We start from the raw sequence: 81,871 nt of genomic DNA on the forward strand, positions 1-81,871 counted from the left end.
GTGGGGGTAAGGGGGATAGAGGGGATGGATCGGGGCTGAACGAGGACCCCCACCCAACCTCCCCCTGGAAGGGGGAGGAGACCGCGACACTCGTGGGGCACGATCGAGTCCAGCCTTTGAGTTTGAACTTGATCCAGTTCCACCCACCGGGCGGCTCCTCCCCCTCCCAGGGGGAGGTTGGGTGGGGGTGCAGGGAGCCACGATGTCGCGGTGTTACGGACACCTTGCGGCCTGGGTGCATCTCGGGATGGGTACCGGCCGGCGCCGGGATGACACAGAGTGCGGGGTCGGCGTGGTGATGGAGCCACGGCATCGTACCCCTCACCCGGACCGCGTTGCGATCCGACCTCTCCCCGGAGGGGCGAGGTGAAGAAAGCAAAATCCTGACAGGACCATCTTGCGGTTGGGGCGGGAATCTCGGGATGGGTCCCCTGAGTTCACAAACGAAGTGCAACACTCTCTTAGGGGTGATGCTCAAGGTGGAGCGCCACTTGTGGGGCGGTCCAGTTCGAATGCCGGGCCGAGTCTTGATCTATTGTTGCAACGCCGCAGGCGGGCGTGACGATGGCGGTGGCCGGGGATGCCGCGTTGCGTCAATGGCTATCGGCTTCGCCAAGGACCCAATAGCCGAGGGCGCGGAGCCAGTCGGGGTTGAGGCCGCGCTGGTCCAGCAGATGCTGGCGGACGGCCTTGCTCATCGTGGCTTCGCCGGCGATGAAGGCGTAGCCGGTGCCGGGGGGCAGGGCAAGCGACTGGACGGCGTCGAGGATGAGCGTGGTGGTGCCGGCGGGGCGGCCGTTGCGGTGGACATAGGTGAGCGACAGGTCGGCCCGGGTCGTGAAGCGCTGCTCTTCGGCGAGGTTGTCGACTTCGATGACAGCGAGGATTCTGGCACCGGCAGGGAGTTCCTCGATGCGGCGGCCGAGGGCGGGCAGGGCGGTTTCGTCGCCGGCCAGCAGGTACCAGTCAAAAGTGGACGGTACGATCAGCGAGCCGCGCGGGCCGCCGATCAGGAGCGTCTGGCCGATCGCGGCCTGGGCTGCCCAGGACGAGGCGGGGCCGTCGCCGTGGAGCACGAAGTCGATTTCGAGCGTGTTGGCGGCGGCGTCGAAAGCGCGGGGCGTATAATCGCGCATCTGCGGGCGGGGATGGCCCTGGGGAAATTCGGCGCCATTGGGACCAAGCACGGGAATAACCGGAACTGCGCCGGGTTCGCCGAAAAAGCATTTGACGTGGTCGGCATGGCCCAGGGTGACGAAGCCTTCGACGTCACCCGACAGGGTGATGCGGCGCATCAGCGGGGTGACATCGGCGACACGCACCACATCGAGCAGGCGCATGCGGGTGTCGTGGCGGACGCGTTCGATGGCGGGGGAATCGGCAAGGGTGGACATGGGCGTATCCTAATATGATTATTTAAGTCAGCATTACGCCGCCCGCAGGCATCGGGCAAGGGGTGGTTGAATTGCGGCGGGGCCGGCGTATCTGTTGGCTTGGCGGTTACAGGAGGCGCGGCGATGCGCAGCGTGGTATTTGAGACTTTTGGCGTGCCCCAGGCGGTGTTGGGGGTGGCTGAGCGGGCGATGCCGGTGCCCGGACCCGGGCAGGCACTGGTGCGCATGGCGCTCTCGCCCATTCACAACCACGACCTGAGCACGATCGCGGGGCAATATGGCATCAAGCCGGCGCTGCCGGCGGTGCCCGGCACCGAAGCGGTGGGCGTGGTGGAGGCGCTGGGCGCGGGGGTGACCAATCTGGCGATCGGGCAGCGCGTGGCCGGCGGGGCGGCGCAGACCTGGGCGCAATATTACCTGGTGGAGGCGGCGCGGGCGGTGGCGGTGCCGGCCAGCGTCAGCGACGAGACGGCGTGCCAATTGGTGTCGATGCCGCTGAGCGCCAAGATGATCCTGGCCGATCTCAAGCTCACGCCGGGCGACTGGATCGTGCAGAATGCGGGCAATGGCGCGGTGGGCAAGCTGGTGGCGCGGTTCGGCGCCGAGCAGGGGATCAATGTGGTCAGCCTGGTGCGGCGCGACGCGGCAGTGGATGAACTCGAGGCTCTGGGCATTACCAATGCGGTATCGCGCGAAAGCGAGGGCTGGCAGGAACGGGTCAGGGCGTTGAGCGGGGGCATGCCGATCATCCGGGCGCTGGATTCGGTGGGCGGGGCGGCGCCGGCGGAGCTGCTGGCGGTGGTGGCGGACGGGGCCGAGCTGGTCAATTTCGGGGCCATGTCGGGCCAACCGCTCAGCATCGCACCGGCGCAATTGCTGTTTCGCGGCATCACGGTGCGCGGGTTCTGGGGCATGAAGCCCAATATTGCGCCGGAGGAGATCGGGCGCATGCTGGGCGAGTTGGTGGCGCTCGCCGCCAAGGGCGAGCTGGTCTTGCCGATCGAGGCGGCGTTCGGGCTGGAGCAGATCGGCGCTGCGGTAGCGGCCAGCGGCGAGCCGGGGCGCAAGGGCAAGATCGCCTTGCGCGCCTGAGCGTTCAGACCAGGCCGAACATCTGGTCCTGGCGCTGGCGCAGGGCGAAGAGGCGGGTGGTGGTGTCGGGCCGGCTGTTGGCGGCGGTCAGGAGCGCGCCCTTGGCTATGGGGGCGGTGACACGGCCGCCTTCGAGCAGGCCGACGGGAATGGCATGGGCGGCGCGGGCGTCGCCGATGGTCATGGTGAAGGAGCGGTAGCAGGTTTCCCCGATAGCGTCGAAGGTTTCCCCGGACCTGAGGTCGCGCTTGGCGACGGCGCAGACTTCGGCGACGGGTGTGGCCAAGGGCACCATGTCGGGCTTGCCGTAGAGCATGATACGGGCGCAGGTCAGCGGGACTTCGAGGCTGGTCAGGTGGTAGGGGCGAAAGAAGCTGTAATAGGGGCCGTGGCCGATGTGAAGGTCATCCAGGCGCTCGATGATGCGGGGATGCTCGGCCTTGACGATGACGAAGACGCCGGGGGCGACGCCCTTGCCCACGGTATAGTCGACGACGCCCATCTTGTGGAGCAGCCCGCCATCCTCGCGGGGGATCAGCACCTTGGCCATGTCGTCGCGGTCGGCCTTGGGGCCATGCATGCCGGGGACGTCGGGGACGAGGCCGGTGGCATTGGCGATGGCGCACATCTCGACCATGGTTTTGGAGCCATCGACGAACTCGACCAGCATGCGCGGGTTCATGTTGCGGCGGGCGGCTTCCTCGCGGTAGTCGTCGGGGGTGGCGTCGTGCCAGAGCGGGTTGTTCTTGCCCTTGCCGGCGGCGACGATGGGCAGGCCCAGGGCCGAGACGAACTCGATCAGCTCCATGCAGGAGGACGGCTCGTCTCCGGCGCCGACGGAATAGACGACGCCGAGGCGGTCGGCTTCCTTTTTGAGGTAGGGGCCGATGGTGACATCGGCTTCGACGTTCATCATCACCAGGTGCTTGCCGTGTTCCATGGCGAGCAGGTCGTAATCGGCAGCAACGCCGGGCTTGCCGGTGGCATCGATTACGACATCGATATTGGGGGTGGTGACCAGGGTTTCGGCGCTGGTGATGGCGATCTTGCCGGATTCGATGGCCATGGTGGCCTGGGCGGGGGTCTCAACGGTGCGGCCATGGCTTTCGTCGCCATAGGCGATGGTCATGGCGGCGAGCGCCGTGTGCGGGCGGCGGGTGGCGATGGCGGCCATTTCGATGCCGCTCATGAGCGACATTTGGGTCACCAGATCGGTGCCCATTTCGCCCGAGCCGATGACGCCGACCCGGATGGGCTTGCCGGTCTGGGCGCGGGCGGCGAGGTCGCGGGCGATGCCGGTGAGGGCGATCTGGCTGGTCATGGCGGTCAATCATCCGAACTGGGCTGGTGTTCCCCTAGCACCGGGTGGGGGCAATGGAAACATCCGGGCGCGTGGCGGCGGCCGCGCCCGGGTGCGGCAAGGGCCGGTTTCGGCGGAAAAGCCGTACCGGCTTGAGCAAACAAGGACTTCTGTGCCCGATGCTTAGCACTTCTTAAACCGTTCCATCAGACACTGTGCCCGGAGACGTCTGGCAGGGGCAGCACAGGGCAATGGTCAAGGTCGCGAAGAAAACGGTCGCCCTGCCGGCAATCGTGGATCTGGATTCGCTCGACGGCATCCGGGACGGATTGCTCGACGCGATCGAGGAAGGTGCGGTCAGCATCAATGGGGCAGGGGTGGAACGGGTGTCCACCAATGCCCTGTTCATGCTGATCAGCGCGGCGGAAACCGCGCGCAAGAACAATTTCGAATTGACGATCGACAAGCCGAGCGCAGCCCTGAGCGGCGCGATCGAGCGGCTGGGACTGGGGACCAGCTTTTTGGGAATGATGAGAGGATGACTGCTTTGCGCGTACTGACCGTGGACGATTCAAGAACCATTCTGGCAATGCTGCACCATACGCTGAGCAATGCGGGGTTCGAAGTGCTGCAGGCCGAGGACGGGCAGCAGGGACTGGACGTGCTGCGCAGCCAGAGCGTGGATGTGGTGATCACCGATATCAACATGCCGATCATGGATGGCATCGAGTTCATCAAGAACGTGCGCGCCACCGGCAATCACCAGAGCCTGCCGATCCTGATCCTGACCACCGAGACATCGCAGGACAAGCGCGACCAGGGCAAGGCCGCGGGCGGCACGGGCTGGATCGTCAAGCCGTTCGATCCGGAAAAGCTGATCTCCGTCATCCACCGCGTCGTGCACTAAAAGTGCGCGCGTGGTCGAGTGATGGCGGGCTGCAAACTGCAGTATTCTCCGCTTCCGGTGCTCACGTACCAAACGTACGCTGCGCTCCGGTTCTCGAACACCACAGTTTTCGCCTCGCCCTGACCCGACCTCACACACACTTTCCCAGCCAAGCACCCAGAAGGGTTAGCGCGCGCAGATGAGCGATCTGGACGATTTCAAAGCCACCTATTTCGACGAGTGCTCGGAGCTGTTGACCGAACTCGAGGAGCAGTTCGTCGCCATCGAGGCGGGCGAGCGCGGTGCGGACCGGCTCAACGCGGTGTTTCGCGCCATCCATTCGATCAAGGGCGGTGCCGGGGCGTTCGGATTTTCGGCGCTGGTGGGGTTTGCGCATGCCTATGAAACGCTGCTGGATTATGTGCGCGACGGGCGGATCGAACTGACCGACGAGGTCGTGACGCTGTGCATCCGTGCCAATGACATCGTGACCGACCATGTGGCGGCGGCGCGCACCGGGGAAGCGCTGCCGGCCGATTACGGCATGGATGAAAAGAACCGCTTCGATGCGCTGGCCCGTGGCGATGCCGCGGAGGGCGACGAGAGTGGCGATCCGCTGGAAGAATTCGATATCGAGTTCACCCCGGTCATGGTCAATCTCGAGGCCGTCGAAGCGGCGGGCGACGCCGAAATCGACGATAGTTTTGAAGCGATGCCGCTGGCGCCGGACAGCGGCCAGTGGGAAGTGCATTTCACCCCGCATCGGGCGCTTTACGCCAGGGCCAACGATCCGCTGCTGCTGTTCCGCGAACTGGCGGCGCTGGGCGAGATGAGCATCGTGGCGGTGCTGGACGAGATTCCGCAACTGGCCGACTTCGAGCCGTTCGCGGTCTATTGCTCGTGGGAAATCACGCTGGTGTCGCAAACGCTGACCGAAGCGATGATCCGCGAAGTGTTCGAGTTCGTCGAGGGCGATTGCGATATCGCGGTGGTTCAGCTGGGGGCGGGTGCGTCGCCCAGGCTCGAGCAGCCGGCGGCGGTGGCGGCACAGCCGGTGCCCGCGCCGGTCAACATGCTGGAACTGGCGGACGACGAGGTTGCCCACCTGCTGGATTTCGAGGTGGAGCCGGTGGTGCAGGCCGCTCCGGCTGCGGCAGCGCTGGACAGGTTCGAGGACAATCCAGCCCTCAGCTTTGCCGATATCGCCGACAGTATCGCGCCTGCGCCGATGGTGCGGGCCGCGCCTGCCGCCAAGGCGCCGATGGCGCCGCCCCCCGCGATCGAAGCAGGCGAGGATGGCGAGCGGCGCAGCCTGGGCGTGCAATCCATTCGGGTCGACCTGGACAAGGTCGACCGCGTGGTCAACATGGTAGGCGAACTGGTGATCACCCAGTCGATGCTGACCCAGCAGATGGATGAGACGCTGCGCGCCCGCTATACCGAACTGGTGCGGGGACTGGAAGTGCTGGCGCAGACGACGCGGGGGTTGCAAGACTCGGTGATGGCCATCCGCGCACAACCGGTCAAATCGGTGTTTTCGCGCATGCCGCGGCTGGTGCGCGAACTTGGGCTCAAGACGGGCAAGAAGATCAAGCTCGAAACCATCGGCGAGAACACCGAAATCGACAAGACGGTGATCGAGCAGCTGAGCGATCCGCTGACCCACATGATCCGCAATTCGGCCGATCACGGCATCGAAACGCCGGACAAGCGGCTGGCCCGGGGCAAGCCCGAAACCGGCACGATCCGGCTTTCGGCCGAGCAGGCGGGCGGCAATATCCTGATCATCGTGGAAGACGATGGAGCGGGGATCAACCGCGAGCGGGTGCTGCAGGTGGCGCGCGACAAGGGCGTGGTGGCGCCCGACGTGCAGCCGACAGAAGAGCAGATCGACCAGTTGATCTTTGCCCCCGGCTTTTCCACCGCCGAGGCGCTCAGCGACATTTCTGGGCGCGGGGTCGGCATGGACGTGGTGCTGTCCAATATCAAGAAGATCGGCGGCTCGGTGCATGTCCGCTCCTGGACCGGACGGGGCACGCGCATGACGCTGCGGCTGCCGCTGACGCTGGCGGTGCTGGACGTCATGCTGGTCAAGGTTGGCGACAGCCCCTATGTGGTGCCTTTGTCCTCGATCGTGGAAACCATCCAGTGTTCGCGCGCCAGCTTCGAGCGGGTGCCGAGCGGGGGGCAGGTGCTGCAGGTGCGTGGCGAATACGTGCAGGTGATCGATCTGGCGCAACGCTTCATGCTGGCTTCGGACATCGAGCCGGAAAACCGGTTCGTGGTGCTGTGCGAAGCCGAAGGCAGCGCCAAGGTGGCGCTGATCGTGGATGACATCATCGGCCAGCAACAGGTCGTCATCAAATCGCTGGAAGAAAATTTCGAGCGGGTCGAGGGTATTGCCGGCGGCACGATCCTGGGCGACGGCAATGTCGCGCTGATCGTGGACGTGCAGGGGCTCAAGACCAGTATCGTGCATAAAAACGCAGCCTAGGCCGAACGGCCCGGGCTTTGTCATGTGAGTACCATTAGTAACCGCGTAGCCATCCAGAACGGATGGCGGAAAGGCCTGAAGACGATGGAAGCCCTCGGCTTGAGAGACGATCTCAACGACAAGTCGGCCGCTGCCGCCCAGAATTCCCTGCAATTGATCGCCTTTTCGATCGGCGAGCAGACCTATGGGGTGGAGATCACCACGGTGCGCGAAATCCGCGCCTGGAACGGGGCCACACCACTGCCCAATACGCGCGAATTCGTGCGCGGCGTGATCAATCTGCGCGGCACCATCGTGCCGATCTTCGATCTGCGCGCCCGGTTCGGGGACGGCCAGACCACGCCGACCAAAAACCATGTCGTGGTGGTGATGAGCGTGGGCGACAAATGGGTGGGCATTCTGGTGGATGCGGTTTCGGACATCCTGACGGTGTCGCGCGATGACATCCACAATGTGCCCGAAGGCAATTCGATCGATACCGAACTGCTCAACGGCATCGTCACCCATGAAAGCCGCATGGTCGGGCTGATCGACCTGCATGCCGTAGTGTCCGGCGCGCGGATGGACAATTGATCTGGCAGCGATGCCGAAATGAAACGAGGGCGCCCGGGGGCGCCCTTTTTGTTGCGTGGGTGACAGCTCAGGGCGACGGCCAGGCCTGCATGGCGGCATGGGTCAGATCGTCCAGGGCTTTCGGGCTAGCGCCGTCGCGCGCCAGCACCGACATGCCCTGGATGACAGCGATGACCAAGGCCGCGAGCGCCCGGGTATCGAGCGTCGCGGGCAAAAGCGCGTTGGCAACGTCCTCGGCGATGCGCCGACGCAAGCGCTCCTGGATGTCGCGCCGCACTTCGGCGACGGCGTACTGCACATCGGCCGAAGCGCTCGATCCGCTGGCGGTGGCGCTGGCCAGCAGACAGCCCCGGGGGGTCGTAGTTCCGGTAAAGGCCCTTGCGGCTGCCAGCAGCATGCGCTGGGCGGCATCGCGAGCGGTGGGTGCCTCGGCAAGAGAGCGGTCCAGATCGTAGGGCGAGCCGGCATAAAGGCGCATGGCTTCTAAAAACAGCTGCTTCTTATCGCCATAGGCGGTGTAGATGCTGGGCGCGGTAATGCCCATGGCGGCGGTCAGGTCGCTGATCGAGGTGGTTTCATAGCCGGAACGCCAGAAAGCCAGCATGGCTTTTTCGAGCGCCTCGTCCCGATCGAAGGACAGGGGACGGCCGGTTTTGCGGAATTTGCCAGAGTGGTTTTCCATAGTGATCGTTATTAAACGCATTGACCCCGGCCGGCAAGTGCCGTAACCGTTTCGTATCAATCATTATGGAAGTCTCCTGATATGTCCCTGACCGATTTTCGAACTCTTGGCCGTTCGGGCCTGGTCGTCAGCCCGCTGTGCCTTGGCGTGATGACGTTTGGCCAGGGCGCATGGGGCACCGACGCGGCCGGTTCGCGTGCGATTTTCGATGCCTATCGCGGGGCGGGCGGCAATTTCGTGGACACCGCTGACATCTATTCGGGTGGCGCTAGCGAAGAGCTGGTGGGCGGGTTCATCAAGGACAGCGGCGCGCGCGACGAGATCGTGCTGGCCACCAAATTCGCCTTCAACGGCTCGGCCAGTCCGCTCGCGGCACATCAGGCCGGGCGGGGCAATCCCAATGCGGGCGGCGCCGGCGCCAAGAATATCCACCGCGCCATCGAGGCATCGCTTAAGCGGCTGGGAACCGACTACATCGATCTCTACTGGATGCACATATGGGACGGGGTGACCCCGGTCGAGGAGATCGTGCAAACCCTTGGCGATCTGGTGCGGGCAGGCAAGATCCGCTATTTCGGATTTTCGGACATGCCGGCCTGGGTGGCGATGAAGGCGGCGACGATCGCTTCGGAGCGGCGGGTGCCCGGCCCCATCGCCATGCAGCTGGAATATTCGCTGGTGGCACGCGACGTGGAAGCCGAACACCTGCCGGTCGCGCGGGAGGCGGGCATGGGCGTGATGCCCTGGAGCCCGCTGGCGGGCGGTTTTCTCAGCGGCAAATACCGGCGGGAGGATACCAGCGGCACCGGTCGGTTGAGCGGGGCCAATCCATTTGGCGACAGCAAGTTCACCGACCGCAACTGGGCCATTGTGGAGGTCTTGCGCACCGTGGCGGGAGAGGTGGAGCGTCCGGTGGCCGAAGTGGCACTGGCATGGGCGATCGCCCGGCCGGGCATTTCGTCAACGCTGATCGGGGCCAGTAAATTGTCCCAGATCGAAAGCAATATCGCCGCGACGGACTTAAAGCTGAGTGCCGATCAAAGCGATCGGCTGAACGCGGCCAGCGTGCCAGTGGCAGGGTTCAGCGCGAGCCTGGCCAGCCCGGCAATCCGGCAGATGGTGTTTGGCGGCAATACGGTGAGGGGATGGGGCGAGTAGCGCTGCTAGAACAGTTCGGCTTCGCCATGGCTGGAATGGGCGGCAATGCCGGACAGGGCGGGGACGCGCAATTCGTCAAGGGTCAGGTTGGACCAGATTTCATCGTAGATGGAGTCGGGTGCAGTGGGCGGCAACAGGGCGAACTGGCGCACGGCCAGCGCCATGTTGTGGCAGCGCTGCTCGATCCGGTCCTGGCCCTGTAGCGCGGTGACGATCATCTGCACCGCCATGCGCACATCGGCCTGGCGATCGGCGGCGACCTCGCTGAGGATTTCAAGCGCTTCGCTGATGCCTTCGACCATTCCGGCGGTCTGGCGCGCCGTCTCGTCAAGTTCACGCGCAAGTTTCTGCAGTGACATCAGTCTATTCCTAGCCGCCGATGCGAGCAGACTAGCCCAGCATTTCTAAAGCTCTTCTTGCTTGATGATGCCAGACGGCAAAGCTTCGTCGGCGTGGTTAGCAATTGGATAACACGTTGCCGGTACGATCAACCCATTAGCGCCTGGGACGTCGACGGGGTGACGCCCTCGGGTCCGGAACGGGTTGAGCTAGAGTTGTCGTTTGCCGCCGGGATTGGCGCGTTGGAGTTCGATAGTATCTCATGGCGATGGCCCATTCTTTGCCGCCCGAATTCGACCGCGGGGTGGTTACCACGGTGCACCAAGGCGATTGTCATACGTCCAATGTCGCCGACCTGACGTTTTCGACGGTGCTCGGGTCGTGTATTTCGGCCTGCGTGCGCGACCGTGTCGCCAATGTGGGGGGCATGAACCATTTTCTGCTGGCCGAGCAATCGGGCTCGTCAAAGGACCGCTATGGCGCTTCGGCGCGCTATGGCGCCTTTGCCATGGAGCAATTGATCAACAAGGTGCTGAGCCAGGGGACCGGGCGCAAGTCGAACCTGGAAATCAAGGTGTTCGGCGGCGGCAAGATCAACGCGGCGCTGGACGATGTGGGCGCCAAGAACATTGAATTCGTGCGCGAGTTCCTGGCGGCCGAAGGCTACGGGCTGGCAAACGAGGACCTGGGGGGCAATTATGCGCGGCGGGTGCTGTTCAAGCCGCATTCCGGGCGTGCCTTCGTCAAGCGGCTCGACAGCGATGCGGGGGCAAGCGTGGCGCGTGAAGAAGTGGTGATCGCATCGCGCCGCGCGGTCGTGGTGCCCGCGCACGACGATATCGAATTGTTCTGACGCCGGTTCGCCGGGCGTTCGCCAAGCCGCTTGCGCTTATCGGCGCAGGCGGGTTTTCGCGTTCGGCATGACGGATTTGCGACGTTTCAAAGCGAGACAATATTGGCGGCCCGGGTAAGGCGGGAGCAATCAAGATTAGCCAAGTCTTAGCTGCGCAGTTTTGCCTAGAGACTTGATTAACCATTCCTGCAGTAAGGTTTAGCAGTGATGAACACCTTGCGCTGATTTGCGGAAACCGCCTGCCATGCTGCATATGCGCCTCGCGCTGATCGCTGCCGGTTTGTGGCTCGCGGCCGTCTTCACGGCAGGCGGCATGCTGCTGGGCTTTGGCGCGGGCGCCGGCTCGCTGATCGTTGCCGGGGGCCTGGTGGCGATGGCGGCGACCGGCACGCTGTTTGCCGGACTGCAAGCCGATCGCGCCCATGACGCCGTGCTGGTCAATGTGGCGCAGGCGGCGGGGCTGTGCGACAGGCCGGGGGAAGTGTTCAGCATTGCCTCGATCCTCGAGCGGCTGGGCAGGCGGCTGGAGCGGGCGCACCATTTCAAGGCGGCGATCGGCGCCATGGGGCAGAACGTCATGCTGATCAACGAGGCGGGCGTGATTCTGGCCGCGAGCGCGGGCATGGCGCGCATCGCGCCGCGGGTCGTGGACGGGGCCAATCTCGATGCGTTGTTCGGCGCGGGATATCTGGCGGCAGGCGGCGGGGCACCCCAGGAAGCCATGCTGATGCTGGCGGGAACGCGCTATCGCGTGCTGCGCGTGGGGATCGCCGCATCGCGCTACCTGCTCGAACTGCAGCCGGCCGGCGGCTATATCGAGGATGACGACATGGATGCGTTCGTGGGCGCGCTGGCGAGCGGGCAGACCGGATTTCGCTTCGAGGCGGACGTGGCGGCGCTCAACCCGGCGCTGGCGGCCCTCAATGGCGGCATGGAAGCGGTGGATGCGGGCCTGCGCGAATTCGATCGACTGTTGAGCGGGGAGATGGCTCCTGGCGACCTCGTGGGTGGGGCGTTCAGCCGGCAGTCGCGCGGGCTGGCCGAGCTGTTGGCGGCGGTCGAAACCCAATTGGTGGAGGAAGCCAGCGGGCGGCACGGGCTGGAGCAGAAATTCAGCGCGGTGGCGCAACTGGTCGACCGGTTCCAGAACCAGGCCGCCCATTTGAGCCAGGTCGCGTCCCAGACCCAGGCCGATGCCCTGGCGGCTGGTACCGCCTTGCAGCGCGGCGGGCGCGAGGCGCGGCAGGTGCGCAGCCGGGGCCAGGATGCGCGTAACCTGGTGGGCGTGGCGGAGCTGGCGGCGCGGCGCTCCCATGCGGCGATGGCCGATATCGACACCATGACGCGCGAGATCGACACCATGGTGGCCACGATCGAGGAGGTGTCGTTTCGCACCAACCTTCTGGCGCTGAACGCAGCGGTGGAAGCGGCACGGGCGGGCGAGAAGGGGGCAGGGTTCGCCGTGGTCGCCGAAGAGGTGCGCATGCTGGCCCAAATGACCAATCGCAGCGCCAAGGATATCCGCGCCGTGGTCAGCCGCGGGCGGGCACAAACGGGCGCCGGTGTGGACCAAGCGCAATCGCTGCAAAAAATGATCGGGGAACTGGACAACCATTTACGCAATCTAAGTGATGAAGCGGACACTATCGTTGCCACACTGGACGAAGGCGGGGAGACGCTGAAGCGGCTCACCGGGCGGATGGAGGCGGTCAGCGACGCGGCGGTGGGGCGAACCCAGCGCGCTGCCCAGCGCCGGATCGATACGGCGGCCTAGCACTTGCCCGGCGCGCAACATGGGGTAAACGGTATGGAAGCGGGCGAAATTGCCTTAAGCGAGCGCGAGTTCTCGCGCATCAAGGCACGCGTCTATCAGGTCGCGGGCATTTCGCTCAGCGATGCCAAGCGCACGCTGGTCATTTCGCGGCTGTCCAAGATCGTGCGGGCCTTGGGGCTGGCCGGGTTCGACGATTACGTCGATTACCTGGAACGCGGCGGCTCGGCCGAGGACGGGCAGAATTTCGTCAATGCGCTGACCACCAACCTGACGCGGTTCTACCGCGAGGATCACCATTTCGAACATTTGCGCCGCTATGTCGGCACGCTGATCGCGGGCAAGCCGCGCGGCACGCGGCTGCGCATCTGGTCGGCGGCGTGCTCGACGGGGCAGGAACCCTATACGGTGGGCATGGACCTGTTGGCGGCATTTCCGGAGTTGCGGCGCTGGGACTTCAAGATCCTGGGCACCGATATCGACACGGCCGTGTTGCGCAAGGCGGCGCTGGGCGTTTATCCGGAGTCCGAACTGTCGGGGCTGGCGCCGGAGCGCGCACGGCTGTTGGACAGACGCGGGGACGGGCAGATCGAGGTCAGCGCAGCGGTGCGCGAACTGGTCTCGTTCAAGCCGCTCAACCTGATCACGGCCTGGCCGATGAAGGGGCCGTTCGACGCGATCTTCTGCCGCAACGTGGCGATCTATTTCGACAAGCCGACGCAGGGGCAGATGTTCGGCCGGTTTGCGAGCCTTTTGGCGCCGGAAGGGTTTTTGTATATCGGGCATTCGGAAAATCTGGGCTCGGGCGGCGACGGCTTCAAGCTGGTCGGCAAGACGATCTATCAATCCAAGCTCAAATCGAACAAGCGAGAAGCTGCATGAGTATCAAGGTCCTGGTCGTCGACGATTCAGCCCTGATCCGCGAAGTGTTGGCGCGCATGCTGGTGCGGGACGGCGATATCGCGGTGGTGGGCACGGCGGTCGATCCCATCGAAGCGCGCGAGAAGATCAAGACGCTCAACCCGGACGTGGTGACGCTCGATATCGAAATGCCCAACATGAACGGGCTGCAGTTCCTGGAAAAGCTGATGCGGCTGCGCCCGACGCCGGTGGTGATGGTCTCGACGCTGACACGCAAGGGCGCGAGCGAAACACTGCTGGCACTGGAACTGGGTGCGGTGGATTTCGTGGCCAAGCCGAGCGTGGAAATGGATGGCGGGCTCGAAGCGTTCGGCGCCGGGCTGCGCGACAAAATCCGCGCGGCGGCCCGATCCGATGTCAGGGGCCGGGCCGACCGGGTGGACACGGCCAAGGTGGCGGTACGCACGGCGGCGGCGCCCGAGGGAGCGTTGATCGCCATTGGCGCTTCGACCGGCGGGGTGGAGGCGATCCGCGCCGTCTTGATCAATATGCCGACCGATTGCCCGCCGATCGTGATCGCCCAGCACATGCCGGCAGGCTTCACCAACCGGTTTGCCGCACGGCTCGATGAATTGTGCCAGATCACGGTACTGGAAGCCGAAGACCGCATGCCGCTGCTGGCGGGACATGCCTATGTGGCGCGGGGTGATTACCACTTGCGCGTCGAGCGCAGTTCGGGGCAGCTCAAGGGTCGCCTCAGCCATGACGAGCTGGCCAGCGGGCACCGCCCGAGCGTGGACGTGCTGTTTGAATCGGTGGCCGCGAGCGTGGGGCCGATGGCGGTGGGGGCGATCCTGACCGGGATGGGCCGCGACGGGGCACGCGGGCTCAAGCTGATGCGCGACGCGGGGGCCTACACGGTGGGCCAGAACCAGGCGACGTCGCTGGTCTACGGCATGCCACGCGTGGCGTTCGAGGAGGACGCGGTGGTCGAGCAGGCGCCGCTCGACGGGATCGCCGCGCGACTGGCCAATGCGTTGGTACGGCTCAAAAAGGCGGCATGAAGCGGACCGGTCGCAATGCGGGCGGCCGATTGATAGATTTGTAACGCTTGTTGCCTAGTGTTGAGCGCGATGGGGACGCCAACACTCTGGGCTCGGAAAGTGAACTGAACAATGCCAAAGGCGAGCGCCGTCAGCGTCCTGATCGTGGATGACCAGCAGTCGATGCGCGGGATATGCAAGTATATCCTGACCCAATTGGGTTTCAAGGACATCATCGAGGCCAAGAGCGGGCGCGACGCGCTGGGCAAGCTGGAAAAATCCAATGTCGACCTGATCATTTCCGACTGGAACATGGAAGATATCGACGGGCTGACGCTGCTCAAGGTGATCCGCAAGCATCCGCGCACGCAAGGCATGCCGTTCATCATGGCGACCGGCCGATCCGACAAGGAACAGGTCAAGGAAGCCATTTCCTTCGGGGTGAACAACTACATCATCAAGCCCTTCGATCTGTCGACGATGAAGAAGCGGATCGAGGCCGTGATCGGCGCGCTGTCCTGAGCGAGCATCCGTAACATCCGCCCATAGTTGTCATCGGCCGCGATTGCGCGCCTGTTGATGGGCCTTGCGCCATGATCCTTCGCGTAACGCCATGGGCGTTCTGTTTATCATAAGGCGGCGCATCGGGTCTCGAAAACCACGGCATCTGACCCTGGCCTGGCGGTACCAAACGGTCTTTGCAGCGCCGGTTATGAGATCGTGCCGACCTGTGACCGGATCGCAGCTGATCGGTCCAGGCTATTCGGCGGCCTGGATCAGCATCGGGGCGGCATCGGGGTCTTGCAGGGCGAAGATGTCGACGACGCGGTCGAGTTCGCTGGCCTGGGCCTCGGTCTGTTCGAGCGCGGCGTTGATCTGTTCCACGAGCGCGGCATTGTGCTGGGTCATTTCGTCGAGCACGCGCATGGCGGTGTTGACCTCGTCGATGGAGGTCGCCTGTTCGTGGCTCTGGCGGGCGATCACGTCCATCAGGGCGTTGTTCTGGCGGGCGGCCTCGAGCATGTCGGACAGCTTGGTGGCCGCATCGACCACCAACCGGCTGCCGCCGGTGACTTCGCTGGCGCTCTGGTCGATCAGCTCCTTAATGTCGTGGGAGGCGTTGGCGGCGGATTGGGCCAGGCGGCGAACTTCCACGGCCACGACGGCAAAACCCTTGCCGGCTTCCCCGGCGCGGGCGGCTTCGACCGAGGCGTTGAGCGCCAGCAGGTTGGTCTGGAAGGCAATATCGTCGATCAGCCCGATGATGTTGGAAATCTTGCCCGAGGACTGGGTGATGCGCTCCATAGCCTGCGTCGCCTGGTGCATGACGGCGCCGCCTTCCTCGGCGGTGCGGGTAACGGCGCTGGCATTGACCGAAGCGTCGCGGGCCTTCTGCACATTGGTGGCCACGGTGCCCGCCAGGAGCTGCATCGCGGCGCTGGTCTGCTCGATGGTCGCGGCCTGCTTGTTGGTGCGCTCGCTGAGGTCGTTGGAGCCCAGAACGATTTCCTGGGTGGCGGTCTTGAGCGAGCGGGAGGTGTTCTTGAGCTGGCTCACCACCCCCGTCAGGGTCTCGGCGACGGCATTGGTATCGGCTTTGAGTTTGGCGAAGGCACCTTCATAGCTGCCCTGCATGCGCTTGGTCAGGTCGGTATTGGCCAGGGCCTCGAGCACGATGCCGGTTTCATTCACGCCGCGATCGACGGTGTGCACCAGGGTATTGACGGAGCCGGCCAGTTGATTGAGCACCTCGTCGGGAAAGTGGGCTTCGACGCGACGCGAGAAGTCGCCGGCGATGGCAGCGTCCACCACGGCGCCAAAGGCGTTCTGGAGGTCATGCATCATCTCGATGCGCTCGATGCGGTTGGATTGCTCGGCGGCAACCTGTTCGGCATTGAGCTCGACCACGCGGCTGGAATTCTGCCGAAACACCTCAACGGCGCGCGACATGGCGCCCAACTCGTCCTTGCGGCGGGCGCCCTCGACGGCCACTTCCAGATCGCCGCCGGCCAGGGCGTCCATGGAGCGGGTCAGGCGGGTGATGGGACGCGACAGCGAGCGTGAGAATACCATGCCCAGCCCCGCGGCAAGGAGCAGCAAGACCCCGCCGATGATCAGGATCAGATTGCGCATGGCCACGACCGGCGCCAGCACTTCGGACTGGTTCTGGACCGCCGCCACGACCCATTGCACGCCATAGACGCTGGTGGGCACAGCCATGACGGCGGTCTGGTAGCCCCGGAAATTGGGAATGATGCCGCTGGCGGCAGTTCCGGCGAGGGCGGCATCGAAAGTGGGATCGCCCTTGACCGAGGAGACCAGCACGTCGCTGGCCATGGAATAGCGCGACTGGGTCCGCATCAAGCCGTCGGCACCCACGATCAGGGCCTCCCCGGTGCGGCCCAGGCCCTTGATTGTTGCCATCTGGGCGGTGAAGGTCTTTGCCGGCAGGCCAAAAGCCAGCACGCCCACCAGGGTCGTGCCATCATAGACGGGCGTGGCAAGGAAGCTTTCGGCCACCTTACCATTGGCGGCGTAAAGCGAGAAATCGACGAAGCCGACGGTCCCGGCCGAGGCGGAGCGGGCGGCACGATAGGCCTCGCCCAGCCCGCTATCGGCGAGCGGATTGCTGGCTGGATCGGCAAAACCGGTAGCGAAATCATCGTTCTTTTGCACCGAATAGACCAGGAGCCCATCGGCATTGAACAGGAACACGTCGGCATAATCGCGCGCCGTCATCATGGCGCGCCATTCGGGATGGATCAGGCGATGCGCGTCGTCATAAGCGCCCACCGTGGTGCCGGCGGCATCGGTCGCCTGCCGCTTGCCCTTGGGATTGGGATCGTTATCGACGAAGGCGGCGTGGACGAGGGCGGCTCCGTCGCCCTGGGCGTCGAGCGCACCATAGGCCGCGCTCATGGCGGCAATGGCGGCGATGGTTTCGCGGCGCGACGCCAGCAGCTTGAGATCGGTGGAGACCGACTTGATGTAGTCCTGGACCCGGCCGATGCCCGACTGGACCGAGGCCTCGAAATTCTGCTGACGCTGCATGTCCACCGTTTGCAGGCCCACCCCATAGGCGACCACCCCGATGCCCAATCCGACCAGCAGTGCCGAGCCGACGATGACCAGCGGCAGCTTGTGGGCAATCTTGAGTCCGGGCAGCGTGATCATGGGCAGCGTCCTTCAGCCGCAACGCGCGTCCATCGGGCTGCGGGCCAGCCAAAGGCTAAAGATTTATGATTAATTTCCTCTTACGTGGTTTTACCCAGGGGTTTTGCCGGAACGGGCGGTTGTTGCGTAACAGGGCGTTAATCGGCGTTCTGTAGCTTCCCCGTACAAGTCGTTGTCCGACTTTGGAGGGGGAGGGAAGCAGCGCCCGGACCGCCGCGCCTGCGCGGTCGCTCCGGCCATCGAAAGTGTTCGAGCGCGCTGTACCCTGCCGCCGGCGGGAGCCTATCGCATGAAATTTCTGTCGCAGCTGAGGATTTCCCAAAAATTGCCGATGGCGCTGATCGGCATGGCGCTCGCCGTAGGCGTGGGGATCGGCATCGCGGGGTACCTGATCAGCCTGTCCACGGTCCAGGCACAGCGCGAGCAGGCGATGCAGGCCTCGGTGGTCAGCGCCACCAGCATGCTGGTCGCTTACTTCGACACGGTCGAGGTGGATTTGCGCCTGTTCACGCAGCGCGCGGATACGGTCACGGCGCTGGAAAACCTGACGCGCTCCTATGGCGAAATGAAGAGCGGGCTCGGCGAGGGTGCCGCGGCGCAGTTCCAGAAGGCCTATGTCACCGACAATCCCGATCCGGCGGCGCGCTGGCTGCTGGATACTTCGGGTGGGTTGGCGGCGAGCTACGATACGCAGCACAAGCGCTATCATCCGGGCTTTCGCGCGCTGATGCTGGAGCGCGGCTACAGCGACGTGCTGCTGTTCGACCTCGAGAGCGAGCTGGTCTATTCCACCGCCAAAAATCCCGATTTCGCGCTCAGTTTTGCCACCGATACAGCCATGGTGCAGACGAGCCTTGCCAAGCTGGTGCTGGCGGCACAGGTCTTGCCGGCGGGCACGGCCGCGTTTGCCGATTTTTCGCCCTATGCGCCGATCGGTGGCCAGCCGGCCAGTTTCATGGCGATGCCGATCTACAAGGCGGACGCCGTGGTGGGGGTCATGGCGCTGGAAATCCTGTCGCCGGCAATCAGCCAGCGGGTGTCGCAGATCGATGGGCTGGGCGATACGGGGGAAGTGGTGATCGTGGGCGCCGATGGGTTGCTGCGCTCGGAGTCCAAATTTTCCGAAAACGCCGATGTGCTGCAAACCGCGTTCACCTCGCCGGTCGTGACGACGGCGCTGGGCGGGGCGATGGCGAGCGGTTCGGGGACCGGCTATCGCGACACCGCCATGGTGCTGTCGGCCAGCCCGATCAACGTGGATGGCGTCACCTGGGCGGTGACGGCGGTGCAGGCGGAGGCCGAGGTGCTGGCGCCGGTCACGCAGATGCGCAATACGATGATCGCTGTCGGGGCGATCCTGCTGGTGGGGGCAGCGCTGCTGTCCTTTGGGTTCGCGCGTTCGGTCAGCCGGCCGATCAGCCGCCTGACAGGCACGATGGAAGCGCTGGCGCAGGGCGATCTGAATGTCGCGGTGCATGGCGCCGACGGTCGGGACGAGCTGGGCGCGATGGCGCGCGCGGTGGAAGTGTTTCGCGAGAACGGCCAGAAAGTGGCGCAGATGACCGAGGCGGAAGCCGCCCAGATCATTCGCGCCCAGTCCGATCGTGCCGCGATGATGCAGGCGCTGCAACTGGCGTTCGGCGAAGTGGTGGATGCGGCCATCGCCGGGGATTTCAGCAAGCGGGTGCAGGCCGAATTTCCCGATGACGAGCTCAACAGCCTGGCCGGGTCGGTCAACAACCTGGTCGAGACGGTCGATCGCGGGCTGGGTGAAACCGGGCAGGTGCTGGCGGCGCTGGCCAATACCGACCTGACGCGTCGCATGGCGGGAAACTATCAGGGGGCGTTCGCCCAGCTCAAGCACGATACCAATGCGGTGGCCGACAAGCTGGCCGATATCGTGGCGCAATTGCGCGAAACCTCGGGCTCGCTCAAGACCGCGACCGGGGAAATCCTGGCGGGCGCCAACGATTTGAGCGAACGCACCACCAAGCAGGCGGCGACGATCGAGCAGACCTCGGCGGCGATGGACCAGCTGGCCGCGACGGTGATGCAGAATGCCGAGCGGGCGCGCGGGGCGAGCACCGTGGCATCGGGGGTCACCAAGACTGCCGAAGAGGGTGGCCAGGTGATGGGGCAGGCGACGGCGGCGATGGAGCGAATCACCCAGTCGTCGGGCAAGATCTCCAATATCATCGGGCTGATCGACGATATCGCCTTCCAGACGAACCTGCTGGCGCTGAACGCGTCGGTGGAAGCGGCGCGGGCGGGGGATGCGGGCAAGGGCTTTGCCGTGGTTGCCGTCGAAGTGCGGCGGCTGGCGCAGTCGGCGGCCAGCGCCTCGGCGGACGTCAAGGCCTTGATCGAGCAGAGCGCCAACGAGGTCCGGGGCGGCTCCAAGCTGGTCAGCGACGCCGCGAGCAAGCTGGAGTCCATGCTGGTTGCAGCGCGGTCGTCCAACGAGTTGATGGGCAGCATCGCCAAGGACAGCCAGGAGCAGGCGTCCTCGATCGAGGAGGTCAATACCGCGGTGCGCGTCATGGACGAGATGACCCAGCACAATGCGGCCCTGGTGGAACAGATCAATGCGGCGATCGAGCAGACCGAGGCGCAGGCGAGCGAGCTCGATCGGATCGTGGATATCTTTGCCCTCGAAGATGCCCAGAGGGCGGTAGCGCCGATGGCCGAGGCGGTGCGGCTCGCGCCGGTCAAGGCATTGGCACAAGGCGCGCGGGGGTTGCAGGACAAGCTCAAGACGGCGGCCCGCTCCTATCTCAGCCACGGCAATGCCGCGGTGGACAAGGACTGGAGCGAGTTCTAGGCGGCTTGTTACAGTGCCGAACACTGCAAGAAGGGCGCTCCGGCGCCCTTTTTTATGGCCAGGCGCTCCGGCGCTTATGCTTTACCCGGCCTTAAGGGGAAGTTGGTAAAGCAACAGGGCGTGCTCGATTGGACGGTCGGACAGGCATTCAGCAGCGCCCGGATACCCCTCGGGGCGCCGGCATGTCCCTTAACGTTTTATCCGGAGCCGTCCTTTGTCCAGGCTTTTTATCGGCAGCATCGCGCGTCGGTTGTATACGCTGATCTTCATCTTTGCCGTCGGTTTTGCGGGCGTGCTGGCCTACCAGCTTTATACGCTGCGCGAAAACCTGGACACGTTCAAACGCACGGAACTGCAAAGCGTGGTGCAGGCGGCGACCAGCATTGCCCAGAACTACTATGATCGCGGGCAGGCCGGCGAATTCAGCGATGCCGAGGCGCAGCGCCTGGCGCTGGAATCGCTGCGCGGATTTCGCTACCAGGGGCAGGAATACGTGTTTGTCGACAGCTTCGACATGATCAACGTGATGCACCCGACCAAGCCGGAAAAGCAGGGCAGCAATCGCGCCATCGAAGCCGATAGCCGCGGCAAGCTCTACATCAAGGAAATGATCGGCAACGCCATCGCCAATGGCTCCACCTTCGTGACCTATCTGTTCAAGGACCCCAAGGGCGGCGAGTTCGACAAGCTGAGCTATGCGCAGGCCTTCACGCCGTGGCGCTGGACCATTGCCTCGGGCGTGCTGACCACGCAGGTGGACGCAATCTTCATGCAGGCAGCGCTGATCAGCGGGGCGATCGCGCTGGGGGTGACGCTGCTGCTGCTGGCGATCGGGGTGCTGATCTCACGCAGCATCAGCAAGCCGATCGCCCGGCTCAATGCCAATATGGTGGCGCTGTCGCACGACCAGTTTGATATCGAGCTCAAGGGACAGGACCGCCAGGACGAAATCGGCGACATGGTGCGCGCAGTCGAGGTGTTCCGCGAGAACGGCTTGCGGATCAGCCAGATGACCGAAGCGGAAGCCGCGCGGATTATTGCCGATCAGGCCAGCCGGCAGGCGATGATGGGCGACCTGCAGAACGCCTTTGGGCAGGTGGTGGACGCGGCGGTCGCCGGCGATTTCACTCGGAGGGTGGATGTGGAATTCCCCGATCCCGAACTCAATGGCCTGGCCGCCAGCGTCAACAATCTGGTCGCTACCTTTCATCGCGGCGTCAGCGAAATCGGTAAGGTGCTGGGGGCCATGGCCCAGACCGATCTGACGCTGCGCATGCAGGAGACTTACGAAGGCGCCTTCGCCACGCTCAAGGACGACACCAATGCGGTGGCCGACAAGCTGACCGAGGTGGTGAGCCAGTTGCGCGGGACATCGCGCACGCTCAAGACCGCGACCGGGGAAATCCTGTCGGGCGCCAATGACCTGAGCGAGCGCACCACCAAGCAGGCGGCAACGATCGAGGAAACCTCGGCAACAATGGAGCAACTGGCCGCCACGGTGCTGCAGAATGCCGATCGGGCGCGCGATGCCAGCGCCAATGCGGGGGCCGTGACCCGGACCGCCGAGGAGGGCGGCCAGGTGATGGACGCGGCAACCGCGGCCATGGAGCGGATCACCCAGAGCTCGGCCAAGATTTCCAACATCATCGGCATGATCGACGATATCGCCTTCCAGACGAACCTTTTGGCGCTCAATGCTTCGGTGGAAGCGGCGCGGGCCGGCGATGCGGGCAAGGGCTTTGCCGTGGTCGCGGTGGAAGTGCGGCGGCTGGCGCAATCGGCGGCCAGCGCTTCGGCGGACGTCAAGGTTCTGATCGAGCAATCGGCCAATGAAGTCAAATCCGGCTCGCGCCTCGTCGGCGACGCATCAGGCAAGCTCAAGGCCATGCTGGAGGCGGTGCGCGGCAATAACGGGCTGCTGGAATCGATCGCGCGCGAAAGCCGCGAGCAGGCCTCGGCCATCGAAGAGGTCAATACGGCCGTGCGCACCATGGACGAGATGACCCAGCACAATGCGGCCCTGGTGGAACAAACCAATGCGGCGATCGAGCAGACCGAAGCGCAGGCAAGCGAGCTCGATCGGATCGTGGATGTGTTCGTCATCAGGGATGTGGAGGCGCCGGTGCGCGCAGCGGTCGAGCCGGTGTTGCCCGCCGGGCGTGGCGTGCGTGGCCTGCAGGAGCGGCTGCGCGCCACCGCCAAGGTCTATGCAACCCATGGCAATGCGGCGATCGACAAGGATTGGTCCGAGTTCTAGTTCGCAGTTCAGGGTGGGGACGCTTGGCCCCAGGGCTATCTTGCACCCACTCCCGCCCCATGGTTCAACCTCCCAAACACCGGAGCACCCCAGATGGCGCGCATTGGCCTGGTCGCCCATGATGACAAGAAGGACGAGATGGTGGCCTGGGCAGAGGCCAATCACCAGCACTTGAGCCAGCACGAACTGTGGGGCACCGGCACCACGGGCGGCCGGGTGATGGCGGCGACGGGGCTGGCGGTGAGCCTGCTCAAAAGCGGGCCCCTGGGCGGGGACCAGCAATTGGGGGCGATGATCGCCGAGGGACGGCTGGACGTCCTCATCTTCTTCATCGATCCGCTCTCGGCGCAGCCGCACGATGTCGACGTCAAAGCGTTGACGCGGCTGGCGACGCTCTACGATGTGCTATGCGCCTTCAACAAACCCACGGCGGATGCGGTTCTGGCTGTGGTTTGACCGTTTGGTCAAGGTTGACCCTCAGCCCCGGTTGTGTGCAGATGCGCGCCAATGGCCCGCGGCAAAGCAGGGCCAATTGGCATTCAGGAACCGGGACGGAATTTGGTGTCCTCCGACGCAGTCATCGACGTTCGCAACGTCTCCAAACGCTTTGGCGGGCTGACCGCCGTCAACGATTGCTCGCTGGCGGTCCGGCGCGGCTCGATCACCGGGCTGATCGGGCCCAATGGCGCGGGCAAATCCACGCTGTTCAACATGGTCGCCGGCAATATCGTGCCCGATTCGGGGCAGGTGATCTTTGATGGCGAAGATGTGACCGGGCTCAAGCCGCACCAGTTGTTTCGCACCGGCATGTTGCGAACTTTCCAGATCGCCCATGAATTCTCCAATATGACGGCGCTGGAAAACCTGATGATGGTGCCGGGCGACCAGGAGGGCGAGTATCTGGCCAATGCCTGGTTCCGGCCGGGCCTGGTCAAGTCGCGCGAGACCGCCGTGCGCAAAAAGGCGCTGGACGTAATCGATTTCCTCAAGCTGGGTCATGTGCGCAACGAGCTCGCCGGCAATCTGTCGGGCGGGCAGAAGAAGCTGCTGGAATTGGGGCGTACCATGATGGTGGACGCCAAGGTGGTGCTGCTCGACGAGGTGGCGGCGGGCGTCAACAAGACCTTGCTGCAGGACCTGGCGGCCAATATCGAGCGCATGAACAGGGAGCTCGGCTATACGTTCTTCGTCATCGAACACGACATGGACCTGATCGGGCGGTTGTGCGATCCGGTGATCGTGATGGCGCAGGGCGAAAAGATCGCCGAGGGTCCGATGAGCGAAATTCGCGCCAATGCGGCGATCGTCGAGGCCTATTTCGGCTCGCCCGTCGAGGCCGCGTAATGGCATTGATCGAGCTTAAGCATGTGGTGGGCGGCTATGGCGGCGCGCCGATCCTCAACGGCGTGGACATGGCCATCGAGCAGTCCGATATCGGGGTGATCGTGGGGCCGAACGGGGCCGGCAAGTCGACGACGCTCAAGGCGATTTTCGGGCTGCTCAAGGTCACCGGTGGAACGATCGCGTTCGGCGGCGAGAACATCGCCAATTCCCTGCCCGACCGGCTGGTGCCCAAGGGGCTCAGCTTCGTGCCGCAGGAAAAGAACGTCTTTACCTCGATGAGCGTGGAAGAAAACCTGGAAATGGGGGCGTTTACCCGCCGGGACGATTTTTCCGAGACCATGGAATGGGTCTATGAAATGTTTCCGGTGCTGGCGGAAAAGCGGCGCCAGCCGGCGGGCGAACTGTCGGGCGGGCAGCGCCAGATGGTGGCGATGGGCCGGGCGCTGATGAGCAAGCCGAAACTGCTGATGCTGGACGAGCCGTCGGCGGGCTTGTCGCCGCGCTATGTGATCGAGATTTTCGAGACCATCGTGCGCGTCAACCAGGAAGGCGTCGGCATCCTGATGGTGGAGCAGAATGCGCGCCAGGCGCTGGCCGTCGCCTCGCGCGGCTTCGTGCTCGCGGGCGGACAGAACCGGTTCACCGGCACCGGCGCCGAACTGATCGCCGACCCCGAAGTCGCCAAAAGCTTTTTGGGAGGGTGAGGATGGAACGCACTTGCGCAAACCAAAGCGCCCCCTCATCCGGCGCTGCGCGCCACCTTCTCCCACGAGGGGAGAAGGGGTCGACTAAAAGTTTTCGGCTCTATTCCCTTCTCCCCTCGTGGGCGAAGGTGCCCGAAGGGCGGATGAGGGGGCCTGTGACGCAGGCACGGCATTTGCGAGTTGATGCATGACCGAACTGATCTTCTTCATCAACCAGGTGGTGATCGCCGGCGCCGTGCTGGGCTCGATCTATGCCTTGGGCGCCATCGGCATCACGCTGGTGTTCGGCATTTTGCGCTTTGCCCACTTTGCCCATTCCGAGCTGATGACCGGCGGGGCGTTCATCGCGTTTTTGCTGGCGACGCTGTGCGCGGCTTGGGGGATCGTTACGCCGATTCCCACCGGCTTTGTGGTGCTACCGATCGCCATGGTGCTGGGGGCCGTGTTAGCGTTGGGCATCGACAAGGGCTTTTATGCGCCGTTGCGCAAGCGCGGGGCCAAGCCGGTGACCCTGCTGATCGCCTCGATCGGGGTGACGCTGATGATCCAGGGTTTGATCCGGCTGTTTTTCGGCTCGGGCAGCTATTCGTTTTTCGAGACCGAAACCAAGGACGTGTTTCGCATCGACATGACCGCCTTGGGCTCGACCCGTCCGCTGGTGTTCACCGAGCCGCAGGTGCTGATGGTGGTGGTGACTGTCGTCGCGGTGGTGGCGCTGCATCTGTTTTTGACGCGCTCACGATTGGGCAAGGCCATGCGCGCCATGGCCGACAATGCCGACCTGGCGCAGGTATCGGGCATCAATACGGCGCTGGTGGTGCGGGTGACCTGGGTGATTGCGGGGGCGCTGGCCTGCATGGCCGGCACCATGCTGGCGCTGGACGTAACGCTGAAGCCCGATCTGGCGTTCAACATCATCCTGCCGATCTTTGCGGCGGCCATCGTGGGCGGGCTGGGGCAGGCCTATGGCGCCGTCGCGGGGGGGCTGCTGATCGGCTTTGCCGAAACCATCGCCGTGTTCAATTGGGGTCTGGTGCTGCGGCCGCTGAATGCGGCGCTGCCCGAATGGCTGCAATTGCCGGCAACGCTGACGCTGGTGCCCACCGAATACAAGCTGACCGTCGCCTTCGTCATCCTGGTGGTCACGCTTCTGGTGCGGCCGACGGGGATCTTCAAGGGAGCTTCGTCGTGATCACGCGTTCCCTAAGCCTGTTTGGCGGCCTGTTCGTGCTGATCCTGCTGATCGGCTGGTTCCTGGGCGTGCCGTTTACCTCCAGCCGGCTGGTGGAGGCGGCAGCCTATGCGCTGATCGCCATGGGGCTCAATATCCAGTGGGGCTATGGCGGGCTGTTCAATTTCGGCATCATGGGCTTCATGATGCTGGGCGGCATGGCGGTGACCTTCATCTCCTATCCGGTCAATCCGCAGTTCTGGGGTTCGGACGGGCCCTGGATGCTGGGACGGGCGCTGATCGCATTCGGGGCGGCGGCGCTGCTGGTGGTGGGCGCGCAGCAGAGCCATCGCGTGGGCGTCACCGGACGCTGGAAAATGGGGTTGATCGCCCTGGCCTGGTTCGTGGGCTATTGCGTCTATCGCAGCCAGATCGATCCGGCAGCGGCCTATATCGAGTCCGATCCGGGCGGCAAGTGGGTTGGTGGCCTGGGTGCGCATCCGGTGCTGGGCTGGATCTTCGGGGGGGTGCTGGCGGCGGGCGTGGCCTATATCGTGGGCAAGATCTGTCTCGGGCTGCGTACCGATTACCTGGCGATCGCCACGATCGGGATTTCCGAAATCATCCGGGCGCTGATCAAGAACATGGATTGGCTGACGCGCGGCACGCTGACCGTGTCGCCGATCCCCTGGCCGACGCCGCTGCCGCAGGCCTACCAGGCGGGCGGCCTGGACGGACAGGGCGCGCTGCTGCTGGCGCGGGGCGGGTTTCTCGCATTGGTGCTGGTGTTTTTCGCGGTGGCGATGGTGCTGATTTCGCGCGCCTATGCGGGCCCCTGGGGGCGCATGATGCGGGCCATTCGCGACAATCATGTCTCGGCCGCCTCGATGGGCAAGAACGTGACGGCGCGGCAGCTGGAAATCTTCGTTTTCGGCTCGGTGATGATGGGGATCGGCGGGGCGATCCTGGTCAGCTTCGTGCAGATTTCGGACCCGTCGGGCTACCAGCCGATCAACCATACTTTCCTGATCTGGGTCATGGTGATCGTGGGCGGTGCGGGTAACAATTGGGGCGCGGTGTTCGGAGCGGTGCTGATCTGGCTGGTGTGGATCATTTCTGATCCGCTGGCGCAATTGCTGTTCAACGCCATCAGCCACTGGTCGGGCCAGATCGGCTGGGGCGAAATCCCCGATATCCAGTCGCGTGCCTCGCAGATGCGCATTTTCGTGCTGGGTGCGGTGATTACGGTGGCGCTACGGTTCGCGCCCAAGGGGCTGATCCCGGAGGTGGTGAGACGCGAGGGATAGGGCAATATCTCCAAATGTCGTGCGTGGCGCACCCCCTCCCTCCTCCCCCTTGATGGGGGAGGAGGGAGGGGGTGACCATTTAGCCCCAATGCTTCGGTTCTAGGCGCCCATGCCGCGCAGCAGTGCCAAAATGGCCCGGGGCAGGTCCCGCTCTGGAACCGGCCGAGTGCCGGCAAATTCGGCGCGTTCCAGCACGCGGGCGGTGGCGGGCGACGGGAAGGCGGCGGGCCATAGGCCGACCACAAAAATGGCGATGGTGTGGAAGACCCATTGTGCATCGGCCAGTGATAATTTGGGCAGGGCGCGGACCAGTGCCGGGGGAAGTAGCTCGAACTGGGCGAGAATGGCGCGCTTGTGGAGGGCGATGGCGTCCTCGGAGATGTTTTGTTCCAGCACGCTCGAGAGCATGCTGAGCAGCTTGCAATAGCGCGGGCGGGCGAGAAATTCCGTCGAGATCGTGGCCGAGACGGCGCCGACAAAGCCTGGCGTCAGCCCGTCGAGCCGCTCCAGCAGGGCCGCGACAAAGGCTGCCTGTTCGCGCAGCAGCAGGGCCAGCAGCACCTCTTCGCGGCTTTCAAAATAGCGGTAGATGTTGGACTTGGTGAAGCCCGCCCGCGCGGCGATGGCATTGAGACCCGCACCGGCGGGGCCCTGCTCATCAAACAGCGCCGTGGCCGCCGCGATCAGGGTTTCGCGGCGGACGGTCTTTTGTTCGGGTTGGCGGGCGCGTTGGAAGACGCTCACGGCGAAGTCTCCGCTGAGAGCCAGGCTCTGAGGCAGCAGAGGTGTCGGCGTTCGCCAGAACTGTCAAGCGGCGACGGGACCGGCGGCGTAATGCAGGCCGGTCAACTGCTCGGAAACCTCCCAGAGACGGCGCGCCAGTGCGTCGTCATTGGCAAGGTCGGGGACCTTGGCGCGAACCGGTGCGCCTTTGAGAGCCATGAAGCCGTCGGGTCCATAATAGTCGAGCGGCCGGACGTCGGGAGCGACGGCGGCGCGGATCGTCGGCAGAGCGCCGGCGCTGGCGTCATTGGAGGCGACGCGCATGAGCAGGCTGGTCATGATGCCCGCAATGCCGGTGATCTTACCCGGACCGTTGGCGATGAGGTCGGTGCGGGCAAAACCGGGATGGGCCGCGGTGCTCAGCAGTTTCCAGCCATTGGCATCGCTGCGGCGCTGCAATTCGCGGGCAAACAGCAGATTGGCGAGCTTGGACTGGCCGTAGGCGGGCCAGGGGCGGTAATGGCGCTGGGCCTGCAGGTCGTCGAAATCGATCTTGCCGTTGCGGGCAGCGATGCTGGACACGGTCACCACGCGCGCACCATGGGCCTGAACGAGCAGCGGCAGCAGATGGCCGGTCAAGGCAAAGTGGCCCAGGTGATTGGTGCCGAACTGCAGTTCGAAGCCATCCGAGGTGGTCTTGCGGGTGGGCGGGGTCATCACGCCGGCATTGTTGATCAAGAGGTCGAGGCGCTTGAATTGCCCGGTCATCCGCGTGCCGAAGGCCGCGATGGAGGCGAGATTGCCCAGGTCCAAAGCTTCAAAAGCAATGTTGGCCGCCGCATGGGCAGCGCGAATGCGGCGCAGGGCATCGGCGCCTTTTTCAGGGTTACGTCCGGCCAGGATTACCTGGGCACCGGCTTGTGCCAGCAGGCGCGCGGTTTCGTAGCCGAGCCCGCCGGTGGCGCCGGTGACGATGGCGGTGCGTCCGGTCTGGTCGGGAATGTCGGCGATGGTGAAAGACGTCATGACAGGCATCCTTGCTGATGGCGTTTCGGTCCGCAGATTAGCTAAGTGACCGACGGTCTGTAAATAGCGGTTTGCATTGCGGTTTCAAGATCGCGCCGCCGATCTGGCCGCATGAACCCAAAGCCAGTGCGTCGGCAACCCATCATAGCCGCCGCCATCCACTTCGGTTAGCTCCAGCCTTGCCCAATCGGCTGCGGCGCGGAAGTGGGCAAGTAGGGCTTGCGCGCTGGGATAATTATAGTAGCGGCCGAAGCCGTCGCGGCCTTCGCCATGGCCGGCCTTGAAGCTGGCGGCAAGCCGGCCGCCGGGGCGCAAAGCGCGGTGGATGCGAGCAATATCATCGGTCAGTTCGGTCGCCGGCGCATGCAATAGCGCTGCACTGGCCCAGATGCCGTCATAGGCGGCAACAGACTCAAGTTCGTTGAATGCCATGAGCAGAACGGGCTGGCCGAGCAGGGCCTGGGCCGCTGCTGCCAATTGGGGCGAAGCGTCGCTGGGCGTGACCGAAAAGCCGCGCGAGATCATGTAAGCGGCGTCCTGGCCGCCGCCGGTGCCCAATTCGAGCACCGCGCCGCCTGCGGGCAGGGCGCCGAGGAAACGGTTGAGCTGGTGCTGGTCGAGCCGGCGTTGGCGGCCGGCATAGGTTTGGGCGTTGTCGGCGTAAAAACGCAGGGTCTCGTCATCGACCATGATGGCTCCAATGAAAAGGCCCGGGATCGCTCCCGGGCCTTGGTGGTCCTGATGAGCTGGATCGCGTTACTCGATCGCGCCCTTCTCGACGAACTTGCCGCCTTCGACTTGCAGATAGACGATGGTGCCGGGCACGTCGCCGGCGGTGTCGAAGTCCAGCGGGCCGCCGGCGCCTTCATAGTCGATGTCGGTGCCGGCCTTGATCAGCTCGGCAGCCTTGGTCCATTCGCCGGGCAGCACCTTTTCGCCCGGAGCCGAGGCGACGTCCCGCAGGGCCGCCGAAAGACCGTCGCGCGAGGCCGAGCCGTTCTTTTCGACGGCAAGAGCCAGGAGGAAGGCGGCGTCATAGGCCTGGGGCGCGTAGGTTGCGGTGGGGTCCTGGCCGGCATCGGTGGCGAGCTTTGCATAGGTATCGGCGGACGCTCCGGCATAGGCGCCGGCGCGGGTGGCGATAAGGCCTTCGACAGAGGCGGCATCGATGCCGCTCAGCAGGTCGTCGCCCACCATGCCGTCACCGCCGATATAGGCAGTGAAATTGCCAGATTCGACGGCCTGGCGCAGCACGGTCTGGCCCGAGCCCGAGGCATAGGCCAGGATCACCAGGTTCTGCGAGGCGACCAGGTTGCCCAGTTCGGCGCGATAGTCCGACTTGCCGTCCTCGTGCGCGACATTGGCGGCGACGGTGCCGCCGCCGGCGGTGAAAGTGGCGGCGAAGACGTCGGCCAGGCCCTTGCCGTAGTCATTGTTGACATAGGTGATGGCGACATCCTTGACGCCACGCGCCAGGAGCAGGTCGGCCATCTTGACGCCCTGCAGCGAGTCGGCCGGGGTGGTGCGATAGACCAGGTCGTTGTCGGCAAGGGTGGTCAGCGCCGGGGCGCTGGCGGCGGGCGAGATCATCACGACGCCGCCGGGAATGGCCGCCGAATTGGCGCCGCCGATGGTGGCCCCGGTGCAGAAGGCGCCCATGATGCCGGTGACCTGGTCGGTATTGACCAGCTTGTCGGCGGCGGCGCTGGCGGCCGTCGCGTCGCAGGCGCTGTCGCCGACCACGGGCACGATCTTGCCGCCGCCCAGGATGCCGCCTTGGGCATTGACTTCATCGAAGGCCAGCTGCGCGCCGGCCACGATCGGGGGTGCGAGGCTTTCGATCGGGCCGGTCAGATCGGCCAGAATGCCGAGCTTGACGTCCTCGGCCAATGCCGGGGCGGCGATCGATAGCGTCGTGGCGGCGACGGCCAGCGTCAGGATAGATTTCAGATTGAGCATTGATGTCCCTCGTTATGGGTTGCTGCGTCGAGCGGCCTTGGCGGTCCTGTGTTCTGAACGCAACAACGATATGCCGGAGCGCGCGCTGCGCTCCGCTGGCGGAACTGTTGCATATTTGGCCGGTGGAAGTCACTGGCAATTGAGCCGGCCGGCGCGACCTCGTCGCTGTTGCTTAACGCGGCCGGTTTTTGCATAGAATGGGCGGCTTTGCGCAGGGGAGGCGTCGTGTGACCGGCCGGATTTTGGTGATCGTCGTGCTGGCATTGGTGGGCATGGCGCAACCGGTTCTGGCGCAGGTTACGGTACTGGACGGGGCGCAGGATGCCGTACCGGCGGCGCCGGCGCCGGTCTGCGGCACGCAGCCCATCGGGATCGCGCGCATGAGCTGGCCGTCGGCGGCGCTGCTGGCCGAAATCCATGCGCGCGTGCTGGCAAGCCAGTTCGGGTGCCAAACGCAGGTGGTGCCCGGCGACATGGCCGCCACCGGCTCCTCGATGGGCACGACGGGGCAGCCGGCGGTGGCGCCCGAATTGTGGATCGGGCGGATCGCCGATGTGTGGAACCCCGCGATCAAGGCGCAGATGGTGCGGCCCGCCGCGCCCAGCTATGCCCAGAGCGTGTTCGAGGGCTGGTTCGTGCCCGATTACCTGGCCGCAGCGCATCCCGAACTGAGCGCGGCGGCGGCGCTGCAGGCGGTGTTGCCGATACTGGCGGGCGGCGCCAAAATCCGTTTCATCTCCTGCCCCGTGGATTGGGGGTGTTCGCTGATCAACCGCAATCTGATCGCGGCGCTGGGATTGACCGATCTGGTCAATATCGTCGAGCCGGCCAATCGCTTCGAGATGGACACGCTGATCGCCGAAGCGGTCAGCCGGCAGGAGCCGTTCGTGTTTTACTACTGGCAGCCCAATGCGGTGCTGGCGCAACTGGCGTTTGCCGCTGTCGATCTGGGCGCCTATGACGCGCAGGCGCTGCAATGCCTGGCGCGGGTGGCGTGTGCCGATCCGGTGCCGTCCTCGTTTGCCCCCGAAAGCGTCGTCGTGGCGCTGGCGGAGCAGGTTTATGCCGACAGCCCGATCATTGCCGCCTATTTCGGGCGCAGCTCCCTGCCGCTCAGCGACATGAACGCGCTGCTGGCCCAGCTCAACGCGCCGGGTGCCAGTGTGGAAAGCGTGGCGGACCGGTTCGTTCGCGACCGGGCGGACGTATGGAAGGTCTGGGTGGGTGCCACTGTGCCTTAGCCGTGGGTAATGCCCGGTTAAGCCTAACGGCAACGGCCGCTCTGCCGATATCAAACCGTCACAGGGCCCCGATAAGCTTTGCGATCCTTTGCGCAATCAACGCTTAACTCCCTGACAGATCGTATTTATTTTCCGGCGTTTAGGTCATGTTCACGCTTGGCCGCCATAGTCGGGATGAAGGCCGCGCGCCTTTGTGTGTTTCGGTGGCTCGATGCGTAAAATTCCCACCTTGTTCAAGATTCTTGATGGCTACCGCCGGTTTTCGCTGGTGGCGGCACTGGCCATATTGGGGGTTATCGGGCTGTGCCTGGCCGGGCTGGCGTCGGAGATGCTGGCGGGCGAACGGGTCTCGCTCTGGTTCGTCCTGATCATCGCGATCATGGCCAGCATGCTTGTCGGTCTGCGGCTCGGCTATGGGAGCCTGGCCGCCAGCATCGACACCGCCGAGCATGCCAATCGGGCGGTGCTGGCCTCGGTCAACCGGGATGCGCTGACGGGGGCCTTCAGCCGATCCTATTTCATCGCGCAGATGCGCAGCCATGTCTATCACGGCTCGCTCGAAGCTATGGGCTATATGCAGCTCGACATGGACAATCTCAAGGTGCTCAACGACAGCCATGGACACAGCGCGGGCGACGCGGCATTGACCCATCTGGTCAGGACCATTACCGCGCTGGTGCCGACCGCCATCGTTGGGCGGCTGGGCGGGGATGAATTCGGCATCGCCATTCCGGCTCATGACAACAAGCCGGCACTGCGCCGGCTGGGCGAGCAATTGCTGCGCGAACTGGACCGGCCGGTGCTGATCGGAGGACGGCCGGTGGCGCTGTCGGCAACCATCGGCATTGCCCTGGCGCCGGCCGATGCCAGCGAAGCGGGCGATCTGATCTCCAAGGCCGACCTGGCGCTGTACAAGGGCAAGCGGGCCGGCCGGCACAGCGTGGTGGCGTTCGATGCCGACATGCTGGGCGACGAGCGGCATCGGCGGTTCGTCGAGCGCGAACTGCGCGCCGCCCTGTTGCTGGACGAGCTGGAGTTGCACTACCAGCCGGTGTTCATCGCCGATGGCCGCACGGTCAGGTCCTATGAGGCGCTGGTGCGCTGGCAGCACAAGGTGCGCGGCACGATCGCGCCGGGCGCCTTCATCGCCATCGCCGAGCAGAGCGAACTGATCGACAAGCTGGGCGAGTGGGTGTTGCGGCGGGCGTGCCTGGACTTGCCGGAGCTGGGAGTGCCGGTCGCGGTCAATGTGTCGCCGGCGCAGTTGCGGCGCCCCGAATTCGCGCGCCGCTTTGCCGCCATCCTGGCCGAGACCGGTACCGATCCGCACCGGCTGATCGTGGAGGTCACCGAGACGGTGCCGATGAGCGGCAAGGGGCAGGAGCAGGAACATCTCGATGCCCTGCGCCAGACGGGTGTGCGCATCGCCATCGACGATTTCGGGGCTGGGCATGCGAGCCTGCAATATCTGCGCGGCTTTGCCTTCGACATCATCAAGATCGACCGCACCTATGTCAGCAACATGGTGCGCAGCCGGATCGATTCGATGATCGTATCGGCCATCTGCGACATCGCCCGTTCGCTGCCGGTGGAGGTCATCGCCGAAGGGATCGAGACGGGCGAGCAATTGGCCATGCTGCAGCAGGCCGGCTGCACGGGGTTGCAGGGGTTCCTGCTGGGGCGACCGCTGCCGCTGGGCAAGCTGGCGCGGACCAAAACGGCGGTTGCGGCCTAGCGTTTTGATTCCGACGCGCCCGCCGGCCGGTCTGGCGATCGTCACGGTTGCTTCGGCGCCCGCCCGGTGGATATAAAGGGGTGGGCAAGCCTTTGTGGTGGCACGCGGGAGCAGTGAATTGGATTTGAAGCGGATCAACGATCGCATCACCGTATCGGGGCAGATCCTGCCCGAGGACGTCGCTTCGCTCAAGGCCGCCGGGTTTACCACCATCATCAACAATCGTCCCGACGACGAAACGCCGGACCAGCCGGCGGGGGCCGAGATCGAGGCCGCGGCCAAGGCGCAAGGCCTGCAATACCATGCGATCCCATTGGGTCGCGATGGGGTGTCTCCCGACATGGTGGAGAAGACCAAGGCTGCGCTCGAGGGGAGCACAGGCCCGGTTTTCGCGTTCTGCCGCTCGGGTACGCGCTCGACCACGCTGTGGGCCTTGTCCCAGGCGGGGCAGGCCGATGCCGGCGAGATCATTTCGGCGGCGGCGGCGGCCGGCTACGACATGAGCCATCTCGCGGGCCATCTCAGCCAGAAATAGTTCGCGAGGCGACGGTTGGACAGGCACGTGCCGCCGACCGCTGCACCTGATTTGAGCCGGGCTCTTAAAGCCCCCAGCACCCCTCCTGCTCGGACACGCATCGATGCCCATCAAGAAAATCCTGGTCGCCAACCGCTCCGAAATCGCCATTCGCGTGTTTCGCGCTGCCAATGAGCTGGGGCTCAAGACCGTCGCGGCCTTCGCCGAAGAGGACAAGCTGGCGCTGCACCGGTTCAAGGCCGACGAGGCCTATCTGATCGGGGTGGGCAAGGGGCCGGTCGAGGCTTACCTGCAGATCGAGGAATATATCCGCATTGCGCGCATTTCGGGCGCCGATGCGATCCATCCGGGCTATGGGCTGTTGTCGGAAAGCCCCGAATTCGTTGATGCCTGCGAGGATGCCGGCCTCGTCTTCATCGGGCCGCGCGCGCAGACCATGCGCGACCTGGGCAACAAGGTTGCGGCGCGCAACATGGCCATGGCCAGCAATGTGCCGGTGGTGCCGGCAACCGATGCGCTGCCGGACGATTCCGAGGCGATCAAGCAGCTGGCGGCCGGCATCGGCTACCCGCTGATGCTCAAGGCAAGCTGGGGCGGGGGCGGGCGCGGCATGCGCCGCATCATGGACGAAGGCGCGCTGCTGGCCGAGGTCAGCGAAGGCAAGCGCGAGGCCAAGGCGGCGTTCGGCAAGGACGAGATGTATCTCGAAAAGCTGGTCGAGCGAGCCCGCCATGTCGAGGTCCAACTGATCGGGGACGATCACGGCAACCTGGTGCATCTGTTCGAGCGCGACTGCTCGGTGCAAAGGCGCAACCAGAAGGTCGTGGAACGGGCGCCGGCGCCGTATCTGAGCGAAGCCGTGCGCAAGGAGTTGACCGACGCGGCGGTGCGGCTGGGCAATGCGGCCCGCTATCGGGGCGCCGGCACGGTGGAATTCCTGATGGATGCCGATACCGACAAATTCTACTTCATCGAGGTCAATCCGCGCATCCAGGTGGAGCATACCGTCACCGAAGAAGTGACCGGCATCGATATCGTCAAGGCGCAGATTCATCTGCTGGATGGAGCGGTGATCGGCACGCCCGAGTCGGGCGTGCCGCTGCAAGAGGATATCCATCTCAACGGCAATGCGATCCAGTGCCGGGTGACCACCGAGGATCCCGAACAGAACTTCATTCCCGATTATGGCCGCATCACCGCCTATCGTGGCGCCACCGGGTTCGGGGTGCGGCTCGATGGCGGCACGGCCTATGCCGGGGCGGTGATCACGCGGTTCTATGATCCGCTGCTGGAAAAGGTCACCTGCTGGGCGCCCACGGCCGAGGAGGCGATCGCGCGCATGCACCGTGCCTTGCGCGAATTCCGCATTCGCGGCGTATCGACCAATCTGGCGTTTCTCGAAAATATCATCACTCACCCCGATTTCCTGGGCAATCGCTATACGACGCGGTTCATCGACACGACGCCGGAATTGTTCAACTTCAAGCCGCGCAAGGATCGGGCGACCAAGCTGCTCAGCTATATCGCCGATGTGACGGTCAACGGGCATCCCGAGGTGCGCGACCGGCCGATGCCGCCGGCGGACGCCGCGCCGCCAGTGGTGCCGGTGTTCGAGCCGCTCAGCGTCAATGATGGCAGCCGGCAAATCCTCGAACGCGAGGGCCCCAAGGGCCTGGCCCGCTGGATGAAGGCGCAAAAGCGGGTGCTGTTCACCGATACGACGATGCGCGACGCGCATCAGAGCCTCCTGGCCACACGGATGCGCTCCTACGACATTACCCGCATCGCGCGGGCCTATTCGCGCGGGCTGCCGAACCTGTTCAGCCTGGAATGCTGGGGCGGGGCGACGTTCGACGTGGCGATGCGTTTTCTTAACGAAGACCCCTGGGAGCGGCTGGCCAAGGTGCGCGACGGGGCGCCCAATATCCTGACGCAGATGTTGCTGCGCGGCTCCAATGGCGTCGGCTACACCAATTATCCCGACAATGTGGTCAAGTTTTTCGTGGCGCAGGCGGCCAGAGGCGGCGTGGACGTGTTCCGCGTCTTCGATTGCCTCAATTGGGTGGAGAACATGCGCGTCTCGATCGACGCGGTGCTGGAGGCCAACAAGGTCGCTGAAGGGGTGATCTGCTATACCGGTGATCTGCTCGACCCCAACCGGGCCAAGTATGACCTCAAATATTATGTGGGCCTGGCCAAGGAGCTTGAGGCGGCCGGCAGCCATGTGCTCGGGCTCAAGGACATGGCGGGGCTGCTGCGGCCGGCGGCGGCGAAAAAGCTGATCGAGACGCTCAAGAGCGAAATCGACCTGCCGATCCATCTGCATACGCATGATACATCGGGCGTTGCCGGGGCGACGGTGCTGGCGGCGGTGGATGCGGGGGTCGACGCAGTGGACGCGGCGATGGACGCGTTATCGGGCACGACCAGCCAGCCGACACTGGGATCGCTGGTGGCGGCGCTGACCGATGGCGAGCGCGATCCGGGGCTCGACGCCAAGGCGATCCGGCAAATCTCGTTTTATTGGGAGGCGGTGCGCACGCAATATCGGGCCTTCGAGAGCGATCTGCGCAGCGGCGCCTCGGAAGTGTATCTCCATGAAATGCCGGGCGGGCAATTCACCAATCTCAAGGAGCAGGCGCGCTCGCTGGGCCTGGAAACGCGCTGGCACGAGGTGGCGCAGACCTATGCCGACGTCAACCAGATGTTCGGCGATATCGTCAAGGTGACGCCCAGCTCCAAGGTGGTGGGGGACATGGCGCTGGCCATGGTGTCGGCGGGGCTCAAACGGGCCGATGTCGAGGACCCGAACCGCGATATCGCGTTTCCCGACTCGGTGGTGGGGTTCTTTGCCGGCGATCTGGGCCAGCCACCGGGCGGGTTTCCCGAAGCGCTGCAAAAAAAGGTGCTCAAGGGGCGCGAGCCGATCACCGAGCGGCCGGGCTCGTATCTCGAGGATGTCGATCTCGAGGCGGAGCGCACCAAGGTCGCCGAAGAGATTGGTCACGATGTCGACGACTATCGCCTCGCCTCGCACCTGATGTATCCCAAGGTCTACTCGGACTTCGAAAAGACGCAGGATCGCTACGGCCCCACCGAGGTGCTGCCGACGCCGGTCTATTTCTATGGCCTCAGCGAAGGACAGGAACTGTTCGTCGATATCGAGAAGGGCAAGACGCTGGTCCTGCAATATCTCGGCCGCGCGCCGACCAATGAAAAGGGCGAAGTGCGGGTGTTTTTCGATCTCAATGGCCAGCCGCGCACCATCCTGGTGCCCGATCGGCTCAAGGTCGGCGATGTCAAGCTGCGCGCCAAGGCGGCCATTGGCGACGCCAAGCAGGTTGGCGCGCCGATGCCGGGGGTGATTTCGTCGCTGGCGGTCAAGCCGGGTCAGTCGGTGACGGCGGGCGACGTCTTGTGCTCGATCGAAGCGATGAAGATGGAAACGGCCATCCATGCCGAGGCCGATGGCGTGATCGCCGAAGTGCTGGTCAAGCCGGGCGACCAGATCGACGCGAAGGACTTGTTGGTGCGGTTCGAGTAGGCAGGGCGGACCAAACCCCCACCTAACCTCCCCCTGAAAGGGGGAGGAACCGCGTCGCGGTAGTAGCGAAATGCTGGTAGAAACACGAACCAGTTCCTCCCCCTAACAGGGGGAGGCTAAGTGGGGGTTGCTAGATACAGCCTAAAGTCGGCGGGCGCGGCCGTCGATGGTGTGGTCGTTGCGCTCGCCGGCGCGGGCGCGGGCCTTGACGCCGGTGACTTCGAGCGGCAGCAGCTTGACGAGCAGGCTCATCAGCATGGGTACGACCACGAAGTCGTCGAGCACGCCCAGGAACGGGATCACGTCGGGGATGAGGTCGATCGGGCTGATCAGGTACAGTGGCACCAGCAGCATTGCGGCCTTCAGGTGCAGCGGCGTTGCGGGATGGCGGAACGCCCGCCACAGGACGAGCAATTCCTTGCGAAACAGGAAGAACCGGCCGATGGTGAAACGGCCAAGCAGTGCCAAAGGCGAGAATGGGTTTTTCATGCCCAATAAATGGCCCATGGCCGAAATGGTTCAAGACCCTGGCGCAGAAAACTGGCGATGGCCCGGCAGGCCCCGGCACAGCTGTCATTGCACCGTCAGGCGCTTGCGATTACATCTTTGCCAAGCAAGAGGTAGAGTCATGGCAGGCCCGGCAGAGCGCAGGCGATCGGTGGGAGTGAATGTCGGCGGCGTCATGGTCGGCGGCGGCGCGCCCGTGGTCGTGCAATCGATGACCAATACCGATACCGCCGATATCGACGCGACGGTCAAGCAGGTCATGCAACTGGCGCGGGCCGGCTCGGAGATCGTGCGGATCACGGTGGATCGCGACGAGTCGGCGGCCGCCGTGCCGATCATCCGCGACCGGCTGGCCTTCATGGGCTATGACGTGCCGCTGGTCGGCGATTTCCACTATATCGGGCACAAGCTGCTCACCGACCATCCGGCCTGCGCCGAGGCGCTGGCGAAGTACCGGATCAATCCGGGCAATGTGGGCTTCAAGGCCAAGCGCGACACGCAGTTTTCGACGCTGATCGAGATCGCGCTCAAATACGACAAGCCGGTGCGCATCGGGGTCAATTGGGGCTCGCTCGACGAGGAATTGCTGACCCTGTTGATGGACCAGAATGCAGTTTCGGCGCAGCCGATGACGGCGGCGGCGGTGCAGCGCGAGGCGATCATCCAGTCGGCGCTGCTGAGTGCCCAGCGGGCCGAAGCGCTGGGCATGGGCCGCGACAAGATCATCCTTTCGACCAAGGTGAGCGACGTGCAGCACCTGATCGCGGTTTACCAGGACCTGGCGGCGCGCTGCGATTATGCGCTGCACCTGGGCCTCACCGAGGCGGGCATGGGCACCAAGGGCGTGGTGGCCTCGTCGGCGGCCATGGGCATCCTGTTGCAGCAGGGGATCGGCGACACCATCCGCATTTCGCTGACGCCCGAGCCGGGCGGCGACCGCACCACCGAGGTCAAGGTGGCGCAGGAATTGCTGCAGACCATGGGGTTCCGCCAGTTCCTCCCCGTGGTGGCGGCGTGCCCGGGTTGCGGGCGCACCACCTCGACGACGTTCCAGAGCCTGGCCAAGGATATCCAGGATCATCTCAGCGCCTCCATGCCGGAGTGGAAGGAGCGCTATCCCGGCGTCGAGACGCTGTCGGTGGCGGTGATGGGCTGCATCGTGAACGGGCCGGGCGAGAGCAAGCAGGCCAATATCGGCATTTCCCTGCCCGGCACGGGGGAGACACCAGCCGCGCCGGTGTTCGTCGACGGCCAGAAAGTCGCCACCTTGCGCGGCGCCGATGTGGCGGATCAGTTTAAGGTGATGGTGGCGGATTATATCGAACGCAAGTTCGGAGCAGGGCGTGAAGCGGCGGAATAGCGCCACGATCTTGTCTTGCCGAGAAGGCAGGCTATATTGCCGGCATGACCAAGCTCTTCGAACAAGCCGTTCGTCATGCCCGCAATTTGCCGGCTCCAGCCCAGGACGATCTGGCCCGCGTCCTGTTGCAGCTTTCCGGTGTCGATGCGCCAGCCTATGCGCTCTCTGCCGATGAAGCGGTAAGCCTAGCGCAGTCCTTGGCGCAAGCGTCTGCGGGACGTTCGCGAGCGAGAAGGAAATCGCCGCCATCTGGTCCAAGCACGGCCTGTGAAGCTTCGTTACACCCAGGCAAGCAGAGCGTGACACGACGGCCTTCTGACCTACATCGGGGGAGCGCTCGCCGCGAGGTGAGCTGCACGTGCAGAGCCGTCTCAAGTCCGTATTGAACTTGCTCGCTGATTTTCCCGCCATGGGACAGCGCACCACCAGCGGACAATTGCGTCGGTTGGTCGTGCCGCCGTTTCCGTATGTGATCTTTTATCAGATCGACGCCGAATTCATCACCGTTGTCGGCGTTCGACACGCGGCCCAGGATCCTAGATCCAATCCCAGTTAGGGCTCGGCCGGCCCCTGACACGCATCCACCCATTTGCCCCCGCACAATTCCGCCAACCGCTCCACGCTCAGCTTCACCGAGGTGTGCGTGTCGCCGCCGGCGGGGATGACCTCGTCGTAGGTCTTGAGGGACACGTCCAGATAGATCGGCAATGGCGCGGGCAGGCCGAAGGGGCAGACGCCGCCAACCTGGTGGCTGGTGAGGCGCAGCACGTCCTCGGCGTCCAGCATGCGAGGGCGGCCGCCAAAGGCAGCTTTGGATCTCTGGTTGTCGAGGCGGGCGTCGCCGCGGGTGACCAGCAGGAGGTCCTGGCCGCCGACGCGGATGCAAAGGGTCTTGGCGATCTGGCCGGGCGCCACGCCATGCGCGTCGGCGGCCAGCTGCACGGTGGCGGTCGAGGTCTCGGTGATCAGCACGTCGAGGTCGGGCGCACGGGCGGCAAGGTCGGCTTGGACGGATTGGCGGCTCATGGTGGCTCTCAGAACAGGTCGGCAAGGCGGGTTTCGTAGTTGAAGCGCGTCTGTTCGCGGATGGGCGTGGCCAGGGCGCGGCGCAGGAAAGCGGGGTCGATCTTGCGCGCGCCATCGAGTGCCATCAGTTCGCGCACCGTGATCCGCTCCCCGCCAAAGGGGTGATAGTCGAGTGGCATGCCGGTTTGGACGGCCCCGCCTGCCAGCACGCGGCAATAGGCGCCGGGGCGGCCGGCGCGATGGAAGCGCCGGACCCAGCCCGGATCGCCCATGCGGGCGGCAAAGGTCATGCAGGGGGTGCGGTGCCAGGTGACTTCGAGCAGGACCGGGCCGAGGGAGAAGCGATCGCCGATGGCGACGGTGGTGCCGTCCACTCCATCGATGGTGAGGTTTTCCCCGAAGGTGCCGGGCGCGATGGCGTGACCGAGCTCGTCTGCCCACCAATCATAGTCGGACTGGAAATAGAGATAGACGGCCTGCTCGGCACCGCCATGATGCTTGCGGTCGCAGATGGCGTCGCCGGCAAGGCCGAGCCGGTCGATCCGAGCGGTCGGAACCGGCGCCTTGACGATGCCGGTCAGCGACTTTAAGCCGGCAATGTGCCGGGCTTCCCCGATATTGACGCTCAAGAGGCTGGCCATGTCAGTGCTCCCGGCTGGCGAAGTAGCGGGCGGTGGCGCGCAGGCCATCGGCCTTGGGGCCAAAGGTGCGCAGCGCCGAAAGCGCGTCGTTGACGATGGCCAGCAGGTGCTGGCGCGCCTCGTCGACGCCGATGCGGGCGACCAGGGTCTGCTTGCCATGCGCCGCGTCCTTGCCGGTGGCCTTGCCCATCGCGGCTGCGGTAGCGGTAACGTCGAGCAGGTCGTCGGCCAGTTGGAAGGCGCGGCCGGCGGCTTCGGCATAGGCGGTCAGGGCCGACAGGGCCCGCGCGTCGGCATTGCCCAGGATGGCACCGATGCGCACGCTGGCGCGGATCAAAGCGCCGGTCTTCATGGACTGCATGATGGCGATATCGTCGCCCGAAAATCCGCCGCGCTCGCCTTCGATGTCGCGCATCTGCCCGCCAGCCATGCCGCCGGCGCCGCTGCCAGCCACCAGTTCGGTCACCAGCGCAATGCGAATGGCCGGGTCGGGATGGCAATCGGGGCTGGCCAAAAGGCCAAAGGCATGGGTCAGCAGCCCATCGCCGGCAAGGATGGCGGTGGCCTCGTCATAGGCCTTGTGCACCGTCGGACGGCCGCGGCGCAGATCGTCATCGTCCATGGCCGGGAGATCGTCGTGGATCAGCGAATAGCAATGCACGCTTTCCACCGCGAGCCCGGCCACTAGGGATCGCGCGGCGGGAACGCCAAAAATGGCGGCGGCCTGACGCACCAGCAGCGGGCGCAGCCGCTTGCCGCCCTTAAGGCTGCCATGGCGCATCGCGGCGACCAGCCGCTCGGCGGCCGGACCGGGAGCGGACAGCTGCTCGGCGGTCAGGACATTTTCCAACCCGGTTTCGACCTCGGCGGCACAGTTGGCGATGTCGGCGGCAAAATCATGCATGGCGATGTTGCTAGCGGTTCAGGATTGTGGCGGCAAGAGGAGGAAGGGGTTAGGAACGGGCAGACGGCGTGGGGATGGATTTTGGCGAGACGGCGCAAGGCACGCGGCTGGTGGAAATGGATGCGCCGTTTGGTCCTGGCTGCAGTCGGGATCGTCGCCATTCCGCTTGTGCTTACACCGATTTATCTGTTCGTCGATCCGGTTTCCGTGCCGATGCTGGAGCGCTATCTCACGGGCCGTCCGGTGGTGCGCGCGTGGCGCGATATCGACATGATTTCCGACCGGCTCAAGGCTGCCGTGATCATGAGCGAGGACGGGCAGTTCTGCCGGCATCCGGGCGTGGATTTCGCGGCCTTGCGCGACGAGATCGAGGACTTGAAGGATGGCAGGCCCGTGCGCGGGGCCTCGACCATTACCATGCAGGTGGCGCGCAACCTGTTTTTGTGGAATGGCCAGAGCGTGGTGCGCAAGGGGCTGGAATTGCCGCTGGCGCTTTATGTCGACCTGGTGCTGCCCAAGCGGCGGATCATGGAGATCTATCTCAACATTGCCGAATGGGGGCCGGTGGGGCAGTTCGGCGTGGCGGCGGGAGCGCGGGCGGCGTTCGGGATCGAGCCGCAAAACCTGGACTGGCGTACCGCAACATTGCTGGCGCGGGCACTGCCCAATCCGCTGCTGCGGCTGCCGGGGCAGCCATCGGCGGAGATGGTGCGGATTGCCGGGCTGATCGAGGACCGCGCCCGCCAGTATGGCGAACGGGCCGATTGCGTGGGCGAGGGCGGTCGGTTGAGGTTGTGATGCCTCGATCCGGCTCGCCCGCTGACCGGGCTTTTGACGGAAGGCCTCAGTCGACGCCTCACCCGGGCAGGGGGAGGATCAAGGTGGGGGTGCTCCAGCTCCGGTATCGGGGCTTTCGGACCCCCACCCAACCTCCCCCTAGCAGGGGAGGAGCGGCCCGGCGGCAGAGGCGGGACTGTAGTAAAAGTCATAAACGATAGCTCTCGCCATCGTGGGCGAGGTGAGCCGGTGCGTGACGAGTAGAAAATGGCAAAAAGCCTGCAGGCCGGCGCGGCAGCGATGTTGCAAATCCCCCTAGCCAAGCCGCGTCTCTTCCTCTATAGAGCCCAGCAACCCCAACAGAGCGTCTTGTCTCTGGGCCGCTTCGGCGGCGCAACGATATTGAATTCGGAGTACCGATCATGGCAGTGCCAAAACGCAAGACCTCGCCGATGAAGCGCGGCTTCCGCCGCTCGGCAGATGCTCTCGTCGCGGCGTCCTATGTCGAAGACAAGGATAGCGGCGAGCTGCGTCGCCCGCACCACGTCGATCTCAAGACCGGCATGTATCGCGGCCGACAGATTCTCGACGTCAAGAAATAAGCCGTCGCGCCTTGCGCCGGATGTGAGATTTGCGAACGGCCGGTCCCTTGGGGGATCGGCCGTTTTGCTGTGTTGTTCGGCCCGGCGTCACCGCGATCCCGACGCCCCAATCCAAGGACTCCCCATGAGCATGCGCGTTGAATCGGACTCCATGGGCACCATCAACGTGCCAAGCGGCAAGTATTATGGCGCGCAGACGGCGCGCAGCCTGGCCAATTTCGATATTGGCGGCGAAAAGATGCCCAAGGAGATCATCACCGCTTTCGGCATTCTGAAAAAAGCGGCGGCGCTGGCCAATCACAAGCTGGGCCTGCTGGATGAAACCACGCGCGACCTGATCATTGCGGCGGCCGACGAGGTGATCGCGGGGCGGCTGGAAGAGCATTTTCCGCTGGTGGTGTGGCAGACCGGGTCGGGCACGCAATCCAACATGAATGTGAACGAGGTGATTTCCAACCGCGCCATCGAGCTGGCCGGCGGGGTGATGGGTTCGAAAAAGCCGGTGCATCCGAACGATCATGTCAATATGAGCCAGTCGTCCAACGACACCTATCCGACGGCGATGCATATCGCGGCGGTGGCGGCGCTGGAGCATTACCTCTTTCCCCGCGTTGAGCAGTTGCGCGCGACGCTGGCATCGAAGTCGGAGGACTTCATGGATGTGGTCAAGATCGGCCGCACCCATTTGCAGGACGCAACCCCCCTGACGCTGGGGCAGGAGATGAGCGGCTGGGTGGCGCAGATCGAGCTGGCCATCAAGGCGATCAAGGCCAGCCTGCCGCAGCTCATGGAACTGGCGCTGGGCGGGACGGCGGTGGGCACGGGGCTCAATGCCCATCCCGATTACGGCCTCACGGTCGCGGCCGAGATCGCCAAACTGACGGGGCAGGATTTTGTGACCGCGCCCAACAAATACGCGGTGATGGCCGGGCATGACGCCTTTGTGGGGACGTCGGGGGCGCTCAAGCAATTGGCGGCGGCCCTGATGAAGATCGCCAACGATGTGCGCTGGCTGGCCTCGGGCCCCCGTTCGGGCCTGGGCGAATTGAGCATTCCCGAAAACGAGCCGGGCAGCTCGATCATGCCGGGCAAGGTCAATCCAACCCAATCGGAGGCCATGACCATGGTGGCGGTGCAGGTGATGGGCAACGATGCGGCGATCGGCTTTGCCGCATCGCAGGGCAATTTCGAGCTCAACGTGTTCAAGCCGGTGATCGCCTATAATTTCCTGCAATCGGTGCGGCTGTTGGCGGATGCGGCACGCAGCTTCAACGATCACTGCGCCATCGGCATCGAACCGGACCGGGCGCGGATCAAGGAGCTGGTCGACAAGTCGCTGATGCTGGTGACGGCGCTCAACCGTCGTATCGGCTATGACAATGCCGCCAAGATCGCCAAGAGTGCCCACAAGCGCGGCACGACCCTGCGCGAGGAAGCCATTGCGCTGGGCCTGTTGTCCGGGGCGGAGTTCGATGCCGAAGTCAGGCCCGAACAGATGGTGGGCCCGCTCAAGCTGAAGCAATAGCTCACCCATCCCGCATGGCAAACGGAAAGCAGCCATGGGGCCTATTCGCCCGCGTTGTGCTCTGGCATGGTGCGCCGGTTCAGGAGAAACTGCCATGACCGAGACCGTTTATGTTGCGCCCAGTGGCAATCGCCTGCAGCAGCGCCGGGGGCCGTTCATTCCGCCGCTGCTGATCGTGCCCTTCGTGCTCTACAATATCGTGGCTTTCCTGTTCATGGGAGGCTCGCCGGCGGGCTGGCAGCATGGGCTGTTCACCATTGCCATGGTTTCGGGAACGCCCTGGGCCATTACCGCCGGAGATTTCCTTCTGGTCGTGGCGCTGGTGTGCCTGTTTTTCGAAGTGCTGAAATCCACCCGCACCGGCTCGTCCTCGATCGTCGAGCACATGCTCTCGATGGTGGTGTTCGTGCTGTTTCTGATCGAGTTCCTCCTGGCCGGCGCGGCGTCCAGCTCGGTGTTTTTCCTGCTCATGGTGATGTCGCTGATCGACGTGGTGGCGGGCTTTGCGGTGTCGATCACCGGGGCGGGCCGCGACGTGACGATGGGCGGCAACTAGCGCTCAGGCGACGACCGTCCTGCGGTAGCCGGCGGGCATCCTGGTGGCGCCGGCGCCCGCATTGTAGGCGCCCAGTGCACCGGCCACGGTGCCACGGCGGCGCTGGGGCGCCAGATTGTTTCGCGCCGCCAGCAACTGGCTGACAAAGGCTGCCGTAGTCTGGCTGCGGCCCAGGAACGGGCGCGGCGCAGACGGCGCCAGCAGCATGGGCAGGCCAGGTGCCGGATCTGGACGTTTGGGGGTGTCGAAATCGGTCATGTTCGCCTGCCTGTCCCGGAATGGGTCGGACTGTGCCAATGCTGGACAGTTCAACGCGCTGTTGACCAATAGGTGGCAAACGGCGTGCCAGACGTAAACGATTTGTTAACGTTTCGGTCGCATTTCAGGCAATAAAGTTAAAGGCGCCAAGACCGGCATCAGGGCCGGTTCAGAAATTGTCCTTGCCCTTGCGGATGGCCGCGAAAACCTCGGCCGGCGCGGCTCCTTGCAGACCATAGTGGCTGGCAAGGCCGGGATCGTCGGCACGCAGGAACGGATTGGCCTGCTTTTCGGTGCCCAGCAGCGCGGGAATGGTGAAACGGCCGGCCTTGCGCAGTTCGGTGACTTCGGCGGCGCGTTGGCGCAGGGCGGCGTTGTCGGGATCGATGGACAGTGCGAAGGCGGCGTTGCTGGCGGTGTATTCATGGCCGCAATAGATCAGGGTTGCGTCGGGCAGGGCGCGCAATGCCTTGACGCCCTCCCACATCGGGCCGGGGGTGCCTTCGAACATGCGACCGACACCGAGCGAGAACAGCGCGTCTCCGGTGAACAAGTGCCCGCCCACCTTGTCGGAGAAGACGATGTGGCCCAGGGTGTGGCCGGGCGCGGCGTAGATATCGAAAATGGTCTCGCCCAGGGCGATGGTGTCGCCGGCCTCGAGCAAGATGTCCAGGCCGTCGATCTTGTCGGATTCGGCACGGGGGCCGGCAACGCGGGTGACGAACTCGGCCTTGAGTTCGGCCAGCGCCTCGACGTGATCGAGGTGGTGGTGGGTGATGAAGATGTCGGTCAGCGTCCAGCCGCGATGCAGCAGCGCGGTGCGAATGGCGCCGGCCTCGGGCGCATCGATGGCCACCGTGCGCCCGGTTGCGGTATCGTGGGCCAGGTAGCCGTAATTGTCGCTGCGCGCCTCGAACACGTCGACGATCAATGCCATGTTTTTGCTCCCAACCTTGTCGCTGCGCCTGGCAAACTAGGGAGGCGGACGGGACATGGCAATGGCGCATTAGACAAGTGGGCGCGCGTTTGGCACAGTCGCTTGCATGACCAGCGATGTCTCGCGCCTGATCGCCTATTACAAATCGCCCCTGGGGCGGATTTCGCGTGCCCTGGTGCGCGAACAGATCGCGGGCCTCGCCGGCGACGTGCGCGGGCAGCGCGTGCTGGGGCTGGGCTTTGCCACGCCTTACCTGCGGTTCACGCTGGAGCGGGCCGAACGGGTGCTGGCCTTCATGCCGGCGCGCCAGGGCGCCTCGGCCTGGCCGCGCGAGGGGCCGTCGCGCACGGTCTTGTGCGACCCGCTGGAAATGCCGCTGACCGATGCTGCCATCGATCTGACCATTGCCGTGCATGCGCTGGAGCATATCGCGGACGCCGAAGAGCTGATGCGCGAACTCTGGCGGGTGACAGCGCCGAACGGGCGGCTGATCATCGTGGTGCCGCGGCGGCGCGGCATCTGGGCGCAGCGCGACAATACCCCGTTCGGCACCGGCAATCCCTATTCCGCCGGGCAGCTGGAGCGGCTGTTGCGCGACCACAGCTTCGTGCCCGAAGGCTGGCGCGACGGGCTGTTCCTCCCCCCATTCCAGAGTGCGCTGGTGCTCAAGTCGACGCGCTTCTTCGAGCGGGCCGGGCGGCTGCTGGGGCCGGCAATGTCGGGGGTGATTTGCGTCGTGGCGCGCAAGCAGGCCTTTCCGGCGGTGCCGCGGCGCAAGCGCGAGGAACGCTTCGTGCGCGTGCCGGAGCTGAACCCGGCCACGGCGCGGTCGGGGTAGCGCCACGATCCGCCTCCCTGCTCCGTCGCGGGGGCAGATGTGTGGCAGGGAGCCGTCGGCAGATGCGATATCGCTTTGCCATCCGGGCGCGCTTTGACTATGGTCCGGCCGGCTTCCCTGACCCCCGAACCATCATGTCCCCTCGTCCCACGCCGCAGCCCGGCATTCTCGATATCGCGCCCTACCTGCCCGGCAGGGCCGGCGCGCCCGGCAGCACGGCGATCAAGCTGTCGTCCAATGAGAGCCCGCTGGGCGCTTCGCCCCTTGCCATTGCGGCATTTGCCTCGGCGGCCGAGCACCTGGAGATCTACCCCGAAGGCTCCTCGAAAATCCTGCGCGAGGCGCTGGGCGAGGTGCATGGCATTGCTGCGGACCGCATCGTTTGCGGCAATGGCTCGGACGATCTGCTGCATTTGCTGGCGCAATGCTATCTGGGCGCGGGTGACGAGGCAGTGATGAGCCAATATGGCTTTTCCATCTATCCCATCGTCACCACGGCGGCGGGCGCGCGCATCGTTCCGGCGGCGGAGGCCGACTATACCGCCGATGTCGATGCGCTGCTGGCGGCAGTGACCGAGCGCACCAGAATGGTGTTTCTGGCCAATCCCAACAATCCGACCGGCACGTATCTCTCGGCGTCCGAGGTGGCGCGGCTGCATGCGGGCTTGCGGCCGGACATCCTTCTCGTCATCGACAGCGCCTATGCGGAATATGTGACGGCGCCGGACTATTCGGTGGGGATCGATCTGGTCGAGCAAGCCGACAATGTCGTGATGGTGCGCACGTTTTCCAAGATGGGGCTGGCGGCGGCGCGGATCGGCTGGCTGTATGGTCCGGCCCATCTGGTGGACGCGATCAACCGCATCCGCGGGCCATTCAACGTCAATCTGCCGGCGCAGTTGGCGGGGGCGGCGGCGGCGCGCGATACCGAGTTCACCCAAAGGCTGCGGGCGCACAATGCGCGCTGGCGCGAATCGCTGAGCGCGCAACTGGGCTCGAACGCCATGCGGGTGATCCGCAGCGAGGCCAATTTCATCCTGGTGCTGTTTGCCAGCTCGGCCGAGGCCGATGCGGCGTTCGAGGCGCTGTGGGACAAGGGCTTGATCGTGCGCCAGCTTGGCGCGGCCTATGGCATTGCCAATGGCTTGCGGATTTCCATTGGTACGGAAGCGGCGATGCGCGGCGTGCTCGAAACTCTTCAGAACCGGATTGTTGCCGCATGAGCGTCAAATTTCGCAAGCTCGCCTTGATCGGCATCGGGCTGATCGGCTCCTCCATCGCGCTGGCGGCACGGCGACAGGGCCTGGCCGAGGTCATCGCCATTTCCACCCGCAAGGGGGAAACCCTGGAAGAGGCGCGGGTGCTGGGCCTGGGCGATATCTATACGCTGGACGCGGCCGAGGCCGTGCGGGGCGCGGATCTGGTGATCCTCTGCACGCCGGTCGGCGCCTATGACGGCGTGATGACTACGATCGCCCCGGCCTTGGCGCCCGGCGCCATCCTGTCGGATGTGGGCTCGGTCAAGCAGCACGTGGTCAAGGTGCTGGCGCCGCTGACACCGGCAAGCGTCAGCCTCATTCCCGGCCATCCCATTGCCGGAACGGAGCATTCGGGACCGTCAGCGGGGTTTGCCGAATTGTTTGCCGGCCGCTGGTGCGTGTTGACGCCGGGGCCGGAGGTTGCTCCCGAGCCAGTGCAAAAGCTGACGGCGTTCTGGGCGGCCATGGGCAGCCATGTGGAAACCATGGATGCCGGCCACCACGACATGGTGTTGGCCATTACCAGCCATATTCCGCATCTGGTCGCCTACAATATCGTGGGCACGGTCGCGGATCTCGAAGCGGCGACGCAGTCCGAAGTCATCAAGTTCTCGGCTTCGGGGTTCCGCGATTTTACCCGGATCGCCGCCTCCGACCCGGTGATGTGGCGCGATGTGTTCCTGACCAATCGCGACGCCGTGCTGGAAATGCTGGGGCGGTTTTCCGAAGATCTGTCGGTGCTGCAGCGGGCTGTGCGCACCGGGGACGGTCCCGGCCTGGAGGCCATGTTCACCCGCACGCGCGCGATCAGGCGCTCGATCATCAGCGCCGGCCAGGAAACCGCGGCGCCCGATTTCGGCCGTCCGCATGAGGCGACGCCGATGCCGGCGGCCCCAGACTTCGTGCGCGAACACGGCGGCGGGGACGACGCCTAAAACAGCGGTGGGACCGAAGCGATCGGCAGCAGGCCCGAAGAAATGGTGCCGCTGCGAAAGTTCAACGTATTGGCATGGGTGCCGTCCGGTGCGGGATTGCCGAGCACCAGGGTGCGATAAGGCTCCAGCAGAAAAGGCTCGATGCGTTCGGCCACCTTGGTAGAGGCAATGTCGATCTGGCCATCAAGAAGGCCCTGGGCATCGAGCTCCAGGCTCCCCGAGGCTTTGAGATCGCTGTCGGCATCGGTACCATGGGCCGAGACCAGCTTGAGCTGACCGCCGGCGGCGCGCCAATTGAGCAGTGCGGCCGGATCGCCCAGGAGGCGCACGTCATCGGGCAGGCGGCTGACTTCAACCTCGATTTCGGCATTGCCGGTGGTGATGGTGAAGCCGGGTGCTACCACGTCCCTGGCCTGGACATAGCCGGCCAGGGCGGCAAGGCCGGTTGCGGCATCGTACTGCTCGGGAATGTCGCCAAGCTGCAGATCGAGCAGGGACGCCTTCGCGATCAATTGTTCGCCCAGCAGGGTATCGGTCCAGTCGAGATCGCGGGCGGACAGGGACAGGCGGGCGAGGCGCCAGCCATCGAGCCGCCCGCTGGCTTCCAGCCCGGAAAACTGGATCGTGCTGCGCGAGCCGGTGAAGGCATCGACCAGGCCGACCGGGCCGAGCGCCGAGGCCAGCACATGGGTGGGACGATAGACCAATGCGCTGGCGCGAATGCCGGCGATATCGACGACCAGATCACCCGCGATGATCTGCGCCGCGCCGCAAGCGGCATCGAGGCGGAAGGGAAAGCCGGAAATGTCGAGCGTCGTGCAGGTCAGGCGTGGCGTGGTGATGCCATCGGCCTCGGCCAGGACTTCGATATTGGTGCGCACCTGGCCGGACAGATAGAGCCAGGCGCACGACCACAACACGACCACGACGATGACGGCGACAAGAAGCCAGATGATTCGTTTCATGGCCCTGTTCTATCCTTGCCACTGGCTGGACTAAAGGGCATCGGCGCGGCAAAAGCGGGTGTGGCCATCCCGTGCCCGGAGGCGATCGGTAGATGGCTTTGCCTGAGATGACGAGCCCGGCGCCAACCCACTGGGTGTTCGGCTATGGCTCGCTGATGTGGAATCCCGGCTTTGCCCATGTGTCGAGCCAGTTGGCGTTGTTGCACGGCGCGCATCGCGGCCTGTCGGTATATTCGCACGATCACCGGGGCACGCCGCAACAGCCGGGCCTGGTCTTCGGGCTCAGCCGCGGCGGGGCCTGCCGGGGCATGGCGTTCGAGGTGCTCGATGCCGATTGGGCCGGCGTGCGGGCCTATCTGCTGGTGCGCGAAAAGGGCAATGGCATCTATCGCGAGGCGCTGCGCCCGGTGCGGCTGGATGATGGGCGCGTCGTTGACGCGCTGAGCTTTGTGGTCGATGAGCGCCATGCCCAATATGCACGCGATCTGAGCCTTGAGCAGCAGGTGCTGATCGTGCGCAGCGCCACGGGCGAATCAGGCAGCAATGTCGATTACGTGCTGCAGACGGCGCGGCGGCTGAGGCAGTTAGGCATCAGGGATCGGCAGATCATGGCGCTGGCGGCTTTGCTGGAGGGTGCCGCGTCCAGCGCGTGATCAGGCTGCCGACAGGGCCTGCATCGGCTCGGCGCCTTCAAGGTCCCAGATGGTGCGCAGATGATCGCTTTCCGCGCCGGGCGTGAGCAGGCGAAAGACCCGGTCGGCACAATCCAGCGCCAGGCGAAAGCGGGAGCGGCTCAGCGGGTCACCGACCAGATCGGCGCTCGAGCCGACCCAGAGCGGATGGCTGCCCTTGGCGATGAGGTAGAGGTCGGACGGGGTCATGGCGAAGTGTTCGAGATTTTCCCCGATCAGGCCATAGGTACGGCCGGAGCGGCCCGTCCAGCTGACAAGGCGGGCAAATCCCGATGCTTTGAGCTGCTGCGCGTCGAGCGATGCCATTCCCCATGCCCTCTTTTCAAACAAGAACAAAAATGGAACAAAATGCAAAGGATGTCAAGACGCATCTACCATGATATCCATATCTATGGCTATTCTCGGTCATGTCGTCAACATGTAGTGTTCAGGCGGCCGTCTTCGGGGCCTGTCTGCGGCTTGAGATGGCGGCGCTCAAGCGTCCATCGAGCGGGCGCGACAGGCCGTTTTCCACGGCGCCCAGAATCAGGGCGTCCGAGGTGGTTTCGATGGCGCTCTTCAGGCGCTCCAGGAATATATCGGGGGCCAGGCCCGCTTCGATGGGCGGCAGGAACTGGGCCTGCGCCAGGCCGGGCCAGATCACCGCGCTGTTGCGGCCCCAGAACAGGCCCGAATTGAGCGCCACGGGCACCACGGGCACCTTGAGTTCGCCATAGAGCCGGGCGATGCCATATTTGTAGTCCGCCGGCGCGAGCGGCGCCTTGCGCGTGCCCTCGGGAAAAATGACGATGCGGCAGCCACGCTCCACGGCGGCATGGGCCTGGCGCATCATTTCGGGAATGGCATGGGCGCCCTTGCGGCGGTCCACTTCGATGCAGTCGAGGGAGCGCGCGGCCCAGCCGAAAAACGGGATGCGCATCAACTCCTTCTTGACGATATAGGCCGGCCGGACGGCATGGGGAAAAATGGCGAAGACGTCCCAATCGCTCTGATGCTTGGCGGCGATGATGCAGCCGCCGGGGGGAATGTTTTCGAGCCCCGAGACCTGCGTGCGCACGCCGGCCACGGCGCGCAACAGGACCAGATTGGAGCGGCACCAGTATTTGGCCAGTTCCCAGCCGATTCTGGTGCGGCCGGCGACCAGAGCCAGGGTGCCGATGACGACCGCGACCACGAAGGTCTGGCCGATGAACAGCACGTAGAACAACGCCGAACGGATGGCCTGGATGATCATGGACTGCGGTTCTCCACCAGCCTGGCGCTGGGTGTTATGCAACGGCGCGGGCCTGGCTATGGTTCACGAGGTCTGCGACAGGAAGCGGCGCACCGTCAGCCGGGAGGTGATGGCGGTCAAGGCGGCAATCACGGGAATGACGGCGGCGATGCCGACAATGCCATCGGTGCCCAGCGCGAACCGGCCAAACAGGATGCCGACCTGGGCGCTGGCGGCGCTGGACAACACATTGCCGGCGCCGGTGCCGACAATGACAAAAAACAGGGTTGCCGCCACCGCGCCGAGCAATCCTCCCTGCAGGCCAATGGACAGGAACCGGCCCTGGAACTCACCGGCGATGAACTTGTTGGAGGCGCCGATATAGTGCAGCACATCGACGATTTCGCGATTGGAGGCCATGGCGCCCCGCGTGGCAAAGATGATGGCAAGCACGGTGGCGACGCCGATCAGGCCCAGCACCATCAGGCCGGACAGCACGATGGCGCCGGCCATGGTGTTGAGCTGCTGGCGCCAGGCGGCGTGGGTATCCAGGCTCGCGCCCTTGACCACGGCCAGGTCGCGGCCGAGTTTTTCGATGTCGGCATCCACCGGATCGCCCAGCTGCACCACGACCAGGCGGGGAATTTCGATGACGCTGAGGTCAAGGCCCGCGCCCAGCCAGGGCTCGATCAGCTGCTGGCTTTCCTCGATGCTGAGCGGGCGCGCCGAGGCGACGCCGGGGGTGGCTTCGGCCAAAGCCACGGCAGTGCGCAGGTTGGAGTCCATCACCTCGCCTTCGACCGGGCGGATCTGGATGGTGACCTCGCGGCCCACATCGGCGGACCAGGCGATAGCAGATTTCTGCACCAGCACCACGCCGCCCAGGGTGACGGCGGACAAAAAGCTCATGATGGTGATCATCAGCAGCAGCGTGCGGCCCGCGACGCTGCGCTCGGGCACGATGGGGGCGGCGCCGCCGCGTCGGGGCAACAGGGATTTGAGGGCCTTGAAGAGCTCAAGCATGGATCACCAGTTCGCCCTTGGACAGCAGCATGCGCGGATAGGAAAACTGATCGAGCAGCGGCAGTTCGTGCGTCGCGAGGATAATCGTCATGCCCAGCGTGCGGTTGAGTTCGGCGAACAGATGCACCAGCCGGCTGGAGAGATCGGGATCGACATTGCCGGTGGGCTCATCGGCCAGCAGCACCTTGGGGCGGGCGATGACGGCGCGGGCAATGGCGGCGCGCTGCTTTTCGCCGCCCGACAGCAGCGAGGGCAGGGCATTCATGCGCTCGCCCAGCCCCACCCATTCGAGCAGTTCGGTGACATTGGGGCGATATTCGCTTTCGGGCTGGCCGAGCACGCGTAGCGGCAGGGCAACGTTTTCGAAGGTGGTCAGGTGGTCGAGCAGGCGAAATTCCTGGAACACGATGCCGATATGGCGGCGCATCTGCAGCAGCCGGTCTTGGGTCAGATGGGTCACGTCCTCCCCGAACATGGTGACGCTGCCGCGGGAGGGCTTGAGCGACAGCAGCAAGAGGCGCAGCAGGCTGGTCTTGCCGGCGCCCGAGGGGCCGGTGAGGAAATGAAACGAGCCGGGCGCAATGGAAAAGCTCAGATCCCGCAGAATTTCCGGGCCATTGCCATAGCGCAGGCCGACATCGGAAAACTCGATCAATCCATCAGGCTCCACGCTCATTCCCCTCGCGCCGCCGGTTGCGGGCAACCGAATCAATCGGCGATCCGATCATAACAGGGACATAGGCCGCTGTGCCGCAAGGGCAGGCCAATGGGGCGCGAATGCGGTGCAAATATGGTTCGCCAGCCCTGTGCGGACATGGATTCGGGGAGTCTTAACACCATCGGCCTAGGGTTGGCGCCAACATGCCCATTCACAGCGCATCGTGCCCATGATCATCAGCTGCCCGCACTGCGAGACGCGCTACCAGGTGACCTATGAGGCCATCGGGGCGAGCGGTCGCAAGGTGCAGTGCGCCCATTGCCAGAAGGCCTGGTCGCAGGGGCCGCTCGATCCCGAGCCGATCGAGGATGCCGACCTGGCAGTGCGCAAGGTGGCCGAGGATGCCTCGGACGAAGCGCTGGCGGCCGAGGAACGGCGCGTCGCCGCCGAAGTGGCCGAACGCCTGGCCAATCTGGCTAGGGCCCGGCAGGCCGAAGAAAAGGACACAGAGCCCGCAAAGGTTGATCCGGCGCTGATGCGCAAGCGGCAGCGCGCGTTTTCGCGCCGCCACCACGACATGGTGGCCAAACTGCCGATGGCGCGGGTGCAGCGCGTTTCACGCGTTCTCGGGTGCTTGGTGCTGGTGGGCCTGGGCGCGGGAAGCTATTTCGGGCGGGTGCAAATGGTCGAGCAGTTTCCGGCCATGGCGGGCGTTTACGCTGCGGTTGGCCTGCCGGTCAATGTGCTGGGGCTGCAGTTCAAGGGGTTGACGACGCTGCGCACGCTGCGCGACGGCAAGGAAGTGCTGATCGTTTCGGCCGACATCATAGGCTTGCAAAAAATGCCGGTGCCGGTGCCGGCGGTCGTGGTGACGCTGCTCGATGCGGGCGGAACCGGTATCTATGAATGGAGCGTGGCGCCCGAGGCGGCCGATCTGATGACCGGGGAGCACACGCGTCTTGAAACCCAGTTGCCGCTGCCGCCCAGCACTGCGGCGCGGGTCAGGTTGAGTTTTACCGGCGGTGGCTCGGCGCGCAGCGCTGCGCCGATCCCCCCTGTCGCGGAGGACCATTGATGGCCCGTATCCTGGTTGCAGAAGACGACGATTCGGTGCGCGCCTTCGTGGTCAGCGCATTGGGCATGCGCGGGCATGAGGTGGTCGCCGTCCAGGATGGCGGGCTGGCGGCCGAAATGGTTGAAGAAGAGCAAGGCCGGTTCGACCTGCTGCTGTCGGACATCAAGATGCCGATCATGGACGGGATTGCGCTGGCGCTGACCGTGGGGGCCAGCTATCCGGACATCGTCATCGTGCTGATGACCGGGTTTGCCGACCAGCGCGAGCGGGCCCATGGGCTGGACGCCTTGATCTACGATGTGATCGTCAAGCCGTTCACGCTGGCCGACCTTTTGGCCAAGGTGGACGATGCGCTGGCCGGGCGACCGGTCGAAGTGGTCTCGCTGGGACGCCAGGCGCGCGACGAATAGGCGCGCCGGCCCGGCATCGTCACACCCAATCGGGAACGCTATCGAGCGCCAGAAGCTCGGCGATGGATTTGCGCGGGCGGATGACGTGGTGGCGCGAGCCGTCCACCAGGACTTCGGGGATCAGGGCGCGCGAATTGTAGGTCGAGGCCATGACGGCGCCATAGGCGCCGGCGCTCATGACGGCGAGCAGGTCGCCTTGCCTGACGCCGGGCATGGTGCGGGCCTTGGCCAGGTAATCGCCGGTTTCGCAGACCGGGCCGACGATATCGGCGGTGATCGGCGCCAGGTTGGAATGGTTGACCGGCTGGATGTCGTGATGGGCTTCATAGAGCGTGGGGCGGATCAGATCGTTCATCGCCGCATCGACGATGACGAAACTGATGCCGCCCTCCTTCACATATTCGACTTTGGTGACCAGGATGCCGGCATTGCCGACCAGCAACCGGCCGGGCTCGATCACGAGAGTGCAGCCGAGCGGTCCGATCTTGTCGCGAACGACGGCGGCATAGGCCTCGGGCGAAGGCGGGGCAGCCGCGGTTTCATCGTAGGGAATGCCCAGGCCCCCGCCGACGTCGACATGCTCGATGGCATGGCCATCGGCGCGCAAGGCGCGCACCAGGTCGGCAAGCAGGCCAAAGGCGGTGTCAAAAGGGTGCAGGTCGGTCAATTGGGAGCCGATATGCATGTCGATGCCGACGGCCTCGACATTGGGCAATTGGGCGATGCGGGCATAGACCGCGCGGGTACGGGCCAGGGGAATGCCGAACTTGCTTTCGGCCATGCCGGTCGAAATCTTGGCATGGGTCCTGGCATCGACATCGGGATTGATGCGCACCGAGACGCGGGCGGTCCTGCCCAGGTCGGCGGCCACCATGGAGAGCCGCTCGAGTTCGGGTTCGCTCTCGACATTGAAGCACTTGATGCCAGCTTCGAGCCCACGTCGCATTTCGGCAATGGTCTTGGCGACGCCGGAAAAAACGATCGTGTCCGGGGCGATGCCGGCAGCCAGGGCGCGCTCGAGCTCGCCCAGCGAGACAACGTCGGCGCCGGCGCCCTCGCTGGCCATCAGCTTGAGCACGGCCTGGTTGGAATTGGCCTTCATGGCATAGGCGAGCAGGGTGGGAATGCCCGCGAATGCGGCTTTGACGGCACGAACCTGGTGGCGCAAAGCGGCGCTGGAATAAACGTAGAACGGGGTGCCGACTGCTGCCGCCAGGGCGTTCAGGTCGAGGTCTTCGGCGAACAACGTGCCGTCGCGGTGCTGGAAATGGTGGACCAAGGCGTTTCCTCAGGAATTTCCCCACCCACGATGTTTTCCCGGCGCAGGCCGGGTCCATCTTGAGACTGCGGGATTGGCGGCATTTCAGGATGGATTCCGGGCTGCACCGGAATGACATCAAAAGGGTTGGGCGTGTCGAGCAAGACCTCTAATCCACGTCGGGAAAAAACGAAAGCCCGGCCCTTCACGCGGCGCCGTAAGCTGCATCGATCCGGGCCGCGACCAGGGCCTGCAATTGCCACAGATGGGGATCATGGATGCCCAGGATTTCGAGGTGGCTGACGGTGGCAAACAGGTATTCGGCCATCGAGCCGCGGGTGCCCACGGCAGTGGCCAGGACATCGGCGACCTGTTCGACGCTGAGCCCCGAGACGTAGCGGCCGCTATGGCGATCGATGCAGAAGGTCAGCGCGCGAATGGTGCGCTCGCCGCTTTGCACGCTGACCCAGCGCGGCGGAAAGGGCGAGGGCCACCAGCCCATTTCGCGTTCCAGCAGGCTGACCAGATTATCGTTTATCGCGTCGGCCGGGATGCGATAGAGCACGCCCTTGCAGGCACCGCCGCGATCGAGCGCCAGCATCAGGCCAGGCGTCTTGTCGCTGCCGCGATAGCGATTGTTCCAGCCCAGGCAAAACGAGCGGTGCCAGCCGCGCACCAGGCCGGTGCGCATCTCGACGAACGCGCAGGCCGGTTTCCAGATCAGCGAGCCATAGGCAAAAAACCAGATCTCGCCGATCTCGGGCTCCTGCCCCAAAAGGTCGGCAATGGTGCCGAGATGATCCTCGCGCGTCGCCTGGATCATGCCGGCGGGCGGCGCGGGCAGGTTTTCCTCGATCGTTTCGGGTTGCAGGAGAGCCACGTGGCGCTCGGTCAGGGCCATGGTCCGAAGCGGCTTAGCCATCGCCGCGCGCTTCCAGACGCCCCGCCTCGATGCGGTCGGCCACCAGGCCCTGCAGGCGCCAGAGATAACGGTCATGAATGCCCAATTCCTCCAGCTTGAGGACGGTGGCGTGCAGATAGTCCGCCATCGAGCCGCGAAAGCCGCAGGCCGTGGCGAGTACGTCGGCAGTGGCCTCGGGCGAGAGGCCTCCGATATAGCGCGGGCTGCGGCGGTTCATGGCGAAGGTCAGCGCCCAGACCGGGCCATCAAGGGTGCGCACCGAGATCCAGCGGCCGGGAAAGGCGGTGGGGACCATGCTCATTTCGCGGCGGATCAGGACGTCGAGGTGCTGGCGCGCGGTTTCGGGCGCCAAGCGGTGCACGACGCCCTTGCATTGGCCGCCCCGGTCGATCGCCAGCATCAGGCCGGGGGTCTCCCGCGTGCCGCGAAAGCGATAGTCCCAGCCCAGAGTGAACGAGCGATGCCAGCCATGAGCGAGACCGGTGCGCTGTTCGGTAAAGGGATAGCAGGGGTTCCAGATCAGCGAGCCATAGCCGAAGATCCAGATGTCGTCCGGCGTCGGCGCCGTCGCCAGCAGGCGCTCGATCTCGGCGTCGTAGTCGGCAGCCTCGGCGGGCCGAAAGCCGTCCAGCAGCATCGGCCCCGGATCGGGGATGTCGCGATGCACATGGGCGATGTGGTCAGGGGTCAGGCGCAGACGGGTTTGCATGGCTCCACCATCAGGCGGCGAGCAATTTTATTCAACCCCGCCGTCGCCATGGCCGCCATGCCTGGCCTTGCGCAGGACGCGTGGCTCGTGCGGCTCGCCGGTCAACAGGGTTTTCCAGCGCGCCGCCTGGAGGGCGACATTGGCCGGTGCGGTGCCGCCATAGGATTGGCGGGCGGCAACGGAGGCCTCGACCGTCAAAACCTTGTGGACGCGCGAATCGATGCGCGGATCGACGAACTTGAAATCCTCGATGGTGAGCCCTTCAAGGCCACAGCCTTTCTGTTCGGCCAGGGCCACGATATTGCCGGTGATGTGGTGGGCATCGCGGAACGGGATGTTGAGCTGGCGCACCAGCCAGTCGGCGATGTCGGTGGCCGTGGAGAAGCCGGCGCTGGCCGATTGGCGCATGCGCGCGCGATTGGCCGTCAGGTCGCCGATCATGCCGGTCATGGCGGCCAGCGACAGGGACAAGGAATCCAGCGCGTCGAAGGCGACTTCCTTGTCTTCCTGCATGTCCTTGGAATAGGCCAGCGGCAGGCCCTTCATGACGATCAAAAGGCTCGTCAGCGCCCCCACGATGCGGCCGATCTTGGCGCGCACCAGTTCGGCAGCATCGGGATTGCGCTTTTGCGGCATGATGGACGAGCCGGTGGTGAATTTGTCGCTGAGCGTAACGAAGCCGAACTGGGCCGAGGACCAGATCACCATTTCCTCGGCCAGGCGCGACAGGTGCATGGCGCAGATCGACGCGGCGGCCAGCGTTTCCAGGATGAAATCGCGGTCGGAGACGGCGTCGAGCGAATTGGCGGTGGGGCGATCAAAGCCGAGCGCTTGGGCGCTCATGTGCCGGTCGATCGGATAGGGCGTGCCGGCCAGAGCCGCCGAGCCGAGCGGGGATTCATTGAGGCGCGCCCGGGCGTCCTTGAGCCGCCCGGCATCGCGGCCGAGCATTTCCACATAGGCCAGCAGGTGATGCCCGAAGGTCACCGGCTGGGCGCTTTGCAGATGGGTGAAACCGGGCATGATGGTGTCGGCTTCGTCCTCGGCGCGCTCCACCAAAGCCAGTTGCAAGGTGGTGACCTGGCTCACCAGGGTGTCGATGGTGTCGCGGACATAAAGCTTGAAATCGGTGGCTACCTGGTCGTTGCGCGAGCGGGCGGTATGCAGGCGCCCCGCTGCATCGCCGATCTTTTCGCGCAAGCGCGCCTCCACATTCATGTGAATGTCCTCGAGCGCGCGCGAAAAGGTGAAGCGGCCGGTCTCGATCTCGTCGAGCACCTCGGCTAGACCCGCGGTGATGGCGTCGCAATCGGCCTGCGTCAGTATGCCCGTCGCGGCGAGCATTGTGGCATGGGCGATCGATCCGGCAATATCGTGCCGATACAGTCGTTGATCGAAGCCGATCGAAGCGTTGATTTCTTCCATGATGGCATCGGGGCCGGCGCTGAAGCGTCCGCCCCACATCTTGTTGCTCATCAAACTATCCCCGGGAATTGCCTATGACCGAAACCAGCCTGCCCGTCGCGCCCAAACCGAACCGATTGCGCTGGCTGATCGCGGGAGGGCTTGCCGCCGTGACGGTAGCTATAGTCATCTGGTTTTTGCTTAGCAATGGCGGGGCAGAGGCCAGGGAATGCCCGGCGCAGGCCGCTGCGGCCAAGGCGATCGGCGACGCCGCGGTAGGGGAACTGGCCGCGCTCAACGGCACGGGCGAGGGGCGGGGCTATGCGCGCCTGGCGTTCAAGGATGCGGCGGGCGCCGATATCGATATCGCCGATTTCAAGGGCCGCGCCCTGCTGGTCAATTTCTGGGCCAGCTGGTGCATTCCCTGCCGGGAGGAAATGCCGGCGCTCGATGCATTGGCGGCCAAGTATAATTCGGACGCCTTCATGGTGCTGCCCATCAACCTCGATATCGGGGAAGGCGGGCTCGACAAGGCCAAGGCGTTCCTGGCCGACAATGGGTTTGCCAACCTGCCGCTTTATGCCGACAACAGCTTTGTCGCCTTCGAGCGGCTCAAGCAGCAGGCAGTGGCGGTGGGCTTGCCGGCAACCCTGATCCTGGACCAGAACGGGTGCGAACTGGCGGTGCTGCAAGGGCCGGCCCATTGGGACACGCCGGACGGCCATGCGGTGGTCGATGCCCTGTTGGCGCTTAAAAGCTAGATCAGGCGATCGACGGCGGCGCCATTGTCGATGACCGGCGCCTCGCCGATGCCGGTTGGAGAGGCAAGCGCGCTTTCGGCGGTCTGCTCCTCGACGGCGGTTTGCAGGGCCATGCGCAGTTCGGCGACCTTGGCGAGTTCGGCCGCAGCGGGCGTCTGCAGGCGATCGACGATGCGATTGATCATCACGGATGGGCCGATGGCGGCGGCGTTGCTCATGATCGATCCTTCCGTTTCAGGCGAGCTTATCCACCTTGGTGCCCTGGCCCGGCGGTGGAGCGGCAAGAGCGGTTTCCATAAGGGTGGTGACGACGCTGGTGTCCAGTTCGACGCTTTTCTTGAAGATGGCCGTTTGGATGCTGCTTTGCGTGCCGGCAGTGCGGGCGGCGACGAGTTGCGTTGACAGATCGGAATCCAAGAATGCCTCCCGTGGCGGGATGTCCAAGCCGCAAGGATACCCCCGCCGCGTAAACAAAAGCTTGGGCGATCGGCTCAATTGGTATCAATAGCGATGGCCGGCGGTCAGCTGTCCTTGCGCAGGTCGCCGTAATTGCCGGGCACCCAGAGCACGTCCTTGTCGCCATTGCCATTGGCCACCCGGCTCAGCACGAACAGCAGGTCGGACAGTCGATTGAGGTAGCGGACCGCCTCGGGATTGGTGTCGGGCTCGATGCTGGCCAGTTCCACCACGAGGCGCTCGGCGCGGCGGGTCACGGTGCGCGCGACATGGAACCCTGCCGCCAGCGGGGTACCGCCTGGCAGCACGAAGCTTTTGAGCGGGCTCAGGCTGTCGTTGAAATGATCGATCTGCTTTTCGAGCCAGAGCGTCTGCACGGCGGTGATCCGCAGCGATGCGGGGGCCGCCGGATCGTCCTTGCCGGGGGTGGCGAGGTCGGAGCCGACATCGAACAGATCGTTCTGGATGCGGCCCAGTATCCCGTCGATCTTGGGCATGGAGCCGGTGCCGAGCCGGGCCTGGCCGATACAGGCATTGGTCTCATCGACCGTGCCATAGGCCTCGATGCGCAAATCGAACTTGGCGCGTCGCGGGCCGCGGACCAGGCCGGTGGTGCCGTCGTCGCCGGTTTTGGTATAAATCTGGTTGAGCTTGACCATCAGCGCTGACCCCCGCCGAAGAAATACAGCGCCCCCAGCAGCAGCGCCAAGGCAACCCCCTGGCCGATGACGCGCAGGCGCATCAGGCGCTGGCTGGTATTGCCGGGGCCGCCCTTGAGCATGTTCCACAGGCCGAGCCCGAGAATCACCACCACGAAGAGCAGAGCGAGCGCGATGGCGATATTGAGGAGGGTCTGCATGCTGTCCTGCCGATTGCGGGGCCATGCCCCTAAAAACTGGACCCATTGATATGATGTGTCAGGCCATCGGCCAATGCGTCATAGATGGCACGAATGCGGTGGTTGGTGAACAGTTCCTTGTGGGTCGTCAACCAGATCGGCAGGGCCGGGATGGCGAGGTCGAACGGGAGCACAACGATCCCCGGCGTCCGTTGGGCCAGAGATCGTTGGGCAAAGCCGATGCCGAGGCCGGCGCGAACCAGTTCCCAAAGTTGGGTCTGGCTATCGGTGCGCAGCACGAACTGCTCGCGCCGCAGCGGCAGGCCGATGCGTTTGGCATGCGCCAGGATCGCATCCGAGCGGTCATAGCCGATCATATCGTGGCTGCGCAGATCGGCCGCCCTGGCGGGCGTGCCGCGACGGGCGAGGTAGCTTTGGTGGGCGCAAGGCACGATGGGAATCTCGCCAAGCTTTTTGGTGACCAGCTCCAATTGCGTCGGCCGAAACATGCGGATGGCGATATCGGCCTCGCGCAGCAGCAGGTTTTCGGCAGAGTCGGTGGGCACGGTCTCGATGGCGATGGCGGGGTAGCGCTCGCGGATCGGCTGCAGGACAATGGGCAACACATAGTTTGACGTTACGGTGCTGGCGGTGATGCGCACCGTGCCGGAAAATTCGGCCTGCGCGCCCGCGGCCATGATCGCGGCCTGCGCCAATGCGGTTTCGGCCGCGGCCACCGGCTCATAGAGCCGCAGCGCTGCGGCATTGGCCTTGAGGCCGTTTAGGGTGCGCTCGAACAGCGACAGCTCGAGCGCTTGTTCCAGCGCCTCGATGTGACGGCCCAGGGTCGGCTGCGACAGTCCAAGCTCGCGGGCGGCGGCGGACAGCGATCCGGTCTTGACCACTGCCGAAAAACTGCGCCACAGCGACCAGTCCGGTTCTCTATTCATTTTTGAAGGTCGACTCTACGCGAACGGGGAATGGTCCAACACTAATGCATGGCGTAGCTTCGGTCCATTACCAAGGAGATTGAGATGAGCAAGGGCAAGGTTACGGTTTTGGGCAGTAACGGCCATATCGGCCACCACGCGGCGCAAGCTTTTCAGGATGCCGGGTGGGCGGTGACGGCGTTCGGGCGCAACGATCGCAAGCCGATCGCGGGCGTGCGCTTTGTCGCCGGCGACGCGGCCGATCCTGGCGCGCTGACAGCGGTGATCGCCGAAGCCGATATCGTGGTCAACGCCCTCAACCTGCCTTACGACAAATGGGACAGGGGACGCGCCGAGGCGCAACTGGCGATGGTCATCGCGGCGATGGGCACGAGTGACAAGACCATGATGTATCCCGGCAATGTCTATAATTTTGCCGCCAGCGACCGGCGCATCATGCCGTCCACGCCGCAGGAGCCGCAGACCCCGCGCGGCGCTATCCGGGTGCGGCAGGAACAGATGCTGGCCGAGGCGGCCAAAGCCGGCAAGTTCCAGGTCATTATCATTCGTGCCGGGGATTTCTATGGTCCGGGCAATAGCGGTGATTGGTTCGACCAGGCAATGATGCTGGATGTCGCCAAAGGCAGGATCCATCACATGGCCGCGCTGGCGATGAGCCATTGCTGGGCCTACCTGCCGGATTTGGGCGGGGCGTTTGCCCGAGTGGCAGACGTCCGCAGCACGCTGGCGGACTTCGAGAATTTTCACTTCGCCGGCCATTATGTCACCCATGCCGTCTTGATGCAGGCAATCGCGCAATGCGCGCCGCTGCCGCTCAAAGTAACGCCGATGCCCTGGATGATCCTGCAGGCGATGGGGCTGGTCAGGCCCGTGATCCGTGAGGTGGTGAAAATGCGCTATCTGTGGAACAATCCGATGGAACTGATCGACCCACGGCTCGACGCGATCCTGGGGCCGCAGTTTGGCACGCCCTTCGCCCAAGCCGTGCAAGCGGCGACGCGGCAGTTCCATGCGGCACGGCAGGCGGCCTAGAACCCCAATTCGTGCCGGATGTCCTGCGGGGTCCGGCCGGCATTGCGCAGATCCTGCAAGCTTGGTGATCCCTGCGATTTGCTGAGCTTCTTGCCGTCTTCGCCCAGGACAAGCCGGTGGAAGGCATATATCGGCGAGGGCAGGCCGAGCAGGAATTGCAGCAGCACATGGATGTCGGTCGAGGCCTGCATGTCGCGACCGCGCGTGACGTGGGTCACGCCCTGGGCGGCATCGTCGACGACAACGCTGAGGTGATAGCTGGTCGGGGTGTCCTTGCGCTGCAGCACCACATCGCCCCAGCGCTCGGGGCGGGCATAACGGATTTGCGGGCGATCGCGCAGGGTGGGGCCGATCTGGGTGAAGCTCAGCGGGCCGGTCATGGCAATGGCGCGGACCAGGTCCAGCCGATATTGCGCGCGATCGCCCCGGCCCAGCCGTTCAGCAATTTCGGCCGGCGGCAAATGCCGGCAGGTCCGGGCATAGAGCGGGGCATCATCGGGATCGGTGCCGGTGGCGTCGGCGGCAATCCGGGTGCGCGAACAAAAGCAGGGATAGAGCAGGCCCATATCGCCCAATCTGTCGGCTGCCTGGGCATAGGTGGGCAGATGCTCGCTCTGGCGCCACACCGGTTCGGGCCAGCGCAGGCCAAGCCAGCCCAGGTCCGCAAGGATCGCATCGGCAAATTCGGGTTTACAGCGGGCCGGGTCGATGTCTTCGATCCGCAGCAGCGCCGTGCCCCGCAGTTCGGATGCGGCCTGCCAGGTCCACAGCGCCGAATAGGCGTGACCCAGGTGCAGCAGCCCGTTAGGGCTGGGCGCAAAGCGCAAGATGGGGCGAAACGACATGGTACATCCTCTCCATAGCCCTAGCATGATCGAGGCGTCGCCGTCATCGCGCCTCGATACGAGCGAAGGGCTCGACTGGCATCTGGAGCAATTGGTCAAGCTCGACCTAAGGCTTGCGCCTGTCTGGCAACAGGCGGGTACGCCGGCGCCCCGCATAAACCCTCCCGGTTTTGCCGGCATCGCCAAGATCGTGTGCGGACAGCAATTGTCGGTGGCCAGCGCCAGGGCGATCTGGAGCCGGTTCGAACTCTTGCCGGGGGCGCTGAAGCCCTTGAGCTATCTTTGGCTCGACGAGACCCAGGTGCGCGCAAGCGGGTTCTCGCTTGGCAAATATCGCACCTTGCGGGTCATTGCCGAAGCGGTGGTGGCGGGAGAGCTCGATTTTGCGCATCTGGAAACGCTGACCGCCGAAGCGGCAACGGCGTACCTGGTGGCGCACAAGGGCATCGGGCCGTGGACCGCGCAGGTCTATCTGATGTTTTGCGCGCAGCATCCCGATGTGTTTCCGGCGGGCGATCTGGCGCTGCTCAAGGCAGTGCAAAGCGGGCTTGGGCTCGAGGCGCGGCCGAGCATCAAGGCGCTGGCAACGATCGCCGAGATGTGGTCGCCGCATCGCTCGGCGGCGGCGCTGTTGTTCTGGCGCCTGTTCGCCAGCCAAAGGCTGAAGGACGGGATCGTGCTCTGAGGCGATGTGGCTTTCGGCCGAAGCCGGACTCCAAGAAACGCGGCACGCTGGATTTCTTCGGCGTTGCAGGGCAGGGTGCAGCCGTATTCCAGCCAGGTTGTTTGCCATGATCCCCACGCTGTCCGGCCCCATGCTCGCACCGGCCTCCGGTGCTGCCCCCCGGCACCTGGTCGTGCTGCTGCACGGTTATGGCTCGAATGGGGACGATTTGATTTCGCTGGCGCCCGCCTGGCGGCCGGTATTGCCCGATGCCTTGTTCCTGTCGCCCAATGCGCATGAGCCGGTGCCGGGTTATCCCTCCGGCTACCAGTGGTTCGCGCCGGCGATGAGTGGGGACCGGATCGCGGCACGGCAGGTCGGGCTGCAAGCCGCCGCCCCCGTATTGGTGCATTTTCTTGAAGATCTATGGTCCCAGACCGGCCTTGGAGCGGGCGACACGATTCTTGCCGGGTTCAGCCAGGGGGCGATGATGGCGCTGCATGTGGGGTTGGCGCTGCCCGAGCCGCTACTGGGCGTCATCGCGTTTTCCGGCAGTTTTTTCGCGGCGGATAATTTTGGGACGACCGATCTTCCCAGACCGCCGGTCTGCATCGTGCATGGCGACATGGACCAGATGGTGGGGCCCGAGCTTGGCGCGGCAGCCAATGCGGCGCTGATCGCGGCAGATTACGATGTGCGCTATCACGTGTCGCGGGGCGTGGGGCACGGGATTGCGCCCGACGGGCTGAGTTTTGCCACCGATTTCATCGCTTCGCTCGCGGGGCGACCATAGCCTTCACAATCGTTGCGATGGCCGCTTCACAGGCCTGACACAAAGGGCTTAGTATAAGGGGGCTATGGACTTACTCGATTCCCGTTTCGGGAGCCTGACGTGACCATCCACGTGTCGCCGGAGGCCTGTCCCGCGCTTGTGTTGAACGCCGATTTCCGGCCGCTCAGCTATTACCCCTTATCGCTGTGGTCCTGGCAGGACGCAATCAAGGCGGTGTGCCTGGACCGGGTCAATATCGTGTCGCTCTACGATACGGTGATTCACTCACCGAGCTTCGAAATGCGGCTACCCAGCGTGGTGTCGCTCAAGGATTACGTGAAGCCGGCGCGGCACCCTGCGTTCACGCGTTTCAACGTGTTCCTGCGCGATCGGTTCGTGTGCCAATATTGCGGCGCCAAGGACGATCTGACGTTCGATCATGTCATTCCGCGTTCCAAGGGCGGCCGCACGACCTGGGAAAACGTGGTGGCCGCCTGTGCGCCATGCAATCTGCGCAAGGCCAACCGGATGCCTTGGGAAATCAAGATGTTTCCGCGCCAGGCGCCCTATCATCCCACCGTGCATGACCTGCACAATAACGGCCGCGCCTTCCCGCCCAACCATCTGCATCAGAGCTGGCTGGATTACCTGTATTGGGATATCGAGCTGGAAGAATAGGCGCTGCCGCATTCAAGCGCGGCGGCCGCCCTTGCGCGTTGCCTGCGCGGCGATGGATACCAGCAGCAGCAGCACACATCCGGCCATCACCAAGGCGTTGTAGCCGGCCAGGGAGATGCCGAAAAGGCGGAACTGCACCACGTCGCAGGGCACGACATGGGCGGAGTTCAGATCGTTCAGGGCATCGAAGCTGATGGCGGCGATGCCGCCGCCGGTACAGGCGGTCGGGCCGGGCCAGAAACCCCATTCGACGCCGGCATGGTAGGTGCCCATGAAGGTGCCCCAGGCAAAGATCGCCGTGACTGCGGCCATGGCGATATACCAGACCGGCAGCGGCAGGCGGTTCCAGGTGAGCAGGATCACGAGCAGGATCGGCAGGCCCCAGTAATAGGCCATGCGCTGCTCGAGGCAGAGCTCGCACGGCACCAGGCCCCCGAACAATTGCGAGCCCCAGGCGCCGGCAATGGCCAGCACGGCAAGCACGAAGGCAAGGCCGGCGGCCTGTTTATCGAGCGGGGCAAACAGGGAGCTGGCCATGAAACGATCCGGTGACGCTGAAGACAAGGGCTGGATAACCGTTGCGACGGGCAATATCCAGACCGCTACGGGGATGTGATAAATTCAGTCGCCGGGCAGATCGAGGCCCAGCGCCTGGCGCAGCGCAATGGCATTGGCGGGCGCATGGACTTTGTCCTCATGCACGAAATAGGCAAAGACATCGTGTCCCGCCTGGTCCCATTGGCGCAGCTGTCCGGCCCAGGCGACGATATCGGCTGGCGTGTAACCGGCGGCGTCGGCGCGCGCGGGGCCCTGGAGGCGGCAATAGGCGAAGTCGGCGGTCAGTGTGCGCGCCGGCTGCTCGATTGTGTCGGCGATGACCAGCGCGACATTGTGCGCCGCCAGCGCGTCGCGCACCGCGTCATTGTCGAAGCTCTTATGGCGTATCTCGATGGCGTGGCGGATGGGGCCGACGCCGTCGGCGGCCAGGAATGGCGGCGATTTCAGCCGGCTATCGGCCTTGCCTGCCAATGCCTGGTACTCATCGAGCGTTCGGGGAAGCAGATCGAGGAAGGCGTTCAACACCGCGGGGTCATAGCTCAGATTGGGCGGCAATTGCCAGATGAACGGCCCGAGCCTCGTCCCGAGCGCCAGGGGCCCCGACGCGAAGAAGTTCGCCAGCTCGATCTCGCAGCTCCTAAGCCGCTTGATATGGGTGACCAATTGCGGGCCCTTGATGGCGAATACGAAATCATCAGGCGTTTCGCCCGCCCATCTGCCAAAACTTTCAGGCTTCTGATTGGCGCGAAAGGTGGCATTGATCTCGATGCTGCCAAGCTGGGAACTGGCAAAAGCCAGTTCCTTTTTTTGCACCAGTCCTGCAGGATAAAACACGCCGCGCCAAGGCTCGAACACCCATCCGGCTATTCCCGTCCTGATCGTCATCGCGTGGTCCCCCATCGTGCGCAGACTACGGCAGGATCGTCCGCTGGCGAAATGAAAAACCGGCCGCTGCGACGGGATGCAGCGGCCGCGTGGAGGCTAGAACTTGTAGTTGACGCCCCCGCGAATGACGCTGAAGCGTTGGCTGGCATCGATACTGCCGCCGGGGGCGGTGGTGTAGGTCTGGCTGCCCAGGTCGACGTAGAGATATTCCGCCTTGAGGGTGATGTTGTCGGTGGCGGCGGCTTCGAGGCCCGCGCCGACGGTCCAGCCGAAATGGGTGTTGGTCTGGGAGGTCACGACATCGGCCGGGTTAGTCAGGCTGACGGTGCTGCGGCCATAGGCGAAGCCGGCGGTGACGTAGGGCATGACCCGGTCGAACGCCATGCCGGCGCGGCCGCGCACCGTGCCGAAGCCATCAACGCTGGCCTTGAGCCTGCCGAGGGCACCAAGATTGGCGTCATAGGCGATGGAGGACCACTGCAGGTCCGCTTCACCACCGAGCACGAAGCCGCCCATGTCGACATTGTAGCCGACCTGCCCGCCCAGGCTCGCACCATCGGTATTGGTCTTGGTGGCGACGCCACCACCGGCCGGCTTGCGGCTGAGAGTGCCGAAGCCGTAACCGCCGTTGACGCCGGCGTAGAACCCCGACCACTGGAATGCCGAGGTCTGGGCAAACATCGGAGCGGCGCCGCTGTTGTCGGTCCAGCCGAAATCGGCGGCGTGAGCGGTGGCGGTCAGCAGGACCGTGCCGGCCAGGGCCAGAATGAGTTTGCGCATCATGATTACCTCGTCGTGTCTTTCGGCGCCAAAATGCAACGCGAAAGTTAACTGGCGGGTAACGGATAGGGTTAATTGCACACCCGTGCGATCACAATGATCTGGCGATTGGTAAACGCCGCCGATCATGGGGGAAGAGCTGCGATGCATGATTGAATGGTGCCCCCCGCCGGACTCGAACCGGCACGTCTTGCGACGGAGGATTTTGAGTCCTCTGCGTCTACCATTCCGCCAGAGGGGCACAGGCGTTGCATAGCGCAGGCGCGAGCGCGCCGCAACCGGGGCAATGGGTGGCAGTGGGCAGAATTTAACCGGTCAGACCGGGCCCGGCGCGTTGTCGAGCCCCTGGCGGTCGCGCAGCGTGTCCGGTTCGTAGGGCGCGGCATCGGGATCGAAAAAGCGCCAGCCTTCGTCCTCGTAATGGCGGCGGCGTTCGGCGAGATCGACCTGGTTGGAGCCGGCAAAGATCGCCGCGATGGCGTCTTGCCGGCTGGCATCGCTGCGCACGGAAACGACGCTGCCGCCGCGCCGCACCGCCTCGGCAAGAACATGGGCGTCCTGCTCATGAATACCCGAGCCGGTCAGGCCGCCGATAATGCCCCCGGTAGCGCCGCCGAACGCCGCGCCGGCAACGGCACCAAGGGCGGTGGAGACCAGCCACCCCGCGGCAATGACCGGGCCAAGCCCGGGTATGGCCAAGACGCCGATGCCGGCCAGAAGGCATCGGCCCCGCCGAGCACGGCGCCGATGCCGGCACCGGTTCCTGCGCCCTGGACGGACACGGTGTCGTTTGCGGCGGGGCCGCCAACTTGATCGGCAGAGGTGCTGACCACGAGGGAAATGTCGTCGCTGGCAAAGCCGGCACTCTCGAGTTGGCGCACGGCCGCCGCCGCATCGGCATAGACATCGAACAGGGCGGTGAAACTTATCATAGTCTTGCTCCAGGCGGCGCCGGCGCCGAGGGGTCAGGCGAGAACGATCAGCGTGCGGCGATGTTCCGTCAAGCGCCCAGCGCCATGCGGGCCAGGAACACGGCCAATACCCCGGCGGCCATGGTGACGAAAAGATTGCGCGTCAGCAGAAAGACCAGCGTGGTGACTGCGGCGGCGAGAGCTTCAGCAGCATTGCCGGTGGCAATGGCCGGGGCGACCAAGGATGCGAGCACCGCACCGGGAATATGGCGCAGCCAGGCGGCGATGAAGCCGGTCTGGGGCAGGCGGTTGGCCAGCAGCAAGCCGCTGGCCTTGACGGCCAGGGTGACCAGCAGCATGCCCGCGATGGTGACGAGGGCTTCAGGACTGGCGAGCATGCCGGCTCCGAGTTTCCGCTATTGCACCAACAAGGCTGCCGGCAATGCCGCCCACCAGGATGTACCAACTGCCGGGGATCAGCCGGGCGCTGACGACGGCGACGAGCGCGGCAGCCAGCCAGGGCAGGAGATCGGCCTTGCCCTTCCACATGCCGAGCAGCAAAGCCAGGAAGGTGGCAGTAAAGGCGAAATCGAAACCATAGCGGGTTGGATCGTCGATGACGGAGCCGATCAGGCGTCCAGCAATCGTCGAGGCCATCCAGAAGCACCATACGGTGGTGCCGCCGCCGACCATGAAGGCGATGCTGCCGCGACCCCTGGCCATTGCTGCAACGGTCATGGCCCAGTTTTCATCGCTGAGCCACCACATGGCGAGGGCGCTGCGTTTTTCGGTGCCGGGGTGCACCAGCGGGCGCAGTGTTGCAGTCAGCAGCAGGTAACGCAGATTGACGATCAGCGTGGCCAGGACGATGGGACCGATCGGCAGGGTGGAGGGCGTCGCGGTCCAGAGATCAAGGGCGACAAACTGGGCGGAGCCGGCAAACACCAGGCCACTCATCAGCACGACTTCCAAAAGGCTCAGGCCGGCCTGGCGGGCCAGCACGCCCCAGACCAGGCCATAGGCAGCAACGGAAATGGCCACGGCAATGCAGGCGCGAGCGCCGGCCAGGTAGGCGGTCGACGACCAAGGCGATGGTGAGGCAGCCGTTTGCATGCCTTGTCCCTAGCGGTTGCGGCGGTGTGGCGCACGGGAAAAACGTCGTCCAGGCATGATAATTGGTGCAACGATTGGTGCTAGGTGAGGACGTGTTGACGCCATCGGGGAGCGAGGCGTAGAGAGGCGCTGCTTGCCTGGGACGAGCAGATAGCGGCCTGGCAATGTGAACGGGTTCGCCAGCAAGGCGTTGCTGTAACGTGCGACTGCACGGTTGGGCATGTCCGCAAGCCGGGATGGTGCAACGCGGCGCAGGCGCGTGAGTTCGAGATTTTCCGGAGCGGTCGCATGAATTCCCCATCCAGGCCATTGTGGCAGCGGTTCCTCGTGTTCCTCGTGCCGCTGATGGCCGCCAATATCCTGCAGTCGCTGTCGGGCACGCTGAACAATATCTATATCGGCCAATTGCTGGGCGTAGACGCGCTGGCAGCGGTTTCGGTGTTCTTTCCGATCATGATCTTTCTGATTTCGTTCGTGATCGGGCTGTCGTCGGGCGCCACGGTGCTGATCGGACAGGCCTGGGGGGCGCGCAATGTCGACAAGGTCAAGGAAGTGGCGGGGACAACGTTCACGGCAACGTTCCTGCTGGGCCTGGTGGTCGCTTTGATCGGCATTTTCTTTACCGGCGACCTGATGCAACTGCTCGGCGCGCCGGCCAATATTGTGGCCAATGCCACCAATTATGGCCGCGTGCTGCTGATCGGCATGCCGGGCCTGTTCATCTTCCTGATGGCGACGTCGGTGTTGCGCGGCGTGGGCGATACGGTGACGCCGCTGGTGTCGCTGATCATTTCGCTGCTGGTGGGCCTGGTGGTCACCCCGGCGCTGATCCTGGGCTGGTTCGGCCTGCCCCGGATCGGCATCATGGCGGCGGCAGTCGCAACCATTGCCGGTTTCAGTTCGGTGCTGATCTTCCTGTTCTTCTACATGCGGGCCCGCAAGCATCCGCTGGCGCCCGACCGGGTGCTGCTGGGCTATCTGCGGCTCAATCCGGGCCTGTTCTGGATGGTGCTCAAACTGGGCGTGCCCGCCGGCGTGCAGATGGTGGTGTCATCGATTTCGGCCATTGTCATCGTGGGGCTGATCAACCGGTTCGGATCGGACGCGACGGCGGCCTATGGCGCGGTCAACCAGGTGATGAGCTATGTGCAGTTTCCCGCCATGTCGATTTCGATTGCGGCGTCGATCTTTGCCGCGCAGGCGATCGGGGCCGGCCAGATCGATCAGTTGCGGGCGATCACGCGAACCGGGTTGGTGATGAGCCTGGTGATCACCGGATCGCTGGTTTTGATCGCCTATCTGTTTTCCGAACGGCTGGTGGCGCTGTTCATCACCGATCCGGCGGTGATCGCGCTCACCGAAGGGCTGTTGCATGTGGTGCTATGGAGTGTGGTTCTATTCGGGCTCAGCGCAGTGTTTTCAGGCATCATGCGCGCGTCCGGTACGGTGTTTGCGCCGATGCTGCTGTCGTTGGGATGCATCGTGTTCGTCGAACTGCCCGGCGCCATCGTGCTGAGTCAAACCAGCCTCGGACTGCACGGCATCTGGTGGGCCTATGCCGCCAGCTTCAGCTGCATGCTGGTGCTGCAGAGCGCCTGGTATCGGTTCGTCTGGCGCAAAAAGAAGATCACGGCGCTGATCTGAGCCGGCTCAACCGCGGGCGTAGGCGATCTTGCGAGGGGTTTCGGCGGTAACGGCGCTCTGGCGGGCATCGTAGATGGTGCGGGCATCGATAATGGTCGCGTGATGCTGCGCCGACCAGTCCCAAAGTTCACTGATCGGTCCGGTCAAGGTCTTGCCCAGTTCAGTCAGGCCATATTCCACGCGAGGCGGCACTTCGGGATAGATGGTGCGGGTGACCAGGCCATCGCGCTCGAGATTGCGCAGGGTCAAAGTCAGCATGCGCTGGGACACGCCATTGATCGAGCGCTTGAGCTCGTTGAAGCGGATGGTGCCGCTATAGGACAGGATGCCGACCACCATGACGCTCCACTTGTCGCCGATGCGATTGAGGACATCGGACATGGCGGAGCAATTGGCCGATTTGCTGGTGTCAGTCAGAGACATTGATGTGCCTGCTTGTGCGGGTAACCTGGGCATCAATATAGCCATAGTTCCTATTCGTGCCTAGAGGCGCGAAAGGCCAAACGAACAATGGGGTGATCGCATGGCTGACGTGACGAGTGGAACCGCCAATCGCAGCGGCTGGACTATCGGACTTTGGGTGGCGCAAGCGGTTCTGGCCGCTTTTTACAGCTTTGCAGGATTCGCCAAACTCAGCAAACCGATGGCCGAGCTGGCGGCGATGGGCATGAACTATGCGGTCGACTACCCCGAATTGTTGACCCGCTTCATCGGGACCATGGAAGTCCTGGGTGCGCTCGGCCTGCTGCTGCCGGCGTTCACGCGCATCCTGCCGCGGCAGACGCCACTGGCTGCCTTGGGCTTCAGCGTGCTGCAGGTGCTCGCCATCGGGCTGCATGCCATGCGCGGCGAGACCGGGCAGACCTTGCCGATCAATCTGGTGCTGCTCGCACTGTCCCTGTTCGTGGTGTGGGGCCGCATGAGCAAGGCGCCGATCGCGCCGCGCTAGGCACGCCGGTTCACGGCATGGAGGCCGAGACGTCGTCGGGTTGTCATTTGGTGTCGACGGGCTTCAAAACCCTGTCAGTCCGGTTTGAGCACATTGAGATTGGCGACGCCCGCTGTTAAGAGAAGGCCGATTTCCGCAATGGTCCGGAGCCTGATCCTCGTGCAGCATGCCCGACAATTTGGTGTTTTAGCCTTCGCTGTACTTTTGAGTTTTGCCGGTTTGGGCGGCCTTGCGCGCGCCAATCCGATGCTGCTGGTGGACATGGACACGCTCGAGGTCCTGTCCGCCGAAGATGCGGGCCTGCCCTGGCATCCGGCATCGCTGACCAAGCTGATGACCGCTTATGTGACGTTCGAGGAAATTGCCAAGGGCACGGTGAGCCTCGACACCCCGGTGGTGCTGTCCCGGCACGCCATCAACCAGGCGCCGAGCAAATCGGGCCTGCCGGTGGACAGTGCACTCTCGATGCAGGATGCGCTTTACGTCATGCTGGTCAAATCGGCGAACGACGTGGCCATGGGCATTGCCGAAACGGTGGGCGGCAGCGAGGCGGGCTTCGTGGCCAAGATGAACGACGCGGCCAGCCGCATGGGGCTGACGGCAAGCCATTTCGCCAATCCCAATGGATTGGACGATCCAGAACAGCGCATGTCGGCACGCGATCTGGCGGTGCTGGCGCTCTATATCCGCAAGAGTTTTCCCCAATACGATCCGATCTTTGGCACCGAGGCGGTGCAATTGGGCGGCAAGCGGCTGGAATCGGAAAACCAGTTGCTGACCAAATTTGCCGGCACCACCGGTATGAAGACCGGGTTCATCTGCGCGTCAGGGCTCAACATGGTGGCTACGGTAGAGCGCAATGGGCGGCGCCTTTTGGCCGTGGTGCTGGGTGCGTCATCGGGACGGGACCGCAATGAGCGGGCGGCCGAGCTGATGCTGCGGGGCTTTTCCGGCTCGGCCGGTGGCACCGGGCAATCCGTATTGGGGCTGGCGAACAGTCCGGGCGTGGCGCCGGTCAATATGCGCCCGCAGATTTGCGGCAAGCAGGCGGCCGCCTATGTCAAAGCGCAGGAAGCGGCATTCCCGATGGGGCTCAAGGGGCAGCCGAGCTATCTCAATGATGTCGTTGCGGCCGCAACGTATATGGCGACCGATCTGGGCCGCATCCGCGCCAATATCGCGCTGCCCCGGCCACGGCCGATGCACCTGCCGGCGTTTCCTGCAGTGGCCGGGGCGGCGGAGTTGCGGCCGGGACTGTCGGTGGCGGTCGATGACGGTGTGCCGTTTCCGCGCCCGCGTCCCAGTTTTTCCAACTAGATTTGCCTGCTGCGGTCGGCGCCGGGCGTCAGCCCTTGGTGATGGTGAACTGCATGGCATCGCCCTGAAGCTCAAAAACGCAAGGGTGGCCGTGTTGGCGGCAATAGAGCGGAATATCGATCCGGGCGATCGGGTCGGTGGCAAGGACGGCCAAGACGGCGCCGGGAGGCAGACCCTCCAGGCGCTTTTCCATTTTGAGCACTGGCAGCGGGCATTTAAGCCCGCGAGCGTCGAGCGTCTCAGTTGCCAAGAACCAGGACCCAATAGACGCCGTAACTGGAGCTGGCATTGAAGGCGACGGCAACGCCGGCCTTGGCGGCGTTGGCCGTCATCCCGGCGGCATCGGCCGGATTGTTGCGCCAGCCGGAAAAGGTTTCGGCAAAGCTGGCATAGCCGGCGCTCAGTTTCATGGTCAGCCCGGCGGGGGTCTTGGGCGCAATGCCGGTTGCCGCATATTGGTTGACCAGCGCCTGGGCGGTGCCGTCGAGGCCCGTATCGGGGGTCAATGCCGCAATGCCTCTCGTGGCGCGGTACGAATTGACGATGCCGATAGCCTGGGCGCGGTCGAGGCTGGCATTGGGCTGGTCCATCCGTGCCGAAAGGCCGGGCGCCAAAGCGATGCTGGTGGCGGCGCCGCCCCCGCCCATGCTGCAGGCGGCAAGCGCTGCGCCAAGTGCAATAGCAAGAACGGGCGCAACGGCCCATCTGGAGAACGACAAAACGGGCACGGGCAAATCCTTCGGGCTGTAAACGGGTGTTGTGGTGACCGGCCGGACCTAGCCATCAATCGTGGCCGCGACAGGGCACAGGGCCAAGCCCAAGCAATACGCCGCAAAGCCTTGCCCGAAGGTAACCAGAATAGCTTTTTGATGCTGGCCCGGAGAAATACGCCGCTCGGGGTGGTGATCTCGGCGGGATTCGAACCCACGACCCCAGGATTAGGAATCCTGTGCTCTATCCTGCTGAGCTACGAGACCACGCGCGGAACTTAGACAAACCCGGCCCCGGAATAAAGCCATTTTGCGTATAGCCCGCTCGGGCGGGCACAGCGGATGCGATAAAGTGGCAACACATCGGGGCAAATGCCGATAGCCAGGTTTTGCCCGCCATGTTGTCACCTCGGTAATCATTTTTTGCCTTATTTGGGTGCATGGTGAACGAACTGTTTTCGGGGCCTTCATTGATCAAATCCAGCATCGCTCGACTGGCCGCACTCGCGGCGCTGTCGGTTTCGCCGGTGGCGCTCGGCTGCACGGACTTGCGGGCAGCCCCTGGCGGCATCGTGGTGCAGGTCACCGATGGCGACACCGTCGTGCTCGACAGTGGCCTCGTCGTGCGGATGATCGGCACGCAGGCGCCCAAACTGCCTTTGGGACGCGAGGGTTTTCCCACCTGGCCCAAGGCGGACGAGGCCAAGCGCCTGCTTGAAGCCATGGTGCTCAACCAGCCGGTGCGGCTGGGCTATGGCGGGGAGGAAGTCGACCGCTATGAGCGGGCGCTGGCCCATGTGTTCGTTGCGGGCGCCGACGGCGAGATTTGGGCGCAGCAGGCCATGGTCGCGGCGGGTATGGCGCGGGTCTATTCCTTTCCCGACAATCGCAAATGCCTGGATCAATTGTATGCGGCCGAGGGGCGCGCCCGCATGGCCGGGCTTGGCATCTGGAGCGATCCCTATTACAGGGTGCTGGCGGCGGACCGACCGGGCGATGTGCTGGAGCGGGCCGGACATTATGAACTGGTGGAAGGGCGCGTGCTGCTGGCCGACGCGGCGAGCGGGCGGGTGTATCTCAATTTTGGCCGGTTCTGGAAAGAGGACTTCACTGCGGTGATCGAAGCGCCTGCAATCCGGCTGTTTGCCGAGGCGGGCATGGATCCGCTGACGCTCGAGGGAGCGTTGGTGCGGGTCCGGGGATGGGTGGACGACCGGGATGGTCCGCGCATCGAAGTGACCCATCCCGAACAGATCGAGGTTCTGGCCACACGATGACTCTTCTTGGTGGCATCCGCAGCGGATTGCGCAACGGGGTGGTGGCGGTATCGCTTATTGCGTTGAGCGCCTGCACGACCCTGACCAGCACCGGCATCGCGGTGACCCAGACCGGGGACAATCCGGCCCCCACCGTGGTGCCAGAGGGCACCGAGCCGGACGATGTCGTGATCGGTCGGCGCGAGCATCCGCGCATCATCGCGGCCTATGGCGGGGTCTATTCGGACCGGCCGGCCGAGATCATGGTGGCGCGAATCGTGGGGCGCCTGCTGGCGGCAGCCGACCAGCCCAATGCGCAGTTCCAGGTCACGATCCTCGACAGTGCCGAGGTCAATGCCTTCGCCTTGCCGGGCGGCTATATCTATGTGACGCGCGGCATTCTGGCGCTGGCGTCCGACACCAGCGAACTGGCGGCGGTGCTGGCCCATGAAATTGCCCATGTGACGCTGCGCCATGCCAGGGCGCGGACCAATCGAACGCGCACTACGGCCATCGTCGACCGGGTGATCAGCGGCGTGTTCGGGGGCGAAGCAGGCGCCGAAGCGGCGGCCGATCGCTCGCGGCAGTCGCTGGCGGCGTTCAGCCAGAACCAGGAGCTGGAAGCGGATCGCGAGGGCATCAGGTTCACCGGCAAGGCGGGGTACGACCCGCATGCCGCGGCGCGGTTCCTGGGCGTCATGAGCCGGTTCGCCACGTTCTCGGCGGGCACGAGCCAGGGCGAGGGCTTCCTGTCCTCGCATCCCTCGACGCCCGACCGGATCCAGAAGGCGGTGCAGGTGGCGACGCAGATGTTCGGGGCGGGCGGCGCGGGGGAGATCGACCGCGAGGGGTATCTCGCCAGCATTTCGGGTATCACCTTTGGCGACAGCGTGGCGCAGGGCTCGATCGTGGGGCGGCAGTTCATCCACAGTGCCAGCAAGTTCACCTTTTCGGTGCCGCAGGGCTATACGCTGCAAAATTCGCAAAGTGCGGTGGTCGGCGTGGCGGGCGACGGCGAGGCGGTGCGGTTCGACAGCGCCGAGGTGGCGAGCAGCGTGGGGCTGGCCGATTATCTGAAATCGGGCTGGATCGCCGGGCTCAAGGCGGACAGCGTCACCACGCAGACCTTCAACGGCGTCGAGATGGCCTCGGGCATGGCGCAGACGGATCAGTGGTTCTTCCGGGTTTCGGTGATGCGGCTGGACGGGCAGGTCTATCGGTTCATCTTTGCCGCCAAGGCCGACAGCGCGCGGTTTGCCGAGGGCGCCCTGGCGACGCTGAAAAGCTTCAGGCGGACCGATCCGACCGATCTGGCGCAAATCCGCAAGGTGGGCGTCAGGGTCGTGACCGCCAAGGCCGGCGACACCGCCGATGGGCTGGCGCGGCAGATGGCAGGGCTGAGCCGAGGGAGCGAATTGTTCTATATCATCAATGATTTGTTCCCGGGCGATCCGGTGGTCGCGGGGCAGAAGTACAAGATGGTAACGCTGCAGTAACGGCGTCAGGGCAGGCTGTCGGCCGCTGCGGAGAAGACTGCCGCCGCGCTGCCGGTGCCGCTGGCATAAAGCTGCTCGATGCTGGTTCCCATCAAGGCAAAGGTGGAGATCAGCGCCACGACGAGCAGGGCGGCGATCAGGCCATATTCGATGGCCGTGGCCCCGGCTTCCTCGGTCACGAATCGTGCAATCGGCGCATCTGGCATGCTTACCCCCGGCCCCCGTCGGTTGGTCTTGCGTCACCCCTCGCCAAGCCTAGAGAAGATCGCACAGAGCGGCGATCAATGGCGCGTCGGCCGGCGGCATGGGATAGTCGCGCAGGGCCTGCGGGCGCACCCATTTGAGCGCGGTGTGTTCCCTGGCCTGGGGCTGACCTTGCCATTTCCGGCAGGCATAAAGTGGCATCAACAGGTGAAAGCTCTCGTAAGAGTGACTTGCGAAAGATACCGGAGCCAGACACGCGGTCTGGGTAGAAATACCCAGTTCCTCCTCCAGTTCGCGGATCAGCGCCGCTTCGGGGGACTCGCCGGGTTCGAGCTTGCCGCCGGGGAATTCCCAAAGGCCGGCCAAGGACTTGCCGGGCGGACGCTGGGCGATGAGCACGCGCCGGTCGGCATCGACCAGGGCACAGGCGACGACGAGCAGGATGGGGTTCTGGCTCATGGAGGACCGGGCACGCGATAGGCGTAGTCGTAGCGGTGCCGGTAGCCGAGCGACGCGTAGAGCGCCTTGGCGGCCGCGTTGCCGGCCTGGACATTGAGCGCTGCCGTATGCGCGCCCTGGGCTTTCGCCCAGGCCAGGCCGGTCTGCATCATGGCCGCAGCCAGGCCCTGACGGCGGCGGCCGGGGTCGGTGATGACATTGCCAGCAACGACGATGCCGTCGGCCACCGCCATCAGGCCCGTGGCGACCGGGGCGCCGTCGCGGTGGACCACGATGCCGGCCGCGGGCACGGCCATGGCCGCCAGCAAGGCCCTGAGGCGGGCAAGGGTGGCGTCATCGTAGCCGCGCAATCCTTGCTGGGCGGCCAGGAATTGGGGGTCCAGGACGGACGAAATGCGCCCCTGGGCGTCGGGTTCGGGCGCGCCGATCGGGGTCGCATAGAGGTGGCTGTGGTCGATGACGGTCCAGCCGTTCGCATCGAGCACGGCGTTGAGGGCTGGACTGTCGAGCGGGGTCGAGCGGACGACCGGCGGCAAGGCGCGCGCCCGGAACCATTCGACGGCGAGGTCCAGCCGCTGTCGAGCGTCGGCGCCGTCAACCGGATCGAAACACTGCAGGGAATTGGCGCGCTTGGTATAGCCGCCGGCGGCGCGGCGCACCCAGGCGCCATCCCATTCGACCTCGATGCCGGGCCAGGCCCTGAGCGCAGCAGTCTCGATATCGTGGGGGCTGGGATAGATCATCTCAGCTCCGATAATCGCCATTGATGGTGATGTAGCCATGGGTCAGATCGCAGGTATAGACGGTAGCGGCGCCAATGCCGAGGCCCAGGCTGACGGTCAGTTCAAGGTCCTGCCCCTTCATATAGGCGCTGGTGGCGGCCTCGTCATAGAGGGGGGCGCGTTCGCCGTCCCTGGCGACCAGCAGGTCGCCGAACCGGATTGCCAGCTTGTCGCGGTCGGCGGGCTCGCCGGCCTTGCCGACGGCCATGACGACGCGGCCCCAATTGGCGTCCTCGCCGGCAATGGCGGTCTTGACCAGGGGGCTATCGGCGATGGCCTTGGCGATGCGGAAGGCACTGGCATCGGAGGTGGCGCCTTCGACATGGATGGACACCTGCTTGGTGGCGCCTTCGCCATCGCGCACGACCTGGATGGCCAGATCGAACAGCACGTCGCGCAGCGCCTCGCCGAAGGTTTCGGCGCGGGGGTCGTCGATGTCGGCAAGGGGTGCGATGCCGGCGGCCTGGCCGGTGGCGAAGGCCAAAAGGGTATCGGAGGTCGAGGTGTCGCTATCGACGGTAATGGCGTTGAAGCTAGTCTGGACGTGGCGGGCGAGCAGCGCCTGCAGCACCGGGGCGGCGATGGGCATGTCGGTGAAGACGAAGGCGAGCATGGTGGCCATGTCGGGCGCGATCATGCCGCTGCCCTTGGCGATGCCGTTGATGCGCACCTCTGTCCCGTCAATGTCGACGGTGGCGGTGGCAAGCTTGGGAAAGGTGTCGGTGGTCATGATGGCCTTGGCGGGATCCATCCAGGAGGTGTCGCCAAGCCGGGTGGCCATCTGGTCGAGCACGCTGGCGAACTTGTTGGCATCGAGCGGTTCGCCGATGACGCCGGTGGAGGCGAGGAAGACTTCGGCCGGCGTGCAGCCGATGGCCTGGGCGGCGAGCTCGGCGGTCAGCTCGACCGATTTTTGTCCCTTGGCGCCGGTAAAGGCATTGGCATTGCCCGAATTGACGACGAGGGCGCGGGCCATGCCGCCACCGAGATTGGCCTTGCACCAGTCGACGGCGGCCGAAGGGCATTTGGAGCGGGTGACGACGCCGGCAACGCTGGTGCCGGGATCCAATGCCACCAGCAGCACATCGGTGCGGTTCTGGTACTTGATGCCGGCCTGAGCCGTGGCAAAGCGAACACCGGCTATGGTGGACAATTCCGGATAGGTCTTGGGGGCGAGGGGGGAAACCGGATGAGCCATGGTCGCAATCCTTGGTGGTGTCTGGATGGCGTCGATGTGCCTGAAAGACGAGGCGTTCGCAAGACGGGAGCGTGGACGTGCCGAGGCGCCGCGCGGTTGTGCCGGGCGGTTGAATGACAGTCAAACGGCATGCGGCGAGACGTGCCTCATGGGTTTGGTTTAGAGTGCGAGA

General features: G+C 64.7%; 87 protein-coding genes, 2 tRNA genes and 1 pseudogene. 44 read left to right on the forward strand and 46 right to left on the reverse strand.

The features are described from left to right. Positions 1–593 precede the first annotated feature (593 nt). The gene (locus tag ACFE8X_RS15420; RefSeq protein ID WP_375452383.1) at positions 594–1,394 is read right to left on the reverse strand and encodes a siderophore-interacting protein; all 801 of its coding nucleotides are present in this window, start codon (positions 1,392–1,394) and stop codon (positions 594–596) included. Positions 1,395–1,517: 123 nt separating this feature from the next. Between ACFE8X_RS15420 and ACFE8X_RS15425 the strand changes: the two genes are divergently transcribed. Next, a complete protein-coding gene (locus tag ACFE8X_RS15425; RefSeq protein ID WP_375452384.1) occupies positions 1,518–2,486 on the forward strand; it encodes a zinc-binding dehydrogenase in 969 nt (322 codons plus the stop codon). A gap of 4 nt (positions 2,487–2,490) precedes the next feature. Here ACFE8X_RS15425 and ACFE8X_RS15430 read toward each other — a convergent pair whose 3' ends face one another. Continuing rightward, on the reverse strand, positions 2,491–3,807 hold the full coding sequence (locus ACFE8X_RS15430) for an NAD(P)H-dependent oxidoreductase (protein WP_375452385.1): 1,317 nt from the start codon (positions 3,805–3,807) through the stop codon (positions 2,491–2,493). 230 nt (positions 3,808–4,037) lie between these two features. Between ACFE8X_RS15430 and ACFE8X_RS15435 the strand changes: the two genes are divergently transcribed. From ACFE8X_RS15435 to ACFE8X_RS15450, 4 genes are all read left to right on the forward strand, one after another. After that, a complete protein-coding gene (locus tag ACFE8X_RS15435; RefSeq protein ID WP_375452386.1) occupies positions 4,038–4,328 on the forward strand; it encodes an STAS domain-containing protein in 291 nt (96 codons plus the stop codon). Continuing rightward, positions 4,325–4,693 carry a response regulator gene (locus tag ACFE8X_RS15440; RefSeq protein ID WP_375452387.1) on the forward strand — a complete coding sequence of 123 codons (369 nt, stop codon included), beginning with the start codon at positions 4,325–4,327 and terminating at the stop codon, positions 4,691–4,693. Before ACFE8X_RS15435 ends, ACFE8X_RS15440 begins: the two co-directional genes overlap by 4 nt. A 178-nt stretch (positions 4,694–4,871) precedes the next feature. Further along, on the forward strand, positions 4,872–7,166 hold the full coding sequence (locus ACFE8X_RS15445; protein ID WP_375452388.1) for a chemotaxis protein CheA: 2,295 nt from the start codon (positions 4,872–4,874) through the stop codon (positions 7,164–7,166). A 99-nt stretch (positions 7,167–7,265) separates the two neighbouring features. Next, a complete protein-coding gene (locus ACFE8X_RS15450; RefSeq protein WP_375452389.1) occupies positions 7,266–7,739 on the forward strand; it encodes a chemotaxis protein CheW in 474 nt (157 codons plus the stop codon). A 67-nt stretch (positions 7,740–7,806) separates the two neighbouring features. Here the strand turns inward: ACFE8X_RS15450 and ACFE8X_RS15455 are convergent, their stop codons facing one another. Beyond that, a complete protein-coding gene (locus tag ACFE8X_RS15455) occupies positions 7,807–8,421 on the reverse strand; it encodes a TetR/AcrR family transcriptional regulator (RefSeq protein WP_375452390.1) in 615 nt (204 codons plus the stop codon). An 81-nt stretch (positions 8,422–8,502) separates the two neighbouring features. Between ACFE8X_RS15455 and ACFE8X_RS15460 the strand changes: the two genes are divergently transcribed. Further along, positions 8,503–9,579, forward strand: a complete 1,077-nt coding sequence (locus ACFE8X_RS15460; RefSeq protein ID WP_375452391.1) for an aldo/keto reductase — start codon at positions 8,503–8,505, stop codon at positions 9,577–9,579. 5 nt (positions 9,580–9,584) lie between these two features. On the opposite strand, the gene ACFE8X_RS15465 is transcribed toward ACFE8X_RS15460, so the two are convergent. Then, positions 9,585–9,938 carry a hypothetical protein gene (locus ACFE8X_RS15465; protein WP_375452392.1) on the reverse strand — a complete coding sequence of 118 codons (354 nt, stop codon included), beginning with the start codon at positions 9,936–9,938 and terminating at the stop codon, positions 9,585–9,587. Positions 9,939–10,180: 242 nt separating this feature from the next. On the opposite strand from ACFE8X_RS15465, the gene ACFE8X_RS15470 reads away from it, so the two are divergent. The 5 genes from ACFE8X_RS15470 (at position 10,181) to ACFE8X_RS15490 (ending at position 14,968) form a co-directional block, all read left to right on the forward strand. Beyond that, complete coding sequence (locus ACFE8X_RS15470; protein WP_375452393.1) at positions 10,181–10,771, forward strand: chemotaxis protein CheD; 591 nt, start codon at positions 10,181–10,183, stop codon at positions 10,769–10,771. Between the two features lie 244 nt (positions 10,772–11,015). Beyond that, positions 11,016–12,545, forward strand: coding sequence for a methyl-accepting chemotaxis protein (locus tag ACFE8X_RS15475; RefSeq protein WP_375452394.1), 1,530 nt, complete (start codon positions 11,016–11,018; stop codon positions 12,543–12,545). Positions 12,546–12,578: 33 nt separating this feature from the next. Further along, positions 12,579–13,424 (forward strand): CheR family methyltransferase, encoded by an 846-nt coding sequence (locus ACFE8X_RS15480; RefSeq protein ID WP_375452395.1) that lies wholly within the window; start codon positions 12,579–12,581, stop codon positions 13,422–13,424. Then, a complete protein-coding gene (locus ACFE8X_RS15485; protein ID WP_375452396.1) occupies positions 13,421–14,467 on the forward strand; it encodes a chemotaxis response regulator protein-glutamate methylesterase in 1,047 nt (348 codons plus the stop codon). The genes ACFE8X_RS15480 and ACFE8X_RS15485 overlap by 4 nt, the downstream gene beginning before the upstream one ends. A gap of 111 nt (positions 14,468–14,578) precedes the next feature. Beyond that, positions 14,579–14,968 carry a response regulator gene (locus tag ACFE8X_RS15490; protein WP_375452397.1) on the forward strand — a complete coding sequence of 130 codons (390 nt, stop codon included), beginning with the start codon at positions 14,579–14,581 and terminating at the stop codon, positions 14,966–14,968. Between the two features lie 237 nt (positions 14,969–15,205). Here the strand turns inward: ACFE8X_RS15490 and ACFE8X_RS15495 are convergent, their stop codons facing one another. Then, positions 15,206–17,620 carry a methyl-accepting chemotaxis protein gene (locus ACFE8X_RS15495; protein WP_375452398.1) on the reverse strand — a complete coding sequence of 805 codons (2,415 nt, stop codon included), beginning with the start codon at positions 17,618–17,620 and terminating at the stop codon, positions 15,206–15,208. Between the two features lie 289 nt (positions 17,621–17,909). On the opposite strand from ACFE8X_RS15495, the gene ACFE8X_RS15500 reads away from it, so the two are divergent. The 7 genes from ACFE8X_RS15500 (at position 17,910) to ACFE8X_RS15530 (ending at position 27,224) form a co-directional block, all read left to right on the forward strand. Further along, on the forward strand, positions 17,910–20,441 hold the full coding sequence (locus tag ACFE8X_RS15500) for a methyl-accepting chemotaxis protein (protein WP_375452399.1): 2,532 nt from the start codon (positions 17,910–17,912) through the stop codon (positions 20,439–20,441). A gap of 214 nt (positions 20,442–20,655) precedes the next feature. Continuing rightward, positions 20,656–22,698 (forward strand): methyl-accepting chemotaxis protein, encoded by a 2,043-nt coding sequence (locus ACFE8X_RS15505; protein ID WP_375452400.1) that lies wholly within the window; start codon positions 20,656–20,658, stop codon positions 22,696–22,698. Positions 22,699–22,791: 93 nt separating this feature from the next. Continuing rightward, the gene (locus tag ACFE8X_RS15510; protein WP_375452401.1) at positions 22,792–23,154 is read left to right on the forward strand and encodes a methylglyoxal synthase; all 363 of its coding nucleotides are present in this window, start codon (positions 22,792–22,794) and stop codon (positions 23,152–23,154) included. Positions 23,155–23,259: 105 nt separating this feature from the next. Beyond that, positions 23,260–24,042, forward strand: a complete 783-nt coding sequence (locus tag ACFE8X_RS15515; RefSeq protein ID WP_375452402.1) for an ABC transporter ATP-binding protein — start codon at positions 23,260–23,262, stop codon at positions 24,040–24,042. After that, a complete protein-coding gene (locus ACFE8X_RS15520; protein WP_375452403.1) occupies positions 24,042–24,746 on the forward strand; it encodes an ABC transporter ATP-binding protein in 705 nt (234 codons plus the stop codon). Before ACFE8X_RS15515 ends, ACFE8X_RS15520 begins: the two co-directional genes overlap by 1 nt. 187 nt (positions 24,747–24,933) lie before the next feature. Then, positions 24,934–25,938, forward strand: a complete 1,005-nt coding sequence (locus ACFE8X_RS15525; protein ID WP_375452404.1) for a branched-chain amino acid ABC transporter permease — start codon at positions 24,934–24,936, stop codon at positions 25,936–25,938. Beyond that, on the forward strand, positions 25,935–27,224 hold the full coding sequence (locus ACFE8X_RS15530) for a branched-chain amino acid ABC transporter permease (RefSeq protein ID WP_375452405.1): 1,290 nt from the start codon (positions 25,935–25,937) through the stop codon (positions 27,222–27,224). The genes ACFE8X_RS15525 and ACFE8X_RS15530 overlap by 4 nt, the downstream gene beginning before the upstream one ends. 99 nt (positions 27,225–27,323) lie before the next feature. On the opposite strand, the gene ACFE8X_RS15535 is transcribed toward ACFE8X_RS15530, so the two are convergent. The 4 genes from ACFE8X_RS15535 to ACFE8X_RS15550 form a co-directional block, all read right to left on the reverse strand. Next, on the reverse strand, positions 27,324–27,968 hold the full coding sequence (locus ACFE8X_RS15535; protein WP_375452406.1) for a TetR family transcriptional regulator: 645 nt from the start codon (positions 27,966–27,968) through the stop codon (positions 27,324–27,326). Positions 27,969–28,031: 63 nt separating this feature from the next. Continuing rightward, positions 28,032–28,973, reverse strand: a complete 942-nt coding sequence (locus tag ACFE8X_RS15540) for an oxidoreductase (protein ID WP_375452407.1) — start codon at positions 28,971–28,973, stop codon at positions 28,032–28,034. 84 nt (positions 28,974–29,057) lie between these two features. Further along, complete coding sequence (locus ACFE8X_RS15545; RefSeq protein ID WP_375452408.1) at positions 29,058–29,663, reverse strand: class I SAM-dependent methyltransferase; 606 nt, start codon at positions 29,661–29,663, stop codon at positions 29,058–29,060. A 66-nt stretch (positions 29,664–29,729) separates the two neighbouring features. Next, positions 29,730–30,932, reverse strand: coding sequence for an ABC transporter substrate-binding protein (locus tag ACFE8X_RS15550; RefSeq protein ID WP_375452409.1), 1,203 nt, complete (start codon positions 30,930–30,932; stop codon positions 29,730–29,732). A 227-nt stretch (positions 30,933–31,159) separates the two neighbouring features. On the opposite strand from ACFE8X_RS15550, the gene ACFE8X_RS15555 reads away from it, so the two are divergent. The 4 genes from ACFE8X_RS15555 to pyc all read left to right on the forward strand — a co-directional run bounded on the left by ACFE8X_RS15555 (position 31,160) and on the right by pyc (position 37,987). After that, complete coding sequence (locus tag ACFE8X_RS15555; RefSeq protein ID WP_375452410.1) at positions 31,160–32,173, forward strand: glycine betaine ABC transporter substrate-binding protein; 1,014 nt, start codon at positions 31,160–31,162, stop codon at positions 32,171–32,173. Between the two features lie 211 nt (positions 32,174–32,384). Continuing rightward, complete coding sequence (locus ACFE8X_RS15560; RefSeq protein WP_375452411.1) at positions 32,385–33,908, forward strand: putative bifunctional diguanylate cyclase/phosphodiesterase; 1,524 nt, start codon at positions 32,385–32,387, stop codon at positions 33,906–33,908. A gap of 118 nt (positions 33,909–34,026) precedes the next feature. Beyond that, positions 34,027–34,443, forward strand: a complete 417-nt coding sequence (locus tag ACFE8X_RS15565) for a TIGR01244 family sulfur transferase (RefSeq protein ID WP_375452412.1) — start codon at positions 34,027–34,029, stop codon at positions 34,441–34,443. Between the two features lie 103 nt (positions 34,444–34,546). Continuing rightward, complete coding sequence (gene pyc, locus ACFE8X_RS15570) at positions 34,547–37,987, forward strand: pyruvate carboxylase (RefSeq protein WP_375452413.1); 3,441 nt, start codon at positions 34,547–34,549, stop codon at positions 37,985–37,987. A gap of 141 nt (positions 37,988–38,128) precedes the next feature. Here the strand turns inward: pyc and ACFE8X_RS15575 are convergent, their stop codons facing one another. Beyond that, positions 38,129–38,476 carry a YkvA family protein gene (locus ACFE8X_RS15575; RefSeq protein WP_375452414.1) on the reverse strand — a complete coding sequence of 116 codons (348 nt, stop codon included), beginning with the start codon at positions 38,474–38,476 and terminating at the stop codon, positions 38,129–38,131. Between the two features lie 139 nt (positions 38,477–38,615). Here ACFE8X_RS15575 and ispG point away from each other — a divergent pair, with 139 nt between their 5' ends. Further along, positions 38,616–39,854: a flavodoxin-dependent (E)-4-hydroxy-3-methylbut-2-enyl-diphosphate synthase gene (gene ispG / locus ACFE8X_RS15580; protein ID WP_375452415.1), complete on the forward strand. Its 1,239-nt coding sequence runs from the start codon at positions 38,616–38,618 to the stop codon at positions 39,852–39,854. A gap of 358 nt (positions 39,855–40,212) precedes the next feature. After that, the gene (locus tag ACFE8X_RS15585; RefSeq protein WP_375452416.1) at positions 40,213–40,410 is read left to right on the forward strand and encodes a type II toxin-antitoxin system RelE/ParE family toxin; all 198 of its coding nucleotides are present in this window, start codon (positions 40,213–40,215) and stop codon (positions 40,408–40,410) included. Here the strand turns inward: ACFE8X_RS15585 and ACFE8X_RS15590 are convergent. The 3 genes from ACFE8X_RS15590 to ACFE8X_RS15600 are packed head-to-tail and all read right to left on the reverse strand — an operon-like array spanning position 40,407 to position 42,425. Continuing rightward, positions 40,407–40,880 carry a YbaK/EbsC family protein gene (locus ACFE8X_RS15590; RefSeq protein WP_375452417.1) on the reverse strand — a complete coding sequence of 158 codons (474 nt, stop codon included), beginning with the start codon at positions 40,878–40,880 and terminating at the stop codon, positions 40,407–40,409. The two genes, ACFE8X_RS15585 and ACFE8X_RS15590, sit on opposite strands and share 4 nt — an antisense overlap. A gap of 8 nt (positions 40,881–40,888) precedes the next feature. Beyond that, the gene (locus tag ACFE8X_RS15595; protein WP_375452418.1) at positions 40,889–41,521 is read right to left on the reverse strand and encodes an MOSC domain-containing protein; all 633 of its coding nucleotides are present in this window, start codon (positions 41,519–41,521) and stop codon (positions 40,889–40,891) included. A gap of 1 nt (position 41,522) precedes the next feature. Then, the gene (locus ACFE8X_RS15600; RefSeq protein WP_375452419.1) at positions 41,523–42,425 is read right to left on the reverse strand and encodes a polyprenyl synthetase family protein; all 903 of its coding nucleotides are present in this window, start codon (positions 42,423–42,425) and stop codon (positions 41,523–41,525) included. A 120-nt stretch (positions 42,426–42,545) separates the two neighbouring features. Between ACFE8X_RS15600 and ACFE8X_RS15605 the strand changes: the two genes are divergently transcribed. From ACFE8X_RS15605 to ACFE8X_RS15620, 4 genes are all read left to right on the forward strand, one after another. Further along, positions 42,546–43,223 carry a transglycosylase domain-containing protein gene (locus ACFE8X_RS15605; protein WP_375452420.1) on the forward strand — a complete coding sequence of 226 codons (678 nt, stop codon included), beginning with the start codon at positions 42,546–42,548 and terminating at the stop codon, positions 43,221–43,223. Positions 43,224–43,624: 401 nt separating this feature from the next. Then, positions 43,625–43,804, forward strand: a complete 180-nt coding sequence (gene rpmF, locus ACFE8X_RS15610) for a 50S ribosomal protein L32 (protein WP_375452421.1) — start codon at positions 43,625–43,627, stop codon at positions 43,802–43,804. A gap of 124 nt (positions 43,805–43,928) precedes the next feature. Further along, a complete protein-coding gene (fumC, locus tag ACFE8X_RS15615) occupies positions 43,929–45,329 on the forward strand; it encodes a class II fumarate hydratase (RefSeq protein ID WP_375452422.1) in 1,401 nt (466 codons plus the stop codon). 214 nt (positions 45,330–45,543) lie between these two features. After that, positions 45,544–45,885: a hypothetical protein gene (locus ACFE8X_RS15620; RefSeq protein WP_375452468.1), complete on the forward strand. Its 342-nt coding sequence runs from the start codon at positions 45,544–45,546 to the stop codon at positions 45,883–45,885. Positions 45,886–45,888: 3 nt separating this feature from the next. Here the strand turns inward: ACFE8X_RS15620 and ACFE8X_RS15625 are convergent, their stop codons facing one another. Both ACFE8X_RS15625 and gloB read right to left on the reverse strand, forming a co-directional pair. After that, on the reverse strand, positions 45,889–46,143 hold the full coding sequence (locus ACFE8X_RS15625; RefSeq protein WP_375452423.1) for a hypothetical protein: 255 nt from the start codon (positions 46,141–46,143) through the stop codon (positions 45,889–45,891). 169 nt (positions 46,144–46,312) lie between these two features. Continuing rightward, positions 46,313–47,080 (reverse strand): hydroxyacylglutathione hydrolase, encoded by a 768-nt coding sequence (gene gloB / locus ACFE8X_RS15630; RefSeq protein ID WP_375452424.1) that lies wholly within the window; start codon positions 47,078–47,080, stop codon positions 46,313–46,315. Between the two features lie 106 nt (positions 47,081–47,186). Between gloB and ACFE8X_RS15635 the strand changes: the two genes are divergently transcribed. From ACFE8X_RS15635 to ACFE8X_RS15645, 3 genes are all read left to right on the forward strand, one after another. Then, positions 47,187–47,918 (forward strand): class I SAM-dependent methyltransferase, encoded by a 732-nt coding sequence (locus ACFE8X_RS15635; RefSeq protein ID WP_375452425.1) that lies wholly within the window; start codon positions 47,187–47,189, stop codon positions 47,916–47,918. 134 nt (positions 47,919–48,052) lie between these two features. Then, on the forward strand, positions 48,053–49,141 hold the full coding sequence (gene hisC / locus ACFE8X_RS15640) for a histidinol-phosphate transaminase (protein ID WP_375452426.1): 1,089 nt from the start codon (positions 48,053–48,055) through the stop codon (positions 49,139–49,141). Then, positions 49,138–50,112 (forward strand): prephenate/arogenate dehydrogenase family protein, encoded by a 975-nt coding sequence (locus tag ACFE8X_RS15645; protein ID WP_375452427.1) that lies wholly within the window; start codon positions 49,138–49,140, stop codon positions 50,110–50,112. Before hisC ends, ACFE8X_RS15645 begins: the two co-directional genes overlap by 4 nt. Here the strand turns inward: ACFE8X_RS15645 and ACFE8X_RS15650 are convergent. Further along, positions 50,109–51,077 carry a DUF2125 domain-containing protein gene (locus ACFE8X_RS15650; RefSeq protein WP_375452428.1) on the reverse strand — a complete coding sequence of 323 codons (969 nt, stop codon included), beginning with the start codon at positions 51,075–51,077 and terminating at the stop codon, positions 50,109–50,111. The two genes, ACFE8X_RS15645 and ACFE8X_RS15650, sit on opposite strands and share 4 nt — an antisense overlap. A 92-nt stretch (positions 51,078–51,169) precedes the next feature. Here ACFE8X_RS15650 and ACFE8X_RS15655 point away from each other — a divergent pair, with 92 nt between their 5' ends. Then, positions 51,170–51,730: a gamma-glutamylcyclotransferase gene (locus tag ACFE8X_RS15655; RefSeq protein ID WP_375452429.1), complete on the forward strand. Its 561-nt coding sequence runs from the start codon at positions 51,170–51,172 to the stop codon at positions 51,728–51,730. On the opposite strand, the gene ACFE8X_RS15660 is transcribed toward ACFE8X_RS15655, so the two are convergent. From ACFE8X_RS15660 to ftsE, 4 genes are all read right to left on the reverse strand, one after another. Beyond that, entirely contained in the window at positions 51,731–52,075 is a 345-nt protein-coding gene (locus ACFE8X_RS15660) for a hypothetical protein (RefSeq protein ID WP_375452430.1), read from the reverse strand. 121 nt (positions 52,076–52,196) lie between these two features. Further along, positions 52,197–53,003, reverse strand: coding sequence for a lysophospholipid acyltransferase family protein (locus ACFE8X_RS15665; protein ID WP_375452431.1), 807 nt, complete (start codon positions 53,001–53,003; stop codon positions 52,197–52,199). 63 nt (positions 53,004–53,066) lie between these two features. Next, positions 53,067–54,005: a cell division protein FtsX gene (locus ACFE8X_RS15670; RefSeq protein ID WP_375452432.1), complete on the reverse strand. Its 939-nt coding sequence runs from the start codon at positions 54,003–54,005 to the stop codon at positions 53,067–53,069. Next, positions 53,998–54,660 (reverse strand): cell division ATP-binding protein FtsE, encoded by a 663-nt coding sequence (ftsE, locus tag ACFE8X_RS15675; protein WP_375452469.1) that lies wholly within the window; start codon positions 54,658–54,660, stop codon positions 53,998–54,000. Before ftsE ends, ACFE8X_RS15670 begins: the two co-directional genes overlap by 8 nt. A 232-nt stretch (positions 54,661–54,892) precedes the next feature. Here ftsE and ACFE8X_RS15680 point away from each other — a divergent pair, with 232 nt between their 5' ends. Both ACFE8X_RS15680 and ACFE8X_RS15685 read left to right on the forward strand, forming a co-directional pair. Next, positions 54,893–55,738 (forward strand): zinc-ribbon domain-containing protein, encoded by an 846-nt coding sequence (locus ACFE8X_RS15680; protein ID WP_375452433.1) that lies wholly within the window; start codon positions 54,893–54,895, stop codon positions 55,736–55,738. Beyond that, the gene (locus ACFE8X_RS15685) at positions 55,738–56,148 is read left to right on the forward strand and encodes a response regulator (RefSeq protein ID WP_375452434.1); all 411 of its coding nucleotides are present in this window, start codon (positions 55,738–55,740) and stop codon (positions 56,146–56,148) included. The genes ACFE8X_RS15680 and ACFE8X_RS15685 overlap by 1 nt, the downstream gene beginning before the upstream one ends. 19 nt (positions 56,149–56,167) lie before the next feature. Here the strand turns inward: ACFE8X_RS15685 and lysA are convergent, their stop codons facing one another. Genes lysA through argH form a run of 5 tightly spaced genes read right to left on the reverse strand, consistent with a single transcriptional unit; the run spans position 56,168 to position 60,513 of the window. Continuing rightward, complete coding sequence (gene lysA / locus ACFE8X_RS15690) at positions 56,168–57,427, reverse strand: diaminopimelate decarboxylase (protein ID WP_375452435.1); 1,260 nt, start codon at positions 57,425–57,427, stop codon at positions 56,168–56,170. Continuing rightward, positions 57,370–57,570: a hypothetical protein gene (locus tag ACFE8X_RS15695; protein ID WP_375452436.1), complete on the reverse strand. Its 201-nt coding sequence runs from the start codon at positions 57,568–57,570 to the stop codon at positions 57,370–57,372. The genes lysA and ACFE8X_RS15695 overlap by 58 nt, the downstream gene beginning before the upstream one ends. Before the next feature lie 41 nt (positions 57,571–57,611). After that, on the reverse strand, positions 57,612–58,328 hold the full coding sequence (locus ACFE8X_RS15700; protein WP_375452437.1) for a gamma-glutamylcyclotransferase: 717 nt from the start codon (positions 58,326–58,328) through the stop codon (positions 57,612–57,614). Next, positions 58,321–59,037, reverse strand: coding sequence for a gamma-glutamylcyclotransferase (locus ACFE8X_RS15705; RefSeq protein WP_375452438.1), 717 nt, complete (start codon positions 59,035–59,037; stop codon positions 58,321–58,323). The genes ACFE8X_RS15700 and ACFE8X_RS15705 overlap by 8 nt, the downstream gene beginning before the upstream one ends. Before the next feature lie 27 nt (positions 59,038–59,064). After that, positions 59,065–60,513, reverse strand: a complete 1,449-nt coding sequence (gene argH, locus ACFE8X_RS15710) for an argininosuccinate lyase (RefSeq protein WP_375452439.1) — start codon at positions 60,511–60,513, stop codon at positions 59,065–59,067. 23 nt (positions 60,514–60,536) lie between these two features. Here argH and ACFE8X_RS15715 point away from each other — a divergent pair, with 23 nt between their 5' ends. Next, complete coding sequence (locus tag ACFE8X_RS15715) at positions 60,537–61,202, forward strand: TlpA disulfide reductase family protein (protein WP_375452440.1); 666 nt, start codon at positions 60,537–60,539, stop codon at positions 61,200–61,202. On the opposite strand, the gene ACFE8X_RS15720 is transcribed toward ACFE8X_RS15715, so the two are convergent. From ACFE8X_RS15720 to ACFE8X_RS15740, 5 genes are all read right to left on the reverse strand, one after another. Beyond that, positions 61,199–61,420, reverse strand: a complete 222-nt coding sequence (locus ACFE8X_RS15720) for a hypothetical protein (protein WP_375452441.1) — start codon at positions 61,418–61,420, stop codon at positions 61,199–61,201. The genes ACFE8X_RS15715 and ACFE8X_RS15720 overlap by 4 nt on opposite strands. A gap of 16 nt (positions 61,421–61,436) precedes the next feature. Further along, positions 61,437–61,619 (reverse strand): hypothetical protein, encoded by a 183-nt coding sequence (locus tag ACFE8X_RS15725; RefSeq protein ID WP_375452442.1) that lies wholly within the window; start codon positions 61,617–61,619, stop codon positions 61,437–61,439. A 104-nt stretch (positions 61,620–61,723) separates the two neighbouring features. Next, positions 61,724–62,317: a cob(I)yrinic acid a,c-diamide adenosyltransferase gene (locus ACFE8X_RS15730; protein WP_375452443.1), complete on the reverse strand. Its 594-nt coding sequence runs from the start codon at positions 62,315–62,317 to the stop codon at positions 61,724–61,726. Then, complete coding sequence (locus tag ACFE8X_RS15735) at positions 62,317–62,517, reverse strand: twin transmembrane helix small protein (protein ID WP_375452444.1); 201 nt, start codon at positions 62,515–62,517, stop codon at positions 62,317–62,319. The genes ACFE8X_RS15730 and ACFE8X_RS15735 overlap by 1 nt, the downstream gene beginning before the upstream one ends. Before the next feature lie 29 nt (positions 62,518–62,546). Further along, entirely contained in the window at positions 62,547–63,446 is a 900-nt protein-coding gene (locus tag ACFE8X_RS15740) for a LysR family transcriptional regulator (protein WP_375452445.1), read from the reverse strand. Between the two features lie 84 nt (positions 63,447–63,530). On the opposite strand from ACFE8X_RS15740, the gene ACFE8X_RS15745 reads away from it, so the two are divergent. Next, complete coding sequence (locus ACFE8X_RS15745; RefSeq protein WP_375452446.1) at positions 63,531–64,478, forward strand: NAD-dependent epimerase/dehydratase family protein; 948 nt, start codon at positions 63,531–63,533, stop codon at positions 64,476–64,478. Here ACFE8X_RS15745 and gluQRS read toward each other — a convergent pair. Then, positions 64,475–65,323 (reverse strand): tRNA glutamyl-Q(34) synthetase GluQRS, encoded by an 849-nt coding sequence (gene gluQRS / locus ACFE8X_RS15750; protein ID WP_375452447.1) that lies wholly within the window; start codon positions 65,321–65,323, stop codon positions 64,475–64,477. The two genes, ACFE8X_RS15745 and gluQRS, sit on opposite strands and share 4 nt — an antisense overlap. Positions 65,324–65,348: 25 nt before the next feature. Between gluQRS and ACFE8X_RS15755 the strand changes: the two genes are divergently transcribed. The 3 genes from ACFE8X_RS15755 (at position 65,349) to ACFE8X_RS15765 (ending at position 67,437) form a co-directional block, all read left to right on the forward strand. Then, the gene (locus ACFE8X_RS15755) at positions 65,349–66,008 is read left to right on the forward strand and encodes a DNA-3-methyladenine glycosylase family protein (protein WP_375452448.1); all 660 of its coding nucleotides are present in this window, start codon (positions 65,349–65,351) and stop codon (positions 66,006–66,008) included. A 106-nt stretch (positions 66,009–66,114) separates the two neighbouring features. After that, the gene (locus tag ACFE8X_RS15760; protein WP_375452449.1) at positions 66,115–66,780 is read left to right on the forward strand and encodes an alpha/beta hydrolase; all 666 of its coding nucleotides are present in this window, start codon (positions 66,115–66,117) and stop codon (positions 66,778–66,780) included. Between the two features lie 99 nt (positions 66,781–66,879). Beyond that, positions 66,880–67,437, forward strand: a complete 558-nt coding sequence (locus tag ACFE8X_RS15765; protein WP_375452450.1) for an HNH endonuclease — start codon at positions 66,880–66,882, stop codon at positions 67,435–67,437. A 12-nt stretch (positions 67,438–67,449) separates the two neighbouring features. Here the strand turns inward: ACFE8X_RS15765 and ACFE8X_RS15770 are convergent, their stop codons facing one another. The 7 genes and pseudogenes from ACFE8X_RS15770 to ACFE8X_RS15800 form a co-directional block, all read right to left on the reverse strand. Continuing rightward, positions 67,450–67,974, reverse strand: a complete 525-nt coding sequence (locus tag ACFE8X_RS15770) for a disulfide bond formation protein B (protein WP_375452451.1) — start codon at positions 67,972–67,974, stop codon at positions 67,450–67,452. 84 nt (positions 67,975–68,058) lie between these two features. Then, entirely contained in the window at positions 68,059–68,880 is an 822-nt protein-coding gene (locus tag ACFE8X_RS15775; protein WP_375452452.1) for a DUF72 domain-containing protein, read from the reverse strand. Positions 68,881–68,976: 96 nt separating this feature from the next. Beyond that, positions 68,977–69,663: an outer membrane protein gene (locus ACFE8X_RS15780; protein ID WP_375452453.1), complete on the reverse strand. Its 687-nt coding sequence runs from the start codon at positions 69,661–69,663 to the stop codon at positions 68,977–68,979. Between the two features lie 154 nt (positions 69,664–69,817). Then, positions 69,818–69,901: transfer RNA gene (locus ACFE8X_RS15785), tRNA-Leu, on the reverse strand. Between the two features lie 74 nt (positions 69,902–69,975). After that, positions 69,976–70,592 (reverse strand): annotated as a pseudogene (locus ACFE8X_RS15790) (hypothetical protein). A 68-nt stretch (positions 70,593–70,660) separates the two neighbouring features. Further along, the gene (locus ACFE8X_RS15795; protein WP_375452454.1) at positions 70,661–70,969 is read right to left on the reverse strand and encodes an AzlD family protein; all 309 of its coding nucleotides are present in this window, start codon (positions 70,967–70,969) and stop codon (positions 70,661–70,663) included. After that, entirely contained in the window at positions 70,953–71,684 is a 732-nt protein-coding gene (locus ACFE8X_RS15800) for an AzlC family ABC transporter permease (RefSeq protein ID WP_375452455.1), read from the reverse strand. Before ACFE8X_RS15800 ends, ACFE8X_RS15795 begins: the two co-directional genes overlap by 17 nt. Before the next feature lie 288 nt (positions 71,685–71,972). Between ACFE8X_RS15800 and ACFE8X_RS15805 the strand changes: the two genes are divergently transcribed. Next, positions 71,973–73,328 (forward strand): MATE family efflux transporter, encoded by a 1,356-nt coding sequence (locus tag ACFE8X_RS15805; RefSeq protein ID WP_375452456.1) that lies wholly within the window; start codon positions 71,973–71,975, stop codon positions 73,326–73,328. Positions 73,329–73,334: 6 nt separating this feature from the next. On the opposite strand, the gene ACFE8X_RS15810 is transcribed toward ACFE8X_RS15805, so the two are convergent. Further along, the gene (locus tag ACFE8X_RS15810) at positions 73,335–73,751 is read right to left on the reverse strand and encodes a winged helix-turn-helix transcriptional regulator (RefSeq protein WP_375452457.1); all 417 of its coding nucleotides are present in this window, start codon (positions 73,749–73,751) and stop codon (positions 73,335–73,337) included. A 100-nt stretch (positions 73,752–73,851) separates the two neighbouring features. Between ACFE8X_RS15810 and ACFE8X_RS15815 the strand changes: the two genes are divergently transcribed. After that, a complete protein-coding gene (locus ACFE8X_RS15815; RefSeq protein WP_375452458.1) occupies positions 73,852–74,277 on the forward strand; it encodes a DoxX family protein in 426 nt (141 codons plus the stop codon). Between the two features lie 138 nt (positions 74,278–74,415). After that, on the forward strand, positions 74,416–75,594 hold the full coding sequence (locus tag ACFE8X_RS15820; protein ID WP_375452459.1) for a D-alanyl-D-alanine carboxypeptidase family protein: 1,179 nt from the start codon (positions 74,416–74,418) through the stop codon (positions 75,592–75,594). Positions 75,595–75,622: 28 nt separating this feature from the next. On the opposite strand, the gene ACFE8X_RS15825 is transcribed toward ACFE8X_RS15820, so the two are convergent. The 3 genes from ACFE8X_RS15825 to ACFE8X_RS15835 form a co-directional block, all read right to left on the reverse strand. Then, entirely contained in the window at positions 75,623–75,883 is a 261-nt protein-coding gene (locus ACFE8X_RS15825; RefSeq protein ID WP_375452460.1) for a sulfurtransferase TusA family protein, read from the reverse strand. Then, the gene (locus tag ACFE8X_RS15830; RefSeq protein WP_375452461.1) at positions 75,834–76,322 is read right to left on the reverse strand and encodes a CAP domain-containing protein; all 489 of its coding nucleotides are present in this window, start codon (positions 76,320–76,322) and stop codon (positions 75,834–75,836) included. Before ACFE8X_RS15830 ends, ACFE8X_RS15825 begins: the two co-directional genes overlap by 50 nt. Positions 76,323–76,494: 172 nt before the next feature. Next, positions 76,495–76,571 (reverse strand) — tRNA-Arg (locus ACFE8X_RS15835). Positions 76,572–76,774: 203 nt separating this feature from the next. On the opposite strand from ACFE8X_RS15835, the gene ACFE8X_RS15840 reads away from it, so the two are divergent. Continuing rightward, positions 76,775–77,581 (forward strand): thermonuclease family protein, encoded by an 807-nt coding sequence (locus ACFE8X_RS15840; protein WP_375452462.1) that lies wholly within the window; start codon positions 76,775–76,777, stop codon positions 77,579–77,581. After that, positions 77,578–79,056 (forward strand): M48 family metalloprotease, encoded by a 1,479-nt coding sequence (locus ACFE8X_RS15845; RefSeq protein ID WP_375452463.1) that lies wholly within the window; start codon positions 77,578–77,580, stop codon positions 79,054–79,056. Before ACFE8X_RS15840 ends, ACFE8X_RS15845 begins: the two co-directional genes overlap by 4 nt. A 5-nt stretch (positions 79,057–79,061) precedes the next feature. On the opposite strand, the gene ACFE8X_RS15850 is transcribed toward ACFE8X_RS15845, so the two are convergent. From ACFE8X_RS15850 to argJ, 4 genes are read right to left on the reverse strand one after another with little or no spacing between them, the layout of a single operon-like run. Then, positions 79,062–79,262, reverse strand: a complete 201-nt coding sequence (locus ACFE8X_RS15850) for a Flp family type IVb pilin (protein WP_375452464.1) — start codon at positions 79,260–79,262, stop codon at positions 79,062–79,064. Positions 79,263–79,311: 49 nt separating this feature from the next. Continuing rightward, on the reverse strand, positions 79,312–79,719 hold the full coding sequence (locus ACFE8X_RS15855; RefSeq protein WP_375452465.1) for a (deoxy)nucleoside triphosphate pyrophosphohydrolase: 408 nt from the start codon (positions 79,717–79,719) through the stop codon (positions 79,312–79,314). Beyond that, entirely contained in the window at positions 79,716–80,462 is a 747-nt protein-coding gene (locus ACFE8X_RS15860) for a GNAT family N-acetyltransferase (RefSeq protein ID WP_375452466.1), read from the reverse strand. Before ACFE8X_RS15860 ends, ACFE8X_RS15855 begins: the two co-directional genes overlap by 4 nt. Position 80,463: 1 nt before the next feature. Continuing rightward, positions 80,464–81,699: a bifunctional glutamate N-acetyltransferase/amino-acid acetyltransferase ArgJ gene (gene argJ / locus ACFE8X_RS15865; protein WP_375452467.1), complete on the reverse strand. Its 1,236-nt coding sequence runs from the start codon at positions 81,697–81,699 to the stop codon at positions 80,464–80,466. Between the last annotated feature and the right edge of the window lie 172 nt (positions 81,700–81,871).

The sequence above is a fragment of the uncultured Devosia sp. genome, assembly GCF_964244875.1.
GTDB lineage: Bacteria > Pseudomonadota > Alphaproteobacteria > Rhizobiales > Devosiaceae > Devosia.

Excerpts from the sequence above, each read along its gene's own strand:
- ACFE8X_RS15420 (WP_375452383.1), bottom strand. The coding sequence starts at position 1,394 with ATGTCCACCCTTGCCGATTCCCCCGCCATCGAACGCGTCCGCCACGAC.
- ACFE8X_RS15425 (WP_375452384.1), top strand. The coding sequence starts at position 1,518 with ATGCGCAGCGTGGTATTTGAGACTTTTGGCGTGCCCCAGGCGGTGTTG.
- ACFE8X_RS15430 (WP_375452385.1), bottom strand. The coding sequence starts at position 3,807 with ATGACCAGCCAGATCGCCCTCACCGGCATCGCCCGCGACCTCGCCGCC.
- ACFE8X_RS15435 (WP_375452386.1), top strand. The coding sequence starts at position 4,038 with ATGGTCAAGGTCGCGAAGAAAACGGTCGCCCTGCCGGCAATCGTGGAT.
- ACFE8X_RS15440 (WP_375452387.1), top strand. The coding sequence starts at position 4,325 with ATGACTGCTTTGCGCGTACTGACCGTGGACGATTCAAGAACCATTCTG.
- ACFE8X_RS15445 (WP_375452388.1), top strand. The coding sequence starts at position 4,872 with ATGAGCGATCTGGACGATTTCAAAGCCACCTATTTCGACGAGTGCTCG.
- ACFE8X_RS15455 (WP_375452390.1), bottom strand. The coding sequence starts at position 8,421 with ATGGAAAACCACTCTGGCAAATTCCGCAAAACCGGCCGTCCCCTGTCC.
- ACFE8X_RS15460 (WP_375452391.1), top strand. The coding sequence starts at position 8,503 with ATGTCCCTGACCGATTTTCGAACTCTTGGCCGTTCGGGCCTGGTCGTC.
- ACFE8X_RS15465 (WP_375452392.1), bottom strand. The coding sequence starts at position 9,938 with ATGTCACTGCAGAAACTTGCGCGTGAACTTGACGAGACGGCGCGCCAG.
- ACFE8X_RS15470 (WP_375452393.1), top strand. The coding sequence starts at position 10,181 with ATGGCGATGGCCCATTCTTTGCCGCCCGAATTCGACCGCGGGGTGGTT.
- ACFE8X_RS15475 (WP_375452394.1), top strand. The coding sequence starts at position 11,016 with ATGCTGCATATGCGCCTCGCGCTGATCGCTGCCGGTTTGTGGCTCGCG.
- ACFE8X_RS15480 (WP_375452395.1), top strand. The coding sequence starts at position 12,579 with ATGGAAGCGGGCGAAATTGCCTTAAGCGAGCGCGAGTTCTCGCGCATC.
- ACFE8X_RS15485 (WP_375452396.1), top strand. The coding sequence starts at position 13,421 with ATGAGTATCAAGGTCCTGGTCGTCGACGATTCAGCCCTGATCCGCGAA.
- ACFE8X_RS15490 (WP_375452397.1), top strand. The coding sequence starts at position 14,579 with ATGCCAAAGGCGAGCGCCGTCAGCGTCCTGATCGTGGATGACCAGCAG.
- ACFE8X_RS15495 (WP_375452398.1), bottom strand. The coding sequence starts at position 17,620 with ATGATCACGCTGCCCGGACTCAAGATTGCCCACAAGCTGCCGCTGGTC.
- ACFE8X_RS15500 (WP_375452399.1), top strand. The coding sequence starts at position 17,910 with ATGAAATTTCTGTCGCAGCTGAGGATTTCCCAAAAATTGCCGATGGCG.
- ACFE8X_RS15510 (WP_375452401.1), top strand. The coding sequence starts at position 22,792 with ATGGCGCGCATTGGCCTGGTCGCCCATGATGACAAGAAGGACGAGATG.
- ACFE8X_RS15520 (WP_375452403.1), top strand. The coding sequence starts at position 24,042 with ATGGCATTGATCGAGCTTAAGCATGTGGTGGGCGGCTATGGCGGCGCG.
- ACFE8X_RS15525 (WP_375452404.1), top strand. The coding sequence starts at position 24,934 with ATGACCGAACTGATCTTCTTCATCAACCAGGTGGTGATCGCCGGCGCC.
- ACFE8X_RS15540 (WP_375452407.1), bottom strand. The coding sequence starts at position 28,973 with ATGACGTCTTTCACCATCGCCGACATTCCCGACCAGACCGGACGCACC.
- ACFE8X_RS15545 (WP_375452408.1), bottom strand. The coding sequence starts at position 29,663 with ATGGTCGATGACGAGACCCTGCGTTTTTACGCCGACAACGCCCAAACC.
- ACFE8X_RS15550 (WP_375452409.1), bottom strand. The coding sequence starts at position 30,932 with ATGCTCAATCTGAAATCTATCCTGACGCTGGCCGTCGCCGCCACGACG.
- ACFE8X_RS15560 (WP_375452411.1), top strand. The coding sequence starts at position 32,385 with ATGCGTAAAATTCCCACCTTGTTCAAGATTCTTGATGGCTACCGCCGG.
- pyc (WP_375452413.1), top strand. The coding sequence starts at position 34,547 with ATGCCCATCAAGAAAATCCTGGTCGCCAACCGCTCCGAAATCGCCATT.
- ACFE8X_RS15575 (WP_375452414.1), bottom strand. The coding sequence starts at position 38,476 with ATGAAAAACCCATTCTCGCCTTTGGCACTGCTTGGCCGTTTCACCATC.
- ispG (WP_375452415.1), top strand. The coding sequence starts at position 38,616 with ATGGCAGGCCCGGCAGAGCGCAGGCGATCGGTGGGAGTGAATGTCGGC.
- ACFE8X_RS15590 (WP_375452417.1), bottom strand. The coding sequence starts at position 40,880 with ATGAGCCGCCAATCCGTCCAAGCCGACCTTGCCGCCCGTGCGCCCGAC.
- ACFE8X_RS15595 (WP_375452418.1), bottom strand. The coding sequence starts at position 41,521 with ATGGCCAGCCTCTTGAGCGTCAATATCGGGGAAGCCCGGCACATTGCC.
- ACFE8X_RS15600 (WP_375452419.1), bottom strand. The coding sequence starts at position 42,425 with ATGCATGATTTTGCCGCCGACATCGCCAACTGTGCCGCCGAGGTCGAA.
- ACFE8X_RS15605 (WP_375452420.1), top strand. The coding sequence starts at position 42,546 with ATGCGCCGTTTGGTCCTGGCTGCAGTCGGGATCGTCGCCATTCCGCTT.
- rpmF (WP_375452421.1), top strand. The coding sequence starts at position 43,625 with ATGGCAGTGCCAAAACGCAAGACCTCGCCGATGAAGCGCGGCTTCCGC.
- fumC (WP_375452422.1), top strand. The coding sequence starts at position 43,929 with ATGAGCATGCGCGTTGAATCGGACTCCATGGGCACCATCAACGTGCCA.
- ACFE8X_RS15620 (WP_375452468.1), top strand. The coding sequence starts at position 45,544 with ATGGGAGGCTCGCCGGCGGGCTGGCAGCATGGGCTGTTCACCATTGCC.
- ACFE8X_RS15625 (WP_375452423.1), bottom strand. The coding sequence starts at position 46,143 with ATGACCGATTTCGACACCCCCAAACGTCCAGATCCGGCACCTGGCCTG.
- gloB (WP_375452424.1), bottom strand. The coding sequence starts at position 47,080 with ATGGCATTGATCGTCGACGTGTTCGAGGCGCGCAGCGACAATTACGGC.
- ACFE8X_RS15635 (WP_375452425.1), top strand. The coding sequence starts at position 47,187 with ATGACCAGCGATGTCTCGCGCCTGATCGCCTATTACAAATCGCCCCTG.
- hisC (WP_375452426.1), top strand. The coding sequence starts at position 48,053 with ATGTCCCCTCGTCCCACGCCGCAGCCCGGCATTCTCGATATCGCGCCC.
- ACFE8X_RS15645 (WP_375452427.1), top strand. The coding sequence starts at position 49,138 with ATGAGCGTCAAATTTCGCAAGCTCGCCTTGATCGGCATCGGGCTGATC.
- ACFE8X_RS15650 (WP_375452428.1), bottom strand. The coding sequence starts at position 51,077 with ATGAAACGAATCATCTGGCTTCTTGTCGCCGTCATCGTCGTGGTCGTG.
- ACFE8X_RS15655 (WP_375452429.1), top strand. The coding sequence starts at position 51,170 with ATGGCTTTGCCTGAGATGACGAGCCCGGCGCCAACCCACTGGGTGTTC.
- ACFE8X_RS15660 (WP_375452430.1), bottom strand. The coding sequence starts at position 52,075 with ATGGCATCGCTCGACGCGCAGCAGCTCAAAGCATCGGGATTTGCCCGC.
- ACFE8X_RS15665 (WP_375452431.1), bottom strand. The coding sequence starts at position 53,003 with ATGATCATCCAGGCCATCCGTTCGGCGTTGTTCTACGTGCTGTTCATC.
- ACFE8X_RS15670 (WP_375452432.1), bottom strand. The coding sequence starts at position 54,005 with ATGCTTGAGCTCTTCAAGGCCCTCAAATCCCTGTTGCCCCGACGCGGC.
- ACFE8X_RS15680 (WP_375452433.1), top strand. The coding sequence starts at position 54,893 with ATGATCATCAGCTGCCCGCACTGCGAGACGCGCTACCAGGTGACCTAT.
- ACFE8X_RS15685 (WP_375452434.1), top strand. The coding sequence starts at position 55,738 with ATGGCCCGTATCCTGGTTGCAGAAGACGACGATTCGGTGCGCGCCTTC.
- ACFE8X_RS15700 (WP_375452437.1), bottom strand. The coding sequence starts at position 58,328 with ATGGCTAAGCCGCTTCGGACCATGGCCCTGACCGAGCGCCACGTGGCT.
- ACFE8X_RS15705 (WP_375452438.1), bottom strand. The coding sequence starts at position 59,037 with ATGCAAACCCGTCTGCGCCTGACCCCTGACCACATCGCCCATGTGCAT.
- argH (WP_375452439.1), bottom strand. The coding sequence starts at position 60,513 with ATGAGCAACAAGATGTGGGGCGGACGCTTCAGCGCCGGCCCCGATGCC.
- ACFE8X_RS15715 (WP_375452440.1), top strand. The coding sequence starts at position 60,537 with ATGACCGAAACCAGCCTGCCCGTCGCGCCCAAACCGAACCGATTGCGC.
- ACFE8X_RS15720 (WP_375452441.1), bottom strand. The coding sequence starts at position 61,420 with ATGAGCAACGCCGCCGCCATCGGCCCATCCGTGATGATCAATCGCATC.
- ACFE8X_RS15730 (WP_375452443.1), bottom strand. The coding sequence starts at position 62,317 with ATGGTCAAGCTCAACCAGATTTATACCAAAACCGGCGACGACGGCACC.
- ACFE8X_RS15735 (WP_375452444.1), bottom strand. The coding sequence starts at position 62,517 with ATGCAGACCCTCCTCAATATCGCCATCGCGCTCGCTCTGCTCTTCGTG.
- ACFE8X_RS15740 (WP_375452445.1), bottom strand. The coding sequence starts at position 63,446 with ATGAATAGAGAACCGGACTGGTCGCTGTGGCGCAGTTTTTCGGCAGTG.
- ACFE8X_RS15745 (WP_375452446.1), top strand. The coding sequence starts at position 63,531 with ATGAGCAAGGGCAAGGTTACGGTTTTGGGCAGTAACGGCCATATCGGC.
- gluQRS (WP_375452447.1), bottom strand. The coding sequence starts at position 65,323 with ATGTCGTTTCGCCCCATCTTGCGCTTTGCGCCCAGCCCTAACGGGCTG.
- ACFE8X_RS15755 (WP_375452448.1), top strand. The coding sequence starts at position 65,349 with ATGATCGAGGCGTCGCCGTCATCGCGCCTCGATACGAGCGAAGGGCTC.
- ACFE8X_RS15760 (WP_375452449.1), top strand. The coding sequence starts at position 66,115 with ATGATCCCCACGCTGTCCGGCCCCATGCTCGCACCGGCCTCCGGTGCT.
- ACFE8X_RS15770 (WP_375452451.1), bottom strand. The coding sequence starts at position 67,974 with ATGGCCAGCTCCCTGTTTGCCCCGCTCGATAAACAGGCCGCCGGCCTT.
- ACFE8X_RS15775 (WP_375452452.1), bottom strand. The coding sequence starts at position 68,880 with ATGACGATCAGGACGGGAATAGCCGGATGGGTGTTCGAGCCTTGGCGC.
- ACFE8X_RS15780 (WP_375452453.1), bottom strand. The coding sequence starts at position 69,663 with ATGATGCGCAAACTCATTCTGGCCCTGGCCGGCACGGTCCTGCTGACC.
- ACFE8X_RS15795 (WP_375452454.1), bottom strand. The coding sequence starts at position 70,969 with ATGCTCGCCAGTCCTGAAGCCCTCGTCACCATCGCGGGCATGCTGCTG.
- ACFE8X_RS15800 (WP_375452455.1), bottom strand. The coding sequence starts at position 71,684 with ATGCAAACGGCTGCCTCACCATCGCCTTGGTCGTCGACCGCCTACCTG.
- ACFE8X_RS15805 (WP_375452456.1), top strand. The coding sequence starts at position 71,973 with ATGAATTCCCCATCCAGGCCATTGTGGCAGCGGTTCCTCGTGTTCCTC.
- ACFE8X_RS15810 (WP_375452457.1), bottom strand. The coding sequence starts at position 73,751 with ATGTCTCTGACTGACACCAGCAAATCGGCCAATTGCTCCGCCATGTCC.
- ACFE8X_RS15815 (WP_375452458.1), top strand. The coding sequence starts at position 73,852 with ATGGCTGACGTGACGAGTGGAACCGCCAATCGCAGCGGCTGGACTATC.
- ACFE8X_RS15820 (WP_375452459.1), top strand. The coding sequence starts at position 74,416 with ATGGTCCGGAGCCTGATCCTCGTGCAGCATGCCCGACAATTTGGTGTT.
- ACFE8X_RS15825 (WP_375452460.1), bottom strand. The coding sequence starts at position 75,883 with ATGCCAGCTCCAGTTACGGCGTCTATTGGGTCCTGGTTCTTGGCAACT.
- ACFE8X_RS15845 (WP_375452463.1), top strand. The coding sequence starts at position 77,578 with ATGACTCTTCTTGGTGGCATCCGCAGCGGATTGCGCAACGGGGTGGTG.
- ACFE8X_RS15850 (WP_375452464.1), bottom strand. The coding sequence starts at position 79,262 with ATGCCAGATGCGCCGATTGCACGATTCGTGACCGAGGAAGCCGGGGCC.
- ACFE8X_RS15855 (WP_375452465.1), bottom strand. The coding sequence starts at position 79,719 with ATGAGCCAGAACCCCATCCTGCTCGTCGTCGCCTGTGCCCTGGTCGAT.
- ACFE8X_RS15860 (WP_375452466.1), bottom strand. The coding sequence starts at position 80,462 with ATGATCTATCCCAGCCCCCACGATATCGAGACTGCTGCGCTCAGGGCC.
- argJ (WP_375452467.1), bottom strand. The coding sequence starts at position 81,699 with ATGGCTCATCCGGTTTCCCCCCTCGCCCCCAAGACCTATCCGGAATTG.